This is a genomic window from Actinokineospora bangkokensis (assembly GCF_001940455.1).
GTDB classification, from domain to species: domain Bacteria; phylum Actinomycetota; class Actinomycetes; order Mycobacteriales; family Pseudonocardiaceae; genus Actinokineospora; species Actinokineospora bangkokensis.
The window spans coordinates 763,315-878,657 of the sequence record NZ_MKQR01000026.1 but is presented as its reverse complement, the minus strand read 5'-3'; the positions used below and the strand labels follow the sequence as shown (position 1 = coordinate 878,657).

Annotated in this window: 105 protein-coding genes (1 of these 105 running past the window's edge); 44 read left to right on the top strand and 61 right to left on the bottom strand. The window is 73.3% G+C overall.

Annotation, left to right across the window (positions count from 1 at the left end; translation table 11 throughout):
• Nucleotides 1-1,194, bottom strand: partial view of an aminotransferase-like domain-containing protein gene (locus tag BJP25_RS26845; RefSeq protein ID WP_075977726.1) — the 5' portion only. It extends 126 nt beyond the left edge of the window; 1,194 of the gene's 1,320 nt are visible here — the first part of the coding sequence; its start codon is at nt 1,192-1,194; its stop codon lies off the left edge, out of view.
• 161 nt (nt 1,195-1,355) lie between these two features.
• Between BJP25_RS26845 and BJP25_RS26840 the strand changes: the two genes are divergently transcribed.
• Nucleotides 1,356-1,985 (top strand): GNAT family N-acetyltransferase, encoded by a 630-nt coding sequence (locus tag BJP25_RS26840; protein ID WP_075977725.1) that lies wholly within the window; start codon nt 1,356-1,358, stop codon nt 1,983-1,985.
• Between the two features lie 475 nt (nt 1,986-2,460).
• On the opposite strand, the gene BJP25_RS26835 is transcribed toward BJP25_RS26840, so the two are convergent.
• The 9 genes from BJP25_RS26835 to BJP25_RS26795 form a co-directional block, all read right to left on the bottom strand.
• Complete coding sequence (locus tag BJP25_RS26835; RefSeq protein WP_075977724.1) at nt 2,461-3,597, bottom strand: N-acetylmuramoyl-L-alanine amidase; 1,137 nt, start codon at nt 3,595-3,597, stop codon at nt 2,461-2,463.
• Between the two features lie 174 nt (nt 3,598-3,771).
• Nucleotides 3,772-4,101: a thioredoxin gene (gene trxA, locus BJP25_RS26830; protein WP_075977723.1), complete on the bottom strand. Its 330-nt coding sequence runs from the start codon at nt 4,099-4,101 to the stop codon at nt 3,772-3,774.
• Between the two features lie 26 nt (nt 4,102-4,127).
• Nucleotides 4,128-5,123 (bottom strand): thioredoxin-disulfide reductase, encoded by a 996-nt coding sequence (gene trxB, locus BJP25_RS26825; RefSeq protein WP_075977722.1) that lies wholly within the window; start codon nt 5,121-5,123, stop codon nt 4,128-4,130.
• 140 nt (nt 5,124-5,263) lie between these two features.
• Nucleotides 5,264-6,025, bottom strand: a complete 762-nt coding sequence (locus BJP25_RS26820) for an anti-sigma factor family protein (RefSeq protein ID WP_075977721.1) — start codon at nt 6,023-6,025, stop codon at nt 5,264-5,266.
• A complete protein-coding gene (sigM, locus tag BJP25_RS26815) occupies nt 6,022-6,648 on the bottom strand; it encodes an RNA polymerase sigma factor SigM (protein WP_075977720.1) in 627 nt (208 codons plus the stop codon). Before sigM ends, BJP25_RS26820 begins: the two co-directional genes overlap by 4 nt.
• A gap of 91 nt (nt 6,649-6,739) precedes the next feature.
• On the bottom strand, nt 6,740-8,302 hold the full coding sequence (locus BJP25_RS26810; protein WP_075977719.1) for a protein kinase family protein: 1,563 nt from the start codon (nt 8,300-8,302) through the stop codon (nt 6,740-6,742).
• An 87-nt stretch (nt 8,303-8,389) separates the two neighbouring features.
• Nucleotides 8,390-10,039, bottom strand: coding sequence for a murein biosynthesis integral membrane protein MurJ (gene murJ, locus BJP25_RS26805; protein ID WP_075977718.1), 1,650 nt, complete (start codon nt 10,037-10,039; stop codon nt 8,390-8,392).
• Between the two features lie 10 nt (nt 10,040-10,049).
• Entirely contained in the window at nt 10,050-12,218 is a 2,169-nt protein-coding gene (locus BJP25_RS35870) for a DUF6049 family protein (RefSeq protein ID WP_084794536.1), read from the bottom strand.
• A 24-nt stretch (nt 12,219-12,242) separates the two neighbouring features.
• Nucleotides 12,243-12,791: an NUDIX hydrolase gene (locus BJP25_RS26795; protein WP_075977717.1), complete on the bottom strand. Its 549-nt coding sequence runs from the start codon at nt 12,789-12,791 to the stop codon at nt 12,243-12,245.
• Nucleotides 12,792-12,917: 126 nt separating this feature from the next.
• Between BJP25_RS26795 and BJP25_RS26790 the strand changes: the two genes are divergently transcribed.
• Nucleotides 12,918-14,426 (top strand): CCA tRNA nucleotidyltransferase, encoded by a 1,509-nt coding sequence (locus BJP25_RS26790; RefSeq protein WP_075977716.1) that lies wholly within the window; start codon nt 12,918-12,920, stop codon nt 14,424-14,426.
• Here the strand turns inward: BJP25_RS26790 and BJP25_RS26785 are convergent.
• Nucleotides 14,352-15,593 (bottom strand): MFS transporter, encoded by a 1,242-nt coding sequence (locus BJP25_RS26785; protein WP_075977715.1) that lies wholly within the window; start codon nt 15,591-15,593, stop codon nt 14,352-14,354. The two genes, BJP25_RS26790 and BJP25_RS26785, sit on opposite strands and share 75 nt — an antisense overlap.
• 348 nt (nt 15,594-15,941) lie before the next feature.
• Between BJP25_RS26785 and BJP25_RS26780 the strand changes: the two genes are divergently transcribed.
• Complete coding sequence (locus BJP25_RS26780; RefSeq protein WP_075977714.1) at nt 15,942-16,514, top strand: YqgE/AlgH family protein; 573 nt, start codon at nt 15,942-15,944, stop codon at nt 16,512-16,514.
• Between the two features lie 25 nt (nt 16,515-16,539).
• On the opposite strand, the gene BJP25_RS26775 is transcribed toward BJP25_RS26780, so the two are convergent.
• Nucleotides 16,540-16,944 carry an SdpI family protein gene (locus BJP25_RS26775; protein ID WP_075977713.1) on the bottom strand — a complete coding sequence of 135 codons (405 nt, stop codon included), beginning with the start codon at nt 16,942-16,944 and terminating at the stop codon, nt 16,540-16,542.
• A 192-nt stretch (nt 16,945-17,136) separates the two neighbouring features.
• On the opposite strand from BJP25_RS26775, the gene leuS reads away from it, so the two are divergent.
• Complete coding sequence (gene leuS, locus BJP25_RS26770) at nt 17,137-19,947, top strand: leucine--tRNA ligase (RefSeq protein WP_075977712.1); 2,811 nt, start codon at nt 17,137-17,139, stop codon at nt 19,945-19,947.
• Nucleotides 19,948-20,333: 386 nt separating this feature from the next.
• On the opposite strand, the gene BJP25_RS26760 is transcribed toward leuS, so the two are convergent.
• From BJP25_RS26760 to BJP25_RS26745, 4 genes are all read right to left on the bottom strand, one after another.
• Nucleotides 20,334-20,795 carry a helix-turn-helix domain-containing protein gene (locus BJP25_RS26760; RefSeq protein WP_075977710.1) on the bottom strand — a complete coding sequence of 154 codons (462 nt, stop codon included), beginning with the start codon at nt 20,793-20,795 and terminating at the stop codon, nt 20,334-20,336.
• Nucleotides 20,796-20,865: 70 nt separating this feature from the next.
• Nucleotides 20,866-22,038 carry a glycine C-acetyltransferase gene (locus tag BJP25_RS26755; protein ID WP_198943600.1) on the bottom strand — a complete coding sequence of 391 codons (1,173 nt, stop codon included), beginning with the start codon at nt 22,036-22,038 and terminating at the stop codon, nt 20,866-20,868.
• 1 nt (nt 22,039) lies between these two features.
• Complete coding sequence (tdh, locus tag BJP25_RS26750; RefSeq protein WP_075977709.1) at nt 22,040-23,068, bottom strand: L-threonine 3-dehydrogenase; 1,029 nt, start codon at nt 23,066-23,068, stop codon at nt 22,040-22,042.
• Nucleotides 23,069-23,131: 63 nt separating this feature from the next.
• Nucleotides 23,132-24,031, bottom strand: a complete 900-nt coding sequence (locus BJP25_RS26745) for a LysR family transcriptional regulator (protein WP_075977708.1) — start codon at nt 24,029-24,031, stop codon at nt 23,132-23,134.
• Between the two features lie 105 nt (nt 24,032-24,136).
• Here BJP25_RS26745 and BJP25_RS26740 point away from each other — a divergent pair, with 105 nt between their 5' ends.
• Nucleotides 24,137-24,487: a PadR family transcriptional regulator gene (locus BJP25_RS26740; protein ID WP_075977707.1), complete on the top strand. Its 351-nt coding sequence runs from the start codon at nt 24,137-24,139 to the stop codon at nt 24,485-24,487.
• The gene (locus BJP25_RS26735; protein WP_075977706.1) at nt 24,484-25,203 is read left to right on the top strand and encodes a hypothetical protein; all 720 of its coding nucleotides are present in this window, start codon (nt 24,484-24,486) and stop codon (nt 25,201-25,203) included. Before BJP25_RS26740 ends, BJP25_RS26735 begins: the two co-directional genes overlap by 4 nt.
• On the opposite strand, the gene BJP25_RS26730 is transcribed toward BJP25_RS26735, so the two are convergent.
• Nucleotides 25,204-25,893, bottom strand: a complete 690-nt coding sequence (locus BJP25_RS26730; RefSeq protein ID WP_075977705.1) for a TetR/AcrR family transcriptional regulator — start codon at nt 25,891-25,893, stop codon at nt 25,204-25,206.
• A gap of 101 nt (nt 25,894-25,994) precedes the next feature.
• Between BJP25_RS26730 and BJP25_RS26725 the strand changes: the two genes are divergently transcribed.
• Both BJP25_RS26725 and BJP25_RS26720 read left to right on the top strand, forming a co-directional pair.
• A complete protein-coding gene (locus BJP25_RS26725; RefSeq protein ID WP_075977704.1) occupies nt 25,995-28,094 on the top strand; it encodes an MMPL family transporter in 2,100 nt (699 codons plus the stop codon).
• 303 nt (nt 28,095-28,397) lie between these two features.
• Complete coding sequence (locus BJP25_RS26720; RefSeq protein WP_075977703.1) at nt 28,398-29,252, top strand: ribokinase; 855 nt, start codon at nt 28,398-28,400, stop codon at nt 29,250-29,252.
• On the opposite strand, the gene BJP25_RS26715 is transcribed toward BJP25_RS26720, so the two are convergent.
• Nucleotides 29,243-30,463 (bottom strand): pyridoxal phosphate-dependent decarboxylase family protein, encoded by a 1,221-nt coding sequence (locus BJP25_RS26715; protein ID WP_075977702.1) that lies wholly within the window; start codon nt 30,461-30,463, stop codon nt 29,243-29,245. The genes BJP25_RS26720 and BJP25_RS26715 overlap by 10 nt on opposite strands.
• Before the next feature lie 35 nt (nt 30,464-30,498).
• Between BJP25_RS26715 and BJP25_RS26710 the strand changes: the two genes are divergently transcribed.
• From BJP25_RS26710 to BJP25_RS26690, 5 genes are all read left to right on the top strand, one after another.
• Nucleotides 30,499-31,089 (top strand): TetR/AcrR family transcriptional regulator, encoded by a 591-nt coding sequence (locus BJP25_RS26710; protein WP_075977701.1) that lies wholly within the window; start codon nt 30,499-30,501, stop codon nt 31,087-31,089.
• Between the two features lie 34 nt (nt 31,090-31,123).
• Entirely contained in the window at nt 31,124-31,831 is a 708-nt protein-coding gene (locus tag BJP25_RS26705) for a MerR family transcriptional regulator (RefSeq protein ID WP_075977700.1), read from the top strand.
• Nucleotides 31,832-31,910: 79 nt separating this feature from the next.
• On the top strand, nt 31,911-33,032 hold the full coding sequence (gene macS, locus BJP25_RS26700; RefSeq protein ID WP_075977699.1) for a MacS family sensor histidine kinase: 1,122 nt from the start codon (nt 31,911-31,913) through the stop codon (nt 33,030-33,032).
• 34 nt (nt 33,033-33,066) lie between these two features.
• Nucleotides 33,067-33,690: a response regulator gene (locus BJP25_RS26695; RefSeq protein WP_075977870.1), complete on the top strand. Its 624-nt coding sequence runs from the start codon at nt 33,067-33,069 to the stop codon at nt 33,688-33,690.
• A 10-nt stretch (nt 33,691-33,700) separates the two neighbouring features.
• Nucleotides 33,701-34,321 (top strand): DUF1707 SHOCT-like domain-containing protein, encoded by a 621-nt coding sequence (locus tag BJP25_RS26690; protein WP_233158260.1) that lies wholly within the window; start codon nt 33,701-33,703, stop codon nt 34,319-34,321.
• A 37-nt stretch (nt 34,322-34,358) separates the two neighbouring features.
• Here BJP25_RS26690 and BJP25_RS26685 read toward each other — a convergent pair whose 3' ends face one another.
• Nucleotides 34,359-35,528, bottom strand: coding sequence for an AI-2E family transporter (locus BJP25_RS26685; RefSeq protein WP_075977869.1), 1,170 nt, complete (start codon nt 35,526-35,528; stop codon nt 34,359-34,361).
• Nucleotides 35,529-35,590: 62 nt separating this feature from the next.
• Here BJP25_RS26685 and BJP25_RS26680 point away from each other — a divergent pair, with 62 nt between their 5' ends.
• From BJP25_RS26680 to BJP25_RS36365, 3 genes are all read left to right on the top strand, one after another.
• Nucleotides 35,591-37,798 (top strand): hypothetical protein, encoded by a 2,208-nt coding sequence (locus tag BJP25_RS26680; protein WP_143219305.1) that lies wholly within the window; start codon nt 35,591-35,593, stop codon nt 37,796-37,798.
• A 223-nt stretch (nt 37,799-38,021) separates the two neighbouring features.
• On the top strand, nt 38,022-38,810 hold the full coding sequence (locus tag BJP25_RS26675) for a hypothetical protein (protein ID WP_075977696.1): 789 nt from the start codon (nt 38,022-38,024) through the stop codon (nt 38,808-38,810).
• A gap of 168 nt (nt 38,811-38,978) precedes the next feature.
• Complete coding sequence (locus BJP25_RS36365) at nt 38,979-42,161, top strand: beta strand repeat-containing protein (RefSeq protein WP_075977695.1); 3,183 nt, start codon at nt 38,979-38,981, stop codon at nt 42,159-42,161.
• Nucleotides 42,162-42,251: 90 nt separating this feature from the next.
• On the opposite strand, the gene BJP25_RS26665 is transcribed toward BJP25_RS36365, so the two are convergent.
• The 8 genes from BJP25_RS26665 to BJP25_RS26630 form a co-directional block, all read right to left on the bottom strand.
• Nucleotides 42,252-43,046, bottom strand: coding sequence for a dioxygenase family protein (locus tag BJP25_RS26665; protein ID WP_075977694.1), 795 nt, complete (start codon nt 43,044-43,046; stop codon nt 42,252-42,254).
• Between the two features lie 118 nt (nt 43,047-43,164).
• The gene (gene dnaB, locus BJP25_RS26660) at nt 43,165-44,538 is read right to left on the bottom strand and encodes a replicative DNA helicase (protein ID WP_075977693.1); all 1,374 of its coding nucleotides are present in this window, start codon (nt 44,536-44,538) and stop codon (nt 43,165-43,167) included.
• 531 nt (nt 44,539-45,069) lie between these two features.
• A complete protein-coding gene (gene rplI, locus BJP25_RS26655) occupies nt 45,070-45,525 on the bottom strand; it encodes a 50S ribosomal protein L9 (protein ID WP_075977692.1) in 456 nt (151 codons plus the stop codon).
• Between the two features lie 17 nt (nt 45,526-45,542).
• Entirely contained in the window at nt 45,543-45,791 is a 249-nt protein-coding gene (rpsR, locus tag BJP25_RS26650) for a 30S ribosomal protein S18 (RefSeq protein ID WP_075977691.1), read from the bottom strand.
• A gap of 41 nt (nt 45,792-45,832) precedes the next feature.
• A complete protein-coding gene (locus BJP25_RS26645; protein ID WP_075977690.1) occupies nt 45,833-46,330 on the bottom strand; it encodes a single-stranded DNA-binding protein in 498 nt (165 codons plus the stop codon).
• Nucleotides 46,331-46,349: 19 nt separating this feature from the next.
• Nucleotides 46,350-46,640 (bottom strand): 30S ribosomal protein S6, encoded by a 291-nt coding sequence (gene rpsF / locus BJP25_RS26640; RefSeq protein WP_075977868.1) that lies wholly within the window; start codon nt 46,638-46,640, stop codon nt 46,350-46,352.
• A gap of 90 nt (nt 46,641-46,730) precedes the next feature.
• Complete coding sequence (locus BJP25_RS26635; protein WP_075977689.1) at nt 46,731-47,627, bottom strand: hypothetical protein; 897 nt, start codon at nt 47,625-47,627, stop codon at nt 46,731-46,733.
• A 141-nt stretch (nt 47,628-47,768) separates the two neighbouring features.
• Nucleotides 47,769-48,797, bottom strand: a complete 1,029-nt coding sequence (locus BJP25_RS26630) for a hypothetical protein (RefSeq protein ID WP_075977688.1) — start codon at nt 48,795-48,797, stop codon at nt 47,769-47,771.
• A 182-nt stretch (nt 48,798-48,979) separates the two neighbouring features.
• On the opposite strand from BJP25_RS26630, the gene BJP25_RS26625 reads away from it, so the two are divergent.
• Together BJP25_RS26625 and BJP25_RS26620 are read left to right on the top strand one after the other, a co-directional pair.
• Entirely contained in the window at nt 48,980-49,750 is a 771-nt protein-coding gene (locus tag BJP25_RS26625) for a deoxyribonuclease IV (RefSeq protein WP_075977687.1), read from the top strand.
• Entirely contained in the window at nt 49,747-51,213 is a 1,467-nt protein-coding gene (locus BJP25_RS26620) for a glycosyltransferase family 87 protein (protein ID WP_408607209.1), read from the top strand. Before BJP25_RS26625 ends, BJP25_RS26620 begins: the two co-directional genes overlap by 4 nt.
• Here the strand turns inward: BJP25_RS26620 and rarD are convergent.
• The 5 genes from rarD to BJP25_RS26600 form a co-directional block, all read right to left on the bottom strand.
• A complete protein-coding gene (gene rarD, locus BJP25_RS26615) occupies nt 51,137-52,054 on the bottom strand; it encodes an EamA family transporter RarD (RefSeq protein WP_075977867.1) in 918 nt (305 codons plus the stop codon). The genes BJP25_RS26620 and rarD overlap by 77 nt on opposite strands.
• Nucleotides 52,055-52,125: 71 nt before the next feature.
• A complete protein-coding gene (locus BJP25_RS26610) occupies nt 52,126-53,673 on the bottom strand; it encodes a glycosyltransferase family 87 protein (protein ID WP_075977686.1) in 1,548 nt (515 codons plus the stop codon).
• A 792-nt stretch (nt 53,674-54,465) separates the two neighbouring features.
• The gene (locus BJP25_RS26605; RefSeq protein WP_084794532.1) at nt 54,466-56,766 is read right to left on the bottom strand and encodes a transglycosylase domain-containing protein; all 2,301 of its coding nucleotides are present in this window, start codon (nt 56,764-56,766) and stop codon (nt 54,466-54,468) included.
• A gap of 92 nt (nt 56,767-56,858) precedes the next feature.
• Nucleotides 56,859-57,194: a hypothetical protein gene (locus BJP25_RS34405; RefSeq protein ID WP_158075725.1), complete on the bottom strand. Its 336-nt coding sequence runs from the start codon at nt 57,192-57,194 to the stop codon at nt 56,859-56,861.
• 659 nt (nt 57,195-57,853) lie between these two features.
• A complete protein-coding gene (locus tag BJP25_RS26600) occupies nt 57,854-58,252 on the bottom strand; it encodes a DUF5318 domain-containing protein (protein ID WP_075977685.1) in 399 nt (132 codons plus the stop codon).
• Nucleotides 58,253-58,524: 272 nt separating this feature from the next.
• On the opposite strand from BJP25_RS26600, the gene BJP25_RS26595 reads away from it, so the two are divergent.
• The 3 genes from BJP25_RS26595 (at nt 58,525) to BJP25_RS26585 (ending at nt 62,461) form a co-directional block, all read left to right on the top strand.
• Nucleotides 58,525-59,061: a PadR family transcriptional regulator gene (locus tag BJP25_RS26595; protein ID WP_075977684.1), complete on the top strand. Its 537-nt coding sequence runs from the start codon at nt 58,525-58,527 to the stop codon at nt 59,059-59,061.
• 80 nt (nt 59,062-59,141) lie between these two features.
• Nucleotides 59,142-60,233, top strand: a complete 1,092-nt coding sequence (locus BJP25_RS26590; protein WP_075977683.1) for an inositol-3-phosphate synthase — start codon at nt 59,142-59,144, stop codon at nt 60,231-60,233.
• Nucleotides 60,234-60,388: 155 nt separating this feature from the next.
• Nucleotides 60,389-62,461, top strand: a complete 2,073-nt coding sequence (locus BJP25_RS26585) for a PhoX family protein (protein ID WP_075977682.1) — start codon at nt 60,389-60,391, stop codon at nt 62,459-62,461.
• 56 nt (nt 62,462-62,517) lie between these two features.
• Here BJP25_RS26585 and BJP25_RS26580 read toward each other — a convergent pair whose 3' ends face one another.
• The 8 genes from BJP25_RS26580 to BJP25_RS26545 all read right to left on the bottom strand — a co-directional run bounded on the left by BJP25_RS26580 (nt 62,518) and on the right by BJP25_RS26545 (nt 69,848).
• Nucleotides 62,518-63,198, bottom strand: a complete 681-nt coding sequence (locus tag BJP25_RS26580) for an SDR family oxidoreductase (protein WP_075977681.1) — start codon at nt 63,196-63,198, stop codon at nt 62,518-62,520.
• A gap of 117 nt (nt 63,199-63,315) precedes the next feature.
• On the bottom strand, nt 63,316-64,626 hold the full coding sequence (locus BJP25_RS26575) for an amidohydrolase family protein (RefSeq protein WP_075977680.1): 1,311 nt from the start codon (nt 64,624-64,626) through the stop codon (nt 63,316-63,318).
• Between the two features lie 18 nt (nt 64,627-64,644).
• Entirely contained in the window at nt 64,645-65,667 is a 1,023-nt protein-coding gene (locus BJP25_RS26570; RefSeq protein WP_075977679.1) for a nitric oxide synthase oxygenase, read from the bottom strand.
• A gap of 133 nt (nt 65,668-65,800) precedes the next feature.
• On the bottom strand, nt 65,801-66,490 hold the full coding sequence (gene trmB, locus BJP25_RS26565) for a tRNA (guanosine(46)-N7)-methyltransferase TrmB (RefSeq protein WP_408607208.1): 690 nt from the start codon (nt 66,488-66,490) through the stop codon (nt 65,801-65,803).
• A gap of 27 nt (nt 66,491-66,517) precedes the next feature.
• Nucleotides 66,518-67,096, bottom strand: coding sequence for a hypothetical protein (locus tag BJP25_RS26560; RefSeq protein ID WP_233158259.1), 579 nt, complete (start codon nt 67,094-67,096; stop codon nt 66,518-66,520).
• A 309-nt stretch (nt 67,097-67,405) separates the two neighbouring features.
• On the bottom strand, nt 67,406-68,134 hold the full coding sequence (locus tag BJP25_RS26555) for a hypothetical protein (RefSeq protein ID WP_075977678.1): 729 nt from the start codon (nt 68,132-68,134) through the stop codon (nt 67,406-67,408).
• Entirely contained in the window at nt 68,134-68,898 is a 765-nt protein-coding gene (locus BJP25_RS26550) for a hypothetical protein (RefSeq protein ID WP_075977677.1), read from the bottom strand. Before BJP25_RS26550 ends, BJP25_RS26555 begins: the two co-directional genes overlap by 1 nt.
• On the bottom strand, nt 68,895-69,848 hold the full coding sequence (locus BJP25_RS26545) for an ABC transporter ATP-binding protein (RefSeq protein ID WP_075977676.1): 954 nt from the start codon (nt 69,846-69,848) through the stop codon (nt 68,895-68,897). The genes BJP25_RS26550 and BJP25_RS26545 overlap by 4 nt, the downstream gene beginning before the upstream one ends.
• A gap of 214 nt (nt 69,849-70,062) precedes the next feature.
• Here BJP25_RS26545 and BJP25_RS26540 point away from each other — a divergent pair, with 214 nt between their 5' ends.
• Together BJP25_RS26540 and BJP25_RS26535 are read left to right on the top strand one after the other, a co-directional pair.
• Nucleotides 70,063-70,629: a TetR/AcrR family transcriptional regulator gene (locus tag BJP25_RS26540; RefSeq protein ID WP_075977675.1), complete on the top strand. Its 567-nt coding sequence runs from the start codon at nt 70,063-70,065 to the stop codon at nt 70,627-70,629.
• Between the two features lie 19 nt (nt 70,630-70,648).
• Nucleotides 70,649-71,551: an SDR family oxidoreductase gene (locus BJP25_RS26535; RefSeq protein ID WP_198943615.1), complete on the top strand. Its 903-nt coding sequence runs from the start codon at nt 70,649-70,651 to the stop codon at nt 71,549-71,551.
• Nucleotides 71,552-71,561: 10 nt separating this feature from the next.
• Here BJP25_RS26535 and BJP25_RS26530 read toward each other — a convergent pair whose 3' ends face one another.
• Both BJP25_RS26530 and BJP25_RS26525 read right to left on the bottom strand, forming a co-directional pair.
• Nucleotides 71,562-72,221: a response regulator gene (locus BJP25_RS26530; protein WP_075977863.1), complete on the bottom strand. Its 660-nt coding sequence runs from the start codon at nt 72,219-72,221 to the stop codon at nt 71,562-71,564.
• A 10-nt stretch (nt 72,222-72,231) separates the two neighbouring features.
• A complete protein-coding gene (locus tag BJP25_RS26525) occupies nt 72,232-73,398 on the bottom strand; it encodes a sensor histidine kinase (protein ID WP_075977673.1) in 1,167 nt (388 codons plus the stop codon).
• 163 nt (nt 73,399-73,561) lie between these two features.
• Between BJP25_RS26525 and BJP25_RS26520 the strand changes: the two genes are divergently transcribed.
• From BJP25_RS26520 to mctP, 7 genes are all read left to right on the top strand, one after another.
• Nucleotides 73,562-75,154 (top strand): dynamin family protein, encoded by a 1,593-nt coding sequence (locus tag BJP25_RS26520; protein ID WP_075977672.1) that lies wholly within the window; start codon nt 73,562-73,564, stop codon nt 75,152-75,154.
• Between the two features lies 1 nt (nt 75,155).
• Nucleotides 75,156-75,704 (top strand): nucleotide exchange factor GrpE, encoded by a 549-nt coding sequence (grpE, locus tag BJP25_RS32855; RefSeq protein WP_084794531.1) that lies wholly within the window; start codon nt 75,156-75,158, stop codon nt 75,702-75,704.
• Nucleotides 75,701-77,536 carry a dynamin family protein gene (locus BJP25_RS26510; RefSeq protein ID WP_075977671.1) on the top strand — a complete coding sequence of 612 codons (1,836 nt, stop codon included), beginning with the start codon at nt 75,701-75,703 and terminating at the stop codon, nt 77,534-77,536. The genes grpE and BJP25_RS26510 overlap by 4 nt, the downstream gene beginning before the upstream one ends.
• 118 nt (nt 77,537-77,654) lie before the next feature.
• Nucleotides 77,655-78,455: a hypothetical protein gene (locus BJP25_RS34400; RefSeq protein WP_075977670.1), complete on the top strand. Its 801-nt coding sequence runs from the start codon at nt 77,655-77,657 to the stop codon at nt 78,453-78,455.
• Between the two features lie 793 nt (nt 78,456-79,248).
• Nucleotides 79,249-81,075 carry a phosphoenolpyruvate carboxykinase (GTP) gene (locus tag BJP25_RS26500; RefSeq protein WP_075977669.1) on the top strand — a complete coding sequence of 609 codons (1,827 nt, stop codon included), beginning with the start codon at nt 79,249-79,251 and terminating at the stop codon, nt 81,073-81,075.
• A 333-nt stretch (nt 81,076-81,408) separates the two neighbouring features.
• A complete protein-coding gene (locus BJP25_RS26495) occupies nt 81,409-81,681 on the top strand; it encodes a DUF3311 domain-containing protein (protein ID WP_075977668.1) in 273 nt (90 codons plus the stop codon).
• Complete coding sequence (mctP, locus tag BJP25_RS26490) at nt 81,678-83,315, top strand: monocarboxylate uptake permease MctP (RefSeq protein ID WP_075977667.1); 1,638 nt, start codon at nt 81,678-81,680, stop codon at nt 83,313-83,315. Before BJP25_RS26495 ends, mctP begins: the two co-directional genes overlap by 4 nt.
• 349 nt (nt 83,316-83,664) lie before the next feature.
• Here mctP and BJP25_RS26485 read toward each other — a convergent pair whose 3' ends face one another.
• Nucleotides 83,665-84,042 carry an alpha/beta hydrolase family protein gene (locus BJP25_RS26485; protein ID WP_143219304.1) on the bottom strand — a complete coding sequence of 126 codons (378 nt, stop codon included), beginning with the start codon at nt 84,040-84,042 and terminating at the stop codon, nt 83,665-83,667.
• 431 nt (nt 84,043-84,473) lie between these two features.
• Between BJP25_RS26485 and BJP25_RS26480 the strand changes: the two genes are divergently transcribed.
• The gene (locus BJP25_RS26480; RefSeq protein WP_075977665.1) at nt 84,474-85,046 is read left to right on the top strand and encodes a peroxidase-related enzyme; all 573 of its coding nucleotides are present in this window, start codon (nt 84,474-84,476) and stop codon (nt 85,044-85,046) included.
• Between the two features lie 168 nt (nt 85,047-85,214).
• Here BJP25_RS26480 and BJP25_RS26475 read toward each other — a convergent pair whose 3' ends face one another.
• The 5 genes from BJP25_RS26475 to BJP25_RS26455 all read right to left on the bottom strand — a co-directional run bounded on the left by BJP25_RS26475 (nt 85,215) and on the right by BJP25_RS26455 (nt 90,139).
• Complete coding sequence (locus BJP25_RS26475; protein WP_233158258.1) at nt 85,215-86,114, bottom strand: ROK family protein; 900 nt, start codon at nt 86,112-86,114, stop codon at nt 85,215-85,217.
• Nucleotides 86,115-86,654: 540 nt separating this feature from the next.
• Nucleotides 86,655-87,848, bottom strand: coding sequence for an ATP-binding protein (locus BJP25_RS26470; protein ID WP_075977663.1), 1,194 nt, complete (start codon nt 87,846-87,848; stop codon nt 86,655-86,657).
• Between the two features lie 53 nt (nt 87,849-87,901).
• Nucleotides 87,902-88,135 (bottom strand): hypothetical protein, encoded by a 234-nt coding sequence (locus BJP25_RS26465; protein WP_075977662.1) that lies wholly within the window; start codon nt 88,133-88,135, stop codon nt 87,902-87,904.
• On the bottom strand, nt 88,117-88,686 hold the full coding sequence (locus BJP25_RS26460; RefSeq protein ID WP_143219303.1) for a hypothetical protein: 570 nt from the start codon (nt 88,684-88,686) through the stop codon (nt 88,117-88,119). The genes BJP25_RS26465 and BJP25_RS26460 overlap by 19 nt, the downstream gene beginning before the upstream one ends.
• A 151-nt stretch (nt 88,687-88,837) precedes the next feature.
• Nucleotides 88,838-90,139, bottom strand: a complete 1,302-nt coding sequence (locus BJP25_RS26455) for an acetyl-CoA C-acetyltransferase (protein WP_075977660.1) — start codon at nt 90,137-90,139, stop codon at nt 88,838-88,840.
• 89 nt (nt 90,140-90,228) lie between these two features.
• Here BJP25_RS26455 and BJP25_RS26450 point away from each other — a divergent pair, with 89 nt between their 5' ends.
• From BJP25_RS26450 to BJP25_RS26435, 4 genes are all read left to right on the top strand, one after another.
• Complete coding sequence (locus tag BJP25_RS26450; RefSeq protein WP_075977659.1) at nt 90,229-91,578, top strand: 3-oxoacyl-ACP reductase; 1,350 nt, start codon at nt 90,229-90,231, stop codon at nt 91,576-91,578.
• Nucleotides 91,578-92,441, top strand: a complete 864-nt coding sequence (locus tag BJP25_RS26445) for a MaoC/PaaZ C-terminal domain-containing protein (RefSeq protein WP_075977658.1) — start codon at nt 91,578-91,580, stop codon at nt 92,439-92,441. Before BJP25_RS26450 ends, BJP25_RS26445 begins: the two co-directional genes overlap by 1 nt.
• Nucleotides 92,442-92,506: 65 nt before the next feature.
• Nucleotides 92,507-93,145, top strand: coding sequence for a hypothetical protein (locus tag BJP25_RS26440; RefSeq protein ID WP_075977657.1), 639 nt, complete (start codon nt 92,507-92,509; stop codon nt 93,143-93,145).
• A gap of 38 nt (nt 93,146-93,183) precedes the next feature.
• Entirely contained in the window at nt 93,184-93,732 is a 549-nt protein-coding gene (locus BJP25_RS26435; protein ID WP_075977656.1) for a DinB family protein, read from the top strand.
• Between the two features lie 122 nt (nt 93,733-93,854).
• Here the strand turns inward: BJP25_RS26435 and BJP25_RS26430 are convergent, their stop codons facing one another.
• The gene (locus tag BJP25_RS26430; protein ID WP_075977655.1) at nt 93,855-94,505 is read right to left on the bottom strand and encodes a TetR/AcrR family transcriptional regulator; all 651 of its coding nucleotides are present in this window, start codon (nt 94,503-94,505) and stop codon (nt 93,855-93,857) included.
• Between the two features lie 78 nt (nt 94,506-94,583).
• On the opposite strand from BJP25_RS26430, the gene BJP25_RS26425 reads away from it, so the two are divergent.
• Together BJP25_RS26425 and BJP25_RS26420 are read left to right on the top strand one after the other, a co-directional pair.
• Nucleotides 94,584-95,237: an SCP2 sterol-binding domain-containing protein gene (locus tag BJP25_RS26425; protein WP_075977654.1), complete on the top strand. Its 654-nt coding sequence runs from the start codon at nt 94,584-94,586 to the stop codon at nt 95,235-95,237.
• A gap of 20 nt (nt 95,238-95,257) precedes the next feature.
• On the top strand, nt 95,258-95,860 hold the full coding sequence (locus BJP25_RS26420) for an SCP2 sterol-binding domain-containing protein (RefSeq protein WP_075977653.1): 603 nt from the start codon (nt 95,258-95,260) through the stop codon (nt 95,858-95,860).
• Between the two features lie 90 nt (nt 95,861-95,950).
• Here the strand turns inward: BJP25_RS26420 and BJP25_RS26415 are convergent, their stop codons facing one another.
• The 3 genes from BJP25_RS26415 to pdhA are packed head-to-tail and all read right to left on the bottom strand — an operon-like array spanning nt 95,951 to nt 99,579.
• Entirely contained in the window at nt 95,951-97,360 is a 1,410-nt protein-coding gene (locus BJP25_RS26415) for a dihydrolipoamide acetyltransferase family protein (protein WP_075977652.1), read from the bottom strand.
• A 3-nt stretch (nt 97,361-97,363) separates the two neighbouring features.
• Nucleotides 97,364-98,389, bottom strand: a complete 1,026-nt coding sequence (locus BJP25_RS26410) for an alpha-ketoacid dehydrogenase subunit beta (protein ID WP_075977651.1) — start codon at nt 98,387-98,389, stop codon at nt 97,364-97,366.
• Entirely contained in the window at nt 98,389-99,579 is a 1,191-nt protein-coding gene (pdhA, locus tag BJP25_RS26405; protein ID WP_075977650.1) for a pyruvate dehydrogenase (acetyl-transferring) E1 component subunit alpha, read from the bottom strand. The genes BJP25_RS26410 and pdhA overlap by 1 nt, the downstream gene beginning before the upstream one ends.
• 346 nt (nt 99,580-99,925) lie before the next feature.
• Here pdhA and BJP25_RS26400 point away from each other — a divergent pair, with 346 nt between their 5' ends.
• The gene (locus BJP25_RS26400; protein ID WP_075977861.1) at nt 99,926-101,353 is read left to right on the top strand and encodes a M20/M25/M40 family metallo-hydrolase; all 1,428 of its coding nucleotides are present in this window, start codon (nt 99,926-99,928) and stop codon (nt 101,351-101,353) included.
• A gap of 37 nt (nt 101,354-101,390) precedes the next feature.
• On the opposite strand, the gene BJP25_RS26395 is transcribed toward BJP25_RS26400, so the two are convergent.
• From BJP25_RS26395 to BJP25_RS26355, 9 genes are read right to left on the bottom strand one after another with little or no spacing between them, the layout of a single operon-like run.
• Nucleotides 101,391-101,642 carry a hypothetical protein gene (locus tag BJP25_RS26395; RefSeq protein WP_075977649.1) on the bottom strand — a complete coding sequence of 84 codons (252 nt, stop codon included), beginning with the start codon at nt 101,640-101,642 and terminating at the stop codon, nt 101,391-101,393.
• A complete protein-coding gene (locus BJP25_RS26390) occupies nt 101,639-103,372 on the bottom strand; it encodes a TNT domain-containing protein (protein ID WP_075977648.1) in 1,734 nt (577 codons plus the stop codon). Before BJP25_RS26390 ends, BJP25_RS26395 begins: the two co-directional genes overlap by 4 nt.
• On the bottom strand, nt 103,369-103,677 hold the full coding sequence (locus tag BJP25_RS26385) for a type VII secretion target (protein ID WP_075977647.1): 309 nt from the start codon (nt 103,675-103,677) through the stop codon (nt 103,369-103,371). Before BJP25_RS26385 ends, BJP25_RS26390 begins: the two co-directional genes overlap by 4 nt.
• A 39-nt stretch (nt 103,678-103,716) precedes the next feature.
• Nucleotides 103,717-104,268: a YbaB/EbfC family nucleoid-associated protein gene (locus tag BJP25_RS26380; protein ID WP_233158257.1), complete on the bottom strand. Its 552-nt coding sequence runs from the start codon at nt 104,266-104,268 to the stop codon at nt 103,717-103,719.
• Between the two features lie 34 nt (nt 104,269-104,302).
• Nucleotides 104,303-105,424 carry an ADP-ribosylglycohydrolase family protein gene (locus tag BJP25_RS26375; protein ID WP_084794529.1) on the bottom strand — a complete coding sequence of 374 codons (1,122 nt, stop codon included), beginning with the start codon at nt 105,422-105,424 and terminating at the stop codon, nt 104,303-104,305.
• A gap of 21 nt (nt 105,425-105,445) precedes the next feature.
• Complete coding sequence (locus tag BJP25_RS26370) at nt 105,446-106,207, bottom strand: ESX secretion-associated protein EspG (protein WP_084794528.1); 762 nt, start codon at nt 106,205-106,207, stop codon at nt 105,446-105,448.
• A gap of 2 nt (nt 106,208-106,209) precedes the next feature.
• The gene (locus tag BJP25_RS26365) at nt 106,210-107,478 is read right to left on the bottom strand and encodes a hypothetical protein (RefSeq protein ID WP_143219302.1); all 1,269 of its coding nucleotides are present in this window, start codon (nt 107,476-107,478) and stop codon (nt 106,210-106,212) included.
• A 10-nt stretch (nt 107,479-107,488) separates the two neighbouring features.
• Complete coding sequence (locus tag BJP25_RS26360; protein ID WP_075977643.1) at nt 107,489-108,070, bottom strand: DUF3558 domain-containing protein; 582 nt, start codon at nt 108,068-108,070, stop codon at nt 107,489-107,491.
• A gap of 37 nt (nt 108,071-108,107) precedes the next feature.
• On the bottom strand, nt 108,108-108,548 hold the full coding sequence (locus BJP25_RS26355) for a hypothetical protein (RefSeq protein WP_075977642.1): 441 nt from the start codon (nt 108,546-108,548) through the stop codon (nt 108,108-108,110).
• Nucleotides 108,549-108,826: 278 nt separating this feature from the next.
• On the opposite strand from BJP25_RS26355, the gene BJP25_RS26350 reads away from it, so the two are divergent.
• The 6 genes from BJP25_RS26350 to BJP25_RS26325 all read left to right on the top strand — a co-directional run bounded on the left by BJP25_RS26350 (nt 108,827) and on the right by BJP25_RS26325 (nt 114,750).
• Complete coding sequence (locus tag BJP25_RS26350) at nt 108,827-109,642, top strand: ABC transporter substrate-binding protein (protein ID WP_075977641.1); 816 nt, start codon at nt 108,827-108,829, stop codon at nt 109,640-109,642.
• Nucleotides 109,643-109,692: 50 nt separating this feature from the next.
• Entirely contained in the window at nt 109,693-110,481 is a 789-nt protein-coding gene (locus BJP25_RS26345; protein WP_198943598.1) for an amino acid ABC transporter permease, read from the top strand.
• Nucleotides 110,478-111,227, top strand: a complete 750-nt coding sequence (locus tag BJP25_RS26340; RefSeq protein ID WP_075977639.1) for an amino acid ABC transporter ATP-binding protein — start codon at nt 110,478-110,480, stop codon at nt 111,225-111,227. Before BJP25_RS26345 ends, BJP25_RS26340 begins: the two co-directional genes overlap by 4 nt.
• An 86-nt stretch (nt 111,228-111,313) precedes the next feature.
• The gene (locus BJP25_RS33750) at nt 111,314-113,527 is read left to right on the top strand and encodes a translocation/assembly module TamB domain-containing protein (RefSeq protein ID WP_075977638.1); all 2,214 of its coding nucleotides are present in this window, start codon (nt 111,314-111,316) and stop codon (nt 113,525-113,527) included.
• A gap of 38 nt (nt 113,528-113,565) precedes the next feature.
• Nucleotides 113,566-114,285 (top strand): class I SAM-dependent methyltransferase, encoded by a 720-nt coding sequence (locus tag BJP25_RS32850; RefSeq protein WP_075977637.1) that lies wholly within the window; start codon nt 113,566-113,568, stop codon nt 114,283-114,285.
• 3 nt (nt 114,286-114,288) lie between these two features.
• Nucleotides 114,289-114,750, top strand: a complete 462-nt coding sequence (locus tag BJP25_RS26325) for an SRPBCC family protein (RefSeq protein WP_075977636.1) — start codon at nt 114,289-114,291, stop codon at nt 114,748-114,750.
• Nucleotides 114,751-115,343 lie beyond the last annotated feature (593 nt).

Here is a 115,343-nt window from a genome sequence, read left to right as displayed (position 1 = left end):
CCGCTCCGGCGGCGGGTAGCAGAACGACAGGCGCATCTGCCTGCTGCCGAACCCGTCGGCGTAGAAGCCGGTGCCGGGCACGTACGCGACCCGGGCGGTGACCGCGCGCGGCTGCATCGCCTTGGTGTCCACGCCCTCGGGCACGGTCATCCAGACGAAGAACCCGCCCTCGGGCTTGGTCCACGTGCACCCGGCGGGCATGTGCTGCTCCAGGCCGGTCAGCAGCGCGTCGCGGCGCTCGCGGTACATGGTCTGGAAGGACTTGATCTGCCCCTTCCAGTCGTGGGTCGCCAGGTAGCGGGACACCACGAGCTGGTTGAGGGTGGGCGCGCACAGCGCGGCCGACTCGGCGGCCAGCACCAGCTTCTCGCGCACCGCGTGCGGGGCCAGCGCCCAGCCGACCCGCAGGCCGGAGGCGAAGGTCTTGGAGAACGACCCCAGGTAGATGACGTTGTCCCGGTCCATCGACCGCAGCGCCGGGTAGACCTGCCCGTCGAAGCCGAGCAGCCCGTACGGGTTGTCCTCGATCACCAGCACCCCGTGCGAGGCGCAGATGTCGAGCACCTCCGAGCGCCGCGCGACGGCCATGGTCACGCCCGCGGGGTTGTTGAAGTTCGGGATCGTGTAGAGGAACTTCACCCGCTGGCCCGCCTGCTTGGCCGCGTCGAGCGCCGCCCGCAGCGCCTCGGGCACCAGGCCGTGCTCGTCCATCACCACGTGCCGCACCTGGCACTGGTAGGAGGCGAAGGTGCCCAGCGCGCCCACGTAGGACGGGCCCTCGGCCAGCACCACGTCGCCCGGGTCGCAGAAGATGCGGGTCACCAGGTCGAGGGCCATCTGCGAGCCCACGGTGACCACCAGGTCGTCCGGGTGCCCCGAGACCCCCTCCAGCGCCATGACCTCGCAGATCTGCTCGCGCAGCTGCGGCAGCCCGTGCGCCGAGCCGTACTGGAGCGCGACCAGCCCCTCCTGGGCCACGATCTGCGCGATCTGGTCCGACAGCGACTCCAGCGGCAGCGCCGCCAGGTTCGGCATGCCACCGGCCAGCGAGACCACCTCGGGCCGCGATGCCACCGCGAACAGCGCCCTGACCTCGGATGCGGTCATCCCCGCCGCCCGCGCCGCGTAGCGGTCGAGGTGCGGGTCCAGGCTGCGGGAGCCTGCTCTGTCGGGCTGCTGTCCAGGCGTGGTCATGGCTGCTCCGTCGCTGTCAACTGCGGACGAGTGTAACCGGAGGGGTGACGTAACTCCGAGAATCCCGCCCTCCGGTTCCCGCGCACGCCCGCAGCACCTATGGTTGTGCCGGAGATTCGCCGCGCCCCGACCTGCGGGCGCGCGAAGAGCGGGGAGGTCGGGTGTCTCGACGTGTGGTCGGCGTCACGCTGGACAACCTGGAGCACCTGCCCAAGCACTGCCGGGGTTGCGTCTACTGGGAGCTCGCGCCGCACCTGAAGGACCAGGCGGAGGAGTTCGGCACCACCGAGCTGGAGAAGGAGGCCTGGGTCTCCAGCGTCCTGCTGGAGTGGGGCTCCTGCGGCCGGGTCGTCTACAGCGACAAGCTCCCGGTCGGCTTCGTCCTCTACGCCCCGCCCAACGCCGTCCCCCGCGCGGGCGCCTTCCCCACCTCCCCCATCAGCCCGGACGCGGTCGTCCTCACCGGCTTCCACATCCTCCCCGAGTTCCGCGGCGGCGGCCTCGGCCGGATGCTGGTCCAGTCGGTCGCCAAGGACCTCACCCGCCGCGGCGTCAAGGCCATCGAGGCCTTCGGCGACGCCAAGCCCGACGAGGACCGCTCCTGCGTCGTCCCCGCCGACTTCCTCACCAGCGTCGGCTTCAAGACCGTGCGCCCGCACCCCCGCTGGCCCCGCCTGCGCCTCGAACTGCGCACCGGGATCACCTGGAAGGAAGACGTCGAGGCCGCCCTGGAGCGCCTCCTCAACACCGTCTCCATCTCCACCCACAGCCCCGCCCTCAACCCCGGCTGACCCCCCTTGCCTCGGTCGACCGCCCGCGCAAAGGCTTGCGGTGACCCCTCTGCGTGTCGCCGCCACCTCAGCCGCGTCGCTCCACAGGCCCCTGAGTTATCCACAGGCCGAGCCGATCACTTCCCCCGCTGCCCGACACCCCAGTAGCGTTGAAATCGGGGGTCCCCCCGGGCGGGTTACCCAGGCGAAAGCCTTGCCGCAGACCATTTCCGGCGATCGCGCGCCGCCACGCTCCCGGCGAGCAGCGCGACGGCACTTATCCACAGGGCGCCGAGTTATCCACAGGACTATCCCCAGGTCTTCCAGCGCCGCGCTCACCAGCGGTAACGTGAAATTCAGGGGTCCCCTTGCCCGGGGTACCCACGCGGCAGCATGCGCGGAGGGGCGGGGGCAGTGGTGGGGTGGGTCGTGGGACCCGGGATGGGGGGCGGGTGGGGTCTTGGGACCCGTGGGGGTGTGGGAGCGCGGGGTGGGGTCAGCCCTTGGCGAGGAGTTCGTGGGCCATGACGTCGGCGAAGGTGAAGGTGCCGGTGGGCTGGTCGTTCTCGCCGAGGAGGTAGAGGCGCTTGACGGCGACGACGATGCCCTCGGCGAGGACGTCGCGGAAGGCGGGGTCGGAGAGGCGGGCGCGGTCGTCGGCGTTGGTGAGGTAGCCGATCTCGATGCGGACGGCGGGGCAGCGGGTGAGGCGCAGCAGGTCCCAGGTCTTGGGGTGGGTGCCGCAGTCGCGCATGCCGGTGCGCTTGACCAGCTCGCGCTGGATGAGGCCCGCCATGGCCTCGCCGAGGGTGGAGGTGGCGCCGTTGCCGGTGCCGAAGTGGAACGAGGCGACGCCCTGGGCGTGCGGGGAGGTGTTGCGGTCGGCGTGCAGGGACAGCACCAGGTCGGCGCCCGCGTCGTTGGCGAAGCGGGCGCGCTCGGCCTCGTCGGGGCACTGGTCGGGGCCGCGGGAGAGCAGGGCCTCCATGCCGGTGGCGACCATCCGGCCCTCCAGGCGGGTCGCCAGGTCCCACACCAGGGCCGCCTCGGTGACCCCGCCGACGGCGATGCCGGTGTCCGCGCCGCCGTGGCCGGGGTCGATGACGATGCGCTTGCCGCGCAGGCGGGGGCCCGAGCGGCGGACGCGCTCCTGCTCGCGCAGCAGCACCGGGCGGCCGCCGCGGGCGCGCGGGGACAGCTGGCGCAGGGCGCGGACGGTCTCCGGGCCGCAGATGCCGTCGACGGTGAGGCCGTAGTCGCGCTGGAAGTTGCGCAGCGCCGCCTCGGTCTGCCCGCCGAACACGCCGTTGGGGCGGCCCGCGTCGTAGCCCAGCTCCAGCAGCCGCTCCTGCAGGGTGAGCACGTCGTCGCCGCTGATCGGGGCGGACACCATGTAGGCCAGCGGGCGGCCGCCGAGCTGGTGGGTGGCGTCGCGCAGGGCGCGGTAGGTGGCCGGGCCGACCAGGCCGTCGGTGATCAGGCCGCGCTGCTGCTGGAAGGCGCGGACGGCCTGCTCCACGGCGGCGTCGAAGACGGCCTCGCCGGTGGTGGCGGGCATCAGGCCCAGCGCGGCCAGCGTGGACCGCACCTCGGCCACTGCCGGTCCCCCATCGCCGCGGCGCAGTACCCGCATGCACCCTCGCTCTCCGGTCGGGCACCCGGGCGGAACGCGTGCTCGGGCGCGGATTCGGTGACAGTCGACCATTGTGCCTTGTCCACCTGGTTCGCACCCGGAAGGGGCGGGTCCAGGACGACGACGGGGCCCGCTCCCCCCGTCTCCGGGGGGCGCGGGCCCCGTCGGGGCAGTTCAGCCCAGGTAGTCGGCCAGCTCCTTGAGCAGGGCCGCCTTCGGCTTGGCGCCGACGATGGTCTTCTCCGGGCGGCCGCCGCGGAAGACGATCATCGTGGGCACCGACATGATCTGGTAGTCGCGCGCGGTGCTGGCGTTCTTGTCGATGTCGACCTTGGCCACGGTGATCTTGTCGGCGTGCTCGCCCGCGATCTCGTTGAGCACCGGGGAGACCATCTTGCACGGCCCGCACCAGGTGGCCCAGAAGTCGACCACGACCGGCTTGTCGCTCTGCAGGACCTCCTCGACGAAGGTCTTGTCGGTCACATCGATGGTGTTCTCAGCCATGCCCTCTGCCTCTTCCCTGGTCTCGATCAGTTGGAACCGTAGCCGCCGCCGACGAGCTCCGGGGCGCTCTCGGCCTCGGCGGACCCGTGCTCGGCCAACCAGCGCTCGGCGTCGATCGCCGCGGAGCACCCGGAGCCCGCGGCGGTGATGGCCTGCCGGTAGGTGCGGTCGACGAGGTCGCCCGCGGCGAACACCCCGTCGAGGTTGGTGTAGGTGGTCTGGCCCTTGGTCAGCACGTAGCCCTCGTCGTCCACGTCGACCTGGCCGCGCACCAGCTCGCTGCGCGGGTCGTGGCCGATGGCCAGGAAGAAGCCGCTGACGTCGAGCACCGACTCGGCGCCGGAGCCGGTGTCGCGCAGCTTGAGGCCCGCGACCTTGCCCTCGCCGTCGAGCACCTCGGTGACCTCGGAGTTGAGCTGCCAGCGGATCTTGTCGTTGGCCCGCGCCCGCTCCAGCATGATCTTCGACGCGCGGAAGTCCTCGCGCCGGTGCACCAGGGTCACCGACTTGGCGAAGCGGGTGAGGAAGGTGGCCTCCTCCATCGCGGAGTCACCGCCGCCGAGCACGGCGATGTCCTGGTCGCGGAAGAAGAACCCGTCGCAGGTCGCGCAGGCGGACACGCCGCGGCCGAGCAGCTCCTGCTCGCCGGGGACGTGCAGGTAGCGGGCGGCGGCACCCATGGCGAGGATGACCGCGCGGGCGGCGTAGCGCACGCCGTTGGCGGTCACGTGCTTCACCGGGCCGGTCAGCTCGACCTCGTCGACGTCCTCGGCCTTGAGCTCCGCGCCGAACCGCTCGGCCTGCGCGCGCATCTGCTCCATCAGGTCCGGGCCCATGATGCCGTCGCGGAACCCGGGGAAGTTCTCCACCTCGGTGGTCGTCATCAGGGCGCCGCCGAACTGGCTGCCCTCGAACACCAGCGGGTCGAGCTGCGCGCGCGCGGCGTACACGGCGGCCGTGTACCCGGCGGGGCCCGAACCGATGATGATCAGGTTGCGGATCTGGTCCGTTTCCGCGGCCATGCTGCCCCTCCGTCGACGTCGCCCGGGCCGTCCGCCGGGCGCGATGGTGTCAACGCGATCGTAGGCGCAGGTGTTCCGCGTCGAGGGGGCGAGTGCGCGCCGAGACCCGCCCGGGGTGCGGGCGGGCCTCGGCGCGGCGGTCAGCCGATGACGTTGTCGAAGATCTTCTGGCAGCCGGACTGGAGCACCAGCACCCGGAACTTGCCGAGCTGGCCGGAGCCGGGCAGCAGCATGACCATGGTGCCGGGGGTGCCGTCCAGGGTGATCGGGCGCACGCCGAGCACCGGGGCCTTGGCGTCCACCCCGACCTGGGACAGGCAGCGCTGCAACCCGGCCTCGTCACCGAGGTCGCCGTAGTCGCGGGCGCCGTTGACCTGGCCGATGGCCGCGCTCAGGTCGCCGCTGCTGGCCTGCACCCTGGGCTTGCCGCCGTCGCTCATCTGCGCCGACGGGACGCCCGGGGTGGTGGTGGGCACGACCGCGAACCCGATCGCCACGGCGGCGGCGGCCACCGCGACGAGCCCACCGGCCCAGGCGGTGAGCCTGCCGCGCTTGCGGCGGGCGGCGGCGATGTCGACCACCGGGGCCACGCCCGGCGGGCGCGGCGGGGCGGCGACCCCGCCGCCGAAGTGGCGGGCGGCCTCGGCCTCCAGCGCCGCGTCCAGCTCGGACGCGAAGCGTGACGGCATCGGCGGCACCGGGGCCGCACCCAGCTCACCCAGGCCGGTGCGCACCGACTCCAGCGCGTCCAGCACGGCCCGCGCGGCGGGGTCGCCGTTCACCTGCGCCCACAGCCGCTGGGCCTGCCGCGGCTCCAGCACGCCCGCGTGCAGGTCGGCCAGCAGGTCGACGGACCACGGCGGCCCCGAGGGGCTCGCACCGCCCCGAACCTCGTCCGTCATCGTCCCTCCCGCTGGCGCCTGGTCGGCACACCTCTACCGTCAACAGCGCTACCTGGGACGTTCGCATCTGCATCGGGGTTCCGCAGATGTCCGAGAACTTTCGCCAGCTTCGCCCGGCCCCGCGCGCACCTGCTCTTGACGGTGCCCTCGGCGATGCCCAGCAGCTTCGCGGTCTCGGCCACGGAGTAGCCCTCGACGTCGACGAGCAGGATCGGCACCCGCTGCTCCTCGGACAGCTCCTGCAGCGCGGTCTGCACCACCAGCCGCGTCTCCCGCTCGGCCATGGCGTCACGCGGGGTGACCGGCTCCCCCGGCCCGGTCTCCGGCAGCGGCACCGTGGGCCGCGCCTGGCGCCTGCGCACCCGGTCCAGGCAGGCGTTCACCACGATCCGGTGCAGCCAGGTGGTGACCTGCGACTCCGCCCGGAACGACCCGGCGGCGCGGAACGCGGAGATGAACGCTTCCTGCAGCGCGTCGGAGGCCTCCTCCGGGTCCCGGAGCGTGCGCAGCGCCACCGCCCACATCCGGTCCCGGTGGCGGCGCACGAGCTCGGCGAAAGCACGCGGGTCCCCCGCGGCATGAGCCGCGATGAGGTCGGCGTCCGAACTGGCAGCGGCTGTCACGCCGACAGGGTATAGGTCCCGGTCACCAGGCTGAACAGCACGTCGGGACCAGTCCGGGGACGGGTGGGCGGGCGCCCGGTCGTGGCGCGGGTCACCCGGCGGCGCGGACGAAGGTGACCTCGGTCAGCTCCGTGGTGTTGCCCTCGCCCAGCGCGGTGATCCACACCAGCAGGTGCTGGGTGGGCTCGGCGGAGTCGAGCTGGAGCTTGGTGGTGCCCGCCGACAGCGTCGCCTTGCCGATCACCTTGGTCTCGTCGAGCGACGGCTTCTCCGAGGGCGCGGTGCGGATCTCCACCACCGTGCCCGGCGACGGCGAGTCGATGCTGACCTCGGCGAACGACACCGACTCGGCGAACGACGCCATCAGCCCCACGCCCGGCTTGAGCACCGGGAACTGCTGCTTGTAGCTGTCGGTCTTCCACGAGGTCGAGGTGTCGCCGTCGACCGCCCGCGAGGCGCGCCTGGCGTTGTCGGCGGTGCCCTTGACGTTGAACACCGCCACGCTGGCCGCCGCGATCGGCTGGCCGGGCTGCGGCGGGGCGGGGGCGTTGTTGGCCGTGCTGCCCGGCGCCGGGGCCACCGCCACCGGGCCGCCCGCGGCCGGGCCGTCGTCACCGAGGAAGCCGATGAGCTGGGTGCCCAGCCAGGCCAGCACCGCGACCGTGGCCACCGCCAGCGCGGTCACGCCGATGGCGAGCTTGCGCCGCTTGGCCCGGTCGTTGCTGGGCCTGCGGGTGGTCCAGACCGTGCCGTCCTCGTCCTCGTAGTCCTCGTCGTCGGTGACGGCGGAGATGGTCTGGGTGGCGTCCGGGAGGGCCTTGGCCCGCTCCAGCACGCGCAGCAGGCCCGCGCTGGTGCGGATGCCGCCGGTGGCGTCGTCGGCGAGGCTGCGGACCGCGGCGGCGGACAGGTCGTGCGGGATGTAGCCGAACATCGACCGCGGCGGCACCACCCGCCCGTCCTGGAGGGTGGGCGCGGCGGGGATGCCCGCGGGCCCGCCCGGCAGCGGCCAGCGGCCGGTGAGCAGCAGGTAGAGGATCGCGCCGAGGCCGCGCACGTCGTCCTGCAGGCCCGCGTCGGGCAGCGGGCCGGGGAAGGCCAGCCGCAGCGTGCCGTCCGGGCTGACCCGCACCCGCTGCGGGTGGTCGACGCCGAGCACCAGGCCGCTGTGGTGGGCCAGCTCGACGGCCTGGGCCAGCGGTTCGAGCAGTCGGGCCGCGGTGGCGGGCGGCAGCGGGTGCTCGGCGATGACGTCGACCAGGTCCGTGCCCTGCGACCAGTCCGCGACGACCATGCCGAGCAGGCCCTCGCCGTGGCTGATGCCGCCGCCGGGGCTGAGCACGTCGAGGATGCGGGCCTGGCCGGGGTGGGTGACCCGGGAGGAGTGCGCGGCGCGTTCGAGGGTGCGCCGGGCGGCGGTGGCCGCCGCGCCGTCGTCCGGGTCGCCGAGCAGCAGGGTGAGCGCGACGTCGCGGCGCAGCTGCCCGTCCTGGGCCCGCCACAGCTCCGCGTGCGCCCGCGCGTCGGTGCCGAACTGGGCCAGCAGCCGGTAGCGGCCGTCGCCCACCACACCCCCGGGCACCAGGAAGCCGTCCCTGGCCCGCAGGCCAGGCGACTGGTCACCCCGGGGGGTCTCGACCCGTCTCGTCGTCACCGTTCTCTCCGCCTGACGCCGCTCTCCCGGCGGGCGTCTCCACCCCCGAGACTACGGGACTCCGACCCCCGCCCGCCGACGAGCGGATCAGCCGCGGCGCACCAACCGGGTGATCCGGCTGGTCGCGGGGGTGAGCTCCGGCACGCGCAGCAGGGCCAGCACGCCGAAGGCGACCACGCCCGCGACCAGCCCCTGCACCAGCAGCGCCACCACGGCCGAGAGCCGGTCCGCCACCCCGCCGGGCAGCACCACCTTCGTGACCAGCCACCCCGCGAGCACGCCCGCGACCCCGGCCAGCACGCTCTTGGCGATGACCTTGACGACGCGCTTGCTGTGCAGGTTGCCCAGCCGCACCCACAACCACATCTGGCCGAGCACCGCGCCCACGACGAAGGTCAGCGAGTTGACCAGCATCACCCCGATGACCACCTGATCGGGTTTCACCACCGCGGCGGTCATGTACAGCAGCGGCACCTTCACCACGGTCATCACGACCATGATCAGGGTGGGCGTGCGGGCGTCCTTCATCGCGTAGAACACCCGCAGCTGGAGCATGACCAGCGCGTAGGGCAGCAGGCCGAAGGCGGAGAACGCCAGCGCCAGGCCGAGCCGCTGGGCCGCGGCGAAGGAGGTCTCGCCCGCGTTGAACAGCGCGACGCCGATGGCCGAGCCGGACACGGTGAGCACCGCGCTGATCGGCACCAGCATCACCGCCGACAGCCGCGCCCCGGTCGACAGGTCGTCGACCAGCTTCGGGGTGTCGCCGTTGGCGGCGGCCTTGCTCATCCGGGGCAGGATCGCGGTCAGCAGCGACACCCCGATCACCCCGTAGGGCAGCTGGAACAGCAGCCAGGCGTTCGCGTAGATGGTGGCGCCGCCGTCGGCGGCGGCGGTGAGCACCCGCTGGGTGATCACCATGCCGACCTGGCTGATCGCGACGTAGCCCAGGATCCACAGCGCCAGCCCGCCGAACTCCTTGAGCCGGGCGTCGACCCCCCAGGTCCACCGGAAGCGGAAGCCGATGCGGCGCAGCGCGGGCAGCAGCATCACCGACTGCACGACGATGCCCAGGGTGACGCCGATGCCCAGGGTGAGCAGCTTGGGGTCGCCCATCGCCACCGGGTCGAGGCCGATCTCGCCGGGCAGCAGCGCGTAGGTGCCCAGGGTGGCGATGATGACCAGGTTGTTCACCACCGGCGCCCAGGCCGTCGGCCCGAACACGTGCCGGGCCTGGAGCATCGCCGAGAGCAGCGCGAACAGCCCGTAGAACAGGATCTCCGGCAGCAGCAGGTAGGCGAACGCCGTGACCAGGGCCGGGCTGGCCTGCCCGGTCGACCCGTCGACGTAGAGGCCGGTGAACAGCGGCGCGGCGGCCACGGCCAGCACCGTGCCCGCGGCCAGGCCGACCAGGCCGGTGGTCAGCAGCCGGTTGGTGTACTCGGCGCCGCCGTCGGGGTCGTCCTGCGAGCGCACCAGCAGCGGCACCACGATGCTGGCCAGCACCCCGCCGAGCAGCAGCTCGAAGATGATGTTGGGCAGCGTGTTGGCGATGGTGAACGAGTCGGACACCACGTCGGTGCCGACCACCCAGGCCAGCATGACCTTCCAGAAGAAGCCGGTGATCCGGCTGACGAGCGTGGCCACCGCCATCGACCCGCTCGCCTTGGCCAGCGACGGCTCGGCGGGGCGCGCCTGCTCCGGCGCGCCGTCCACGCCCCGCGCCTCCGGTGTGCTCACCCTGCTACCCCTACAGCTCGCTCGCGGCGGGTGCCCCGGCACCGCGCCTGGCCTTGATCCGCCGGAACACCCGCAGGCCCACCAGCAGCACCAGCACCCCGGCGGCGGTGAAGGTGACGATGAGGGTGATGCTGCCAAACGAGGTGGAGTTGAGCTCCACCCGGGAGGTCGAACCCAGCCGGGTGCCCTGCTCGGTGGTCAGCCAGACGTCCACGCTGAACCGGCCCGACCGGGTGACCTCGGCGGACAGGAAGCGCAGGAACTTGGCCTTGGCCGGGATGCGCACCACGGTCTGCTGCTCGGGGGCCAGCCCCGGCACCTCGCCCATGTTGATCTTCACCTGCACGGTGACCGGCAGGTCGTTGGTGATGTAGACCGGGATGGGGCTGTCCGAGGACGCCAGCGACAGCGGCGTGCTCGAATCGGTCACGCTCACCTGCCCGAGCAGCGCCGCCACCTGGTTCGACACCCCCGTCACCGCCGCCTGGGCGTCGCCGGGGTCGCCGCGCCAGCCCACCGAGGCGGCCCGCAGCAGCCCGTCGCGCAGCGGCTCCACCAGCGCCTGCGGGCTCACCAGCCGGGTGTCGTCCTCGAACAGCACCGAGGCCACCAGCTCGCGCTGCACCCCGTCGAGCTGGGCGATGGTGGTGGTCACCGAGGTCGGCAGCTCCGCGGCGGAGTCGGGCAGGTCGTAGGACAGCGCGCTCGCGGTGCCCCGGCCGGTGCCGTCGACCAGCGATTGCAGGCCCAGCGGCGCGGTGTACCCGCGGCTGACCAGCGACTGGAGCGTCTGCAGGAACACCGCCAGCTCGGCGGCCGAGGCGTTCCACCGCCGCGGCGGGGCCACCAGCACCGGCTGCCCGCTCTGGAACGCGGTGCGGAACACCAGCGCGGCCAGGCCGTTCTGCACCGAGGACGTGCGCACCCCGGTGCTGGTCGGGTTCTGCCGCAGCGAGTCGGCCACCAGCTCGTCGTAGGGCACCGCGTCGAGGTTGTCGGCCAGCCGGTAGGGCGCCGAGCCCGCCTGGTCGCGCAGCTTGCCCGGGTCGGCCAGCACGGTCGTGCGGCCGGTCTTGGCCAGTTCGCCCAGGGTGCGCGCGTCCAGCGTGCCGCCCTCGGGCCAGACCACCCCGGCCAGCGGCTTGGTGCCCAGCGCCGCGGCCACGCCCGTCGCCCCGGCCAGCGCGTCGGCCTGCAGGGCGGTCGCCCCGGCGCGGGCGAGCGCGGCCAGGTCGGCGTCGGCGTAGGGCAGGGCGACCACGCACTGCCCCCGGGTCAGCTCCTGCACCCGGTCCAGCCACAGCCGGGCCGCGCGGCCGCCGCTGCCGTCCACCAGCCGCCCGTCGGCGGTGCGCACCCGGTAGCCGGTGGTCATCGCCGCCACCGAGCCCAGCAGGTCCGGGTCCACCACGAAGCACAGCGACCGCAGCAGCGACACGTCCGTGCGCGCGGCCTGCTGCACCGCGTCGACCAGGGCGAACAGCCGCCCGCCGGACACCGAGGCGGACAGCCCGTCGTCGTCGAAGACCGGCAGCCCGCCGTCGAGCGGGGTCTCCTCCCGGCGCGGGTGGTCGTCGACCAGCGGCCACAGCACGCTGAGCTGGCGCGGCGCGGCGGGCGGGTTCACCCCGGCCTGCCCGGGGACGGCGAGCACCGGCAGCAGGGCGCTGAGCGCGCCGACCCGCTCGGTGCGCCCGTAGTCCGGGTCGCCGTTGAAGTTCAGCGCGATCGGGTAGACGCCCGGCTTCTCCAGCTTCAGCGCGCCCGCGTCACCCACCAGGGGGACGACCAGGGTGAACTGGGTGGACTGGCCGGGTTCGAGCACCGCGGTCACGTCCTGGAACGGCGAGCTGACCTGCGGGCGGTTCACCGCGTCGGTGCGGTCGGGCTCGTCGAGGGCGCCGCGCAGCTCGCGCTCGTCGTCGAGCACGGCGCCGCGCTGCACCCTGGCCTGGATGTTCTCGACCTTGCGGTCACCGGTGTTGGTGATGCTGCCCGTCAGCGTCAGGGTGGGGGTGGTGCTCTCCACCACGCGCGGTTGCAGCTGGCCGAGGTCGATGCGCAACCGGCTCCGCTGCTGCTGCTGCTGCTGCGCGCCCGCACCCCCCGCGGGCAGCACCAGCACGGCGAGGACCGCGGCGAGCACCGCGCAGGCGGTGCGGCGCAGTCGAGTGATCACGGGTTGGCTCCTGGCGTTCGGGGATCAGCCGCGGCCGATCTCCGGTAGGTCTCGGTCCACCGGACCGGGTGACAGCGGATGCTCGGAGAGTAGTTGGCGCGCCCGGCGGACCAGACGCCGCTCGTCGGCGTAGGCCAACCGGCCGTCGAGCTCGTCGAGCGCCACCCACGCCACCTCGGTGACCTCCAGGTCCTCGTCCGACAGCTCGAACGAGTGCGCGACCAGCAGGAAGTGGTGCACGGTCTTGTGGATGCGGCGGGTGCCGTCGGCGGTGAACCAGTAGTCGATGGTGCCCAGCGGGCGCACGACCTCGCCGTCGATGCCGGTCTCCTCGGCCACCTCGCGCACGGCGGTCTGCTCCGGGGTCTCCCCCGCCTCGATGTGCCCCTTGGGCAGCGACCACAGCATCCGGCCGCGGCGGTCCAGCCTGCCGATCAGCGCCACCCTGCCGTTCGCCGCGTCGATCACCAGGCCGCCCGCCGAGGTCTCGTCGACGGTGGTCAGCCTGCGCCCGCGCCGCCGGTACCGGCGCCCGGACCGGGCGCTGCGGGACCTGCCGGACGACGGGGGCATGCCCGCGATGGTAGTGCTCCCGGGCCGCCCGGTCGGGTCAGCACTGGGACGATCGGAGCAACCGGGGGCCCGCGGCGGGGACCGGGGGCGGTGGGGGCGCGCCCCCGGCCGATACCCTCGTCCACCGTGTCCCGAACCTCGGCAGCCCAGAACGCGGTGGTGGAGCTGCTGCGCGTGTCCCCCGTCGCCGACGACCTCGCGGCCCGCTTCGCCGCCGCGGGCCACCGGCTCTACCTCGTCGGCGGCAGCGTCCGCGACGCGCTGCTGGGCCGGTTGCACGCGGGCGACCTCGACTTCACCACCGACGCGCGCCCGCAGGAGATCATGCGGCTGGTCAAGCCGTGGGGCGACGCGGTCTGGGACACCGGCATCGCCTTCGGCACCGTCGGGGCGAGCAAGGGCGGGGCGGTCTGCGAGATCACCACGTTCCGCGCCGACGCCTACGACCGGGTGAGCCGCAACCCCGAGGTGCGCTTCGGCGACACCGTCGAGGCCGACCTGGTGCGCCGCGACTTCACCGTCAACGCGATGGCCGTCGACCTGACCACCCGGCGGTTCATCGACCCGCACGACGGCATGGGGGCGCTGGAGGCAGGCGTGCTCGACACCCCGGCCACCCCGCAGGAGTCCTTCGCCGACGACCCGCTGCGGATGCTGCGCGCCGCCCGCTTCGCCAGCCAGCTCGGGCTGACCCCCGCGCCGAGGGTGGTCGAGGCGATGGCCGCGATGAGCGCCGAGATCGAGCGGATCACCCCCGAGCGCGTGCAGGCGGAGCTGTCCAAGCTGCTGTGCGGCGCGCACCCGCGCGCGGGCGTGGAGCTGCTGGTCGACACCGGGCTGGCCGCGCACGTGCTGCCCGAGGTGCCCGCGATGCGGCTGGAGATCGACGAGCACCACCAGCACAAGGACGTCTACGAGCACTCCCTGGTGGTGCTGGAGCAGGCCATCGACCTGGAGGGCGGCACAGGGCCCGACCTGGTGCTGCGGCTGGCCGCGCTGCTGCACGACATCGGCAAGCCGGACACCCGCAAGCACGTCGACGGCGGCGGGGTGAGCTTCCACCACCACGAGGTCGTGGGCGCCAAGCTGGTCCGCAAGCGCTTGCGGGCGCTGCGGTACGCCAAGGACGTGGTCGAGGACGTGGCCACCCTGGTGTTCCTGCACCTGCGCTTCCACGGCTACGGCAAGGGCGAGTGGACCGACTCCGCGGTGCGCCGCTACGTCACCGACGCGGGCGAGCTGCTGCCCCGCCTGCACAAGCTCGTCCGCGCCGACTGCACCACCCGCAACCGGCGCAAGGCCGCCGCCCTGCAGCGCACCTACGACGGCCTGGAGGAGCGCATCGCCCGGCTCGCCGCCGAGGAGGACCTGGCCAGGGTGCGCCCGGACCTCGACGGCAACGAGATCATGCGCCTGCTCGGGCTGCCCCCGGGCCCGCAGGTCGGCAAGGCGTGGCGATTCCTCAAGGAGCTGCGCCTCGACCGCGGCCCGATGGAGCACGACGAGGCGGTGGCGGCCCTGCGCGAGTGGGCCGCCGAGCAGGGGCTGGGCGACGCGGCGCTAGCGGTCGACCAGGGAGAAGCCCACGACGCCGACCAGGTAGACCCCGCCCGCGGCGAGGACCAGCCCGGGTGAGGCGCCGTCGGGTGCCACCACCAGCGCGGCCAGCGCCACGGCGGCGACCTGCGTGACGTTGAACAGCGTGTCGTAGAGGGCGAACACCCGCCCGCGCACCTCGTCGCCGACGTCGCCCTGCACCGCGGCGTCCACGCACAGCTTCACCAGCTGCCCCGCGTAGGAGATCAGCAGCGCGGCGGCCAGCACGGTCGGCATCACCATCGGCAGCCCCAGCGCGACGATCGCGACCGCGCCCAGCACCAGCGCGGCCTGCACCGCCCGCCTGCGGCCCAGCCGGGCCACCACCCTGGCCGTGGTGAGCCCCGCGGCCAGGATGCCCGCCCCGAACAGGCCCGCGACCAGGCCCAACCCGCCCAGGCCCGCCTCGAACCGGAACCGGGTCAGCAGCACCACCAGCAGCAGCGCCACCCCGAACGCCACCCGGTGCGCCAGCAGCCCGGCGAACCCGCCGAGCACCGAGGGGGTGCGCACCACCGCGCGGGCCCCGTCGAGCAGCCCCCTGGCGACGGCCAGGACGGTCTCCCGGGGCTCGTCCACCTCGTCCGGGCCCAGCGCCCCGCGCCGGAACCGGACCGCGAAGAACGCCGCGCCCAGCGACCCGAGCACGGCGACGGCCGTGGTGGCGCCCGAACCCGCGTCGTCGTCGCCGAAGACCGCCCGCAGGCCGACCGCGCACCCGGCGCCGAGCACGGTCACCACCGACCCCAGGGTCGTGGCCAGCGCGTTCGCCTCGACCAGCACCCGCCCGCCCACCACGTGCGGCAGCGCGGCCGAGAGCCCCGACCCGACGAACCGGCTGATCCCGATCACCACCAGGGCCAGCCCGAACAACCCCGACCAGCCCACCGCGACGGCCACCGCCGACACCAGCACGAGCAGCCCGCGCAGCAGGTTCGCCACCACCAGCACCCGCCGCCGGTCCCACCGGTCGAGCAGCGCCCCGGCGAACGGGCCGACCAGGGAGTAGGGCAGCAGCAGCGCGGTGAAGCCCGCGGCGATGGCCAGCGGGTCGGCCTCGCGCTCGGGGTTGAACAGCACCGCCCCGGCCAGCCCGGCCTGGAACAGCCCGTCGCCCCACTGGGCGCAGAAGCGGGAGTAGAGCAGGCGGCGGAACCCCGCCCCGGCCAGCAGTGCGCGCGCCCCGACCCGCTCGACCGTCTCCACGGCCGCACAGCCTAGGCGCTGCCCCCGCCCCCACCAGCCGCCGACCTCACACCCCAGACCCGGTGCGGCACGCCGAGGTGGGGGTGGCTCGCGAGGGGTGAACGCCGCCAGGGGCGGTCCCGAAGGACCGCCCCTGGCGGGGTCGACACCCGGTCGCCTCACGGCGGTTGGCACGACGTGGCTCCAGCCGAGCGGTATTCCACGAAGGCTTTCTGGTTGAGCCCGGGGGACACGGTGGTGCCGACCACCCTGGACAACGAGCCGCGGCGCCGGGTTGTTCCCCGCCGGGCCGGCGAAATCTCGCGCGGCGCGCGCCCCGATGCGCGGCCGGGGTGGGATCATGTCGGGGTGCCCTCTGACGCAGCGGTCGAGCCGGGGACGCTGCTCGTCGCGGCCCCCGGACTGCTCGACAAGAACTTCCGGCGGACCGTCGTCTACATCATCGATCACCGCAGCGAGGGCACGCTCGGGGTCGTGCTGAACCGGCCGAGCGAGGTCCCGGTCGACGACGTGCTGCCCACCTGGGGCCCGCACGTCACCCGGCCCGGGTCGGTGTTCGTCGGCGGCCCGGTGGACCAGAAGACGGCGCTGTGCCTGGCGGCGATGCGCACCGGCGAGGAGCTGACCGGGGTCACCGGCCTGATCGGCGTGCGCGGCCCGGTCGCGCTGGTCGACCTCGACGCCGACCCGGACGTGCTGGTGCCCAAGTTCCGCGGCATGCGGGTGTTCGCGGGCTACTCCGGCTGGGACGTCGGGCAGCTGGCCGGGGAGATCGACCGCGGCGACTGGATCGTGGTGCCCGCGCTGCCCGGCGACGTGCTGGCCCCGGCCGAGCAGGACCTGTGGGGCCGGGTGCTGCGCAGGCAGGGCATGCCGCTGGCCCTGCTCGCCACCCACCCCGGCGACGTCAAGGACAACTGACGACCCGCCGCCGTCAAGCAGGGTTCTACGCCGAGAAGGCGCCGCAGCCGCCGCACTGGCAGCCAGCGCACCCGGCGGGCACCTCCGGGGCGGGCTCCGGCACGGCCTCGGCGGCCCGGTTGCCGAGCACGCCCGCGCCCAGGGTGATCACCACCAGGCCCGCGAACGCCAGCACCGCCACCGTGAGCAGCGCGCCCACCGACGGCATCGCCCAGGCGAGCACCGCGCCGAGCACGCCGACGGCACCCGCGACCACCGTGGGCAGGCCCGCGACCTTGTTGCCCACCCGGAACGCCTCGTCGCTGCGCATCGTGGCCGCCGTGCGCACCCCGCCGAAGCGGTTGCGCGGCAGCCGCCCGGTCAGCCCGAGCAGGCCGACGACGACCAGCGGGAGTCCGGCGATCAGGGGCGCGAGCGGCACGAGGTTCACAACCCTGATGGTAAGCGGCTGCCCGGAACCCGGTCGCGGGGGTGCGCTACCCTGGCCGCATGAGCTCGGCTCGCCTGCTCCTTACGTAGCCGCGCTGGCCACACGGCACGCGCGGCAACCCCTCACGCCCCCGACGGGCTGGGGGGTTTCTTGTTGTCAGGGGACGCAGGGACAGGCAGGGAGGAACCTCGGATGAGCGACGAGACCACACCGGGGCACCGGTACACCGCGGAACTGGCCGGTGAGATCGAGGCCCGCTGGCAGCGCGCCTGGGAGGACCAGGGCACCTACCACGCCCCGAACCCGGTCGGCCCGCTGCGCGGCGAGGTGCCCGAGGACAAGCTGTTCGTCCAGGACATGTTCCCCTACCCGTCGGGCGCGGGCCTGCACGTGGGGCACCCGCTGGGCTTCATCGGCACCGACGTGTTCGCCCGCTACCACCGGATGACCGGTCGCAACGTGCTGCACACGATGGGCTTCGACGCCTTCGGCCTGCCCGCCGAGCAGTACGCGGTGCAGACCGGCCAGCACCCCAGGGTCACCACCGAGGCCAACATCGACACCTACCTGCGCCAGATCCGCAGGCTGGGCCTGGGCCACGACGAGCGCCGCCGGATCTCCACCATCGACCCCGGCTACTACCGGTGGACGCAGTGGATCTTCCTGCAGATCTTCAACTCCTACTACGACGCCGAGCAGGGCAAGGCCCGCCCGATCGAGCGGCTGGTGGAGCGGTTCGCCTCCGGCGACCGCACCTGGGACGGCAAGACCTGGGCGCAGCTGTCCAAGGCCGAGCGGGAGAAGGTGCTCAACGAGCACCGCCTGGTCTACCTGTCCGACGCCCCGGTGAACTGGGCGCCGGGGCTGGGCACGGTGGTCTCCAACGAGGAGGTCACCGCCGAGGGCCGCACCGAGCGCGGCAACATGCCCGTCTTCCGGCGCAACCTGCGCCAGTGGATGATGCGCATCACCGCCTACGGCGACCGGCTGATCGACGACCTGGACCGGCTGGACTGGCCGGAGAAGGTCAAGTCGATGCAGCGCAACTGGATCGGCCGCTCGCACGGCGCCCACGTCGACTTCGCCGTGGGCGAGCACGAGATCACCGTGTTCACCACCCGCCCGGACACCCTGTTCGGCGCGACCTACGTGGTGCTGGCCCCCGAGCACGAGCTGGTCGAGGCCCTGGTGCCCGCCGAGTGGCCCGCCGGGACCGACGAGCGCTGGACCGGCGGGGCGGCCACCCCGGCCGAGGCCGTGGCCGCCTACCGCCGCGCCGCCTCGACCAAGTCGGAGCTGGAGCGGCAGGAGAACAAGGAGAAGACCGGCGTCTTCACCGGCGCCTTCGCGGTCAACCCGGTCAACGACGAGCGCGTGCCGGTGTTCATCGCCGACTACGTGCTGGCCAGCTACGGCACCGGCGCGATCATGGCCGTGCCCGCCCAGGACCAGCGCGACTGGGACTTCGCCACCGTGTTCGGCCTGCCCATCCGCCGGACCGTGCAGCCGCCCGAGGGCTTCGACGGCGAGGCGTTCACCGGCGACGGCCCGGCGGTCAACTCCGGGTTCCTCGACGGCATGGACGTCGCCGAGGCCAAGAAGGCGGTGATCAGCTGGCTGGAGGAGCACGGCCGCGGCCGCGGCACCATCAACTTCAAGCTGCGCGACTGGCTGTTCTCCCGGCAGCGCTACTGGGGCGAGCCGTTCCCCATCGTCTACGACGAGGACGGCACCCCGGTCGCGGTGCCGGAGAGCATGCTGCCGGTGGAGCTGCCCGAGGTCGACGACTACTCCCCGCGCACCTTCGACCCCGAGGACGCCGACTCCGAGCCGTCGCCGCCGCTGTCGCGCGCGACCGACTGGATCACCGTCGAGCTGGACCTGGGCGACGGCCCCAAGACCTACCGCCGCGACGCCAACACCATGCCCAACTGGGCCGGGTCGTGCTGGTACCAGCTGCGCTACGTCGACCCCACCGACACCGAGTCCTTCTGCGCCCCGGAGAACGAGCGCTACTGGCTGGGCCCGCAGCCCTCCCACGGCCCCGGCGACCCCGGCGGCGTCGACCTGTACATCGGCGGCGTCGAGCACGCGGTGCTGCACCTGCTGTACTCGCGCTTCTGGCAGAAGGTGCTGTACGACCTGGGCCACGTCAGCGGCGAGGAGCCCTACCGCAAGCTGTTCAACCAGGGCTACATCCAGGCCTACGCCTACGTCGACAAGCGCGGCGTGTACGTCCCGGCCGCCGAGGTCGTCGAGCGCGACGGCAAGCACTTCTTCGGCGACGAGGAGGTGCGCCAGGAGTACGGCAAGATGGGCAAGAGCCTGAAGAACGTCGTCACCCCCGACGAGATGTGCGACCAGTACGGCGCCGACACCTTCCGGCTGTACGAGATGTCCATGGGCCCCATGGAGGTTTCCCGCCCCTGGGCCACCAAGGACGTCGTCGGCGCCCAGCGCTTCCTGCAGCGCCTGTGGCGCAACGTCGTCGACGAGGAGACCGGCCAGGTCCGCGTCCAGGACGCCGACCCGGACGAGGCCACCCTGCGCCTGCTGCACAAGACCATCGCGGGCGTCCACGACGACTACGCCAACATGCGCTACAACACCGCGGGCGCCAAGCTGATCGAGCTGAACAACCACCTGACGAAGAACTTCCCCGACGGCGCCCCCCGCGCCGTCGCCGAGGCCGTCGTCCCCATGCTGGCCCCCCTGTGCCCGCACGTCGCCGAGGAGCTGTGGGCCAAGCTGGGCCACGGCGAGTCCCTGGCCCACGGCCCCTTCCCCACCGCCGACGACCGCTACCTGGTCGAGGACACCGTCGAGTACCCCATCCAGGTCAACGGCAAGGTCCGCGCCCGGGTCACCGTCGCCGCCTCCGCCACCCAGGACGAGGTCAAGTCCGCCGCCCTGGCCGAGGAGAAGGTGGCCGCCCTGGTCGGCACCACCACCCCCCGCAAGGTCATCGTCGTCCCCGGCCGCCTGGTCAACATCGTCCTGTAGCCACCGATCACGCGAAGGGGGCTGTGGCCGACCGGCCACAGCCCCCTTCGCGTTCGTCCTGGGGTCAGCCCATGAGGTCGCGAGCTATCAGCCCATTCGCTCCACAAGCGCGCTGCTGAACCTCGGAGCGGTCTTCCCGAGGACCGCGAGGAACTCCACGATCGTCATCTGAGGTCGTTGATACGCCTCGATCTGGGTGCGCAGGCACTCGATCGTGCGTCCCGGGTACAGGTCAAGCTGGTCAAGCAGGAAATCATCGGGATGCACAGCCGAGATGTCTTGCCCCAGTGGGCCTGCCACAGGAGCGTGTCGGCGAGGGACCTGGGCACTAGTACGCACGCGTCCAGCAGAGCGGGGAACGACACGAGGGCAGTCTGCCGGGTGGGTCACCGCGTCCGGATGAACCCCGAGCTCTCCTCGAGACTGCCGTCGGCCGCTGACTCCCGGGCCAGCTCGCTCAGCGCCGCCTGCCGCGTGGCCAGCATCCGCTCCTCGTAGGCGATCACGTCCGCCAGCTTCACCCGCCGGTGCCTGCCGCGCAGCGCGAACGGGATCGCACCGCTCTCCAACAACTTCACCAACGTCGGGCGCGAGACTCCGAGCAGGTCGGCTGCCTCCTGCGTCGTCAGCAGCGTGTTCCGCGGCGCGATGGTGATGGCCATTCCCTGCGAGAGCGCCTCGACGACGTCGCGCAGCACACCGAAGACCTCGGCGGGCAGCTCCACCCGCTCGCCACCGGGACCGATGAGCGCCGCCTGGTCGCCGTGCAGCGCCTCCAACACCGAGGACAACCGCGGCTCCGGCGCGGTGGGCGGGAAGATGGTGTGCTGGTCGACGACCGCGGTCATGGCCGGCTCCCTCCGGTGCGGGCTACGACGACCAGTCTCTTCGAAATATTCGAAAGCTGCCAGGCCGGGGTCAGCCCATGAGGTCGCGGGCCTTGGTGAAGGCGGTGGCGGCTCGTTCGACGTCCTCCGGGGTGTGGGCGGCGGAGAGCTGGGTGCGGATGCGGGCCTTGCCGTGGGGGACGACGGGGTAGGAGAAGCCGATGACGTAGATGCCCTGCTCCAGCAGCAGGTCGGCCATGCGGGCGGCCCGGGCGGCGTCACCGATCATCACCGGGATGATGGGGTGGTCGCCGGGGAGCAGGTCGAAGCCCGCGTCGGTCATCAGGCGGCGGAAGAGGGCCGCGTTGTCGCGCAGACGGGTGAGCAGGTCCGGGGTGATGAGGTCGAGGGCGGCGAGGGCCGCGGCGGTGATGCTCGGGGCCAGGGAGTTGCTGAACAGGTAGGGGCGGGAGCGCTGGCGCAGCAGCTCCACGATCTCCGCCCGGCCCGAGGTGTAGCCGCCGGAGGCGCCGCCGAGGGCCTTGCCCAGGGTGCCGGTGTAGACGTCGACCTGGTCGGAGACGCCGAAGTGGGAGGGGGTGCCCGCGCCGTCGGGGCCCAGGAAGCCGACCGCGTGCGAGTCGTCGACCATCACCAGGGCGTCGTAGCGCTCGGCCAGGGCGCAGATCTCGTCGAGGGGGGCGAGGTAGCCGTCCATGGAGAACACGCCGTCGGTGGCGATCATGCGGTGGCGGGCGTCGGCGGTGGCGCGCAGCTGCGCCTCCAGGTCGGCCATGTCGCGGTTGCGGTAGCGCAGCCGCTTCGCCTTGGACAGGCGCACCCCGTCGATGATGCTGGCGTGGTTGAGCTCGTCGGAGATGATCGCGTCCTCGGCGCCGAGCAGGGTCTCGAACAGGCCGCCGTTGGCGTCGAAGCACGAGCTGTAGAGGATCGTGTCCTCGGTGCCCAGGAACCGCGACAGCCGCCGCTCCAGCTCCTTGTGCGGTTCCTGGGTGCCGCAGATGAACCGCACCGAGGCCATCCCGAAGCCCCAGTCGTCCAGCGCCCGCCGCGCGGCCGACACCAGGGCCGGGTGGTCGGCCAGGCCCAGGTAGTTGTTGGCGCAGAAGTTCAGCACCCGCTCGCCGGAGACGGTGATGGCGGCCCGCTGCGGGGAGGTGATCACCCGCTCGTCCTTGTACAGGCCCGCGCCGCGGATCTCCCCGAGGGTGGCCCGCAGGTCCTCGCGCATGCTGCCGAACACGTCAGCCCTCCCAGTCCAGGACGACCTTGCCGCACCGGCCCGCGCGCGCCGTGGCGAACGCCTCCGCGAACCCGGTGTGGTGGAAGCGGTGCGTGACCACCGGCGCGATGTCCAGCCCGCCCTGCAGCAGCACCGACATCGCGTACCAGGTCTCGAACATCTCCCGGCCGTACACGCCCTTGATCGTGATCATCTTCTGCACCACGGCGGCCACGTCCACCGCGATCTCCCCCGCGGGCAGCCCCAGCACCGCCACCCGCCCGCCGTGGGTCATGCTCGCGATCATCTCGCGCAGCGCCGAGGGCTGCCCGGACATCTCCATGCCCACGTCGAAGCCCTCGGACATGCCCAGCGCGGCGAACGCGTCGGCGACCCGCCCGGAGCTGACGTCCAGCGCCAGGTCGACGCCGAGCTTGCGGGCCAGCTCCAGCCGGTGCTCGCTGACGTCGGTGACCACCACGTGCCGGGCGCCCGCGTGCTTGGCCACCGCGGCGGCCATCAGCCCGATCGGCCCGGCCCCGGTGATCAGCACGTCCTCGCCCAGCACCGGGAACGACAGCGCGGTGTGCACGGCGTTGCCGAACGGGTCGAACACCGCGGCGATGTCCAGGTCGACGGGGTGGCTGTGCACCCACGCGTTCTGCTCGGGCACCACCACGTACTCGGCGAAGGCGCCGTCGGTGTGCACCCCCAGCCCGACCGTGCGCACGCACAGGTGCCGCCGCCCGGCCCGGCAGTTGCGGCAGGTCCCGCACACCAGGTGCCCCTCACCGCTGACCAGGTCGCCGGGGCGCACCTTCGTCACCGCCGCGCCGACCTCGACCACCCGGCCGACGAACTCGTGCCCGACGACCAGCGGCGCCCGGATCGCCCGCGCCGCCCAGTCGTCCCAGGCGTCGATGTGCAGGTCGGTGCCGCAGATGCCGGTGCGCAGCACGCGCACCTTCACCGCGCCGGGGCCCACCTCCGGCTCGGGCACGTCGACCAGCTCCAGCCCGGGTCCCGCAGCGGTCTTGACCAGCGCCTGCACGTTGCCTCCGTCATCGCCTCGCCCTCCCGGCCGAGTCTGGCCGAGCCGCGCGCGGGCGGTCCATCAGGACTTTCTGCACTGCCTGTCCAGCGGGCCTGCACAGCCGGGCTGCCCGGCGGCGGCCACCAGCGCCGCGACCACCGCGGCGATCAGCGGGTGCTCCTCGCGGCCGCGCCGGGTCAGCGCGAACACGTGCCGGGCGGCGGGCACCACCAGCCCCACCCCGCGCCCCGGCGGCAGCGCCGTGCGCGGGATGAGCGCGACGGCCCCCGCGTCCACCAGGGCGAGCTGGGCGGTGAAGTCGTCGGAGGCGTGCCGGGTGCGCGGGCGGAACCCCGCCGCCCGGCAGGCCTCCAGCACCACGTCCCGGCACGGGTTCCCGGCGTGCGGCACCACCCACTCCTCCTCGGCGAGGTCGGCCAGGTCGAGCGCCCGCGCGCCGCGCAGCCGGTGGTCGGCGGGCAGCACGGCGTCGAACAGCTCCGAGTACAGCGGGGTGCTCGCCACCCGCCGGTCGCCCTCGGGCCGCATCGTCACGGCGACGTCGATCTCCCCGTCGAGCAGCATCGGCAGTGCCTGCTGCGCCTCGGCCTCGCGCACCTCCAGCGCCACGTCGCCGGGCAGCTCGCGCACCGCGGGCGCCACCACGCGGGTGATGGCGGTGGAGAACGCCGCCACCCGCACCACCCCGCCCAGCCCCGCGCCGAGCAGCGCCAGCCGCGCCTCGGCCCGCTCCAGCTCCCCCATCACCGCGTCGGCGTGCTCGACCAGCAGTTCCCCGGCGGCGGTCAGCCACACCCGCCGCCCCCGCCGCCGCAGCAGCTCGTGCCCCACCTCGCCCTCCAGCGCCGCCAGCTGTTGCGACACCGCCGACGGGGTCAGGTGCAGCGCCCGCCCGGCCGCGGTGACGGTCCCGTGGTCGGCCAGCGCCCGCAACACCCGCAACCGCCGCGGATCGATCACCGCACACCTGCCCACGTCGACGACACAGGGCCGAACTGTGTCACCTCCCCGCCTCCCCCGCGAGAGGGGCTTGCCGGGCTATCTCTACATAGATAGATTTGACTCATGTCCGCACCGTTCCGCGTCACCCCGGCGACGCTGGACGTGCTGGAGGCCCTGATGGGACCCGATGACGAGCTCTACGGCCTGCGCATCGCCCAGAACGCGGGCCGCAAGACCGGTAGCGTCTACCCCATCCTGGCCAGGCTGGAGGAGGTCGGCTGGGTGGTGAGCGAGTGGGAGCGCGACGAGCCCACCGCCCGCGGCCCGCGCCGCCGGTTCTACCGCCTGAGCCCGGAGGGCTTCGGCGGGGCCAGGGCACTGCTCGTCGAGCGCCGCGGCGCGGTCCGGCAGCGGACCGACCCGGCCAGGGGGTTCGCGCCGCGCCCGGCGCCCGGGTGGGAGGGGTGGGGATGAGTCCGATCGTCCTGTTCGTCCTGGGCAGCATCCTGCTGCCGCTCGCGCTCAACGAGGTGGGTGAGCTGGCACCGCGCCTGGCGCGCGGCCTGCTGCGCTGGGGCGCCCGCAGGCTCGGCGAGCCCGCCAAGACCGCGCGCTACACCGAGGAGTGGCTGGCCGACCTGCAGCACGTGGACGGCAAGCTGTCCAAGCTGACCTGGGCGATCGGCGTCGTCCTCCTCGGGATCGCCCGGCTGCGCACCCCGCGCCCGCCGCTGGACTGGCAGGCCGAGGAGGCACCCGCGCTGCGCGTGCCGTTCGCGGGCGACTCGGTGTTCGGTGCGGGCGACGCGTACTTCGACCGCGCCACGACCTCCCGCGCGCCCGCCCTGCCCGGCCCGCCTGCTCCGCGGCGGTCCCCCGAGGAACCGTCGCACCGGTGCACCGCCTGGTGCGACGCCTTCTGCACCCAGGGGCAACGGTCCGCGCCCCCGGTGGTGGGGGTGGATATCGGGCACCACCAGCAGCGGAGGGTCGACCCGCCGCCCCCGCAGCCGTGGCGCGGCCGGGACGAGGAGCACTCGCAGCTGCCCTACGGACAGCGGTTCTACCGCAACTACGCCGAGAACAACTTCGACCAGCCCTACCGCCGCCGGGTGCGGCTGGAGGGCAAGACCGAGGACATCTTCGGCCGCCCGGACAGGACGTCCCTGCCGGTCATCGGAACCGACTGATCAGCTGAGGCCGAACTCGGCCAGCATGTCGAGCAGGGTGGACTCGAACAGCGCCCCGGTGTTGGTGACCGGCGTGGGCACCTGCCCGAACACCTCCAGCGCCACCTGCCCGTAGAGCCGCACCCAGCACCGCAGCAGGGCGTGCGCCACCTCCACCGTCAGCACCTCCCCGGACAGCGGCGGGGACATCAGCTCCAGCAGTTCGGCGCGGAAGCCCTCCAGGTCCTCGCGCAGGGAGCCCGGCACCGCGTCGGGGCGGGCGGGGACGGCGCCGGTGGCGAGCACCTGGCCCGCCACGCCGAGGAAGACCCGGCCGAAGCTGTCCTTCTCCAGGTCCGGGGGGCCCGCGCTGGGGGAGCCGAAGACCAGGGAGAACTCCTGCGGGTGGGCCAGCGCCCAGGAGCGGAAGCCGCGGCAGAGCACGAGCACCCGCGCCACCGGGTCGTCCGCGGTGGACACCGCGGTGGTGAGGGCGGCGGTGAGGTCGGCGCACACGTCCGCGCGCAGGTGGGCCACCAGGTCCTCGCGGGAGGAGTAGTAGCGGTACAGGGCGGGGGCGGTGATGCCGAGTTCGCGGGCGATGGCGCGCAGGGTCACCGCCTGCGGCCCGTCGCTGACCAGCAGCGAGCGGGCCTGGGCGCGGATCTCCTGGTCGGTGCGGCCGCGGTCGCGCCGTGTGGCCTGCGTCATGAACTGCGCCCCGTCCTTGAGGTGGGTCAGCCGCCGCCCGTACCGTCCGGGTACTTCGGTGAACGGTGTTTACCGTACCGGACGGGCGGGAGGAACCGGTCGTGTTCAGCGCGTGGGGAGCCGTGGTGCACGCCCGGCGGTGGGTGGTGCTGGTCGTCGCGCTGGTGGTCGTGGTCGGCGGTGGGCTCTGGGGGCTCGGCGTCTTCGACGAGCTGGCCCAGGGCGGGTACGACGACCCCGGCAGCCAGTCCTACCAGGTCGACCGGGTGGTCGAGGACGAGCTGGGGAGCAAGCCCGCCGGTGTCGTGGTCCTCTACACCGCGCCGGACGGCGTGACCGTCGACGACCCCGGGGTCGCGCGGGCGGTGACCGCGAGCCTGGACGCCCTGCCCGCCGACGCGGTGGCGCAGCGGGTCGACTACTGGTCCACCCGCCAACCCGCGCTGGCCACGCCGGACAAGACCAAGGCACTGGCCACGCTGTCCCTGGTCGGCGACTCCCCGGCCGCGCTCCAGTCCGCCTACGACCGCATCAAGGACCGGCTCCCGGTCGACGGCATGCGCACCCAGGTGGGCGGGCAGGTCGCGATCGAGCACTCGATGACCGAGCGGTCCACCGACGACCTGGTGGTGGCGGAGGCCATCTCGCTGCCGATCACGCTGCTGCTGCTCGTGGTCATCTTCGGCACCCTGGTCGCCGCGGCGCTGCCGGTGCTCGTCGGCGGGCTGGCGATCTTCGGGTCGCTGGCCGTGCTGCGGCTGCTCAGCCTGGGCCTGGAGGTCAACACCTTCGCCGTCAACGTCGCCACGCTGCTCGGGCTGGGCATGGCGATCGACTACGGGCTGTTCACCGTGGGCCGCTACCGCGAGGAGTTGGCGGCGGGCGCCACCCCCCGCGCGGCCGTCGCGACCGCCGTGGCCACCGCCGGGCGCACCGTCGCGTTCTCGGCGACGCTGCTGGTCATCGCGCTGGCGGGGCTGCTGGTGTTCCCGATGGACTTCCTCAGGTCGATGGCCTACGGCGGCATGTCCGCGGTGGCGATCGCCGCGCTGCTGTCGCTGACCCTGCTGCCCGCGCTGCTGTCCGTGCTCGGCCACCGGGTCGAGCGGGGCGCGGTGCCGTGGCGGGGCAGGCGCGCGCCCACCGAGGCGGGGTTCCTGGGCAGGGTCGCGGACCGGGTGATGCGCAGGCCGCTGCTGTTCGCGGGCCCGATCGTCGCCGGGCTGGTGGTGCTGGCGATCCCGGTCACCGGCGCGTCCTTCGGCGCGGCCGACGAGCGGCAGCTGCCCCCGGGCGCGCCGGACCGGGTCACCGCCGAGACGATCGCCCGGGAGTTCCCCGCAGCGGGCCAGAACACCGCGACGGTGGTGCTGCGCGGCGTCGACCAGGCCGGGGTGGCGCGGGCGACCGAGCGGATCACCGGCATCCCCGGGGTGCTGGGCGTGCAGCCCATGGCGGCGAAGGGCGACGTGGTGGCGCTGACCGTCCCGCTGGCGGGTGACCCCGCGTCGCGGCAGAGCGCCGACGCCGTGCAGGCGATGCGCGCCATCGACGTGGGGGGCGACGTGCTGGTCGGCGGGTTCCCGGCCCGCACGGCCGACAGCGTCGACGCCATCGAGGCGGGCGCGCCGTGGATGGTCGCGATCCTCGTCGCCGCCACCCTGGTGCTGATGTTCCTGGCGTTCGGCTCGGTGCTGCTGCCGGTCAAGGCGGTGCTGGTGAGCGCGCTGGGCCTGACGGCCACCTTCGGCGTGCTGACCTTCGTCTTCGAGGACGGGCACGGCGCCGGGTTGCTCGACGTGACCCCGCAGCCGATGCAGGCGGGCATGCTCGTGCTGGTCGGGGCGGTGGTGTTCGGGCTGTCCACCGACTACGAGACGTTCCTGCTGTCGCGGGTGGTCGAGGCGCGCCAGGGCGGGGCGAGCACCCGCGACGCCGTGCGGGCGGGCCTGGTGCGCACCGGGCCGATGATCACCGCCGCCGCCCTGCTGCTGGTGGTGGTGACCGGCGCGTTCGCCCTGTCCGGGTTGCAGACGATGCGGCTGATCGGCGTGGGCATGATCGTCGCCCTGGTGCTCGACGCCACCGTGGTCCGGGTGCTGCTGGTGCCCGCGCTGATCCGGCTGCTCGGCGCCGCCGCGTGGTGGGCGCCGGGGCCGCTGCGGCGGGTGCAAGAGCGGGCCGGGCTGTCCGAGACCTGAGCAGCGGGGGTCCGGGCACCGGGCGGGTCCAGGGCTGGACCGCGCCACCGGCGGCGATCGCTCGGGGGGCTACGCGACCGACGCCGGTGGACACGGGTTCCGGTCCGGGCGAACCCGGTCCGGAGCCCACCGACGGCGAACCGGCGGTGGGAGTCGCACCAGCCCCCGGCCGTGCTCGCGCCCGGGGCCCTCTCCAGTGACGCACATTCTGGCACCGGGGATCCGCATACCCCCGAGATCGTTCACACTTGCGTACGTTCGCTATCGGCAACGGCCGCTGACGTGGCCCGATAGGGTCGCGGGGTGAGCGCCACCGTCGTCGTCCTCGGCTCCGCCAACGCCGACCTGGTGGTCGGCGTGCCCCACCACCCGGCCCCCGGGGAGACCGTGCTCGGCGCCGACGCCGTGGTCCTGCCCGGCGGCAAGGGCGCCAACACCGCCGTCGCGGCCGCCCGGCTCGGCGCCCGGGTCGCCTTCCTCGGCGCGGTGGGCCGCGACGCCCACGCCGACCTGCTGCTGGGCTCGCTCACCGGCGCCGGGGTGGACGTCTCGGGCGTCCGCCGCGCCGACCGGCCCACCGGGACGGCGTTCATCACCGTCAGCCCGGACGGGGAGAACGCCATCGTCGTCTCGCCCGGGGCGAACGCCTCGCTGGTGGCCGACGACGTCGACCCCGCCGCGCTGGCAGGCGCGGCGGTGCTGGTGGCGTCGCTGGAGGTGCCGCCCGCGGTGGTCGAGCACGCGGTCGCGCTGGCCGCCGCGGCCGGGGTGCGGGTCGTGCTCAACCTGTCGCCGGTGGCGGAGCTGTCCGCGGCGACGCTCGCCGCGCTCGACCCGCTGGTGGTCAACGAGCACGAGGCCGAGCGGTTGGGTGACCTGCCCGCGCTCGGCGTCCGCTCCGCCGTCATCACCCGCGGGGCGCAGGGCGCGCGAGTGGTGACGCCCGAGGGCACAACGGACCTGCCCGCGCCGCAGGTGACCCCGGTCGACACCACCGGCGCGGGCGACGCCTTCATCGGAGCCCTGGCCGCCGCCCTCGCGGCGGGTGAGCCGCTGGAAACCGCTGCGGTGCAAGCGATCCGCGTGGCCAGCGTCTCCACCACCCGCCAAGGCGCCCAACCGTCCTACCCGACCCGGGCTGAGCTGGATCAGCTGTAGCGGGCCTGCACGCCGCGCGATTCCCCCGCGGTGGCAACGGCTTCGCGCAGGTCGTCCAGGAACGCGCCCACGACGCGGTGGTGCTCCGGCGACACCATGAGGTGCAGCGCCTCCGGCTCGGTCTGCCGGTCCAGGTGCCAGCCGAAGTCGTCCATGCGGTCCCCGATGGCCATGGCGTTCGGCGCGGTGAACGACAGGATCGAGGCCCGCGGGTCGCCCAGGACCTCCAGCCCCAGCGCGGTGATCCCCTCCCGCAACCGCCCGGCCGTCTCCACCACGCGCCCCACCAGCCGCCGGTAGCCGGACACCCCGAGGTAGCGCATCACCGACCACGCCGCCGCCACCGGGGCCGCGGGCCGGGCGCCCGCCATCGCCAGCGACCCGTACAGCCCGCCGGGCCAGTCCTGGTAGAGGAAAGCCTGGTACTGCAACACGTGCGCGCCGTCGCGGTGCAGGACCACCGACGCGCCCTTGGTGGCGTAGCCGTACTTGTGGACGTCCGCGGACATCGTCGTCACGCCCGGCACGCGGAAGTCGAACGGCGGCGCGTCGTCGATGAAGGGCAGCAGGAACCCGCCCACGCACGCGTCGGTGTGGAACGGCACCCCGCGCTCCTGGGCCAGCGCCGCCAGCTCCGGGATCGGGTCGACGACGCCGTGCGGGTAGTTGGGCGCGGAACCCGCCACCAGCGCCGTGCGCCCGTCCACCAGCCGCTCGGCGGCGGCGACGTCGGCGCGCAGGTCGGCGTCGAGCGGGATCTGCACCAGCTCCAGGCCGAAGTACTTGGCGCCCTTGGCGAACGCGGGGTGCGCCGAGCGCGGCACCACCAGCGTCGGGTCGGTGACCCCGCGCTCGGCGACCGCCCGGTCACGGGCCACGCGCACTGCCTGCATGATCGACTCGGTGCCGCCGGAGGTCATCGACCCGGACGCGCCCGCGGGGGCGTGCAGCAGGCCCGCGGTCATCGCCACGACCTCGCGCTCCATGTCGGCCAGCGACGGGAAGCGGAACGGGTTGAGCGCGTTCTCGTGCAGGTAGAGCTCGTTCGCCTCGCGCAGCACGGCGTCGACGTCCTCGCCCGCGGGGTAGATCAAGCTCCAGGTGCGACCGCCCCGCCAGTCGGCGTCGGCCCGCTTGCGCTCGCGCAGCTCGGCGAACAGCTCGTCGCGGGGGGTGCCGTCGGCGGGGAGGCGGACCTCGGGGATCTCCATGGCGCCACCTTACTCAACCGTGTAACGTCTTACTCATGCAGGTAAACGCCGAGCGCGCCGCCGACCCCGCCCGCCGCGCCCAGATCGCGGCCTCCGCCATCGAGGTCATCGCCGACCTCGGCTTCGCCAAGGCGTCCTTCGCCCGCATCGTCGAGCACGCCGGCCTGAGCAGCACCCGCATGATCTCCTACCACTTCCGCGACAAGTCCGACCTCGTCCTGGCGGTGCTCACCACCGCCATCGGCGCCGCCGACGAGGCGCTCGACGCCCGCGTCCGCGGGGTCACCGACCGGCTGGAGCTGATCCGCGCGCACGTCGAGGCCCGCGTGGAGTTCCTGCGCACCCACCCCAAGCACCTGCGCGCCGTCGTCGAGGTCGGCACCGGCAGCCGTGACCCCCTGCACCAGGTGGTGCTCCAGGACTTCCGCACCGGCAGGCTGCACCGCCAGCTCACCCAGGGCCAGGCCGAGGGCGTGCTCACCGCCTTCGACCCCGCCGTCGCCGCCGAGACCATCGCCAGCGCCCTCGACGGCGCCGCCCAGCGCGCCGCCACCGACCCCGGCCTCGACCTCACCGCCTACGGCCGCGAACTGGCAGGCTTCACCCTGCGCGCGATCCGGGCTTGACCCTCACGCGACGGGAGGACCTAGCGTCGTCGCCGTGGAAGACACCAGGTGGAGCGTGGGTGCGCTGGCGAAGGCCGCGGGCCTGACCGTCCGCACCCTGCACCACTACGACGAGATCGGACTGGTCACGCCCTCCGAGCGGACCGCGGCGGGCCACCGCCGCTACACCCCCGAGGACGTCCGGCTGCTGTACCGGGTGCGCGCGCTGCGCTCGCTGGGCCTCCCGCTCGGCGACATCGCGGCCACGCTCACCGACCCGGTCACCCTCCAGGAGGTCCTGGAGAGGCAGCTGGCCCACCTGGAGGCAGAGGCCGAGCGATTGGGGGTGCTGCGCGAGCGGGTGAAGTCCCTGCTCGACGGCGCGGGCACCCCCCGACTCCTGGAGACGATGCAGATGATCGAGCAGTACTACACCCCCGAGCAGCTGGACTGGCTCGCCCGCAGGCGCGCCGAGCTGGGCGAGGAGCGGATCGCGGCGGCGGAGGCCGCGTGGCCGCCGCTCATCGAGCGCTTGACCCGGCACCAGCGCGAGGGCACCCCGGTGACCGACCCGGAGGTGCAGCGGTTGGCCGCCCAGTGGTCGGAGCTGCTGCACGCCTTTCACGGCGGCGACGAGGGGATCATGCGGGCGAGCCAGCGCCTGCACGAGGAGAGCACCTGCGAGGACGGCGCCGCGGCGGACAAGCCCGCGCTGTTCGACTACGTGCAGCGCGCGTGGAGCGCGACCGCGTCGACGAGCTGACGCCGTTCCCCTCGCGAAGCGCGAACCGGCCCCGCCGACACCCGCCCACCTGCCATGATGCAGCCGGGGGAGGTGGCAGGTGGACGACGCGGGGGACCCGACCGCGCCGCTGTGGCGCGCTGCCGTGCTGCTGCGGGCGATCACGCTCTGCTTCGCGGCCGCCGTGGTGGGCGCCCACCACGGCGAGTACGCGGGCACGACCGCCGCGTGGGCGATCATCGCCGCGATGGCGGTGTGGACGGTCGCCTCCGGCGCCTACTACCTGCGCCGCGGGCCCGCGCTGTGGTTCACGCTGGTGGACCTGGTGCTGTGCTGCGGATTGATGGCGCTGTCGCGGGTCGCCCTGACCGCCGAGCAGCTGGCGGGCACCGTCCCGCTGGTGCCGACCGTGTGGGTCACCGCCGTGGTCGCCTTCGGCGCCGTGCGGGCGGGGGTGGTCGGCGGGTCGCTGTTCGGGCTGGCCGTCGCCGCCTGCAACTTCGCCGTCCGCGGCTACGTCAACACCGACCTGGTCCGCGACCTGGTGCTCCTGGTGGGGATCGGCTCCGTCCTCGGCCTCGCCGCCACCACCTCCCGGCGGTCCGCCGCGCGCCTGGCCGCCGCCCAGCGCATCGAGGCCGCCACCGCTGAGCGCGAGCGCCTCGCCCGCGACATCCACGACTCCGTGCTCCAGGTCCTGGCCCGCGTGCGCAAGCGCGGCCTGGAGGTCGGCGGGGAGGCCGCCGAGCTGGGCGAACTCGCGGGCAGGCAGGAGGTCGCGCTGCGCGCCCTGGTCTCCGCCGCGCCCCTGGAGTCCGCGGGCGGTGAGGCCGACCTGCGCGGGCTGCTCCAGGTGCTCGGCACCGACCGGGTGCACGTCTCCGCGCCGGGCACCCCCGTGCTGGTGCCCGGCGCGGTCGCCACCGAGCTGGCCGCCCTGGTGCGCGAGGCGCTGGAGAACGTCGCCCGGCACGCGGGGGCGGGCGCCCAGGCCTGGGTGCTGCTGGAGGAGCTGCCCGACGCGGTGGTGCTGAGCGTGCGCGACGACGGCGCGGGCATCCCGCGGGGGCGCCTCGCCGAAGCCGCCGCCCAGGGCAGGATGGGCGTGGCCCGCTCGATCCGCGGCCGCGTCGCCGACCTGGGTGGCACGATCACCCTGGACACGGGGCCCGGCCTGGGCACCGAGTGGGAGCTGCGGGTGCCCCGGGAGTGGTGCTCGTGACCGGGGCGGAGCGGGGGTGCCGGTGGTCTCGGTGATGGTGGTGGACGACCACCCGATGTGGCGCGACGGCGTCGCCCGCGACCTCGACGAGCGCGGCTTCGAGGTGCGCGCCACCGCGGGCGGGGCGGCCGCCGCGGTGCGCATCGCCGCCGCCGTGCGCCCCGACGTCGTGCTCATGGACCTCAACCTGGGCGCGGACTCCGGCGTCGACGCCATCCGCGAGATCACCGCCGCCCACCCCGGCACCCGGGTGCTGGTGCTCTCGGCCAGCGGCGAGCAGGACGACGTCCTGCAGGCGGTGAAGGCGGGCGCCTCCGGCTACCTGGTGAAGTCCGCCTCCGCCGAGGAGCTGGTGGACGCGGTGACCCGCACCGCGGCGGGCGACGCGGTGTTCACCCCCGGCCTGGCGGGCCTCGTCCTGGGCGAGTACCGGCGGATGGCCTCCTCCCCCGAGGTCCCCCGGCTCACCGACCGCGAGACCGAGGTGCTGCGCCTGGTCGCCAAGGGCCTCACCGCCCGCGCCATCGCCCAGCGGCTCGTGCTCTCCCACCGCACCGTGGAGAACCACGTCCAGTCCACGCTGCGCAAGCTCCAGCTGCACAACCGCGTGGAACTGGCCCGCTACGCGATCGAGCACGGCCTCGACGACAATCCGTAGCATGGCGGGTGTGACCGAGCCGATCAGCCCCCGCGACCTCCGCGTCTCCGACGCCGAGCGCTCGCACGTGGTGGGCGTCCTGCAGAAGGCCACCGGCCGCGGCCTGCTCAGCCTCGACGAGTTCACCGAGCGCACCGACCGCGCACTGGCCGCCCGCACCCGCGGCGAGCTCAACGTCCTGCTGGTCGACCTCCCCGGCCTGGTCAACGCCGAGAACGCCCCGGCACCCTCGGCACCCCTGGAGCTGCGCGCCCGCATGTCCTCGGTGCGCCGCGAGGGCGCCTGGGAGGTCCCCGCCGAGCTGCGCCTGACCACCTACGCGGGCTCCATCGACCTCGACTTCACCGAGGCCGTCCTGCTCAGCCCCACCACCCACGTCCACGTCGACGTCAAGGCCGCCAACGTCACCCTCCTGCTCCCGGACAACTCCCCCTGCGACCTGCGCGACGTGGAGAGCAGCGTCGGTGGCCGCATCACCGACCGCGGCATCAAGGTCCCCACCGCCGACGGCCCCCGCTTCCGGCTGACCGGCACCGTCCGCGCGGGCTCCCTCACCATCCACCGCCCCACCTACGCCCGCTTCGGCCCCCTGACCCTCCGCAAGCCCTGGAAGGTCACCTGGAACGGCTGAGCGTCGCCGGGGGTGCTCGGGCGACGCGGCTCGCCCGTCAGGGCTGGGTGGTCTCGGCGTTGGGTTGGGACGCGGCGTCGTCCAGGGAGTCGACTTCCTCGGGGTCGGTGCCCGCGTCGTGGAGCAGGGAGCGGATGCCCGCGTTGAGGACGGCGAGGAGGGGGACGGAGAGCAGGGCGCCCGCGATGCCCGCGGCGAGCAGGCCCGCGGCGATGGCGAGGACGACCGCGAGGGGGTGGAGGCGGACGGCGCGGCCGAGGAGCCAGGGTTGCAGGACGTGGCTCTCCAGCTGCATGACGCCGACGAGGACGGCCAGGACGATGAGTGCGGCGATGGGGCCGTTGGCGACCAGGGCGATGAGGATGGCGACCGCGCCCGCGATGAGGGCGCCGATGATGGGGATGAAGGCGGTCAGGAAGACCAGGGCGGACAGCGGGATCACCAGGGGGACGCCGATGAAGTACAGGCCGATGCCCACGCCCACCGCGTCGACGACGGCCACGGCGGCGGTGGCGCGGACGTAGGAGACCAGGGAGGAGAAGCCGCGACGGCCCGCGACGTCGACGCGGTCGCGGACCGGGCTGGGGACCCCGCGCACGACGAAGGACCAGATGCCCTCGCCGTCGTGCAGGAAGAAGATCAGCACGAAGATGGTGAGCAGCAGGCCGGTGAGGATCTCGCCGATGGTGGCGGCGGTGGTGATCGCGCCGCTGGTGATGACCGCCTGGTTGGCCTTGATGGTGTCGATGGCGCTGTTGAGGAAGTTCTGCACCTGGTCCTGGCGCAGGTGCAGGGGGCCGTTGGCCAGCCAGCCGCGGATCGTCTCCAGCGAGGAGTTGACCTGGTTCTGCAGCTCCGGCAGGCCGTTGACGAACTCGCTGATCACGAACGTCAGCACGCCGCCGAGCACCGCGATGCCGCCGATCATCACGATCAGCGTCGCCAGCCAGCGCGGCACCCGCCACTGCACCAGCTTGGCCACCCCCGGGGCCATCAGCGCCGCGAGCAGGACCGCGATGCCGATCGGCACGGCGATCGAGGCGAAGTAGCCCAGCAGGTACAGGATCACGTAGAGGGCACCGATGATCACCAGGAAGCGCCACGACAGCGCCGCGGCGACCCGCAGGCCGCGCGGCACGGCGGGGGTCACGTCGCTGCTGAGGGCCTGCTCCCGGTGCTTGAGCCCGGCCACGCGGTTTCTGCTCACCGCCACAACGGTATCGGCCGGAACCCCCGCGTGCCGATCACTCCGTCTGATCTGATGGGGGTGTGACGGCCCGCATCCCGCCAGCTCAGCTCACGGACACCGAGCGGGAGGTGCGGGCGGCCTTCGCCACCGGCACCGCCGTCGACCTCGCCGGGCGCGCGGACCGGTCCGTGCGCGGGGAACTGCTCACCGGGCTGCTGCTCGGCGCCTACCCCCTCGACGAGGGCGCCATGCCCGCCCTGCGCGTGGACAACGCGCTGGTGACCGGCGAGTTCGAGCTGGAGGGGCGCACCGTCGGGCACCTGGTGAGCCTGCACGGGTGCGCCTTCGAGCGCCCGCTCGACCTGCGCATGGCGCAGCTGGTGGCGCTGAACCTGCGCGGCTGCGAGGTCCCCGGGCTGCGCGGGCGCAACCTGCGCGTCGGCAGCGACCTGCGCCTGGAGCTGGGCTTCCGGTGCACCGGTGTGGTCGACCTCACCGACGCCACCATCGCCGGGACGCTGCGGCTGTCCGGCGCCGCCCTGCACCACCCCGAGGGCGTGGCGCTGCGCGCGGAGCGGCTGCGGACCTCCGGCTCGGTGCAGGCGGTGGCGCTGGAGGTCGACGGGGAGCTGCTGCTCTCCGGCGCGGACGTCGGCGGCGGCCTGCACCTGTCCGACGCCGAGCTGCGCAACCCCGGCGGCACCGCGCTGGAGGCCACCGGCCTGACCGTCACCGACAGCCTGCACTGCGACAACGGGTTCAGCGCCGCGGGCACGGTCCGGTTCGCGGGCGCGCGCGTGGGCGGCGACGCGGTGTTCAGCACCGCCCGGCTCACCGACCCGCCTGCCCGCGGCAGCCGGGTGCTGGTGCACGTCCCCGACGCCGAGGCCACCCTGCTCGACGCCGACCGGGTGCGCGTCGAGGGCGACCTGCGCCTCGACCGCGGCTTCACCGCCCGCGGCGCGGTCGGCCTGCGCGGCGCGCACATCGGCGGGCACCTGCTGCTCTCCGGCGCCGTCCTCGGCCACCCCGAGGACGCCGCGGACCTGGCGCGGGCGTTCGCCGAGGGCCGGGCGGAGGACACCGTGCCCCTCGCGCTCGTCGCGGACGGCGTCGAGGTGCTGGGCGACGTCGAGGCGCGCGGACCGGTGCGCGGCAGGCCGCAGGGCGCGCTGCGCGCCTACGGGCAGGTGCGGTTGGTCGACGGCGTGGTGCACGGCAGCGCCAGCCTGTCCCGCGCCCGGCTGCGCGCAGCGGGCCGCGACGCGCTGTTCGCGGACCGGCTGCGCGTGGGCGGCACGCTGTTCCTGCGCCGCGCGCGCATCAGCGGGTCGGTGCGGTTGCAGAACGCCACGATCGGCTCCAGCCTCGACTGCTCCGGCGCCTGGTTGATCAAGCCGCGGCTGCGCCCCGAGGGCACCGTGAAGCCGTCGCTGGACGCCAGGGTCGCCACCATCGGCAAGGACCTGCTGTGCAGCCGCGGGTTCCGGGCCACCGGCGGGGTGCGGGTGCGGCTGGCCGAGGTGGGCAAGCGGGTCACCTTCGCGGGCGCCCGCCTCGGCGGCGCCACCAAGCCCGGCCACCCGGTCCCGGAGAAGGCGCTGCAGGCCTACGGGCTCAGCACCCAGGAGCTCGTGCTGCTGTTCCGGCCGGGCCGCCCGCCCGCCGGGCTGGTGAACCTGTCCCGGGCCACCGCCGCCTCGGTCGTCGACGGGCCGGGGCTGTGGGCCGCGCGCGGGGGCGTGCTGCTGGAGGACTTCACCTACTCCGCCATCAGCGCCGTGCCGGAGGTGTCGGTGCGGCAGCGGCTGGCGTGGCTGCGGGCGGTGCAGCCGGACTTCGCGCCGGGCCCGTACGAGCAGCTGGCCGCGGTCTACTCCCAGGGCGGGGAGGAGGAGATGGCGCAGGTCGTGCAGGTGGAGCGGCAGCGCCGCCGGTACTCCGAGCTGCACTGGGCCGGGCAGGTCTGGGGCAGGCTGCAGGAGTTCACGGTCGGCTACGGCTACCGGCCCTGGCTGGCGATCGTGTGGCTGGCCGGGTTCTGGGGCGTCGGGCTGCTGTGGTTCGCCGGGCACCGGATGCAGCGGCTGAACACCGACACCGAGCCGGTGTGGAACGCGCCGCTGCTGGTCACCGACCTGCTCCTGCCCATCATCGACCTGGGCCAGGACAACATGTGGAAGATGACCGGCCCGTCGCAGTGGATCGCGGGCACGCTGATCGCCGTGGGCTGGATCCTCGCCACCACCGTCGCCGCGGGCGCGACCCGGGTGCTCAAGCGCGGGTGATCCCCACCTGTGGACAACTGCGCGGGCGCGCCCGGGGCGACCTGGAGATGAGCACTCTCGGTGAGCTGTGGAAACACACTGTGCTGATCACACGATGAGGTGACTACTCCCCGTCGAACTCGCTTTTGCCGCGGCCCTGGTGGAAGTGTCCTCCCGGCACGGACGGTGACCGACCGGCCGCCGTGCGCACCACCGCACCGGGAGAGTCGAGGGCAACCGCATCGTGGGCCAGCTGCACAGGGGGACGACCGCACGGCTGCGGCGCGTGCTGTCCCGCGCGCTGCTGGTCGTCGGCGGCACCGCCGCGTGCACCGCCGCGGCGTGGGCCCTGTCCACCGGGTCCGCCAGCGCCGACAGCGCCGCCTCAGCTGCCTCCGCCGCTTCTGCCGACGCCGCGGGGCCCGCCGAGCCGGGCGCCCCCGCGCTCCGCCTGCCCGATGGCGCCGCCCTGGTCGAGGGCCTGCGCGACGGACTCAGCCGCCTGCTCGACCCGGCGCAGGCCCAGGCCGCCCTGGCGGACTTCGGCCACGCCGTCGACGACGCCGCCGCGCACCTGACCCCGCCCGCGGTGCTCCGGCCCGCCCTGCCCCCGGTCCCGCTGCCCGTGCCCGCGCCGCTCCCGACCCCCGCGCCGGTCGAGCCCGCGCCCACGGCGCCGCGGCCCGCCGCGCTGACGACCCCGGCCCCCCTCACCGCGCTCGCCGCCGTGCCGACCCCGGCCGCCGAGCGCACCGCGCCCGCGCCGCTCGCCGCCCCCGTCGTCGAGCGCCCGGAGCCCGCCCCGGCCGCGCCGCCGCGGCCCGAGCCGCGCACCCCCCAGCCGTCCCCGCTCACCGCGCCCGCGCCGGTGAACCCGGGGCACACCAGCGGTTCCGGCGCCGACGCGCCCTCGCTCGGCCTGCTCGCCGAGATCCCGGCCGACACCGCCCTGGTGCCTGCCCGCGCCCCGCGCACCGACTCCGACCTGCTGCCCGCCACCGCCGCCGCGCAGCCCGGGGTCACCCCCGACTGATCCGCCGCGCGGTCGCACCGGTGCCTCGCGCCCGACCGCGCCGCGCACAGCCACACCCGCGGGGTCCCACCCCGCGACGCCCCTGCGGGCGCAGCCGCCCCGATCCACACCGGCTGCCGCCCGTGCACCTCCCGCCAGGGAAACCCCTCCCCTCGGAGGGGAAACACGATGAAGGAGAACCACAGGATGCAGACCTGGGCGAAGCGCGGACTCCAGACCGCGCTCTTCACCGGTGGTTTGCTGATGCTGGGCACTGGCATCGCTTCCGCAGACGAGGACGTCAACCCCGACCGGCCGGCCTCCGCGCTGGACGCGACGATCACCGTCCCCATCCACATCGACAACAACGCCATCGGCACCCCGCTGGGGCAGCTGGACGTCCCGTCGGTCAACCGCACCCTCTCGATCAGCCCGAGCGAGGTCATCGAGCAGCTGCCCGGCGGCGACCGCCTGCTGGGCGCGCTGGCCCCGGTCGCCAACGGCGTCACCGAGAAGGCGGCGGCGCTCGACGGCGATGGCGGCCTGCTGCGCGGCAACAAGGTCGTCGGCGACCTGACCGTCCCGGTCGACATCTCCGGCAACGCCATCGCCCTCGGCGGCGACGTCCACGTCGACAACACCTCGACCCAGACCGCGGGCCAGGCCTCCCCGATCCAGACCGACGGCTCCGGCGACAGCCTCGCGGGCAACGTCCTCGCCCTCGACTGGGCCGCCCCGGTCCAGGTCACCGGCAACGCCGTCGGCCTCATCGGCGACGCCTCCACCAACAACACCGCCACCCAGGAGGCCGTCGCGGGCGGCTCGCTGAAGACCAGCGGGCAGCAGGGCGTGCTCGCGGGCAACGCGGGCGCCGTGCACGCGGCCACCCCGGTGCAGCTCAACGGCAACGCCATCGCGGGCCTGGGCAAGGCCGACGCCAACTCCACCACCGCCTCCTCGGCCACCTCCGGCGGCGTCGTCGTCACCAACGGCCAGGAGGGCGTCGCCTCGGGCAACGCCGCCGCGCTGCCGGTCGCGCTGCCGGTGCACGCCACCGGGCAGGCCATCGGCCTGGTCGGCATCGCCAACGCCGAGTCGGCCAACACCGCGGGCGCCCAGGCCGGGGCCACCGAGCCCGACTTCGCGGGCAACCCCACCTACGTGCACACCTACGCGCCGGACGCGGTGCTCTCGGGCAACATCCTGCAGCCCGCGGCCGCCGCCCCGACCACCGTCGACTGCACCTCCGGCGGCGCGGTGACCATCACCAACGCCACCTGCACCTCCGAGACCTCGGCCGTGGCGGGCGGCGGCAACCGCTCCGACGGCCAGGGCGGGGTCATCTCCGGCGGCATCGGCACCCTGCCGGTCGGCACCCCGGTCGACGTCATCGGCTCGGTCGCCACCGTCATCGGCAAGTCCACCGCGGACGACACCAACGACGTCACCGCCTCGGCGGGCGGCGCCTCGCGCACCCGCGGCCACGACAGCGTCCTCGGCGGCGCCCTGGTCTCCACCCCGGTGGCGGGCCCGGTCGACGCCTGCGGCACCGGTGCCGCCGTGGCGGGCACCGGCCTGGTGAACTGCGCCAACACCATCACCACCGGCGCGGGCGGCGACACCGCCACCACCGGCGACGACTCGATCGGCGGCGGCAACGGCGCGATCGTGCCGATCGCGGTCCCGGTCGAGACCATCGGCAACGTCGGCGGCGCGCTGTCGACCACCGAGGTCACCGGCTCCGAGGACAAGGAGACCGCGGCGGGCGGCGACAACAACACCGCCGACGACGGCGCGGTGCTCGGCGCCAACCTGGTGCAGGCCCCCCTGGCCACCCCGGTCCAGGTGTTCGGCAACGCCCTCGGCGCGGTGTCGCGCACCAAGTCGGCCACCGAGCTGGACAACACCACCACCGCGGGCGGCTACTCGCGCGGCTCGGGCATCGGCGGCGTGCTCTCCGGCAACCTCGCCCAGGCCCCCGGCGCCCTGCCGGTCCAGGTCTTCGGCGCCAACGGCGTGGTCGGCGGCATCGGCTCCGCCGAGGCCGCGAACACCACCACGACCACCTCCGGCGCCGAGGCGACCACCGACGGCACCGGCGGCACCGGCTCGGGCAACATCATCTCCGCCCCGATCGCCTCCGCCGCCCAGGTCTTCGGCGACTCGGTCGCGGCGCTGGGCAAGGGCACCAGCACCGCCACCAACCTCACCGACACCACCGCGGCGGGCGCCGCCACCACCTCCGGCGAGTCGGGCACCATCTCGGGCAACGTGATCAGCCCGGCGCTGCTGCCGATCGTGCAGGCCATGGGCATCAGCGCCGCGGCCGTCGGCGGCCAGAGCAGCGCCGAGTCCACCTCGTCGACCACCGGCTCCTCCGGTGGCGACATCACCACCACCGGCGACGGCGGGTTCCTCTCCGGCAACCTGCTGGACGTCCCGGCCGCGGTGCTGGCCCAGGCGCACGGCGACGCCATCGCCGCCATCGCCTCCCAGGCCGCCGCCACCTCGGACAACACCACCGGGGGCACCGTGGGCGGGCACTCCGAGACCAGCGGCGAGTCGAGCGACCTCTCCGGCCTGCGCGGCGTGCTGCCGGTCAAGGTCGACGCGCCGATCTACGACGTCCCCCTGGAGATCCTGGCCGACGCCGTCACCGACGCCACCCACACCTCCGACGTGCAGGTGGGCGACCAGGACCAGCAGCCGCTGTCGCTGCCGGTCGAGGGCGCGCTGCCGCTGACCAAGGCGCCGACGGTGCTGGCCGCCCACCGCGCCGCCCCGGTCGCGGGCCTGCCCGCGGGCGCCCTGCTGGGTGGCCTGCCGCAGGTCACCGGCCTGCTCGGCGGTCTGCCGGTGAACGGCCTGGCGGGCAACGGCGTCGGCGCCCGCGCCGAGCGCCCGGCGGTCAACCCGCTGACCGGCCTGGCCGCCCTGCCCACCGGCAACCTCACGGGCGCCCTGCCGACCGGGAACCTGGCGGGCGGCCTGCCCACCGGCAACCTGACCGGTGCCCTGCCGACCGGGAACCTGGCGGGCGGCCTGCCCACCGGGAACCTGACCGGTGCCCTGCCGACCGGCAACCTGACCGGCGCGCTGCCCACCGGCAACCTGGTCGGCGGTGCCACCGGCGGCCTGGTCTCCGGCACCCTCCCCGGCGTCTCCGGCCTGACCGGCCGCGCCACCGGCTCCCGCGCGCAGACCCCGGCCATGCCCGGCCTGGTCCCCGCCGCGGGCGTGTTCTCCGGGAACCTCTTCGAGGCCCCGGAGGTGCACACCCTCCCCGCGACTGGCGGGTCGGCCCTCACCTCCCTGACCGACACCCAGTCCAAGCTGGCCGACCTGTTCGGCCACTTCCCCGCGATCGACTGACCACCGGTCCACGAGAAGCCGAAGGCCCCCGGGACACCCGTCCCGGGGGCCTTCGGGCGTCCCCCGCCCCCGCGGGCGAACCCCGACCGCTCAGTCGAACTGCCAGGACCGCTTGGCCAACCCGAACCAGAAGCCGTCGATCACCGACCGCCGCTCCCCGGGGGCGTCCAGGGTCGCCCCGAGGGCCACGAACAGCGGCGCGAAGTGCTCGGTCCTCGGGTGCGCCAGCCGGGCCGCGGGCGCCTTGTGCAGGAAGTCGACCAGCCCGTCGACGTCCCCGTCCGCCAGCGCCCGGTTGCCCCAGTCGTCGAACTCCGCCGACCACGACGGCGGCGCGTGCCCGGCGCCCAGCCCGAAGTCGACCGCGCGCAGGTTGTGGGTGAAGAACCCGCTGCCGATGATCAGCACGCCCTCGTCCCGCAGCGGCGCCAACCGCCTGCCCAGCTCCAGCAGCTCCCCCGGGTCCAGGGTGGGCATGGAGATCTGCAGGACCGGGACGTCGGCCGCGGGGAACATCTCCACCAGCGGCACGTAGGCCCCGTGGTCCAGCCCCCGCTCCCGGTCGTGCGCCACGGGGGTGCCGTGCGACCGCAGCAGCCCGCCGACCTTCTCCGCCAGCTCCGGCGCCCCCGGCGCGGGGTAGGTGACCTGGTAGTACCGCTCGGGGAAGCCCCAGAAGTCGTAGGTCAGCGGCACGGTGTCCACCGCCCCGATGGTCAGCGGGTCCGCCTCCCAGTGCGCCGACACCACCAGGATCCCGGTGGGCCTGCCCAACCCCGCCGCCCACTCCCCCAGCTGCCGCGTCCACACCGGGTCGTCCGCCAGCGGCGGCGCCCCGTGGCTCAGGTACAGCACCGGCTGCCTGCTCGACGTCGCGGCGGTCATCTCGGCTCCCCGTGGTTGGTTGAATCTTAAACCAAAGTACCACGGGTGGGCCCGGGACCGGTGTTCCGCGGGTCACCGGGCCCCGGCCGCACCGCCCACCCGGGGCGGCGCGGGCCGGTCAGCCCTGGGCGAGGTCGGCGAAGCGGCTGTAGTGCAGCTGGTGGGCGACCACGACGGTGGCCGTGGGGCCCGCGCGGTGCTTGGCCAGGATCAGGTCGGCCTCGCCCGCGCGCGGGTCGTCGCGCTCCCAGGCGTCCGGGCGGTTGATGAGGATGACCATGTCGGCGTCCTGCTCCAGGGAGCCGGACTCGCGCAGGTCGGAGAGCATCGGGCGCTTGTCGGTGCGCTGCTCGGGGCCGCGGTTGAGCTGGCTGATGGCGATGACCGGCACCTCGATCTCCTTGGCCAGCAGCTTGAGCTGGCGGGAGAACTCCGAGACCTCCTGCTGGCGGGACTCCACCCGCTTGCCCGAGGTCATCAGCTGCATGTAGTCCACCACCACCAGCTTGAGGTCGTGGCGCTGCTTGAGCCTGCGGGCCTTGGCCCGGATCTCCATCATCGTCAGGTTGGGCGAGTCGTCGACGAACAGCGGGGCCTCGCTGATCTCGCTCATCTTGCGGGCCAGCCGGGTCCAGTCGTCGTCGGTCATCCGGCCGCCGCGCATGTCGCCGAGGCGGATCTTGGCCTCGGCGGAGAGCAACCGCATGACGATCTCGGTGCGGCTCATCTCCAGCGAGAAGATGCAGCTGGTCATGCCGTGCGCGATCGAGCAGGAGCGGGCGAAGTCCAGGCCCAGGGTCGACTTGCCGACACCGGGGCGGGCCGCCACGATCACCATCTGCCCCGGGTGCAGGCCGTTGGTGATCTCGTCGAGGTCGGCGAAGCCGGTGGGGATGCCGAGCGAGTTGCCGCCGCGCGAGGCGATGGCGTCGATCTCGTCCATCGTGGGCTGGAGCAGCTCCTCGAGCGCGACGTAGTCCTCGCTCATGCTGCGCTCGGTGACGTCGTAGATCGAGGCCTGGGCGCGGTCGACCACCTCGGTGATGTCCGCGCCCTCCGCGCCCTGGTAGCCCAGCTGCACGATCCGGGTGCCCGCCTCCACCAGACGGCGCAGGATGGCCTTCTCCGCGACGATCTCGGCGTAGTACCCGGCGTTGGCCGCGGTGGGCACCGTCGACATCAGGTCGTGCAGGTAGTTCGGGCCGCCGACGCGGATCAGCTCGCCGCGCCGCTCCAGCTCGGCCGAGACGGTGATCGGGTCGGCGGGCTCGCCGCGGCCGTAGAGGTCGAGGATGCAGTCGTAGATCGTCTGGTGCTTCGGGCGGTAGAAGTCGCCGGGCCGCAGCTGCTCGATGACGTCGGCGATGGCGTCCTTGGACAGCATCATGCCGCCGAGCACGCTCTTCTCCGCCGCCTCGTCCTGCGGCGGCATCCGCCCGCCGGGCTGCTCCGTCGGCACGGGCGGCATGGACCGGTCATCGGTCAGCGCCACCTGCGACCCCCCTCCTGGTCGACCTCCCGGTCGATGCCGTTCGCGCTGCTGCCCCGTCCGCCCCCGGGCCCGGCCGTCGAACACGCGTTCGACGACCCCATGGTAGGCCCAGGACGCACGGTAGGACCGCGGTACGACATTCCGGGGATGTGGACCCGACGCTAGGACCCCCGAACGGACGCGCGCAAACCGTCCTGGGGACGCACCTGTGGACAACTTGGGGATGGTTTCCCCCAGCTGAGCACAGGTGCCCACCTACCTGTGGACAACCTGGGGACAAAATCCGGGACAACCGGGATACGCGCTGGTCAGACCCTGTGGACAGGGTGTGGAAAAACTCGTCCGGCGTGTCGTGGCGTCTCCGCCCCTCGGCGTGTCGCACACCCGGCCGGACCCCGTCCCCAGCCCCGTCCACAGGGCGTTCTGTGGACAACCCTGTGGACAACCGAGAGCCCCCGTTCGGAGCAGTGCCGAACGGGGGCTCTCGGGGTCTGTCGTCTCACCGCTGATGCGCGACCAGCGGTGGTCGCATCACGCCGAGGCGCTCACCACGAGGGTGAAGGCGGCGGTGACGTCCGGGTGCAGGCGCACCGAGACCGAGTGCTTGCCGGTGGTCTTGATGTGACCCGGCAGCTCCAGGGCCCGCTTGTCCAGCACCGGGCCGCCCGCGGCCTTGACCGCGGCGACGACGTCACCGGGGGTGACGGAGCCGAACAGCTTGCTCGACCCGGCGGCGGCCTTGGCCGACAGCGGGACGGTGCCCAGACCGGTCAGCTGCGCCTTGACCTCGCGCGCGTGGTCGAGGTCGCGGATGCGGCTGGCCTCCTGGGCCCGCCGGATCACCTGCACCTGCTTCTCGGCGCCCTTGGTCGCCAGGATGGCGAAGCCGCGGGGCAGCAGGTAGTTGCGGCCGTAGCCGTCCTTGACCTCGACGGAGTCGCCGGGGCCACCCAGGCCGTCCACGTCGGTGGTGAGGATGAGCTTCACGTCAGGTCCCCTCCAGGTCAGCGGGCGGTCGAGGTGTAGGGCAGCAGCGCGACCTCGCGGGCGTTCTTGACCGCGATGGCCACGTCGCGCTGGTGCTGGCTGCAGTTGCCGGTCACCCGGCGGGCACGGATCTTGCCGCGGTCGGAGATGTACTTCCGCAGCAGCGTGGTGTCCTTGTAGTCGATGTTCACCGGGCGGTCCTTCTTCGCGTCCTTGCAGAACACGCAGACCTTCTTCTTCGGCTTCCTGATCGGTGGCTTGGCCACTGTCGTACTCCTGGGTCTTCAGTAAGAGGGGGTGGGTGCGCTCAGAAGGGAGGCTCGTCGTTGAAGCCGCCGCCGCCACCGCCGCCACCGGCGGGGGGAGCGGAGCCCCACGGGTCGTCGGCGGGCGCGGACGAACCGCCGCCGCCGCCGTAGCCGCCGCCACCACCGGTGCCTCGGCTCACCTTGTTCACCTTGGCCGTGGCGTAGCGCAGCGAGGGGCCGACCTCGTCGACCTCGAGCTCGATGACGGTGCGCTTCTCGCCTTCGCGGGTCTCGAAGGACCGCTGCTTGAGGCGACCCTGCACGATCACGCGCGCGCCCCTGGTCAGCGACTCCGCGACGTTCTCCGCCGCCTGCCGCCAGATGTTGCACCGCAGGAACAGCGCTTCGCCGTCCTTCCACTCGCCGGACTGGCGGTCGAAGGTGCGGGGGGTCGAGGCCACGGTGAAGCTCGCCACCGCGGCGCCCGACGGGGTGAAGCGCAGTTCCGGGTCGGCCGTCAGGTTGCCGACCACGGTGATCGTCGTGTCACCAGCCATCGTTGCCTCCGGTCCGTCGTCAGGCGGTCTCGCGCCGCATGACCTTGGTCCGCAGCACGGACTCCTGCAGCGACAGCTGGCGGTCGAGCTCCTTGACCGCGGCGGGCTCGGCGCTGATGTCGAGCACGGCGTAGATGCCCTCGGCGTGCTTGTTGATCTCGAACGACAAGCGGCGCTTGCCCCAGACGTCGACCTTCTCGACGTTGCCGCCGGACGTGCGGATCACGTTCAGGAACGTGTCCAGCGACGGAGCGACGGTGCGCTCGTCCAGCGTGGGGTCGAGGATGACCATTACCTCGTAATGACGCATGAAGACCACTCACCTCCTGTGGGCTCGGGCGGCCGCGGGACTTCCGCGGCAGGAGGGTCTTGCGTCCGTACAGGTTAACAGCCGCCCAGCTCAGCTCCTGCGCAGGACCCACGTGCGCACGAGTGCACCAGCCACCACCGACAGGAACAGGGCCGCCAGCAGGATCGGGGCGCCCACACCACCCGATCGTGCGTACCCGGCGCCAGGCAGCGCCTCGGCGCGGCCCGCGGTGTTCTCCACGGCCTGCTGGTCGTCCTGGCCGAGGATGCCGAACTGCGGCGCGTACCCGGGGATGCCCGCGACCGCGGCCGTGGGCTGGTACACCCCGGCGCTGGCGTAGGGGATGCCGCCGTAGTCGCGCGGCGGGGCGGTGCCGGTGGACCCGGCGGGCGCCTGCTGCGGCGGGTAGAGCCGCACCGGCGGCAGCGGGCTGGCCGACCCGACCGGCGTGCCCGGGGCGGGCTGGTTCGGTTGCCCCACCTGCGGCGGGGTCGTGGTGCCCGGCGCCGGGGTGGTGCTGGGCGGGGTGGTCGGCTTGGACGCGTCGAGCGCCTTCACGGACAGGCCGCAGCCCCGCAGCACCTGGTCGCGCACGCTGGCCACGACCGGGTCGGGGGCGCGGCGGATGTCGGCCATCGGCGCGACGACGGCGACGATCGCGTCCGCGATCACCTGCGCGCTGACCTCACCGGTGCCGTCGGGGATCGTGCCGACGGTGATGCCCGGGCCGAGCGGGAACGTCAGGCTCGTGGTGGTGGCCTGGAGCAGCCCGAGCTGCGGGGTGTCCGCGATGGCCTTGGCGAGCATGCCGTTGACCGCCAGCCGCGGCACCACGATCGGCTGGCCCTTGAAGCCCACGACGTTCTGCTTGCAGCTCAGCGCGATGAACGGCAGCGGGTCGGCCGACGCGGGGGCGGCGCCGAGGACCGCGGCCGAGGCCGCGATGCCGCCGAGGATGGTCGAGCAGAGGACTCGCCGCTTGCGCACGCGCTGCCACTCCTTCGCGTCGTCAGCACCTGATGGTGTGAACGATAGACGAAGAACACAGCGTTGTGGTTGTCGAGCGTCACCACTCCCGCATGCTGCGACGACCGGGGTTCCCCCGGGATCGGCCCCTGCTCAGCGCACTCAGGCGACCGTGCGGCGCAGGACCCAGGTGCGCACCAGGGAGGCGGTGACGCCGGAGAGCGCCAGCACCGCCAGCAGCACCGGGACGGCGATCCGGTTGCCCGTCGACCCGCCCAGCGCCTCGGCGTGCCCGGCCTGGGCGACCGTGCCGTCGGCGTCGTCGTCGGCGGAGCCGAGGATGCCGAACTCCGGGGAGTAGCCCGGCACCGAGCCGCCGTAGCGCACGCCCGGCGAGGGCGAGTACAGCGCGGCCAGGGCGTAGGGCATCGACGAGTAGTCCGCCATCGGGGAGCGGCCGAAGCTGTAGTTGCCGGTGTAGAGCGGCACGCCGCCGGGGGTGAGGCTGGTGGCGGTGCCGCCGCCGAGCCCGCCCGGGGTGCTCGTGCCGCCGCCGGGGTTGGTGCCGCCCGGGGTCGAGCCGCCGCCGCTGCCCGGGGTGGCCCCGCCGCCGGTGCCACCGCCGCCGGTGCCCGGGGTCGAGCCACCGCCGCCGATCGGGGGCAGCAGGTTCGGCAGCTGCGGGATGGGCGCGGTCACCGACCCCACGGTCTTGCCCACCCCGCTCACGCCCGACTGCACCGGGGCCGCCACGTCGTTGACGACCTTGACGGTGATCGTGCAGGTCTGCGCGAGCAGGGCGCCGACCTGGCCCGCGATCGCGCCGAGCTGGGTGTTCGCGAGCGCGTTGGTGGCCGCGGCGCCGATGGTGGCGCCCCCGACCGTGCCGTCCGCGGCGGGCACGGTGCCCAGCGGCACCGGCGGCAGCGCGGCGATCACACCGCCGACCAGCCCGCCCAGGGTGCTGCCGAGCAGCGGCAGGCCCTTGAGCACGTCGTTGACCGGCGTGAGCAGCGCGCCCGCGTTGAGCGCCAGCGGGGCGCCGGGCTTGCCCTGGACGGTGGTGCCGCAGCTGCCCGCGATCACCGGCTCGGCCGCCGCCGCGGTGCCGCTCCCCAGGAGCAGACCGGCCGTCGAGGTGCCGAACGCGAGCACCAGACCAGCCGCGAGGGTCTTCGCGCGACGCTGCATGGGGGGCCTCCGTGGACGCCAGGAACCGCTGTCTGCCTTGTGGAACGAAGGTAACCGCAGTTGGTGACGCTCAACCCGCCGATTGCCCCGAAATTCCTTCACGATCGCCCGACAGGCCCAACGCGCGCGCACCTGCGGGCGATCGCGCAGGTCGTCACCCCCGGCGACTACCCTCGGGCACCATGAGCATCGGCGCCCACGTCCGCGACGACGACCCGCTCTCGGCCGCCCAGGAGCGCGGTGCCGAGGTGGTGCAGTTCTTCCTGGCCGACCCGCAGGGGTGGAAGGCGCCCGCGCCGCACCCGATGGCCGACGAGCTGCTGGCCAGTGAGCTGACCGTGTTCGTGCACTCGCCGTACGTGGTCAACCTCGCCTCCACGAACAACCGCGTCCGCATCCCCTCCCGCAAGCTGGTCACCCAGCACGCCGAGGGCGCGGCCAAGGTCGGCGCGCAGGGCCTGGTGGTGCACGGCGGCCACGTCACCAAGGGCGAGGACCCCCAGGTGGGCATCGACAACTGGCGCAAGTTCTTCGAGCGCCAGGACGCCGAGGGCGGCTTCGCCGTGCCGATCCTCATCGAGAACACCGCGGGCGGCGACGGCGCCATGGCCCGCCGGTTCGACGTGCTCGCCCGGCTCTGGGACGCCGTGGGCGGCTTCGGCGCGGGCTTCTGCCTCGACACCTGCCACGCCTTCGCCGCCGGGGAGGACCTCGTCGGCATCGTCGACCGGGTCAAGGCGATCACCGGGCGGATCGACCTGGTGCACCTCAACAGCTCCCGCGACGAGTTCGGCTCCGCCCGCGACCGGCACGACAACATCGCCACCGGCACCATCGACGCCGACGAGCTGGTGGCCGTGCTCGCCGCGGCGGGCGCCCCGGCCGTGGTGGAGACCCCCGCCGAGGGGCAGGCCGCGGACATCGCCTTCCTGCGTGAGGCCCTCGGCCGGTGAGCGGGGGGCCGGTCGGCACCGCCACCGCCGAGGTGGTCGCCGGGCCCGCGGTCGCCCCCGGGCGCGCCGCGCGGCTGGGCCGGGGGGCGCTGGCGGTGCTGGTGCTGCTCTGCGGGGTGGCGCTGGCGCTGGGCTTCGCCAACAAGGACCGGTGCACCGGCACCACCTTCGACCAGTGGGGCCGCAGCACCCCGGACTTCGCCGAGCGCAAGTACCGGGAGGCCTGCTACTCCGACATCCAGTACCTGTGGGTCGGCCGCGACGTCGACCGGCACGTCTTCCCGTACGTCGACGGCGGCATCACCGCCGACGGCGAGCTGCGCGGCGGCACCGTCGAGTACCCGGTGCTCACCGGGCTGGTGATCTGGCTCGGCGCGCTGGCCGTGCACACCGACGCGGGCTTCCTGCTCGCCTCCGCGCTGATCATGGCGCCGTTCGGGCTGGTCACCGCCTGGTTGCTGGGCAGGCTCTCGCGCTGGCGGGCGCTGGTCTGGGCGCTGTCGCCACCGCTGGTGCTCTACGCGTTCCACAACTGGGAGCTGCCGGTCGTGCTGTGCGCGACCGCCGCCGTCTACGTGGTGCACCGCGGCTGGGGGCGCCGCGGGGTGGACCGCCCGCTGCGGCACCGCGCGCACGCCGCCGCGGTGCTGCTCGGCCTGGGGTTCGCGTTCAAGCTGTACCCGGCGATCTTCGTGCTGCCGCTGATGCTCTACGTGCTCACCGGCGGCCGGGGCGGCGCCGAGCTGCCCGCGGGCCGTCGGCGCGACGTCGCGGGCATGGTCACGACCGCGCTGGTGGCCATGGGCACCGCGGTGGCGGTCAACGCCCCGTTCGCGCTGGCGGGCTTCGACGGCTGGCTGGCCTCGTTCACCTTCCAGGGCCAGCGCAAGGCCGACATCACCTCGAACTCGATCTGGTACTGGGCGCTGCGCCCGGACTCCGAGCCGCAGAACGACGCGGTGAACCACCTGGTCAACATCGCCTCGCCGGTGGCGGTGTTCGCCTCGTTCGCCGTCGCCGCCACCATCGGCTGGGTCCGCTACCGCCGCGAGGGCACCTACCCGTGGGTGCCGGTGTCCGCGGCGATGCTGTGCGGGTTCCTGCTGCTGCACAAGGTGCACTCCCCGCAGTACGCGCTGTGGCTGGTGCCGATGTTCGTGCTGGTCCGGGTGCGCTGGGGGTGGATCGCGGCCTACTTCGCCGCCGACCTGGCCATGGGCATCGGGATCTTCGTGTGGTTCGCCGACATCGCCGACGACGTGCCCGCCGGGGTCTACGACGGGTTCGCCGCGCAGGCGGTGATGATCGGGGTGTGGGGCCGCGCCGCGCTGCTGGTGGGGCTGTTCACCGCCTTCCTCACCCACCGGTCCACGGTGGACGAGGAGGTCACACCACCAGTTCCGGCTGCCGCCGCGCCGCCAGCGCCAGCACCCGGCGCCGGTGCGCCAGCGACTCCGCGGTGATCACCACCAGCGCCAGCCACACCAGCCCGAACCCGATCCACCGCGGCCCCGGCATCGCCTCGTGGAACACCAGCACGCCGATGGCGAACTGGATGATCGGCACGAAGTACTGGAGCATGCCCATGGTCGACATCGGCACCCGCACCGCGGCCGCGCCGAACAGCAGCAGCGGCACCGCCGTCACCACCCCGGTGCCCGCGAGCAGCAGCGCGTTCACCCAGCCCGCGTGCCCGAACGTCCCGCCGCCGGAGGCGTGCACCACCACCAGGAAGACCAGCGCGACCGGCGCCAGCACCGCGGTCTCCAGCGCCAGCCCCTCCGCGGAGCCCACGCCCGCCTTCTTCTTCATCAGCCCGTAGGTGCCGAAGGAGAACGCCAGGGTCAGCGCGATCCACGGCAGCCGCCCGTAGTCCCAGGTCAGCTCCACCACGGCGGCCAGCGCCACGCCCAGGCCCACCCACTGCCCCGGCCGCAGCCGCTCCCCCATCACCAGCACGCCGAGCAGGATCGTCACCAGCGGGTTGATGAAGTAGCCCAGCGAGGTCTCCACGACCTGCCCGGAGTTGACCCCGTAGATGTACATGCCCCAGTTCAGGGCGATGGTGAAGGCGCCGACGGCGATGAACCCGAGCCGCGTGCGGTCGCGCAGCACCGCGCGCACCTGCGCCCAGCGGCGGGTGACCGCGACGAGCACCGCCACCGCCACCAGCGACCAGACGATGCGGTGCGCCAGGATCTCCACCGGGCCCGCCGGGGCGAGCAGCGGCCAGTAGAGCGGGAAGAAGCCCCAGGCCACGTAGGCCGCGACCCCGAGCAGGAAGCCCTTGCGCCCTGTGTCCACCACGCCTCCCGATCATCCCACCACCGACCGCTGGCAGTGTCGCACCAGGACACGTCCGGGTCACACCGGCTTTACGCGGGCACGGGCTCCCGCCGGGGCTTCAGCACGAACCTGTCCGGGGCGCCGTCCAGCACCCCACCTGCGGGGTCGTCGTCCCCGAGGGCCCGGACCAGGTCGCGAGCGGGGTGGTAGACCTCATAGATCACCAGCGCGCACAGCGCCAGGACGGCCAGGTCGCGCACCACCACGACGCCGAGGAACCACTCCTCCGGCAGGCCCTTCTTCGAGTCGCCCATGAAGTAGAACATCCGCGGCGCCCACACCAGCGCGTCCACGACCATCCAGGCCAGCAGCACCCGCCAGCGCGGCACCGCGAGCACCGCCAGCGGCACCAGCCACAGCGAGTACTGCGGGCTCCACACCTTGTTCGTGAGCAGGAAGAACGCCACCACCAGGAACGACAGCTGCGCCACCCGGGGCTTCACCGGCGCGCGCAGCCCGATGACCGCGACCCCCGCGCAGCACACCACGAACAGCACCGCGCTCACCGTGTTGAGCCAGAACGGCGACTCCCCGAACGGCAGGCCGGGGTCGAAGCCCTCCCACCCGGTGAACTTCTCCAGCACGTTGTAGAGCGAGTCCGGGTCCGCACCGCGCAGCGAGTTCAGCGTGAAGAACTGCGACCACCCCGCCCGCGTGTCCTCCGGCAGGTAGATGGCGGCGTTCACCGCCAACCAGGACACCGCCGCGGCCCCGGTCGTCCACGCCCACTCGCGCAGCTTCCCGCCGCGCAGGCACAGCACGAGCAGCGGCCCCAGCAGGAACAGCGGGTAGAGCTTCGCCGCGCCGCCCAGGCCGAGCATGATCCCCGCCAGCACCGGCTTCTTGCGCGCCCAGGCCAGCAGCCCCAGCGCGGCGAAGGCCGTGGCGAGGGTGTCGAAGTTCGTGAACGCGTGCACCATGACCAGCGGCGACAGCGCGATGAACGCCGCGTCCCACGGTCTGCGGCGCGCGGTCAGCAACGTGGCCCAGAGCGTGATCAACCAGGCCAGCGCCAACCAGAACGCGGTGATGTCGAAGTAGACGACCACCGGCAGCCCCGTGGGCAACCACCCCTGGTCCGCCAGCTGCACCCAGCCCTGGGCCATCTTGGCGTTCGCCCACTGGAACAACCCGGTGAGCACCGGGTACTCCATGTACCGGACCGTCTCGTTCGGCTTGCCCTTGTTCTCCACCCACGAGGTCTTGTAGGGGAACCCACCCCGGTCCAACCGCTCCGCCGAGTACAGCGGCACCACGTCCGAGTAGCACATCGCCACGTACGGCCTGCCGGAGCGCCAGTCCAGCTCCAGCTTGCCGTTCCCCGCGTCGAACTGCTGCACGCACGCCGCCTTGCCGAACCACGCCAGCGCCAGCGCGAACACCCCGAACAGCAGCGCCACCCGCAACGGCGTCCAGAACCAGTGCCTGCCCACCGCCGCGTGCTCGCCCACCGGCCCGCCCACCGGCGCCGACGCCGCCGCGGCCAACGGCTCGCTGATCGTCGGCAGGACCCGCTCCCGCGGCCCCAGGGACGCCGTGTCCCCGGCCCGCTCCCCGCTCACCGGTGACTCGGACACGGCGCGATGCTACGGGTGCCGGTGTGCGACGCGGGTTTGGCACGGCCGCTGCGCCGCTCCGTATTTCACTCGATCCGGTGGTTCGGAGTCGGGCTTTTCGGGCGGGGTTATCCACAGGCAAGATCGTTTGGGGCTTGTTTGCGCTGGTCAGCGGGTAGAATGGCCGCAAGGGACCACAGCCCCTTGGGTGGGTGGGGGCTGCGGATGGTGACGCGTGGGGGCGCGTGGAGTTGATCTTGGCTCGGTGTATGTGGGGTTCTTGGGGCGCGGTGTGGACGGGTTCTTGGCGCAGTGGGGGCCTGTCCTCGGGGGCCGCGAGTGTGTAACTCGGGAGGTGGCGAGTCAAGGGCGCCCTGCGGGCGTCGCTTCGCGATGGGCTTTGCCCACCCTTGACACGCCACCTCCCGAGCTACGAGCGGCCGGGACTGGGTCAGGCCGGGGTGTAGGCAGCGCCGTGACTGTTTGCTCAGTTGAGCGTTGTCGGGGGTGCCGGGGGGTTGTGGGGGCTGGGCGTCATGGTTTGCGGGGTGGGCGTGGGGTTGGCCAGACGACGGCTTTAGGGATGGGCTTCGCCACGGGGCATGGGGCATGGGGGTGCCGGGGGGTGGTGGGGCTGGGCCGCATGGGTTGGAGGGTGGGGGTGCATTGGCCTAACGACGGCTTTGAGGGATGGGTGGGCTCGCCTTCGGCGTCGGAGGGTGGGAGTGGGGAGGGGGCGGGGGTGGCGTGGAGGGGGGTGATGGGAGAAGCCCCCGGGCCTGGGGCTCGGGGGCTTCCTGGGGGTGCTGGGGGTTAACCGTTGGCGCCGTTGTTGCCGGGGCCACCGCCGCCTCCGCCGGGGAGGGGGAGGTCGGTGTCGTCGCCGGGGCGGGGGCGGGTGGGGCGGGTGGTGGTGGTTTCGCCCGCGTCTGCCTCGGTGGTGGTGGTCGGGGGGGCCTCGGCGGTGGTGGTGGTCGTGGGGGCGTCGTTGGGTTGGGAGTTGGTGGGCTTCTGGGTGGTCTCGTCGTTGTCGTCTTGCTTGGGGGTGTTCTTGCCGATCGGCTTGAAGGGGCCGAAGTCGAGCTTGGGCTGGTTCTTGAGGTAGGAGTCCATGAAGGTCTTCCAGATCTTGCCCGGGAGGCCGGAGCCGTAGATCTTGGCGCCGGAGGCGTCGCGGAGGATGGGGTTCTGGGAATCGCCGCCCATCGAGACCGCGGTGGAGATCTGGGGGGTGTAGCCGACCATCCAGGCCTTGGTGTTGTCGGCGGTGTCCTCGCCCTGCGGGTTGACGTACTGGTGGGTGCCGGTCTTGCCCGCGCACACCCGCTTGTCGTCGCAGGCGACCTTGGAGTAGGCCGGGATCGGGATCAGGGCCTCGGTGACGTTGCGGGCGATCTGCTGGTTGCGGTCGGCGTCGTTGGCGTCGAAGGCGGCCTTCTCGGCCAGCTCGGTGCGGCTGGTCGCGTCGAACGCCACCCCGCCGTCGGGGTAGGTGACCTTCTGCACCAGGTGCGGCTTGCGGTAGGTGCCGTTCGCCGCGAACGTCGCGTACGCCGAGGCCATGTCCACCGTCGTCACCTGGGTGGCGCCACCGCCGATGGCGATGTTGATGTCGCCGCTGGCCTTCGACAGGTCGGACTGGATGCCCGCCTGCTGGGCCGCGGTCACCACGCCGCCGGGCTTGACGTCGTTGTAGACCATGTCCGAGAACACGACGTTCAGGGACTCCTTCATCGCCTCGGCCACCGTGCACGACGAGCCGCACTTGGGGGTGGAGGCGTTGCGGACGATCTTGTTGTTCGCGCCGAAGGCCTTGGGCTTGGTGTCGTAGACCTCGCCGAGGCCCTTGCCCTTCTCCAGCAGGCCCACCAGGTCGAACGGCTTGAACGACGACCCCGGCTCCTGGCGGGCGGCCGCCCAGTCGAAGCCCGCTCCGTCCGGGCCGCCGTAGTAGGCGCGCACCGCGCCCGTGGCCGGGTCCACCGCCACCAGGCCCGGGTGCAGGTTCGCGGGCTGGCCGTCCATCACCGACGCCACCGCCTGCTCGGCCAGGTTCTGCGCGTTCGGGTCGATCGTCAGCGTGATCACGTAGCCGTTGCGCTTGACCGAGTCCTCGGAGATCCCGTAGGACTCCAGCTCCTTCATCACCAGATCGGCGAACCCGCGGCGGGGCGCGGGCAGCGCCGCCAGCTGCGAGTCGGCGGGGGGCACCGGCTCCGGGAAGGGCTGCTGGGCCTTGTCCGAGGCGGTCATCCAGTTGTTGGAGATCATCCGGTTGGTCACGTAGTCCCAGCGGCCGCGCTGGTACTCCACGTCCTTGCCGCGCGCCGGGGTCTGGATCATGCCCGCCAGCACCGCGGCCTGGGACTTGGTGATCTGCTTGATGTCCACGCCGTAGTACGCCTTCGCCGCCGCCGCGACGCCGTAGGCGCCGCGCCCGAAGTAGATCGTGTTCAGGTAGGCGGTGATAATGTCTTCCTTGCTGTACGTCTTGTTCATCTTGTAGGACTTCACGACCTCGACCCACTTGCGGGACAGGGTCGGGTCCTCGTTGCCCGATGCCTTCTTGATGTACTGCTGGCTGATCGTCGACCCACCGCCGGAACCGCCGGTGACCTGGAGGAACACCGCGCGCAGGATGCCGGTCAGGTCGAAGCCGGAGTTGGTCTCGAAGGTCTGGTCCTCGGCCGCGTACACCGCGTGCAGCACGTCCTTGGGGATGTCGGCGTACTCCAGCATGATCCGGTTGCCGCCGGACTCGGCCAGCCGCGCCATCGGCGAGCCGTCGGCGTACTGGAGCGTCACCACCTTGTCCTGGGCCAGGGCGACGTCGCGCGGGTTGTCGACCTCGACCATCTGGTAGGTGATGAAGAAGGCCAGCACCGGCACCACGATGGCCAGCGCCGTGCACACGTACAGGGTGCGCCGCACGCGGCGCCAGATCTTCTTGCGCCGCATCCGCTTCTCCTCCTCGGGGGTCAGCGAGTCGTCGGCGTCGTCGTAGTCGTCGTCGGCGGCGTAGTCGTCGTAGTCGTCGGCCGGGGTGGGGTCGTCGAACTCGCGGTGGGTGAGCAGCTGCGGCTCGGCGCGCTCGGTGGGGCTGGACTTCGACATGAAGACCGTGGGGTCCTCCGCCTTGTCCTGGCGCCCGCCCAGCGCGGTGCCGGTGACGCCCGCGGCGCTCAGCGCGCGGGTCGCCTCCTCGCTCAGCCCGCCACCGGGACCGGGGCGACCGGGACCCGCGGGGCCACCCGGGCGACCGGGACCACCCGGCCCGCCGGGACCACCCGGACCGCGCCCGCCGGGACCGGGACGGCCGGGGCCACCCTGCGGACCAGGCCCACCAGGGCCGGGCCGACCGGGGCCACCCGCACCACCAGGTCCACCAGGCCCGCCGGGGCCGTTGAAGCCGGGACCGCCCACGCCCGCGGCGCCTGCCGCGCCACCCGCAGCGGGGCGACCGGGCCCACCAGGTCCGCCGGGCCCACCAGGTCCGCCGGGCCCACCAGGTCCGCCAGGACCCGCGGGGCCGCGGCCGCCACTGGGCGGGCCGTAGTTGCGCTCGCCGGAGTCACCGCGCCCGCCGGGCGCACCGGCGGGCGGGAAGCCGTTCGGGCCGCCGCCGGGTCGACCGGGCGCGCCGCGCCCGGGACCGCCCGCGGGGGCACCGCCGTAGTTGCGCTCGCCGGACCCGCCGCGCGGGCCCTGGCCGTAGTCGCGCTCGCCCGAGCCTCCTCGGGGGCCTTGGCCGTAGTCGCGCTCGCCGGATCCGCCGCGGGGGCCCTGGTCGGGCCTGCCGCCCGCCGGGCCGGGGCCGCCCGCCGGGCCGCGCCCGGGCTGCTGGCCGCCACCGGGGGCCCGGCCGTCACCACGAGCGCCCTGACCACCCGGGCTGCCCGGTCCACCAGGGCCCCGCCCCTGGTCGGCCGGTCCACGTCCTGCACCACTGCTCATCGCCACGTCGCCATTCGAGCCGGGCCCCGACGGGCCTCCTGCACTGCGTCCACCGTCCCTGCCGCGCGCCCCGGGCGCGCCGGGCCGCTCCCCAGGGGACGCGCCGGAGGGGTCGCCGGTTGGCCACTGCGGCTCACCGGATCGGCCGGGGGTGTTGCGGTCGTTCACTGCGGGGCCTCCCAGACCGGCGTCGAGCTGCGAGGACGCCGTTCGGTGGTCGTGCTGGTCGATCTCGTGCCTGCCGGTCTCACTCGGCCGCCGATCGCCTGCGGGTGGGGCGCGCGCCGCCCGTGCCGAGCACGTACGACTGCACCAGGTGGTTCCACGAGCACGTCCGGCAGACCTCGACCACGTGGACGCTGAACTCCGCGAACGCCCCCGCCATCCGCTCCAGCTCCTCCGCCGCGCGGGCGGAGCCGGAGGCGTGCTTGAGCTCGTCGCCGAAGACCCAGCTCACGTGGGTGAGCTGCTCGCGGCGGCAGACCGGGCAGGTCACCCCGGTGGGCTGCCCGTGGAACTTCGCGGCGCGCAGCAGGTACGGGTTCGCGTCGCAGACCTCGTTGGTCCCGACGCGCCCGGAGTGGACCTCCGCGAGCAGCGACCGGCGCTGCAACGCGTAGTCGACCACCTGCCGCTGCGTTCGCACGCAAGACAGGGTACTGGGGGCCGATACCACGGCGATGGGCCGATCGGGCCAGGCGACATGCACGGTGGGTCACATTCGTGATGCGCACCCCCGCGGAGGGGCCGCTGACCGGGGGAAGCGCCCGGAACCCAGAACCCGGCGGTATACCCGCTCCCACCTGCGGTGTTCACGTGTCGATGGACACACGGCCACGAGTTGTCCACAGCGGTGATGTATCGGCACGATATAGTCGTCCAGTACATCGACCGGTGCCGTGATCGGGGGGTGGGCCCGTGCTCGAGTTCGCGATCCTCGGGCTGCTCCACGAGGCGCCGATGCACGGCTACGAACTGCGCAAGCGGTTGCACGACCTGCTCGGCACGCTGCGCGCGTTCTCCTACGGCTCGCTGTACCCGACGCTGCGCAGGCTGCTCAAGGCCGGGTGCATAGTCGAGGAGAGCCCGGGTAACGAGAAGGCGTGGGGCAGGCGGGCCAAGCGCGTCTACAAGCTCACCGCGGAGGGCAAGGAGCGCTTCGCGGAGCTGCTCGGCGACGCCGGGCCGCAGAGCTGGGACGACGAGGGCTTCAACGTCCACATGGCCTTCTTCTCGAAGACCCCGGCGGAGGTGCGCATGCGCATCCTCGAGGGCAGGCGGCGGCGGGTCGAGGAGCGCAGGGAGGGCCTGCGCAGCTCGATGGCCAGGGCGGGCGAGCAGATCGACCGCTACACCCGCGAACTGCACCGGTTGGGACTGGAGACCAGCGAGCGCGAGGTCCGCTGGTTGAACGAGCTGATCGCGCACGAGCAGCGCGAGCAGCGCTCGCAGTGAGCAACCCCCCGGCAGGCGATGGGGCCTGTGACGCGTCCCGCGTGCGAAGCCGCGGCTTGGAAACGAGAAGGAGAACCGGCATGGGCGAGAACCGCCGGAAGGTGCGGGTGGCCATCGTCGGCGTCGGCAACTGCGCCGCGTCGCTGGTGCAGGGTGTGCACTACTACCGCGACGCGGACCCGTCCTCCCGGGTCCCGGGCCTGATGCACGTCCAGTTCGGCGAGTACCACGTCGGTGACGTGGAGTTCGTCGCCGCGTTCGACGTCGACGCCAAGAAGGTCGGCAGGGACCTGTCCGAGGCCATCGTGGCCAGCGAGAACAACACGATCAAGATCTGCGACGTGCCGCCGACCGGCGTCACCGTGCAGCGCGGGCACACCTTCGACGGCCTCGGCGAGTACTACCGGGAGATGATCGAGGAGTCCGACGACGAGCCGGTCGACGTGGTGGCGGCGCTGCGCGAGGCCGAGGTCGACGTCCTGGTGTCGTACCTGCCGGTGGGCTCGGAGGACGCCGACCGGTTCTACGCCCAGGCCGCCATCGACGCCAGGGTCGCCTTCGTCAACGCGCTGCCGGTGTTCATCGCCTCCGACCCCGAGTGGGCGGCGAAGTTCACCGAGGCGGGCGTGCCGATCGTCGGCGACGACATCAAGTCCCAGGTCGGCGCGACCATCACCCACCGGGTCATGGCCAAGCTGTTCGAGGACCGCGGGGTGGAGCTCCAGCGCACCTACCAGCTCAACTTCGGCGGCAACATGGACTTCATGAACATGCTGGAGCGCAAGCGCCTGCAGTCGAAGAAGATCTCCAAGACGCAGTCGGTGACCTCCCAGATCCCGCACGAGATGGCCAAGGCCGACGTGCACATCGGCCCGTCGGACCACGTGCCGTGGCTCGACGACCGCAAGTGGGCCTACGTGCGCCTGGAGGGCAAGTCCTTCGGCGACACCCCGCTGAACCTGGAGTACAAGCTGGAGGTCTGGGACTCGCCCAACTCCGCGGGCGTCATCATCGACGCGGTGCGCGCTGCCAAGATCGCCAAGGACCGCGGGATCGGCGGCCCGATCCTGTCCGCGTCCAGCTACTTCATGAAGTCGCCGCCGGAGCAGTACTCCGACGACGCGGCGTTCGAGGCCGTCGAGGCGTTCATCCGCGGCGACGTGGAGCGCTGACGCGCGGTTCCCGGGGAGGGCGGCACGCCGGTGGCGGGCCGCCCTCCCGGCGTCCGGGGGCGGGGAAGTTCGCCCGCAGTTCACCCCGATGTCCGGTGCGCCCCGCCTTGCCCTCCTAGGTTCTGCGCGTTCCCACCACGAGCGAGGAGAACCCCGTGAGCACCACCGACGGCCGGATCGACCTGCCGCTGCTGCCGCCCGACCACCCGTTGGGCCGCTCGGCGGTCACCTGCGCCTACCGCTGCGCCAACGCGTGCGCGCACGAGGCGCCCAACACCTCCGACAACGGGTACTTCGGCGACGTGGTGCGGTCGGTGGTCAACCGCCGGGGCATGCTGCGCGCGGGCGCGGTGCTGGCCGTGGCGGGCGCGGGCGTGGCGGGCTTGGCGGGCACCGCGGCCGCCGACCGGGGCAAGCCCGGTCACGGCGGTCCCGGTCACGGCGGCCCGGCGCCCAAGGGCCTGGACTTCACCGCCGTCGCCCCCAACCGCGAGGACCGGATCGTCACCCCGGAGGGCTACCAGCAGAGCGTCGTGATCCGCTGGGGCGACCCGGTGCTGCCCGGCGCCCCCGCGTTCGACTTCGACAACCAGACCGCGGCGGGCCAGGCCAAGCAGTTCGGCTACAACAACGACTTCTGCGGCCTGGTGCCCTTCGGCCACGACCGCTGGCTCATGGGCTCCAACCACGAGTACACGACCGAGTCGTTCATGTTCAAGGGCTACAGCGCCGCCAACCCGACCGACGAGCAGATCCGCGTCGGCTGGGCCGCGCACGGCTTCTCCGTCGTCGTGGTCGAGCGCGACCGGCGCACCGGCAAGCTGCTGCCCAGGGTCGACCGCCGCTACAACCGCCGCATCACCGTGCGGACCGAGTTCGAGGTCACCGGCCCGGCGGCGGGCTCGGCGCTGCTGAAGTCGGCCGCCGACAGCACCGGCCGCACGGTCTTCGGCACCTTCGGCAACTGCGCGGGCGGGGTCACCCCGTGGGGCACCATCCTCTCCGGCGAGGAGAACTTCAACGGCTACTTCGCCAACGGCGACAAGATCACCGACCCGGTGGTCAAGGCGCGCACCAGCCGCTACGGCCTGCCCTCGGGCGCCTCCACCCGCAAGTGGGAGCGCCTGGACCCGCGCTTCGACCTGGCCAAGGACCCCAACGAGTTCAACCGGTTCGGCTGGGTCGTCGAGATCGACCCGCAGGACCCCGACGCCAAGCCGGTCAAGCACACCGCCCTGGGCCGGTTCAAGCACGAGGGCGCCACCATCCAGGTCGCCCGCGACGGCCGCGTGGTCTGCTACATGGGCGACGACGAGCGCTTCGACTACATCTACAAGTTCGTCTCCCGCGGCCGCTTCCAGCCGGGCTCGTCGCGCCGGGCGCGCGAGGAGAACAAGAAGCTGCTGCACGAGGGCACCCTCTACGTGGCCAGGTTCACCGGCGACAGCCCGGCCGCGGAGGTCGACGGCACCGGCAAGCTCCCCGCCGACGGCCAGTTCGACGGCACCGGCGAGTGGATCCCGCTCGCCTCCGGCTCCACCTCCTTCGTCGAGGGCTTCACCGCCGAGGAGGTCTACGTCTTCACCCGCCTCGCCGCCGACAAGGCGGGCGCCACCAAGATGGACCGCCCCGAGGACATCGAGCCCAACCCGGTCACCGGTCGCGTCTACGCCGCCCTGACCAACAACTCCGACCGCGGCAAGGCGGGCAAGGAGGGCGCGACCGAGGTCAACCCGCGCGTCGGCAACCGCAACGGGCACGTCCTGGAGTGGGAGGAGGCCCGCGGCGACCACACCGCCACCACCTTCACCTGGCGCCTGCTCCTGGTCTGCGGCGACCCGGCCACCGCCGACACCTACTTCGGCGGCTACGACAAGTCCCAGGTCAGCCCCATCAGCTGCCCCGACAACGTCGCCTTCGACAAGCACGGCAACCTGTGGATCGCCACCGACGGCAACGCCCTCGGCTCCAACGACGGCCTCTTCGCCGTCCCCACCGAGGGCCCCCGCCGCGGCCAGGTCAAGCAGTTCCTCACCGTCCCCGTCGGCGCCGAGACCTGCGGCCCGGTCATCCAGGACGACTTCGTCCTCGTCTCCGTCCAGCACCCCGGCGAGCTCGACGGCGCCTCCGCCGACAACCCCCTCGCCCACTGGCCCGACGGCGGCACCGCCCAGCCCCGCCCCGCCGTCGCGCAGGTCTGGAAGCCCGGCCGCGACATCGGCTGCTGACCCACCCCGCACCCCGGCGCCCGCCCGCTCCCCCGAGCAGGCGGGCGCCGGTGCGCTCAGGGCTGGTGGGGGCGGACGACGACCTCGGTGAGGTGGGCGTCGGGGCCCGCGAGGACGGCGGCGCGGATGGCGTGCGCGACGGAGTCGGGAGTGAGGTACTTGTCGGGTTCGTAGTCGCCGCCCTCGTCGTGGCGGACGGCTTGCTGCATGGCGGTGGCGGTGCGGCCGGGGTAGACGGTGGTGACGCGCAGGGTGGGTTCCTCGGCGCGCAGGACGTCGGCGTAGGCGCGGAGGGCGAACTTGCTGGCGGCGTAGGGGCCCCAGCCGGGGCTGGCCGTGCGGCCCTGGCCGGAGTTGACGAGCACGACGTGGCCTCGGGCGCGGCGCAGGGCGGGCAGCAGCAGGCGGGTCAGCTCCGCGACCGCCACGACGTTGACCTCCAGGATGGTGCGCCAGGCGTCGCCGGTGGCCTCGGTGAGGGGGCCGATGCGGACGGCGCCCGCGGAGTGGACCAGCAGGTCGAGCTCGTGGATGCCCGCGGTGGCCTCGGCCAGGGCGGCGGTGCTGGTGAGGTCGACCGGCCAGGGGCGGGCGTCGGGCAGGTCGGCGACCACGGCCCCGAGCGCGTCGGGGTCCCGGCCGCCGACCAGCAGCGAGTAGTCCTGCCCCAGGGCCCTGGCGACCGCCGCGCCGATGCCGCGGCTGCCGCCGGTGACCAGTCCAGTTCGCCGTGCCATGCCCGCCAACCTACCCAGGACCCACTCGGCCGCGCGGTCCCGTGCCCGTCCACCGGGCGAGGGCGGCGGCTCGCGCTCGACGGCGGGGGTCCCCGGCCGTCGAGCGCGAGCCGGTGCTCAGCGGGCGAGGAGGCGGGCGGTGACCGCGCCCGCGGCGGCCTGGGCGCGGTGGCGGTCGACGCGGGTGGGTTCGCCGGCCTCGACGACCTGGGCGCCGGCGACCCAGACGTCGGTGACGCGGCGGGAGCCCGCTGCCCAGACCAGGGTGGACAGGACCTGGGCGTCGGGGACGTCGAGGCCCGCGGCGAAGGCGGGGTCGTCGGCGGCGATGTGGACCACGTCGCCCCAGCGGCCGGGTTCGAGGGCGCCGATGTCGGTGCGGTGCAGGGCGTCGGCGCCGCCGCGGGTGGCCATCAGCAGCAGGTCGTCGGCCTTGACCACGGTGGAGTCGAGGGTGGAGACCCTGGCGAGCATGCCCGCCAGGCGCAGGTCCTCCCACAGGTCCAGGTCGTCGTTGGAGGCCGGGCCGTCGGTGCCCAGGCCCAGCCGCAGGCCCGCCTCGCGCACCTCGCGCATCCGGAACACCCCGGACGCCAGCTTCATGTTGGAGCCGGGGCAGTGGGCGATGCTGGCGTCGGCCTCCTGGTACACGGCGATGTCCTCGTCCGACAGGTGCACCGAGTGCGCGGTGAGCACCCGGCCGCCGAACACGCCCGCCTTGCGCAGCAGCAGCGGCACCGACCCGTGCGACTCGCGCTGGGCCACGTCCTCGGGCAGCGACTCGGCCACGTGCACCTGCAGCAGCGCCCCGCGCGCCCGGGACTCGGCGGCGACCTCGCCCAGCGCCTCCGGGGTGAGGGTGTAGCCGGAGTGCGGGCCGTAGCCGAGCTCGACGCGGTCGCCGGGGCCGGAGAGCACGCCGTCGGCGTCGATCCAGGCGTTGATCCCGGCCAGCTGCGCGCGCCAGTCGAAGCCGGGGACGTCCATCACCGCGGGGGCGATGACCACGCGGGCGCCGGTGTCGAGCACCGCGCGGGCGACCTCCTCGGCGTGGAAGTACATCTCCGCGCTGGTGGTGACGCCCGCGCGGAGCATCTCCACCGAGCCGAGCACCATGCCGTCGTAGACGTCGCGGGGCACCATGGTGGCCTCGGCGGGCCAGATGATCTCCTGGAGCCAGCGCACCAGCGGCAGGTCGCCGCCCATCCCGCGCAGCACCGTCATCGGGCTGTGCGCGTGCGCGTTGACCAGGCCGGGCAGCAGGATGCCGGTGAGCTCGCGGACCGGGCCGGTGTGCTCGGGGGCACCCGCGCGCGGTCCGACGTGGGTGATCCGGCCGGAGTCGTCCACGTCGACGACGGCGTCCCGCAGGACGGAGCAGGTGGGGTCGCAGGGCAGGACGACGGGGGCGGTCAGACGCAGACTCATGCGCGCAGATGATGCCACTCAGCGCACCCGCGCCTGCGCCTGGCGCAGGAACGCGGGCCCGCCGGTGGGCTCCACGGCGGGCAGGTAGGCCTCGGGGCTGTGCTGGACGGTGACCCCGGCCCGGTCGAACGAGTGCACCACGGCCCGGGTGAACTCGTGCGCGACCCGCTCCCGCCACAGCGTGCGGTCGCTGGAGGTGTCCAGGCCCAGCCGCTGGGCCACCACCGGGGCCAGGCCGTAGGCGCGGTCGGCGGCGAAGGCCTCCTCGCCGATGGAGCGGGCCAGGTAGACGCCGTTGAAGGGGGCGGCGGGGTAGTCGATGCCGCCGATGTGCAGGCGCAGGTTGCTGATCACCGGGACGGCGTGCCAGCGCAGCGCCATCCCGGCGAACCAGGCGTGCTCGGGGTGGGCGATGGGCACCTCCAGCACCGCCGCGCGCGGCACCGGGTGCGCGGTGACGCCCTCGTGCCCGGTCTCGACCACCAGCGGCAGCAGGTCGAACCGGCCGCGCTCGGCGGGCCCGTACCAGCCCAGGCGGGCGACGCGGGTGGTGAACTCGACCAGCCGCCGGTCGCCGGTGACGGTGCCGCCGTCGGCGTACCCGGCGTAGCGGACCAGCTGGTCGTTGCGGATGCGCGGCCCGGGCCGCCACGGGGTGTCCGGGGCGAACACGCTGACCAGCGGGCGCACGGTGCCGCCGCCGGTGGCCATCCGCAGGTGCCTGGCGCACTCGGCGGCCACGTCCGCGGCGTCGCGCACCCCGCGCAGGTCGCGCACGAGCAGCCCGCGCCAGGGCACGCCGTCCGGGCACCAGCCGCTGGCGCGCAGCGCGACCCGGGCGCCGTAGGCCAGCTCGGCGGGGGTGTGCCGGTAGGTGCCGGTGGCCGCGATCTCCGCGCGGACCTTGGCCAGCCGGGTGCCCAGGTCCCCGGCCTTGGGCCTGGCCTCGTGGAACCGGCGCAGGAACCGCTCCGCCACCGGGAACAGCGAGGCACGGCCTTCCCCCGGGAGCGATGCGGTGTCGTCGCGCAGAGCGGTCACGTAGCCACTATCGGCCCGAACGTGTGGGGACTGGAGTGCTCTAACGGGTGGACTTAACCGCAGATCAACTACGCCGAGTGATTAATCCGCGTTCGGTGATCAGGTGTTCACCGAACGTCACCCCGAGGTCACCTCAGACCCGCTCGAACAGCAGGTCGCGGCTGATCCGGCCCTCGGCGTCGGCGCGGGCCTCGAACTTCGTCCGGGGCCGCCACGGCGGCCGCGGCGCCCACCCGTCGTGCAGGTTGCGCAGCAGCGGCTCACCGGACAGCGCCGCCAGCATCTGCTCGGCGTAGTCCTCGATGTCGGTCGCGCAGTGCAGCACGCCCCCGGGCGCGAGCCGGGACGCCACCAGCGCCACGAACGCGGGCTGGATGAGCCGCCGCTTGTGGTGCTTCTTCTTCGGCCACGGGTCCGGGAAGTACACCCGCGCGCCGTGCAGCGAGCCCGGGGCGATGTGCTCGCGCAGCAGCACCACGGCGTCGCCGCGCAGCAGCCGCAGGTTCGCCAGCTCCATCGCCTCGGCGCGCAGCATCAGCTGCGCCAGGCCCGGCTGGTAGACCTCGACGGCCAGGTAGTTCAGCTCGGGGGCGGCCGCGGCCAGCTGCGCGGTCGTCTCGCCCATCCCCGACCCGATCTCCAGCAGCACCGGCGCCTCGCGGCCGAACCAGGCGGTCGCGTCCAGCGGCCCCTCGGGCAGGTCGGCGACCTCCCGGCCCAGCTCGGCCCAGCGGCGCGCCCACACCCGCTCCTGGCCCACGGTCAACCGGCCGCCCCGGTTGACGAAGCTGACCACACCGCGCCTGTGCTGCTGCTCGATCACGCCGGACAGGGTGTCACGCTGCCCGGCTCAGGGTGCCAGCGACTCCAGCCGGGCGAGGTTCTTGCGCAGGTCCACCAGCCCGCCGACGGCGATCGGCGCGGGGGCGGTGCCCGCGTGCACGGCCACCACGTCCAGCCAGCCCGGGTGGCGGTGGGTGTGGTTGAGGGTGGTGGGCATGCCCGGTTCGGCGAGCCTGCGCTCGGAGGGCATGTACTCCCAGTACCCGGTGTCGCCGTCGACCCCCCAGGGCACGAACACCCAGCCGGGGCGCGCGTCGAGCAGCTTGGCCACCCGGTCCTCCACGGCGAAGCCCTCCCGCCGCGAGGACAGCCCGCCCTCGGCCACCGCGCGCACCCACCACGGCGCGGGCGGGGCGATGTTCGGGGAGGCCGCGACCGCGGCCCGGTAGAGGGCGATGACCTGCGCCTCCGGCGCCCGGTGCACCCAGGCCCGGCGGGCGTCGGCGGGCACGGCGGCCGAGGCGCTGCCCGGCTGCTCGAGCGCGGCGGTCCACTCCAGGTCGACCAGCGGTTCGACGTGCAGGCGGCGCTGCGCTCCGCGCTGCTCGGGCAGGTTCTCAGCGGTGGCGGGATCGACGACCGTCAAGGTTCACCTCCACGGGCTCCGAGACGGGGTTCCAGGAACCATCTGACCGTGGAAAGTAGGCGAAATCCGCAAGCTGTGGGCCGCCTCACAGCGTCTTAACGTGGTCTTAATCCGATCAGCCGACCCCCGCGCCCCGGCGGCGGGCGCCAGGGGAAAAGGGCCTCGCCCGAACGAGATCGGTCAAGTCGTCCGTCCACTCCGGAAATGGGCGGCGGGCGTCGGGCACCCCCCGAAGGTGCCCGACGCCCGCCCTTTTCCCCGAACAGGACCGGTGCCGTCCCCGAAATCGCGGCGACCGGTCCCGCGATTTCACGCGTCGCGCTTGTCCGCCACCACCAGCGCGACCGCCAGCAGCACCGCGGCGACGGCCGCGAAGTAGCCCAGCGAGGCCCACGGGCCCAGCGGCGCGCCCGGCGCGCCCTCGCCCAGGAACCGCGAACCGACCTGGAACGGCATCCACTGCTGGATGTCGCGGCCCACCCGCGGGATGAGCGCGACCAGGGTCTCCACCAGCAGCGACCAGATCAGCACGACCGAGATGGCGCCCGCGGACTGGCGCACCAGGATGCCCACCGCGACCGCGACCACCGCGGCGACGGCGAACAGCGGCCCGACCCCGGCGACCTGGCGCCAGGCCGCCTCGCCCGCCAGCGCGATCGGCGCGGCGGACCCGGCGAACAGCTTGCCGACGGCCCAGGCGCCGAACCCGGCGACCTCACCGATGACCAGGGCCAGCAGCGCGACGACCCCGGTCTTGGCCAGCAGCGCCGAGGTGCGCCGCGGCACCGCCTGGAACGTGGTGCGGATGGTGCCGAACCGGTACTCGGTGGTGACCGCGAGCGCGGCCATCACCAGGATCACCATCTGCCCGAACTGGCCGCCCGCGAGCAGCAGCCCCAGGTCGAGGGTGGACTTGTCGGTGGTGGTCAGCGCGAGCAGCCCGGCGAAGCCCGCGACCAGGCCGACCGCCAGCACCGTGCTGAACCAGGGCGAGCGGGTGCTCATCAGCTTCATCCGCTCGGTGGCGAGCAGCGTCATCAGGCGTCCCTCCGGTTGACCGCGACCACCGCGGCGGCCAGCACGACCGCGGCGATGCCCGCGAAGTAGGCGAGTGCGGGCCACGGGCCCAGGACGGCGTCGGCGGGCGGCGGCCCGTACACCACGTCGCGCGCCGACGGGTCCGGGTCGCCGGTGATGAACTTGTCCGCGACGTTGAACGGCAGCCAGCGGAAGACGTCGTCGCCGACGCGCGGCACCAGCTGGACCAGCCCCTCGACGAGGAAGCTCCAGATGAGCAGCACCGACACCGCGCCCGCGGTGTGCCGCACGATGGCCCCCACGCCCACCGCCAGCACCGCCGCCGCGGCGTAGACCAGGCCGACGCCCGCGACCGCGCGCCACTCGTAGGCCGTCTGGAGCGCCAGGTCGGCGCCAGGGTCGACCAGCTTCGCGATCCCCCACGAGCCGAACCCGGCCAGCTCGCCCAGCACGAGGGCGACCACCGCGACGACCGCGGCCTTGGCGACCAGGGTGCCGGTGCGCCCCGGCGAGCCCAGGAAGCTGGCCCGGATGGTGCCGAAGCGGTACTCGGTGGTGACCGCGAGCGCGGCCATGACCATGACCACCGTCATGCCGAACCGGTAGCCGAACTGGGTCGAGGCCACCGTCAGCGGCACCTCGGGGACCGCGGTCGCCGCCATCAGCGCGGCGAACCCGGTGGTCAGCAGCAGCGCCAGCGCGGCGCACCACCACGGCGAGCGGGTGCTGACCAGCTTCATCCGCTCGACGGCCAGCAGCGTCACCTGGTCACGCCCTGCGGTCCGGTGGCCAGCAGCTGGGCGGCCTCGGCGGCGACGTCGGTGTGGTACTCCACCGAGTCGCCGGTCAGCTGCATGAACGCCTCCTCCAGCGACCCGCGCTGGGGGCTGAGCTCGTGCAGCACGGCGCCGGTGCGCGCCGCCAGCTCACCGATCTCGGCGGCGTCCATCCCGGACACCACCAGCGCGCCGCCGTCATCCTTGAGGTGGACCCCGGTCCGCCCCAGGGCCGAGCGCAGCTCGTCGAGCTGGGGGCTGCGCACCCGCACGGTGTTCTCGGTGGCCTGCGCGACGAAGTCCTCGGTGCTGGTCTGCGCGATCAGCTTGCCCCGGCCGATCACCACCAGCTCCTGCGCGGTGAGCGCCATCTCCGAGAGCAGGTGGCTGGAGACGAAGACCGTCCGCCCCTCCTCGGCCAGCCGGTGCATGAACCGGCGGATCCACAGGATGCCCTCCGGGTCCAGGCCGTTGACCGGCTCGTCGAACAGCAGCACCTGCGGGTCGCCCAGCAGCGCGGCGGCGATCCCCAGCCGCTGCGACATGCCCAGCGAGAACCCGCCCGCGTTCTTGCCCGCGACCGCGGTGAGGCCGACGACGTCGAGCACCTCGTCCACCCGCGCGGCCGGGATGCGGTTCGACCTGGCCATCCACGCCAGGTGCGCGCGGGCGGAGCGGTTGGGGTGCACCCACTTGGCGTCGAGCAGGGCGCCGACGGTGCGCAGCGGGTCCTTGAGGTCCCGGTAGCGCTTGCCGTCGATGCGGACCGTCCCCGAGGTGGGGGTGTCCAGGCCCAGCACCATCCGCATGGTGGTGGACTTGCCCGCGCCGTTGGGCCCGAGGAACCCGGTCACCCGGCCCGCCTTGACCGAGAACGACAGGTCGTCCACCGCCAACGTCTTCCCGTACCGCTTGGTGAGGCCCTGTGCCTCGATCATGCCGTCTCCCCTGTGTCGGTCCTGCGTCCCCCGGTTGACTGGGTCGAGCCTGTCCGACCCCGCACCGCGATCGCGTCGTCCTGTGGTCGCGCCCCCGGATCAGCTCCCGGGCGTAGCCTCTCGCCCCCGGCGTACCCCGGTCGATCGGTGATGACCCCGAGACGACCCTGATCCGGGCGCGACAGGGTTACTGAACCGTGGTTCAATAACTCTCGTGGCCCGCCCCCGCACGATCACCGACGAGCGCCTGCTCACCGCGGCGACCGCGGTGATCGCGCGCGGCGGGCCGGGCTTCACCCTCGCCCAGGTCGCGGACGAGGCCGGGGTCGCGGTGGGGACGGTGGCGGGCCGCTTCGGCTCCAAGCTGGGCCTGCTGCGCGCGCTCACCGAGCACACCACCGCCGAGGTCGTCGCGGCGATGCGCGCCGCGCGGTCCGGTGTGGACCCGGTCGCGGGCGTGCGCGCCGCCCTGGTGGGCAGCCACGCCGACCTCGGCGACGCCGCGTCGGCCGCCAACCACCTGCGCCAGCTCGGCGTCGACCTGAGCACGCCCGAGCTGTCGGAGCTGCTGGCCGCGCACTTCGCCGCGGTCGAGGAGGAGCTGCGCGCGGCGGTCGAGGCCGCCGCGCTGCCCGGCGCCCCACCCCCGCGGGTGGCGGCCAGGGTGCTGCTGTCGCTGGTCAACGGGGTGTCGCTGGACTGGTCGCTGCGGCCGGTCGGCACCCTGGTCGACCGGCTGTCCGAGGACGTCGACGCGGTGCTGGCGGGCTGGCACCGCTGAAGGGGGAGTGCACGTGGACCTGCGGGGCAAGGTCGCCGTCGTGACCGGCGCGACCAGGGGGTGCGGCCGCGCGATCGCCGTGGAGCTTGGCGCGGCGGGGGCGGCGGTGTACGTCACCGGGCGCAGCACGCGCGCGGGCCGGTCGCCGATGGACCGCGCGGAGACCATCGAGGAGACCGCGGAGCTGGTCGACGCCGCGGGCGGCACCGGCATCGCCGTGCGCTGCGACTTCACCGAGGTGTCCGACGTGGACGCCCTGCGCGACCGCGTCGCCGCCGACCACGGCCGGGTCGACGTGCTCGTCGACGACGTGTGGGGCGGCGACCAGCTGGCCGAGTTCGACAAGCCGTTCTGGGAGTCCGACCTGGACCGGGCGCTGCTGCTGGTGCACAACGCGCTCGACACCCACCTGATCGCCCTGCACCGGCTGCTCCCGCTGGTGGTCGCGGCGCGGGGCCTGGTCGTGGAGGTCACCGACGGCGACACCGACACCTACGAGTACGGCGTCGGCCTGCCCTACCACCTGGCCAAGTCCGGGGTCCGGGCCATCGGCCGGGTGCTGGGCCGCGACCTGGCCGAGCACGGCGCCACCGGGCTCGCGGTCACCCCGGGCTTCCTGCGCTCGGAGATGATGCTGGAGCACTTCGGCGTCACCGAGGAGAACTGGCGCGACGGCGCGCTCAAGGACCCCCACTACGTGATGGCCGAGTCCCCGGGCTACCTCGGCCGCGGGGTCGTGGCGCTCGCCGCGGACCCGGCGGTGTCGAGGTTCGCGGGCAAGACCATGGCCAGCTGGACCCTGATGCGCGAGTACGGCTTCACCGACCTCGACGGCTCCCGGCCGGACTGGGGCCGCTGGTACGACGACGTCGTCGTCCCCGGGGTGGACCCGACGACGGTCGACGCGTCGGCCTACCGCTGACCGCGCGGGCTCAGAGGTCGCCGGGGCGCACCAGCCCCGTCTCGTAGGCCAGCACCACCGCCTGCACCCGGTCGCGCAGGTCCAGCTTGGACAGCACCCGGCCGACGTGGGTCTTCACCGTGGCCTCGGACAGGAACAGCTTCCCGGCGATCTCGGAGTTCGACAGGCCCTGGGCGATGAGCACCAGCACCTCCCGCTCCCGCTCGGTCAGCGCGTCGAGCACCGCGGCGTCGCGCAGCTCCCCCGCCCCCGGCCCGCCGAGGAAGCGGTCCAGCAGCCTGCGGGTGACGCTGGGCGAGACCACGGCGTCGCCGCTGGCCACCGAGCGCAGCGCGTCCACCAGGTGCGCGGGCGGGGTGTCCTTGAGCAGGAAGCCGCTGGCCCCGCAGCGCAGCGCCGACAGCGCGTACTCGTCGAGGTCGAAGGTGGTCATCACCAGCACCTTCGCCGTGCCCGCCGCGGTGATCGCCCGGGTGGCCTCCACCCCGTCGAGCACCGGCATCCGCACGTCCATGAGCACCACGTCCGGGCGCAGCCGCGCGGCCAGGTCGACCGCGGCCCGGCCGTCACCCGCCTCGCCGACGACCTCCATGTCCTCCTGCGCGCCGAGCACCATGCGGAAGCCGACGCGCATCAGCTCCTGGTCGTCCACCAGCACAACCCTGATCACCCCGGTCAACCTATCCCTCCGCCACCGGCAGCACCGCGTGCACCCGCCAGCCGCCCTCGGGGCGCGGGCCCGCGCTGAGCGTGCCGCCGAAGACGTTGGCGCGCTCGCGCATGCCGATCAGCCCGTTGCCGCTGCCGGGGGCCACGACCCGGGAGCGGCCCGCGCCCTCGTCGAGCACCTCCAGCTCGACCTGGTCGCCGCCGCGGCGCACCCGCACCCGCGCCCGCGCGCCGGGGCCCGCGTGCTTGATCGTGTTCGTCAGCGCCTCCTGCACGATCCGGTACACCCCCAGGCCCACCCCGGCGGGCAGCGCGTCCAGCCCGCCGGAGAGCTCCAGCTCCACCGGCACCCCGGTGCCGCGCACCCGCTCGGCCAGGTCGGCCAGCGACTGCGCCCCCGGCTGCGGCGCCCGGTCGGACTCGCCGTGCTCGCTGCGCAGCACCCCGAGCAGCCTGCGCAGCTCGGTCAGCGCCTCCCGGCCGGTGGCCGAGATGGTGGCCAGCGCCTGCTCGGCGGTCTCCGGCGCGCCGCGCACGGCGTAGGCGGCGCCGTCGGCCTGCACCACGATCACGCTCACCGCGTGCGCCACCACGTCGTGCAGCTCGCGGGCGATGCGGGTGCGCTCGTCGGCGACGGCGATCCTGGCCTGCTGCCCGCGCTCGGTCTCCAGCAGCTCCAGCCGCCGCTCCACCTCCAGCTGGTAGGCGCGGCGGGCCCCGGAGAACTCCCCCAGCGTCCAGCACAGGGCGAAGATCACCGCGTACACGGCGACGACGAACACCCCGTTGAACCCCTGCAACCGCAGCAGCGCCCACACCACCGTGCCGATGGCCAGCCACACCGCGTACAGCCCGCCGTGCCTGCGGGTGGCGTAGGCGACCAGCGTGTAGAGCGAGATGCCCAGCGCCAGGTCGGCGAACCGCGCCCCCGGGTAGGCGTGCGTGACCAGCTGCACGAACCCGGCGCCGAGCACGCAGTACGCCGACAGCACCGGCTTGCGCCTGCGCACCACCAGCGGCAGCAGCAACCCGGCGCCCACCACCCAGTACCAGGGCTCCGCGACCCCCGTCGGGATGCGGGCCGCCCCCGCGATGAACTCGAACGCGGCCAGGACGAGCACCAGCACGACGTCACCCGCCGTCGGGTGCGCCTTGAACCACAAGCTGAGCCGCCGCACGGTCCCAGACTAGGAACACAGGGCCCCCGCCCGCGTCCTCCCGCCGTCGCACGAACGGGTCACCCCGCGGGCTGACGGCGGGCACCCCCGCGCCTGTCCGGAGTCGCGGACGCAACACTCGCGGGCATGGCACGATTCCCCCCATGTCGAGGGGAGGTTCGGCGTGACGAGCGCGACGGAGCAGCAGCACCTGGCGGGCCCGCTGTCGGCGGCGGTGGCCAACGTGTGCCAGCGGTTGCAGCCGCAGGTGTCGGCGCGCACCGCCGCCGGGTTCCGCGAGGTGCTGCGCAGGCTGTCCGCCCCCTTGCAGGTCGCCGTCGCGGGCCGGATCAAGTCGGGCAAGTCCACGCTGGTCAACGCCCTGATCGGGCGGCGGGTCGCGCCGACCGACGTCGGTGAGTGCACCCGGCTGGTGACCCGGTTCCAGTACGGCACCGTCGACCGGGTGGAGCTGGTGTTCTTCGACGGGCGCAAGCAGGTGCTCCCCTTCGAGGCGACCGGGATGATCCCCAACGACCTGGAGGTGGACTTCGACGAGGTCTCGCACCTGGAGGCCTACCTGACCAACGCCGTGCTGCGCGACCTCACGGTCATCGACACCCCCGGGCTCGGCTCGCTCGACGCCGCCAGCGTCAAGCGCACCGAGCAGCTGCTCGGCGCCGCCAAGCACGCCAAGCCCGACGCCGACGACGCCGACGACACCGACGCCGAGGAGGACGGGGACGAGCTCGACGACACCTCCCGCAACGCCGTCGCGGGCGCCGAGGCCGTGCTCTACGTCGTCACCCAGGGCGTGCGCGCCGACGACCAGCAGGCGCTCGCCGCGTTCACCGCCGCCACCGCCAGCCGCGAGGCCGGGCCGGTCAACGCCATCGCCGTGCTCAACAAGGCCGACACCATCACCCCCGAGTCGGTGACCGGCAGCGACGGCGACGTGTGGAAGGCGGCCACGCTGCTCGCCCAGAAGCAGGCCGCCACCCTCAAGCCCCGGGTCGCCGACGTCATCCCGGTGATCGGCCTGCTCGCGGAGTCGGCCGAGTCCGGCGGGTTCACCTCCGCCGACGCCGACGCGCTGCGCCAGCTCGCGGCGCTGGACGAGGCCACCTGGGAGACGATGATGATCTCCGCGGACATCTTCACCTCCTGGGACTGCCCGGTGCCCACCGGCACCCGGGTCAAGCTGCTGGAGCGGCTGGACCTCTACGGCATCCGCACCGCCGTCGACGCGCTGCGCGCCGACCCCGACCTCACCGCGGGCGCGCTGCGCCGCAAGCTGCTCGACGCCTCCGGCCTGGCGGGGGTGCGCTCCCGGCTCGACGCGGTGTTCCGCGCCCGCGCCGACGGCATCAAGGCCGCCGCCGCCCTGGCCAGCGTGACCGCCCTGGCGCACGCCTCCGGCGACCCCGGCGAGCGGCAGCGGGTGCACGACGCCATCGAGGTGCTGCTGGCCAAGCCCGAGGCCCACCAGCTGCGCCTGCTGGAAGCGCTGACCCTGGTCACCTCCGGCGCCGTGGCCATGCCCGACGACCTGGCCGAGGAGGTGCTGCGGGTGGGCAGCAGCGCCACCGTGGCCGAGCAGCTGGGCATGGCCGGGCGCCCGGCGAAGGAGCTGTCGGCCTACGCGCTGGAGCGGGCGGGCTGGTGGCGCTCGTTCGCCTCCTTCGGCGCCACCCCGGCGCAGAGCCGCGTCGCGCACGTGGTGCACCGCGCCTACTTCCTCATCTGGCAGCAACTCCGCGAACAGCAGGCAGGGTGAGATGGCTTCCTGGTTCCACCGGCGCAAGGACGCCGACGGCGACACCGTCGAGGTGCGCGCCCAGGTCATCGCGGACGCCGACCGCGCGGGCGAGCGACCGCAGCCGCCGCCGCCGGGCCCGCTGCCGACGCTGCCCAAGCTCTCGCTGCCCGGCGCCGAGCCGCCGCCCGCCCAGCCCGAACCGGAGCTGGAGGACGACTTCCGACTGGAGCCCGCCCTGGTGAGCATCGCCCCCGAGGTCTACGACCAGGCGCTGGAGGAGCGGCGGGCGCTGGTCCAGCTCGCCCTCTACGCCCACGACCGGGCCCGCAGCTCCGGGGTCGCCGAGCGGATCGAGTCCGGCCTGGCCGAGGTGGGGGTCACCGCGCTGCGCCCGGACGGGCAGGACTTCGACCCCGCGGTGCACGAGGCGGGCGGCACCGTGGAGACCGGCGACGAGGCCCTGGACGGCACCGTCGCCGAGACCGAGGTCGTCGGGTTCGCCGACCGCGGCCAGGTGCTGCGCGCCCCGATCGTCACCGTCTACCGGAGCACGGCGGCCACCGCGTGACCGCCCAGGCCACGCCGCTGCCGCTGCCCAAGCAGGTCGCCCAGGCCCGCGAGCAGCTGCTCGCCCTGCTGCGCGAGTCCGCCCCCGAGGCCGCCCGGTGGGTCGAGGAGCAGCGCGCCAAGCGCCGCAAGCTGCCCTCGGTGGTGGTCGTCGGGGAGACCAACCGGGGCAAGAGCTCGCTGGTCAACGCCATGGTCGACACCCCGGGGCTGTCCCCTGTGGACGCCGACGTCGCCACGGCCACCTACCTGGTGTTCGGGCCTGCCGAGCAGTGGCAGGCCCGCGCCTGCTACCCCGGCCAGCTCGCCCCGGTTCCCGTGCCGCTCGACCAGCTCGTCAACTGGGTGTCGGCCGCCCACGAGCTGCCCGACGGCGAGCTGCCGCCGCGCTACGTCGAGGTCGACGGGCCCGCCCCGCTGCTGCAGAAGCTCGTCGTCGTCGACACCCCGGGCGTCGGCGGCCTGGACTCGGTGCACGGCGAGCTGGCGGTCGAGGCCGCCGCCACCGCCACCGCGCTGCTGTTCGTCGTGGACGCCTCCGCCCCGTTCACCCAGGGCGAGCTGAACTTCCTGGCGGGGGTGGGCGACCGGGTGGAGACGGTGGTGTTCGCGCTGTCCAAGGTGGACGCCTACCGCGGCTGGCGGCAGGTGCTGGAGGCCAACCAGGCGCTGCTGGCCGAGCACGCGCCCCGGTTCAAGGACGCGGTGTTCCACCCGGTGTCCTCCCGCATGCACGACCTGGCGGCCAAGGCGCCCAGCGCTGAGGCCGCCGAGATGCTGCGCGAGCGCTCCGGGGTGCCGGAGCTGCTGGCCTCGCTGGAGTCGCTGCTGGTGGGCCGGTCGGTGATGCTCTCGGAGGCCAACACCCTGCGCGCGCTGTCGACGGCGCTGGGCGAGCTCCAGGTCAACCTGGAGAACGAGAAGCGCGCGCTGACCACCGGCGAGGACGAGGCCGAGGCGCTGCGCAGGCGCAAGGACGAGCTCACCGCCGAGCGCCGCTCCTCCACCCGCGGCTGGCAGGTGCGGCTGCGCAGCGAGGTGCAGCGGGCCCGGCTGGACAACGCCCACGAGGTCGCCAGGGAGATGCGCGACCTCCAGTCCTGGTTCCGCCAGGCCATCGACAACGCCGACCGCGACCAGCTCAAGCTGCTGCCCGCGCACGTCGACACCGCCATGCAGGTCGTCACCGGCAGGCTCAGCGAGCGGGTGGGCACCCGGCTCAACCAGGTGGCCGACACCGTGCTCGCGGAGCTGTTCTCCGCCGAGGAGCTGGCCGTCATCCGGTCGCAGTTCGCCCGCACCGGCGGCCCGCAGGTCATCGTGCGCGGCGCGGAGAAGCGGGCGCCGACGGCCGAGGACAAGCTGCTGGTGTTCATGGGCGGGGTCAGCGGCATCGGTGCGGGCAAGATGGCCGTGCTGCCGCTGGCGGGCGCGGTCGCCGCGCCGATCCTGCTGGTGCCCACGGTGATCATCGGCCTGGGCGCGGGGTGGTGGATCGCCCGCACCCGCAAGCACACCGCGGACAAGCAGCACATGAAGACCTGGCTCAACGAGTCGATCGCCGACACCCGGTCCACGTTGGACCAGCTGGTCACCGAGCAGCTCATCGACGCGGAGTCGCAGCTGTCGCTGGCCCTGGACGAGGCGCTGGGCAAGCGCATCCAGGGCATCGAGGAGCAGCTGCGCGAGGTGGACAAGGCGCTGCGGCTGGACGTGACCGAGCGGCAGAAGCGGACGGTCGCGGTGAACAAGAGGCTGGGCGAGGTCGTGACCGGGCGTGAGCGCGCGGAGAAGCTGCTCGCCGGGATCCGCACTGTTCGGGACAAGAAATAACCTGGTAGGCGGTACCGGATCCGCCGTAACGCCGGGAACCGGGTGGGCGAATCGAGAGTCATACCCACAACCGGACAGTGAACAGCACCCCCGCAGGGGACGGAGCAGGGAGAGCCCCATGTACGTGGACGAGACCGGCGCGGACGCCACCGACACCACCGCAGACGACCACGGCCACGACACCCTCACCGTCGAGGTCGACGGCCAGGAGTACGAGGTCACCGAGAACTACGACTACGACCAGGACGGCGACAACGACGCCGCGGTGGTGCAGACCGAGGACGGCTACATGGCGTTCTCCGACTCCGACGGCGACGGCCAGGCCGACACCGTCGTGCAGCTCGACGAGCAGGGCAACGTCACCGCCGCCGCCGAGTACGACGAGGCCACCGGTGAGTGGACCGAGGCCGACCCCGGCTCGGTGACCGCCCCCGGCGGCGACGGCGCCGACGGCTCGGGCACCGGCGCCGACACCGGGTCCGACACCACGGACGCCTCCGACACCGGCTCCACCGGCTCCGGCGACCAGATCGTCGTCGACACCCCCGACGGCGACGTGACCGCGGGCGAGGCCCAGTACGACGCCGACGGCGACGGCCGCAACGACACCGCCGTCGTCACCGACGAGCAGGGCAGCACCTACGCCTTCACCGACACCGACGGCGACGGCCAGGCCGACCAGGCCGTCGTCATCGAGGCCGACGGCGACGTCACCGTCGCCGCCCACACCGGCGACGACGAGTGGACCACCGTCGAGACCGGCCACATCAACGCCGACGGCAGCTACGAGGCCGACGGCGGCTCGGCGGGCTCGGACTCCTCCAGCACCCCCGCCACCGACTCGTCGAGCGCCGCGGGCGCCGCCGGTTCCTCCGCGGGCGCCACCACCGGCTCCGACGCCGCCTGGTCCGAGGCCTGACGGCCCCGCTCCACCAGCACGACCGGCACCACAGCAGGACCAGCAGAAGAGCACGACCGGCACCACGCGGTCACGCAGCCACCGGGCCCCCGGCACCAGCCGGGGGCCCGGTCTGCGTCCACCCCCACCCGCCCCGCTGCGCAGCCGAACCCCCCAGGCTCACCCCGCGGCTCCGCCCCCGCAAGCGGCCATCCACAGCCCCCCGGGGACCCCCGATTTCCACCCTTCCAGAGCGGACTGACAGCGACGCGGCGAGTGCGACGAGTTGTCCACAACCTCGACGGGGACATTACGGGCGGGATTCCTGGGCGTCGGTAATTGGTCATACCAATGCGGAATTCGCGGTCGGGGGTGACGGAAGACGCACCGCCGTCGTCGGTGATCGGCGGACGGGCGCGGACCAGTTCGGCGCGCGACCGCGCGCGGGCCCGGCAACTGCGGCAAGCGCCCTGCAAGAGGGGCCGGTGAGGGTGCGGTACAAGATCGACAAAGACTCAGTGGTGGACCTCACGTGATCCATGTGACTGTCCGGTAAACGGACGTCGGAAGCCTGGAATAGGCGCAGCATTCGAGTTCTGAATCGATTCCCTGATCGGTCTTGTGAGAGAGCCGACAGGTCAGACATCGGTTACCTGCGCGTCACTTCGCTAACCTCGGTGCATTCCCTTCACGGCCAGCACCCGCTCCCCGATGGGGCGGGCGCCGAGCCCAATCGATGAGGACGCCGGCGTCCCGGTCAGGAGCAGCGGCGTCCTGATCGGCATTTCGGCGTTCAGTCAGGAGACGAGGCGAGATGACGGCAGTGACCATCCCCGGTGTCGACCAGGCACCCACCACGCACAAGCGGCTCCTGTCCTGGGTGCGCGAGGTCGCCGAGCTGACGGCTCCGGACGCGGTGGTGTGGGTGGACGGGTCCGAGCAGGAGTGGACCCGCGTCACCGACAAGCTGGTCGAGGCGGGGACGTTCACCCGCCTGGCCAAGAAGCCGAACTCGTTCTACGCCGCCTCCGACCCCAACGACGTCGCGCGCGTCGAGGAGCGCACCTTCATCTGCTCGGTCGACGAGGCCGACGCCGGTCCCACCAACAACTGGATGGACCCGGCCGAGATGAAGGCCATCATGACCGAGCTGTACCGCGGCTGCATGCGCGGTCGGACCATGTACGTCATCCCGTTCTGCATGGGCCCGCTCAACGCCGACAAGCCCATGCTCGGCGTGGAGATCACCGACTCCGAGTACGTCGTGGCCTCGATGCGGATCATGACCAGGATGGGCACCCAGGCCCTGGAGCGCTTCGTGGCCGAGGACGGCACCGAGGCCGACTTCGTGCCCGCCCTGCACTCGATCGGCGCGCCGCTGGAGAAGGGCCAGCAGGACGTGGCCTGGCCGTGCAGCGACACCAAGTACATCGTGCACTTCCCGGAGGAGCGGCTGATCTGGAGCTACGGCTCCGGCTACGGCGGCAACGCGCTGCTGGGCAAGAAGTGCTACTCGCTGCGCATCGCCTCGGTGATCGGCCGCGACGAGGGCTGGCTGGCCGAGCACATGCTGATCCTCAAGCTCACCTCGCCCGAGGACAAGGTCTACTACGTCGCCGCCGCGTTCCCCAGCGCCTGCGGCAAGACCAACCTGGCCATGCTGGAGCCGACCATCCCGGGCTGGAAGGTCGAGACCATCGGCGACGACATCGCCTGGATGCGCTTCGGCGAGGACGGCCGCCTCTACGCGGTGAACCCGGAGAACGGCTTCTTCGGCGTCGCCCCCGGCACCGACTACCACACCAACCCCAACGCGATGCGCACCATCGAGAAGGGCAACTCGCTCTTCACCAACGTGGCGCTCACCGACGACGGCGACGTGTGGTGGGAGGGCATGACCGAGCAGCCGCCCGCGCACCTGACCTCGTGGAAGAAGGCCGACTGGACCCCCGAGTCCACCGAGAAGGCCGCGCACCCGAACTCGCGCTACTGCACCCCGATCGACCAGTGCGACACCAAGGCCGCCGAGTGGGACGACCCCAACGGCGTGCCGATCTCGGCGATCTTCTTCGGCGGCCGCCGGGCCACCACGATCCCGCTGGTCACCGAGTCCCGCGACTGGCAGCACGGCACCTTCATGGGCGCCACGCTGTCGTCGGAGACCACCGCGGCCGCGGTCGGCGCGGTCGGCGTGGTGCGCCGCGACCCGATGGCGATGCTGCCGTTCATCGGCTACAACGCCGGTGACTACTTCAACCACTGGATCGAGACCGGCAAGCGGGCCGACGCGGCCAAGCTGCCCAAGATCTTCTACGTGAACTGGTTCCGCCGCGGCGACGACAAGCGCTTCCTGTGGCCCGGGTTCGGCGAGAACAGCCGCGTGCTGAAGTGGGCCATCGAGCGCATCGAGGGCAAGGCCGCCGCGCAGGAGACCCCGATCGGCTGGGTGCCCACCGCCGACGAGCTCGACCTGTCCGGCCTCGACGACGACCGCGCCGACATCGAGGCGGCGCTGTCGTTCGACGCCGACGAGTGGCGCGCGGAGATCCCGCTCATCGAGGAGTGGTTCGACAAGATCGGCGACAAGCTCCCGACGCCGCTGCGCGACGAGCTGGAGGCCCTCAAGCAGCGCCTGGGCTGATCGAGCACGACCGCGAAGAGGCCACCCCCGCCCGGGGGTGGCCTCTTCGCGCGTCCGGGCTGTGGACAACTCCATCCACAGCTGTGCACAACCCCCCGACCAGCGATCCCCTGCTCAGGGCGTGTCACTCCACCCTCAAGAACCCCAAAAATCACACGCGTACCACGGTTGTCCACAGCCTGTGGACAGAGTTGTGCACAGCCTGTGGACCCGGCCGCGCGGCGGGCGGCAGGACCACCCCGAACGTTGCGATCCGGTGTTGACCGGTGACGGCGGCGCGCGGAGGTCATAGGGTCTCCCGGCACCACTACGCCGCATGATCGAGGTCACGCCATGGCACCGCCGAAGAAGTCGGTCTCCGGCCTGCGCTGGAGCCCGTGGAACCTGCTGCTGCTGGTCCCGCTCGCCCTGCTCATCACGCCCGTGTTCAACCGCCGCGGTCCCGAGCTCATCGGGATGCCGTTCTTCTACTGGTTCCAGTTCCTCGGCGTGTTCGTCGGGGTCATCTGCACGTCGCTGGTGTTCGCGATGACCAAGGACAAGCCGACCACCGCGCCCGGCGCGCCCGGCGACGTCGACGACCTCGACGAGGGGGTGCGGCCGTGAAGTGGACCGAGCTGGTCATCTTCGCCGTCCTGTTCCTGGGCGTGACCGTCCTCGGCTTCGTCGCGGCGAAGTGGAAGGCGGGCAGCACCCTCGACCACCTGGACGAGTGGGGCCTCGGCGGCCGCAAGTTCGGCAGCTGGGTCACCTGGTTCCTCATCGGCGGTGACATCTACACCGCCTACACCTTCGTCGCCGTGCCCGCGCTGATGTTCAGCTCCGGCGCGCTCGGCTTCTACGCGCTGCCCTACACGGTGGTGCTCTACCCGATCATCTTCCTGCCCGTGCTGCGCATGTGGTCGGTGTCGCGGGTGCACGGCTACGTCACCCCGGCCGACTTCGTCCGCGGTCGCTACGGGTCGAGCGTGCTGGCGCTGCTGGTCGCCATCACCGGCATCGTCGCCACCATGCCCTACATCGCGCTGCAGCTGGTGGGCCTGGAGGCCGTGCTGCGCACCATGGGCATCAACGGCTCGGGCATCGTCGGGCACCTGCCGCTGTTCATCGCGTTCCTGGTGCTCGCGCTCTACACCTACCAGTCCGGCCTGCGCGCGCCCGCGCTGATCGCGTTCGTCAAGGACATCCTGGTGTACCTGGTGATCATCGTCGCGGTGGTCTACCTGCCCATCAAGCTCGGCGGCTGGGGGCACATCTTCTCCTCCGCCCAGGCCAAGTTCGACGCCACGCCCAACCCGGCCGACGGGCTGCTGCTGACGCCGAACAACCAGCTCCAGTACGCGACCCTGGCGCTGGGCTCGGCGCTGGCGCTGTTCCTCTACCCGCACTCGATCACCGGCACGCTCGCCTCCAAGAGCCGCACGGTGATCAAGCGGAACATGTCGGCGCTGCCCGCGTACTCGTTCCTGCTCGGCCTGCTCGCGCTGCTCGGCCTGGTCGCGATCGCCTCCCCCGGCCTCAAGCCGATCCTCAACCAGGCCACCGGCAAGCCGGACTCCAACACCGTCATCCCGGTGCTGTTCCAGAACGAGTTCTCCCCGTGGTTCGCGGGCGTGGCCTTCGCCGCCATCGGCATCGGCGCCCTGGTGCCCGCCGCGATCATGTCGATCGCCGCGGCGAACCTGTGGACCCGCAACATCTACAAGGAGTACATCAAGAAGGACGCCTCCCCCGCCCAGGAGGCCAAGCAGGCCAAGCTGGCGTCGCTGCTGGTCAAGCTGGGCGCGGTGCTGGTCATCGTGTTCATCGACCCGCAGTTCTCCATCGACCTGCAGCTCATCGGCGGCGTGATCATCCTGCAGACGCTGCCCGCGGTGGCCATCGCGCTCTACACCCGCTGGCTGCACGTGCGGGGCCTGATCGCGGGCTGGGTCGTGGGCATGGCGTGGGGCCTGTGGCTGCTCTACAACATCGGCAACCCCAACACCGGCAAGGCGCACTTCGGCGGCTCGGCGCTCGCGCTGGACAAGCTGTCGCTGTTCGGCTGGAAGCCGTTCATCGGCTCGCAGGTGCAGATCTACGTCGGCATCGTCGCGCTGGTGGCCAACCTGCTGGTCGCGGTCGTCGTCACCGCCGTGGCCCGCAAGCTCAAGGCCGACAACGGCATCGACAAGACCAACCCGGACGACTACCACGCCGACGACGGCGACAAGAACCTCCGGGAGGTCGGGGCGCACTAGCTCTGATTTTTCCCGCCGCCCGCCCCCTCGTCCCCGCCCGGCATCGTCCCCGGCTTGGTCTCACGGCCGCCGGGGGACGGTGCGGGGTGGGGACGTTGGCGTAGTGCCTGGGGGTGCTGTGCGGCATCGTTCCCGGCTTGGCGCGACGGCTGTTCGGCATCGTCCAGGCTTGGTCCTGTGACCACCGGCGGCGGCGCCGGGTGAGGATTCGGCTGGCTGGAGATGGCACGCCCCGGCTCAGATAGGGGCGCCGGGCTTGGCCGGGGAGGCCGCTGCTCAGCGGCCTCCCCGGTGTGCACGAGGCCCCGCGCTCCTGGGGAGTGCGGGGCCTCGTCGCGGGAGGGACCGCCTACCGCCTGCGGGTGGTGCTGATGACGGCCGCGAGGCCGCCGACGCCGATGAGCGCGGCCAGCGGGCCGACGACCAGCGCGACGAACACCAGGAAGCCCACCATGGCGGCGAGCATCAGCAGCGCGGCGCGCAGGGTCGGCGCCCACCCGCCGACCAGGTGCTCGGCGATCACCAGCACCCGCTCGCGGGCGGTCGGCGCGGGTGGGTGCTGCCCGGGGCGGGCCAGGTCGACGGTGGGGGCGGTGGCGACGACGTCCACCTCCGGGTTCTCCGGGGTGAAGGTCAGGTGCAGGGTGCGTCGGACGTCCACCCGGGTGGACTCCGTTCCTGTCACGGCCAAGGCGACGAACTCCTTCGTGGTACTGCGGTTACGCATAGTCTGCACCCGCGCACGGCCCGGAGGGCCGTCTACTCCGGAGTAGACGATAAACGGAGCGTGTTCAGCGCCGAACGGTAGGCAGTGATGCGGGTCACCGATCGGGTGAGCTGTACACCCGTTGCTACGGCACTTGGCGCAGGTGCGCCAGGTTCGATCGTCCGCTGTCGGGACGGAGTACGTCACGATTAGTCAGTTGTCAACGCAATGACCACCCTGGGCGCCGGTGTCCACCGCTGTCCGATTACGCGGTTTCACGTCACCCTCCGCGCATAGCACCCGGAACGGGTGACACCCTCGTCGCCCCTGCGGCGAGGCCGGGGATGCGCTCCCCGGAGGGACGCACCGTCCACGCGCCCGAGCCGTGCACGATGCCGGTCAGGCCGGGCACGCCGGGTGGCGGTTCGCGGGACATGGCCTAGCGTCCGGTCATGCCGCTGAGCCGCTTCGAGGTCGTCGACCTGTCCGCCCTCCCGCAGGACCTGCGCGACCGGATCACCGCCATCGCCGACAAGTCCGGCTTCGTCCCCAACGTCTTCCTCGGCCTCGCCCACCGCCCGGCCGAGCTGCGCGCGTTCCTCGACTACCACGACGCGCTGATGGAGCGCCCCGACGGGCTGACCAAGGCCGAGCGCGAACTCGTCGTGGTCGCCACCTCCGGCGCCAACGGCTGCACCTACTGCGTCGTCGCCCACGGCGCCATCCTGCGGATCCGCGCCAAGGACCCCCACCTCGCGGACAAGGTCGCCACCAACCCCTGGGCCGTCGACCTGTCCCCCCGCCACCGCGCCATCGTCGACCTGGCCCTCACCCTCGCCCTCGAACCCGCCACCCTCACCGACGACGACCTCGCCGCCGCCCGCGCCGCGGGCCTCACCGACGACGAGGTCTGGGACACCGGCGCCATCACCGCCCTGTTCGCCATGTCCAACCGCTTGGCGCACCTCATGGCCCTGGACCCGAACCCCGAGTTCTACCTCATGGGCCGCACCCCCAGGTCCTGACTCCCCCACCGCGCCCCGCCCTCTATCCACAGGCCGCCCGAACCATCCACAGCCCGCCGCCCGTTCTTCCTTGCCGCCCTGACCAGCGGTAACGTTGAAAACAGGGGTCCCCTTGCCCGGGGGACCCCAGCGGGAGCGCGCGGGTGATCGGGGCGTCTGCGGGGTGGGTCAGCGGGGGACGACCAGGCCCGCGGCGCCGACGATGCCCGCGTCCTGGCCGAGGGTGGCGGGGACGATGGCGATGTCGCGGATGAAGTCCATGGTGGCGTGGGTGGCGACGGTGGCGCGGGCGGGGCCCAGGAGGAGGTCGCCGGTCTTGGCGACGCCGCCGCCGATGACGGCGAGGGTGAGGTCGCAGAGGGCGGCGGCGGCGACGACGGCGAGGCCGACGGCGCGGCCCGCGCGGGTGAAGGCGGCCCGGGCGAGGGGGTCGCCGTGGTGGGCGGCGGCGGCGAGGTGGGCGGCGTCGGCGTGCTCGGGGGCCTGCCAGCCCTGGGTGCGGGCCCAGCGGACGAGGCTGGGGCCGCTGGCCACGGCCTCGACGCAGCCGCGGCCGCCGCAGGGGCACGGGTCGCCGTCGGGGTCGACCACCAAGTGGCCGACGTGGCCCGCGTTGCCGGTGCGGCCCGCGAACGGTGCGCCGTCGAGGACCAGGCCGCCGCCGACGCCGGTGGACACCACCATGCCGAGCAGGGCCGACGAGCCGCGGCCCGCGCCGACCCACTGCTCGCCGAGGGCCATGCAGGTGCCGTCGTTGGCCAGGCGCGCGGGCAGGCGGGCCACCTCGGCCACGCGGTCGCGCAGCGGGAAGCCGCGCCAGGCGTGGATGTTGAGCGGGGAGACGGTGCCCGCGGGGGTGTTCATCGGGCCCGCGGAGCCGATGCCGACCGCCTCGGCGCCCGGGTGGGCGGCCAGGGCGGCGCGGACGAGCTCGGCGACGGGGGCGAAGACCTCCTCCGCCGAGGTCGAGCGCGGGGTCGGGCGCTGCTCGCGCCACACGACCACGCCGCTCGGGTCCACCACTCCGGCGGCGACCTTGGTCCCGCCCACGTCAACGCCGATGAACACGGCGGCAGTATGCCCTGCGCGGCCAGTCGCACCTACCCCGGACATGCGGAAACCCCGTAGTGCTGCCAGGTCGGGGGTCCGCCAGCACTACGGGGTCAACCGGTTCATCGTGCGGTGCGCCAGGGGTGTTACACGGAACGCGAGATGTGTTCCGGATCACTCCCGGGCGGGGCTCAGCGCCAGGTGTACTGCTGGTTCTGGGCCAGGGTGATCAGCTCGTGGCGCATCGACGGCGTGGCGGCCTGCTCGATCGCGCGGGACACCGCCCTCCGGTTGCGCGCCTGGACTCGGCGGGCACGGAGCTTGGCAGTGATGTTCATCGGTGTCGCATCCCCTTCGGCGGTTCATCGGTCTCGTGCTGCGATGCCTCAAGTATGCACGTAACACGATCGGAACACAAACGATTGGCCGGTGAGCTGCGGCACAGGCCGGCGATTCGCCGGTGAGATTCAAGATCAACCGGAGTCTGTCCGGTGAAGACGAACACGATGCGTGTGTGTACGGCTCTCTCGGGTGAGAGCTAGAGAGCCGCAGACACCGCTACTCCTCCATCTGCAGCAGGTACCGGCCGAAGTGCGGCACGGTGAAGGCGATCCGGCCGCGCTCGGCCGAGTACACGAGCCCCTTCTTGATCAGGCTGTCCCGGGCGGGCGAGAGCGAGGAGGGCTTGCGGCCCAGGAAGACGGCCACGTCCGAGGTGCCGACGCCCTCGTCGCGGCCGTGCGCCAGGTCGGCCATCGCCCGCAGGTACTCCCGCTCGGCCGGGGTGGCGCGCTCGTAGCGGGAGCCGAAGAAGCCCACCGCCAGCTCGCCCTCCGCCTCGGGCGCGGCGACCAGCACGTCCTCGGCGGTGATGGGGTCGGCGGGAGCGGCGTCCCAGGCGGCCTTGCCGAACGCCTGGATGAAGTAGGGGTAGCCGCCGGAGCGCTCGTAGAGGGCGTCGAGGGCCTGCGGGGTGATGCCCGCGCCCTCCCGGTCCACCGGCGCCAGCACCGCCCGGTCGGCGTCCTCGCGGTCGAGCCGGTCGATGCGGGCGTACCGGAACAACCGCTCGGAGTAGGACTTGCTGGCCGACAGCAGCGCGGGCAGGTGCGGCAGCCCGGCGCCGACCACCACCAGGGGCGCGCCCGACTGCGACAGCTCGTGGCAGGCCGCGCAGAGCGCGGAGACGTCGTCGGCGCCGATGTCCTGCATCTCGTCGATGAGCACGGCCACCCCGGTGCCGACGTCCTGGGCCAGCTCCGCCACCTCGGTGAACAGCTCCACCAGGTCGATCTCGATGTCGCCGGAGTCGGCCCGCCCGGTGGCGGCGGGCACGTCGATGCCCGGCTGCCAGCGCTCGCGCAGCTTGGCCCCGTCCGGGTTGGACTTCAGCGCGAACGCCTTGAGCACCCCGAGCACCTGCTCCACCCGCTCCGGGGCGCGGTGGCGCACGGCCAGGTCGCGCACGGCGCGGTGCAGCGCCGCCGACAGCGGCCTGCGCAGCTCGGCCTCCGGTCGGGCCTCGACCTTGCCCGCGCCCCAGCCGCGCCGGACGGCCATCGACCGCAGCTCGCCGAGCAGCACCGTCTTGCCGACCCCGCGCAGCCCGGTGAGCACCAGCGAGCGCTCCGGGCGCCCCCGGGCCACCCGCTCCAGCACCACCTCGAAGGCGGTCAGCTCCTTCTCGCGGCCTGCCAGCTCCGGGGGCCGCTGGCCTGCGCCGGGGGCGAACGGGTTGCGCACCGGGTCCATCGTCGAACGGTATCCGGCTTTCTAGCGATCCACCGATAGTCGCCCAGACGCCGCTACGCGCGCCGCTCCCGGACGGCCGCCACCAGCAGGACGACCCCCGTCGCCACCAGCAGCAACCCGGCGAGCAGCGCCAACCAGGCAGGCGCGCAGCCCCGCGCGCTCACCTCCGCCGCGCACACCCGCGCACCCCACCCGCCGTCCGCGGCGCCCAGCGAGCGCTGCCCCGCCCACGCCCCGGCGAGCAGGGCGACCACCCCGAACAGCCCGATCACGAGTGCGCGCGCCACCGCCCGCCTCCCCACTCCCGCTCGACGATCCCCTGGACCTCCGCCAGCCGCTCCCCGATCCCGGACCGGTCGCCCGCCCGGAAGTGCCGCAGGACCGCCGCGTCGCCGTCGGCGTCCCCGCACTGCACGTGCGCGGGGAGCGGGACCTGCTCACCCTCCGCGGACCAGGCGCGCTGCTCCCCGGAGACCCGCAGCACCAGCTTGCCGTCGACAGCGGCGGCGTCGGCCAGGTCTACCCAGCGCACCGCCAACCACGCCGTCGACCTCGGGGCGAGCACCCGCACCTCGTCCTCGGCCAGTTCCAGCACCGGCCACCTCTCCCGCGCCTTGAGCGCGGTGCTCACCGCCCCCCACGCGAGGCAGCCGAGGTACGCCAGCAGGAGCGCGGGCCCTGCCCACGACTCACCCAGCGGCAGGGTGATCAACGGGATCGGCGCCACGGCCAGCGCGAGGACTATCAGCACCACGTCCCTGCGCCACGACCACCAGCCCCGGGGCGCGCGACCCTGCAAGCCGCCCGTCAGGCCGATCCACCGCGTGCTCTGCTGCACGAACCGCACCATACAGACGAAACGACCCGCGCTAGAACGCTCTACCGATATCTAGTTCAGCGCCTATACAAACCAAGAAAGCGCTACCCGTGCGAACGCCGCGGCCCCCCGGTCGCAGGACCGGGGGGCCGCGGCGCGTGCGGTGCGCTGCCTACTTGGCGGCGGCCGCCTCCGGCTTCTCCATGATCGCGGTGACGCCCTGGCCGCCCGCGGCGCAGATGGAGATCAGGCCGCGGCCGGAGCCGCGCTGGTCCAGCAGCTTCGCCAGGGTGGCGACGATGCGCCCGCCGGTCGCGGCGAACGGGTGGCCCGCGGCCAGCGACGAGCCGTTGACGTTGAGCTTCGACCGGTCGATCGAGCCCAGCGGGGCGTCGAGGCCCAGCTTCTCCTTGGCGAAGTCCACGCTCTCCCAGGCGGCCAGGGTGGCCAGCACCTGCGAGGCGAACGCCTCGTGGATCTCGTAGAAGTCGAAGTCCTGCAGGGTCAGGCCCGCGCGCTGCAGCATCCGCGGCACCGCGTACGCCGGGGCCATGAGCAGGCCCTCGCCGCCGTGGACGTAGTCGACGGCCGCGGTCTCGGTGAAGGTCAGGTAGGCCAGCACCGGCAGGTTGTGCTCCTTGGCCCACTCCTCCGAGGAGAGCAGGACCGCCGACGCGCCGTCGGTCAGCGGGGTGGAGTTGCCCGCGGTCATGGTGCCGTCCGCGCCGCCGAAGACCGGCTTGAGCTTGGCCAGCTTCTCCGCGGTGGAGTCCGCCCGCAGGTTCTGGTCCTTGGTCAGCCCCTGGAACGGGGTGATCAGGTCGTCGAAGAAGCCGCGGTCGTAGGCGGCGGCCAGCTTCTGGTGCGAGGACGCGGCGAGCTCGTCCTGCGCCTCCCGGGTGATGCCCCACTCCTTGGCGGTGATCGCCGCGTGGTCGCCCATCGCCAGGCCGGTGCGCGGCTCGGCGTTCTTGGGGATGTCGGGCATGAAGTGGCTGGGCCGGATCTTGGCCGCCAGCGCCAGGCGCTGCTGGAGCGTCTTGGCGTTGTTGAGCGCGATCAGGATGTGGCGCAGGTCCTCGTTGACCGCCAGCGGCGCGTCCGAGGTGGTGTCCACGCCACCGGCGATGGCCGAGTCGATCTGCCCGAGGGCGATCTTGTTGGCCACCTCCATGATGGCCTGCAGGCCGGTGCCGCAGGCCTGCTGGATGTCGTAGGCGGGGGTCTCCGGGGACAGTGTGCTGCCGAGCACGCTCTCCCTGGCCAGGTTGAAGTCCCGGCTGTGCTTGAGCACTGCGCCGGCCGCCACTTCACCGATACGCTCGCCCTGCAGGCCGAAGCGGGCGACCAGGCCGTCGAGCGCGGCGGTGAACATGTCCTGGTTCGACGCCTTCGCGTACTTGCTGTTCGACCGGGCGAAGGGGATGCGGTTCCCGCCAAGGACCGCAACCCGGCGCACGCGACTGGGGGCCATTCCGTCCTCCAAGGCACAGGTTTGCAACTGGGGTAGCATCCTAACCTACTCTTGAGTAAGTTTACTAGCGAGTAGGGAGGCGCACACAGATGACTGACCGCTATCAGCAGTTCACGACCTCGGGCGTCGGGAAGCTTCTCGTGAAGCGTCTCGGGCTCCCCGAACCCACCCCGCTGCGCAGGTACAAGGCAGGGGCCCCCGCGCTGGAGGGTGCCGCGCTCGTCGGCGGCGCCCCGGGCGGGCGGCTCGGCGACGCGATCGCCACCGCCGCCAAGTCCGCGGGCGTCGAGGTGCTGACCACCGCGCCCGCCGCGGGGGGCGCCAAGCTCGGCGCCCTGGTCTTCGACGCGACGGGGATCACGGCGCCCGAGCAGCTGCGCGAGCTGTACGACTTCCACCACCCGGTGATGCGGCAGCTGGGCAGCTGCGGCCGCGTGGTGGTGCTGGGCACCCCGCCGGAGTCGGTGGCCGACCCGCTGGAGCTCATCGCCCAGCGGGCGCTGGAGGGCTTCACCCGGTCGGTGGGCAAGGAGCTCGTCCGGGGCAGCACCGCGCAGCTGGTCTACGTCCAGCCCGGTGCGGAGGACAAGGTGGAGTCCACCCTGCGCTTCCTGCTCTCGGCCAAGTCCGCCTACGTCGACGCCCAGGTCATCCGGGTCGGCGTGCACGGCGGCGACGCGGTCGAGCCGGAGGACTGGACCGCCCCGCTGGCGGGCAAGGTCGCCCTGGTCACCGGTGCCTCCCGCGGCATCGGCGCGGCCATCGCCGAGGTGCTGGCCCGCGACGGGGCGCACGTGGTCGCCCTCGACATCCCGGCCCAGGGCGCGGACCTGGCGAGCGTCGCCAACCAGGTCGGCGGCTCCTCCCTGCAGCTCGACATCACCGCGGCCGACGCGCCGCAGAAGCTCGTCGAGCACCTGACCCAGCGCCACGGCGGGGTCGACATCGTCGTGCACAACGCGGGCATCACCCGCGACAAGAAGCTGGCGAACATGAAGGAAGCGCTCTGGGACTCGGTGATCGCCGTGAACCTGAGCAGCCAGCTGCGCGTGAACGACGCCCTGCTCAAGGGCAAGGTGCTGCGGCCGAACGGCCGGATCATCGGCGTGTCGTCGATCGCGGGCATCGCGGGCAACCAGGGCCAGACGAACTACGGCACCAGCAAGGCGGGCGTGATCGGCATGGTCAACGCCTTCGCCCCCACGCTGGCCGAGTACGGCGGCACCATCAACGCGGTCGCCCCCGGGTTCATCGAGACCCAGATGACCGCCGCGATCCCGCTGGTCACCCGCGAGGGCGGCCGCCGACTCAACAGCATGCTGCAGGGCGGGCTGCCGGTCGACGTCGCCGAGACCATCGCCTGGTACGCCAACCCGGCCTCCGGCGCGGTCAACGGCAACGTGGTCCGGGTCTGCGGCCAGTCGCTGCTGGGGGCCTGATGTCCGGCGCACCGACGGTGCTGCGCGAGGCGCCCAACCTCGGCACGCTCTTCCCGAAGGCGGTCGTCACCGGCTTCACCAAGAAGGGCGGCAAGACCCTGCCCGAGCGCACCTACGTGCGCCAGGGCGTGCGGGTCGACCCGGGGCACCTCGCCGACTACAACCGGGTCTGCGAGTTCCGGCTGACCGACGCGCTGCCGATCACCTACCCGCACATGCTCACCTTCCCCATGCAGGTGAAGCTGATGACCGACGACGACTTCCCGTTCCCGCTCGTGGGTTCGGTGCACCTCGCCAACGTCATCACCCAGCACCGGCCGCTGCGGGTCGGCGAGACCTTCGACCTGCGGGTGCACGTGGAGAACCTGCGCCCGCACGCCAAGGGCAAGCAGTTCGACATGATCAGCGAGGCGATCGTCGGCGACGAGGTGGTCTGGCACGACACCAGCACCTACCTGCGCCGCGGCGGCGGGTCCCCGGACGCGCCCAGCGAGTCCGGGCCCGGTGAGCGCGGCGCGCTGCCCGCGCCCTCGGCGGTCTGGCGGGTGCCCGGGGACACCGGTCGCCGCTACGCCGAGGTCTCCGGCGACCGCAACCCCATCCACCTCTACGGGCTCACCGCGAAGCTGTTCGGCTTCCCGCGGGCCATCGCGCACGGCATGTGGACCAAGGCCCGCTGCCTGGCCGCGTTCGAGGGCAGGCTGCCCGAGGCGTACACGGTGGACGTCCGGTTCAAGCTGCCGGTGCTGCTGCCCGCCAAGGTGGGCTTCCACGCCGAGCAGGTGGGCAAGGACTGGAAGTTCGACCTGTTCGACGCGCGCAAGCCCAAGCCGCACATCGAGGGCCTGATCACCACCCTCTGACCGGCTCGCGCCAGGGCCCCCTCGCCGCGCGGCGAGGGGGCCCTGGCGCGTCCTAGGGTGGTGGCGTGGATCCCGGTGACTGGCCCATCGTCGTGACCAAGCGGGCCGCCGAGGCCGCGGCGGACCTGTTCGGCTTCGGCGACCGGTGGCGGGCCCAGGACTGGCTGGAGGACCGGATCGCCGCCGACGGCGTGGTGCTGGCGGAGGCGGAGCTGCCCGGCCCGGTGCGCGGCAGGCGCAGCCCCTCCGGGCACTTCGTCGTCGTCGACGGCGCGTTCGCCCTGCCGCTCGCCCCGCGCCGGGGCGCGGACGAGACCTGGGCGGCCACCGACTGCGTCGCCTTCCCCCGCGCCCGCTCCCGGGTCGACCCGCTGCTGCTGCGCGGCTGGGACCTGCTGGAGCTGGTCAACTTCCTGCCGCACGCGGTGGAGCGGTTCGTCGAGCGCACCGGCGTGCCCGAGCAGGACGCCCGGGGCGCGCTGGTGGAGCTGGTCGGGCCGACCGCGCGGGCGCAGACCAGGCCGCCGGTGTGGGCGGGCACCCGGGACGCGGACTTCCACCTGGTCGCGGGCGAGGACGACCGCTACTGCCTGCCGTGCCGCTCCGGCCCGGACGAGGTGCGCCCGTACGACGCGGTGACCTTCATCCAGCGCGACGAGGCACCCGCCCAGGGGCCTCCCGCGCCGACGGGGGAAGCGCTCTAGGACTGCTGCTGTCCGCGAGGGGCTCTACGGTGCCCGGCATGCGCACGATCTCGTGGAACAGCGAACTGCTCGACCAGCTCACCTGGCACTGGGACAACCAGCTGCGCCCCCGGCTCGACGGGCTCACCGACGCCGAGTACCACTGGGAGCCGGTGCCCGGGTGCTGGGGCGTGCGGCCCCGCACGGCCGATGACCAGCCGGGCACGGGCGAGTTCACCGTGGACTTCGCCTTCCCCGCCCCCGAGCCCGCCCCGGTCACCACGATCGCCTGGCGGATCGCGCACGTCGTCGTCGGCGTCTACGGCGCGCGCACCGCCGCCCACTTCGGCGGCCCCGCCACCGATTACGGCACCCACCCCTACGCGGGCGACGCGGCGACGGCGCTGCGCCAGCTCGACGACGCGCACGCGGCGTGGGTCGAGGGCGTGCGGTCGCTGGGCGAGGACGGCCTGCTGCGCCCGTGCGGCCCCGCGGAGGGCCCGTTCGCCGAGGCGCCGCTGGGCACCCTCGTGCTCCACATCCACCGCGAGGTCATCCACCACGGGGCCGAGGTCGCGCTGCTGCGCGACCTGCACGCACACCGGTAGTCAGCACCAACCGGTAGTCAGCACCAGAGGTGGGTGGGCCCTTTCCGGCGGCCGTCCGGCGAAGTCGGGGACGATGCCGGGCGGGGACGAGGGGGCGGGTGGCGGGAGGAACAGGCAGAGCCTCAGTGGTCGGCGGGCAGCCAGGAGGCGCCGTCGACGAGGTCCCCGAGGCCCATCCACACCAGGTTCATCAGCCAGGACGCGACGGTCTTCTCCGGCACGTCGGGGTGGTCGAGCCACCAGTCGGCCAGCGACTCGCCCGCGCCGACCAGGGCGACCGCCATCGCCTCGGTGGACTTCGTCGGCACGCCCCGGCTGGTGGCCGAGCGCACCAGCAGCGCGTCGACCAGGCTGATCGCCCGGCTGCGCATGCCCATCAGCTCCTCGCTGAACGGCCCGCCCTGCGAGGTGGCCTGCCGGTGCAGCACCCGCCAGCTCTCCCGCTGCTCGCCGACGAAGCGGAAGAACGCGCGCAGGCCCGTCCACAGCTGCATGTCCGGGTTGGCGTCGGCGGCCACGCCGTCGGCGATGGCCTCGACGAGCAGGCTGGCCTCGCGCCGGATGCACGCGGCGAACAGGTCCTCCTTGTGCCCGAGGTAGGCGTAGATCATCGGCTTGGAGACCCCGGCCACGTCGGAGATCTCGTCCATGGACGCGCTGTGGTAGCCGTGCGCGGAGAAGACCCGCACCGCCGCGTCCAGGATCTGGCGCTCGCGGACCTCACGCGGCAGCCGCTTGACCCGAGTGGGCCTGCGGTGCTCGTCGACGCTCACGCGACCTCCCCAATGCCCCACTTGCCGGTTCAACCTACCCACCCGTAGCCTACTCGTGAGTAGGTCTTGGAGGTGCCGATGCCCGAGTCACGTCACACCGGTGGGGTCAGCGGTGCGCCCGAGCCGCGGGAGCTCGTCGCGATGCTCGAACGCACCGACGCCGCGGGCGTCGCCGCGTCGAACATCGACGTGGATGCTATCGGGCGCGCAATGGATCCGGGAAAACTTGGCAAGGAAGACCTGATTTCGCTGCTGCGCTCGCTGGTGCGCCTCGCCGGGGCGGGCGCGGAGGTGGGGCTGCACCGGATCGCCCCGAAGACCTTCGCCCGGCTCATCGCCGACGCCCGCACCGACCAGGTGCAGGCGATCATGGCCGAGCCGGGGGTGCGCGCCGCGGTGCTCGACGAGGTCTTCCGCCGGATGGGCGACCACCTGCGCGAGGACCGCACCCGCGACCTGCACGCGGTGGTGCACTGGCGGCTCACCGGCGGCGCCGACGACGACGGCTACGACCGGTACGAGACCGTCATCAAGGGCGGCACCTGCACCGTGGGCCGCCACCGCACCGAGGACCCCAGGGTCACCATCACCCTCGCCCCCGCCGACTTCCTCAAGCTGGTCAGCAGCAACGCCTCCGCCCCGGTGCTGTTCATGACCGGCAAGCTCAAGGTGCGCGGCGACCTCGCCTTCGCCGCGGGCCTGATCAGCCTGTTCGACCTGCCGCGGCCCTGAGCCCGGGGCACACTCCAGCCATGACCCGCAGGCGCCGAGGCGGCACGTGGCACCGGCTCGCCCCCCAGGCCGTCGTCGACCTGGACGGCTTCGCCGCCGCCATCGACCCCGCCAAGCTCGACCCCGACCAGTTCGTCCAGCTCGTCGCCACCCTGGACATGCTCGGCACCGCGGGCACCGGCGTGGAGCTGGCGGGGATGCGCACCGACACCTTCACCCGCTTCTTCGCCCGCACCACCCGCGCCCAGCTCGACGCCCTGATGGCCCACCCCCGCCTGCGCCACGTCGTGTTCACCGAGGTCTTCCGCCGCATGGGGCTGCACCTGGACCAGGCCAAGGCGGCCGACCTGCGCGCGGCGGTCCACTGGCGCTTCACCGGCGGTTCGGGCGAAGGCGGCTACGACCGCTTCGAGACGCTCATCGCGCGGGGCCGCTGCACCACGGCCGACCACCCCTCCGCCGACCCCCGCGTCACCATCACCGTCGACCCCGTCGACTTCCTGCGGGCGGTCACCGGTGCCGCGACCCTCACCAAGCTCTTCCTGGCGGGCAAGGTGAAGGTGCGCGGCGACATCGCCTTCGCCGCCTCCTTGATCAACTACTTCGACCTGCCGACCGCCTGAACCGTCGGGCTCCCCGGAAAGCACCGGGGTGGGCCGAGCCGAAGCCCAGCCCACCCCGGTCCAGCACGCGGTGGTTCAGCAGGTGATGGCTCAGTAGGTGATGGCCATCGCGGGGTCGGCCAGCAGCGCGCCGACGTCGGCCAGGAACTCCGAGCCCTGCTGACCGTCGACGAGCCGGTGGTCGAAGCTCAGCGCCAGCTGGCACACCTTGCGCACCACGACCTCCCCGCCCACGACCCACGGGGTGTCGCGGATGGCCCCGAAGGCCAGGATCGCCGACTCGCCGGGGTTGATGATCGGGGTGCCGGTGTCCACGCCGAACACGCCGACGTTGGTGATCGTGATCGTCCCGCCCACCATGTCGGCGGGCGGCGTCTTGCCCTCGCGCGCGGTGGCGGTCAGCGCCTCCAGCGCCTCGGCCAGCTCGCGCAGGGACAGGGACTCGGCGTTGCGGACCTTGGGCACGATCAGGCCGCGCGGCGTGGCCGCCGCGATGCCCAGGTGCACGTGGTCCTTGTAGACGATCTCCTGCGCCGCCTCGTCCCAGGAGGCGTTGACCTCCGGGGTGCGGGCGACGGCCATCGCGACGGCCTTGGCGCAGAACGCCAGCGGGGTCAGCTTGACGCCGCGGAACTCCCGGGAGGCCTTGAGGCGCTCGCGGAAGTCCATCATCGGGGTGACGTCGACGGTCAGGAACTCGGTGACGTGCGGCGCGGTGAACGCGCTGCTCACCATCGCCGCTGCCGTGGCCTTGCGGACGCCCTTGATCGGCACCCGGCGCTCGCCGCCCGAGGCCGCGGCCGGGGCCGGTGCGGCGGGCGCCGAGGGGGCTGTGGGCGCCGCGGCGGCCTGCTGCACGTCGGACCGGGTGATCACGCCCTGGTCGCCGGTGCCGGTGAGGGTGCGCAGGTCGATGCCCAGGTCCTTGGCCAGCTTGCGGACCGGCGGCTTGGCCAGCGGCACGTACCCGCCCGGCAGCGCGGGCGGGGCGGCGACCGCCGCCACCGCGGGCACCGCGGGTGCCTCCTCCGCCGCGGGCACCGGGCCCGGGGCGTGCTCGAAGGCGGCGGCCACCGAGCTCTGCGCGGCCGCGGCGGCCGTCTCGGCGGGCACCGCCGGGCCCCGGCGCGCCCGGCGCTTGGCGGTGACGGTCTTGGAGCCGTAGCCGACCAGCGGCTTCATCTCCTCCTCCGCCGGGGCCGCCGCCGCGGGGGCGGGCCGGGCGGAGCCGTTGACCGGGGCGGCCGCGCCGCCGGGGTCGGTGTCGATGGTGAGGATCGGGGTGCCGACGTCCACCGTCTGACCGGGCTGCACGTGCAGCTCGGTCACCACCCCGGCCCACGGGCAGGGCAGCTCGACGGCGGCCTTGGCGGTCTCGATCTCGCAGATCACCTGGTTGACGGTGACGGTGTCACCCGGCTGGACCGACCAGGACAGGATCTCCGCCTCGGTCAGGCCCTCGGCGGTGTCGGGCAGCGGGAAGCTCTTGTAGGTGGGCACGGCTCACCACGCCAGCGAGCGGTCGACGGCGTCGAGCACCCGGTCGAGGTCCGGCAGGAAGTGCTCCTCCAGCTTCGCGGGCGGGTAGGGCACGTCGAAGCCCGCCACCCGCAGCACCGGCGCCTCCAGCGAGTAGAAGCACTCCTGCTGCACCCGCGCGGCGACCTCCGAGCTCAGCGACGACTCCGACGGCGCCTCGGTGACCACCACCAGCCGACCGGTGCGGCGCACCGACTCGAACACCGGGGCCAGGTCCAGCGGCGACAGCGTCCGCAGGTCGATGACCTCCAGGTCGTGCCCGTCCTCCTCGGCCGCGGTGGCCGCGTCCAGGGCGACCTTCACCGACGGGCCGTAGGCGACCAGCGTGGCGGTGGTGCCCCGGCGCAGCACCCGGGAGGTGAACAGCGGCGCAGGGGTGGCGCTGGTGTCCACGTCGGCCTTCATGAACCCCGAGTGGTAGAAGCGCTTGGGCTCGAAGAACAGCACCGGGTCGTCGGACCGGATGGCCTGCTGGATCATCCAGTAGGCGTCCACGGCGTTGGAGCAGGAGACGACCTTGAGGCCCGCGGTGTGGGCGAAGTAGGACTCCGGGGACTCCGAGTGGTGCTCGACCGCGCCGATGCCGCCGCCGAAGGGCACCCGGATCACCATGGGCACCTTCACCCGGCCCAGGGTGCGGTTGTGCAGCTTGGCGACCTGGCTGACGATCTGGTCGAAGCCGGGGAAGATGAACCCGTCGAACTGGATCTCGCACACCGGGCGGAACCCGCGCACGGCCAGGCCGACCGCGGTGCCGATGATGCCGGACTCGGCCAGCGGGGTGTCGAGCACGCGGTGCTCGCCGAAGTCCTTCTGCAGCCCGTCGGTGATGCGGAAGACGCCGCCGAGCTTGCCGACGTCCTCGCCCATGACGATGACCTTCGGGTCGGCCTCCATGGCCGCCCGCAGGCCCAGGTTGAGCGCCTTGCCCAGGGTCAGCGACCGCACCGCGGGGTCCGCGGCGGCCTGGTCGACAACGGGAGCGGCCATCAGTGCTCACCTCCGGCGAACCCGGCGTGGTAGGCCAGGAACTCGTCGCGCTGCTCGCGCACCTGCGGGCTGGTCTCGGCGTAGACGTGGTCGAACATCTGCGCGACCGGGGGTTCCGGCATGGCGAAGCAGAACTCGCGCAGGTCGGCGGCCAGCGCGTCGGCCTCGGCCTGCACCGAGTCGAAGAACTCGTGCTCGGCGTGCTCGTGCCGGATCAGGTAGGCGCGCACCCGCTCGATCGGGTCCTTGAGCTTCCAGGCCTCCAGCTCGTCGGAGAGCCGGTAGCGGGTCGGGTCGTCGGTGGTGGTGTGCGCGTCCATCCGGTAGGTGAACGCCTCGATCAGCACCGGCCCGTTGCCGTGGCGGCAGGTGTCCAGCGCCCAGCGCGACACCGCCAGCGTCGCCAGCACGTCGTTGCCGTCCACCCGGATGCCGGGGAAGCCGTAGCCGCGGGCGCGCTGGTACAGCGGCAGCCGGGTCTGGCGCTCGGTCGGCTCGGAGATGGCCCACTGGTTGTTCTGGCAGAAGAACACCAGCGGCGCGTCGTACACCGACGCCCACACGAAGCCCTCGTGCACGTCGCCCTGGGAGGTGGCGCCGTCGCCGAAGAAGACCATGGTGGCCTCGCCGTCGTCGTCGCCGACGCGGCCGTCGAAGCGCTGGCCCATGGCGTACCCGGCGGCGTTGAGCACCTGGTTGCCGATGACGATCGTGTACGGGTGGAACCGGGTGGCCACCGAGTCCCAGGTGCCGTGGTCGGTGCCGCGGAAGATGCCCAGCAGGTCCTTGGGGTCCACGCCGCGGCACCAGGCCACGCCGTGCTCGCGGTAGGACGGGAAGGCCATGTCGGCGGGGCGCAGTGCGCGCCCGGCGCCGACCTGCGCGGCCTCCTGGCCCAGCAGCGGCACCCAGATGCCCAGCTGGCCCTGCCGCTGCAGCGCGTTGGCCTCCCGGTCGACGCGGCGCACCAGCACCATGTCCCGGTACAGCCCGCGCAGGTCCTCGGCGGTGACGTCGGCGACGTAGGGGTCGAACTCGGCGTTGCCGACCCGCTCGCCCTCGGGCGTGAGGAGCTGCACCAGCTCCGGCCCGCCCTCGCTGGTCCCCCGCAGGCCCGCGATCACCTCGGTCGCCCGGCCACCGGCCGGACCACCCCTCTCGGTGTGCGTCCACTGCTCAGCAGACGACATGTGCGCTCCTCGTGTTGGTCGGGGCCGTCCGGCCGCTCGTGGCGGGCCGGGCGGCCGCGCCGGGGCGGCGCGCCACGGGTAGTGGCGTTGGCCACCGCCGGTGCGGTGGTGTCTCCCACATCCTGACACGGCGACCGGCGCGCGAACGAGGCGACGGACGTCGGGACTTGTCCACAGCGAGCGGCTGAGCTGGGAAAACGCTTGGACGGCCGACGTTCGGGCGTCGGAGCAGCCGCCGATCGGTCCAGCTCAGCCCGAACGGCGCCGGGCGGCCGGGAGCGCCCCCGCGACCTCGGGTGACCTACCTCACGTTGTCCTGCGCGGCGGGCGTGTCGCGCGTGGGAGGATCGGGGGCGTGGACAGCACAACCGCACGCCAGACCGTCGAGACCCTGTGGGCGCAGGAGATCCTGCCCAGCCTGCAGGAGTTCATCGCCATCCCCGCCCTGTCGCCCAACTTCGACGCGGACTGGGAGACCACCGGGGCGCTCGACGCCGCCGTCGAGCACCTGCGCGCCTGGATCTGCGGCCGCGGCATCGACGGCGCCGTGGTCGAGCCGGTCCGGCTGCCGGGGCTGTCCCCGCTGCTGGTCGTCGACATCCCCGCCACCGAGGGCGCCCCCGACAACGGCACCGTGCTGCTCTACGGGCACCTGGACAAGCAGCCGCCGGTCGGCGGCTGGTCCGAGGGCCTGGGCCCGTGGACCCCCGTGCTGCGCGACGGCAAGCTCTACGGCCGCGGCTCCGCCGACGACGGGTACGCGGGCTACGCCGCCACCGCCGCCGTCGAGGCCGTCCGCGCCGCGGGTGGTCAGCACGGGCGCTGCGTGGTCCTGCTGGAGACCGGCGAGGAGTCCGGCTCCCCGGACCTGCCCGCCTACCTCGACCACCTGGCCGATCGGCTGGGCGAGGTGTCGCTGGTCGTCTGCCTGGACTCCGGCGGCCACGACTACGAGCGGCTGTGGCTGACCACCTCGCTGCGCGGGCTGGTGTCGGTCGACCTCACCGTCCGCGTGCTGGAGTCCGGCAGCCACTCCGGCCTGGCCAGCGGCGTCGTCCCCAGCTCCTTCCGGGTGGTGCGCCAGCTGCTCGACCGCGTCGAGGACAGCGAGACCGGCGAGGTCCGGGTCAAGGAGATGCACGTCGAGGTCCCCGACGAGCGCGCCGCCGAGGCCGCCGCGTCGGTGGCGGCGGCCCCGGGCGCGGTCAAGGGCGCCTTCCCGCTCGCGGGCACCACCCGCACGGTCAGCGGCGACGAGGTCGAGCTGGTGCTCAACAACACCTGGCGCCCCACCCTGTCGGTGATCGGCGCGTCCGGCTTCCCCGAGCCGCTGGACGCGGGCAACGTGCTGCGCCCGTTCACCACCCTGACCCTGAGCTTCCGGCTGCCGCCCACCGCCTCGTCGGAGGTGGCGCTGGCGGCGCTGCGCGACGCGCTCACCGCCGACGTCCCCTACGGCGCGGGCGTGGAGCTGTCCCGCGTCGAGGCCGCCGACGGCTGGAACGCCCCGCCGCTGGCGCCGTGGCTGCGCGCTGCCCTGGACGAGGTGTCGACCGAGGTGTTCGGCGCCCCGTGGCGGGCGTCCGGCCTGGGCGGGTCGATCCCGTTCATGGGGCTGCTCGCGGAGAAGTACCCGACGGCGCAGTTCGTGATCACCGGCGCGCTGGGCTCGGACTCCAACGCCCACGTCCCGGACGAGTGGCTTCACGTGAAACAAGCCGAGCGGGTCACCACGGCCGTGGCGCACGTCCTCGACGCCCACGCCCGGTCCTGAGACCCCACCGCGGGCCGGGCCCGGCCCGGCCCGCGGGTCAGCGCTTGCCGACGACCCCGGCGATGAGCTGGCTGTAGGTCAGCTTGCCCAGCAGCAGCTCGCACGCCGAGCTCTCGTCGGGCAGCTCGACCAGGTGGTTCTTCTGCCCGCGCTCCATCCAGTACACCTGCCACACGCCCGCGGGCGTGCCGTGGATGCACCAGCACTGCTCGTCGCGGCCGCCGAGCGCCACCACACCCGGTTCCAGGCCGATGTCGTCGAGGGCGGTGCCGAGGGCGCGGAGGTTCACAGCGGGATCTCCCTGAGGTAGCCGGCGTTGACGAGGTCGACCACGGAGTGCGGGAGGACGTACTGGGTGCCGCCGCCCGGCTGCCCCATGGCCGGGGCGATCGGACCCTCCCACACCGGGATCGGCCGCACCACCTCGTACTGGTGGTACCCGGCCTGCAGGTTGTCCGGCGGCAGGCCGCGCTGCGGGTAGGGCGTGTCGGCGGGCGAGACGAAGTCGCCGCGCGGGCTGCCGAACCGGTCGATGGTGGTGCCGGTCGGCAACGTCGTCGGGGTGCGCGACTCGGGGCTGTGGAAGCCCTCCGGGTGCGCCTGCCCGTCCGGCCAGGTCAGCAGCCGGTTGCCGTACTGCCCGTACTCGCCGTCGTGCCAGTACTGCTCGCGCCAGCCCGCCTCGCCCAGGCCCGCGTTCGGGTCGTAGGTGTCGGGGACCAGCTCGCGGACGGACGGGTGGTCGGCGGGGGCGCCTGGCTGGTTGATGATGGCGTCTCGATTCGGGTTCGCCTTCGCCTCGGTGATCAGGTCCTGGTCGATCAGGTGGGCGTCGGGGTGCTGCAACTGCCGCGTCGGGACCGTCTTGCCGGTCGTCGGGTCGTAGTCGCGGGTGTTGACCGGGTGCGCGGGGGTGGGGTCGACCGGGTCGGTGCCGTGCGGCGGGGTGCCGCCGGTGGACCCGGTGGGCGGGTCGACGTGCGCGGGCGCGGTGGGGGGCGCCGACGCCGCTGTGGTGGTTGGCGCTGTGGACCCGGTGGGCGCGTCCACGCTGCTCGGCGTGGTGGTGGCCGACGACGGCGCGGTCGTCTGCGGGCTGCCCGACCCGGGCGGCGCGTCCACGTGGCTCGGCGTCGTCGTGGTCGCGGGCGGGGCCTGGAGCTGCGGGGACGTGCCCGAGGTGGGGGCGTCCACGTCCGACGGCGCCGACCGCACCGCGCTCGGCGCGTCCGGGGTCTCGGCGCCGTGCGAGGCGGTGCGCAGCTTGCGCATCCCGGACTTGATGGCCTCCCACACCTCGCCCAGCTTGGCCATGATCGGCCGAAGCTTCTCCACCGAGCGGGTCAGCTTGGTGATCACGTCGGTGATCCGGTTGACCCAGCGGGAGATCAGCGCCGCCGCCGAGGCCACGATGTGCGGGGTGGCCAGGCCCAGCGTCACGCCCGCCTCGGCCAGCCACTGCGGGATGCGCGCCAGCAGCGTCGAGACGCACTCGGCCACCAGGTCGCGCACGATGCCGCGGACCGTGCCGACCAGGGCGCCGACCACCTCCACGACGGTGCCGATGGTGCCCGCGCCGGTCGCCGCCGCCGCCATGTGCTGGTTCTGCTGCGCGGTGTTGCGCCGGTAGGCCTCCGCCGCCGGGCCCGTCCAGCCCGCGGTGCCGTTGGTGACCTCGGTCTTGAAGTCCGCGGCGACCCCGGACACCGCCTGCTCGACGTTCTTCCACGTCGCCGCGTACGCCGCGATCTGGTCGGCGTCGCCAGCCAGCCAGTTCAGCGCGTCCCGCAGCGGCTTGACGTGCTCGATCAGCCACGACACCGCGTACTGCCCGAGGGTGCCGATCGGGTCCAGCGCCAGCGACAGCACCTCCAGGCCGCCGCCCGCCACCCCCAGCCCGCCCTCGACCCACGACCCGTCCTGCACGCCGTGGTAGACGTCCGCCGCCGACTCGACGATGCCGATGCCGGTGTAGGCCCGCGTCGAGTCCTGCCGCTCCGCGACCAGCGGGTTCGTCACCGGGCACCGCCGGAGAAGGGCTGGGTGTTGGCGGCCTCGGTGTTGTCGTAGGACCCGGCCGTGTCGCGCACCCCGCGGGCGGTCTCGGCGACGGTCTGCGACGACTCCCCGATCGACTCCGCGCCGGGCGTGCTCACCGACGCGACGATCGGGACGAAGAACTGGCAGATCACGCCGTACGCCTGCGTCCCCAGGTTCACCTGGTTCGCGGCCTGCAACGCCTGGTCGAGGCGGTCGTGCAGGGCGTCGAGCCGGGACGCGTGCGCGCCCAGCTCGTCGACGAGGACTCCGTAGCCGTCGGGCACCGGGGGACTCCTTTGCGCTGGGGGTCGGCTGAGCGGGGTTCAGCTGAGGATGGAGCCGTTGCCCCAGGGGTTGTCGTCGTCATCGTCGTCGGGGCGGGGCCGTCGGGGCGGGCGGCGCCGCGGGGGCTGGGTGCCGGGGCCGGGGTCGTCCGGCCGGTCGAAGGAGATCTCCTCCACCGGGCTCCCGGTGTGACGCCCGTCCTCGGGCTCCGGTTCCGGGAACCGCTCGCGGTAGGAACCCACCACCGCCGCGACCGTCTGCGGGTCGTCGCCCACGGTCCGCTCCATCACCTCGGCCACCGACCCGGTGATCCGCGACTGGGCCCGGCGCATGGTGGTCAGCACCTCGCGGGACAGCTCCGCCCCGGACAGCTCGGCGTGCCGGTCACCGATGTCGAGGTCGGTCACCGCGCCGGTGGCGTCCACCGTCACCCGCACCACGCCGTCGCGGGAGGACTCGGTGACCGACACCGCCGCCACCTCGGCCTGCATCTGCTGGTAGCGCTGGGCCTTGGCCTCGACGTCGGCCGCCCACCGGCGCACCTCCTGCTCGGTCTGGTACCCGTCCCCGCCGAACTGCGGCTGGCTCACCACTGCCTCCTCCGGGAGTCGTCGCGGAAGGATCTCACCAAGCCGGGTAGCGGCGCTGCCAGTCCGGCACCGACAGGGAGTCGGCGGTGCTGAACTCCACCAGCGAGTCGCGCACCAGCTGCTCCATCACCTCGCGCAGCTCCAACCGGTCCAGCCACGTCCGCGGGATGGCGTCCGCGCCCAGCAGCGCGCCCATCAGGTTGCCGCAGATGGACCCGGTGGAGTCGCTGTCACCGGAGTGGTTGACCGCCAGGACGAGCCCGCCGCGCAGGTCGTCCCCGGCCACCAGCGCCGCGCACACCCCGATGGCCAGCGCCTCCTCGCCCACCCAGCCGCCACCCAGCTCGTCGGCCAGCTGCTCCGGGGTCGGCCTGCCCGACTCGGCCAGCTTCACCGCCTTGTCCAGCGCCTCCACCGTCTCCGCCGAGTCGTCCCAGGTCACCAGCTCGGCGCGCGCCTCGGTCAGCGCCGAGGGCAGGTCCGCGCCGTCGAGCAGCCGGTGCACCAGGAACGCCAGCGCGCCCGCCGACAGGTACCCGCTCGGGTGCCCGTGGGTCAGCGCCCCGGCCTGCGCCGCGACCACGAACGCGTCCAGCGGGTCCTCCGACCACAGCGCGCACGGCGCCGCCCGCATCACCGCCCCGCAGCCCTTGGAGTCGTTGAGCCGGTGCTTGATCGACCCGCGCTCGGCGCCCGCGGCGAACGACTTCAGCGCGGTCATCACCGTCCCGCCCGGGGCCCGCCGGGAGAACAGCGCCCGCTCCTTGACCAGCCACCCGTCCGGCTCGGCCTCCATCGCGTAGGACCCGCCCGCCCGGTGCCACTCCGGGCCCTGGGTGTGGAACCAGCGCTGGTAGGCGTGCTGCACCACCGACACCGGCTGCTGGTCGAAGTACCCCAACCGCCTGCCCACGTGCCCGCGGATCATCGCCTCAAGGGTGAACAGGGTCATCTGGGTGTCGTCGGTGATCTGCCCGACCCCGCCGTAGGCCCGGTCGTAGTCGGTGATCCCGTCCGGGCCGTACCGCTCCCGGATCTGCTCGATCCGCAGGAACTCCACGGGCGCCCCGAGCGCGTCGCCGACCGCGCCCGCCAGCAGCGAGCCCAGCCACTTGTCCCCGGGGATGATGCGTTCGTAAGGGAGGTCGCCGTCCACGACCCCGCAGGGTAGCCGGGCTCAGCCGATCGTGGCGTGCAGCTCAGCCAGCCGCTTGCGCAGGAACTGCGGCGCCCCCGGCACGGCGCTGATCGCCGCCTCCCCCCGCCCGCGCGCCCGGTAGAGCGCCCACCGCCCGTCCGGCAGGTCGATCACGGTCAACCAGTCCGCCGCCCGCACCCGGGTCCCCAGGTGGTTGCGCTTGGCCGTGTACAGCTTCGCGCCCCCGCGCCGCGGCGCCTTCAGCAGCGCGTCCAACCGCCGCGCCTCTGGCACCCGCGCCGACCGGGGCCCGCTCATCGCGAACCCGCCCCCACCCGGGGCGGCTTGAGCGAAGTCGGCCTCCAGCACCGAGATCGCCTCCCCCCGCGAGGCCTGCACGTTCGGCAGCCGGTAGACGAAGGAGTCCAGCACCCGGGCCGGGTCCACCCGCTCGAAGGTGACCCGGTCCCCCACCTTCTGCGCCAGCACCCCGGTCCGCCCCGCCTGCGCGGTCAGCACCGAGTACGGCCCCTCGTCGTCCTGCATCCACCCGTAGAACTCCGCCGCCGCCCGCTGCACCGCCTCCAGCAGCTCCAGGAACCCGGGGTCCACCCCCCGCACCCCGTTCACCCCGGCGGCCTCCAACTCCCGCCGCAGCTGCGCGTCCGCCTCCTGCCGCCGCCCGAGCGGGTAGTACCGCGCACCCCCCGCGAAGAAGGTGTGCGGCTCCCCCAACCCGTGCGCCTCGCACAACCGGTGGACCGACTCCGTCGACAGCTCCACCCGATCCGAGGTCCGCACCCCTAACCCCCGATCACCGGCGGCGCGGTCATCTCATCGGTGCCGAACACGGCCTCCGGGTCGTCCTCGATGAGGAACGAAGCCCGCTCGTGCTCCTCGTCCTCCCCGCCCTGACCACGGCCGCCCCCGGCCCCCATCCCGGCCCCCGCCTGACCACCACGCCCCCCGGTGGTCCGACCTTCCTCGGCGGCAGCGCCACCGAGCAGCCCGCCACGCCCGGAAGCCCCGTGCTCACCAGCGCCCGCACCTGCACCCGCGCCGGGCCGGGGGCCACCGTGCGCCCCTTCACCAGCGCCTGCACCAGCTCCGCCGCCGGTCCCGGCACCGCCGCCGACCCCTGAGCCGCCCGGCCCGAAGCCGCCGCGGGCTCCCGCCCCGCCAGCGCCGCCGCCGGTCCCGCTCCCTGTCCCGCCGCCCCCGAACGGCCGCCCGGGTCCGAACGGGCCGGCGGCGCCGTTCTGGCCCCATTGGCTGCCGGGGTTGTACGGCCCGTTCGGGTTGTAGTACGGCGGCCGAGTGCCACCACCGCCCACCGGCGTCGTCCCAGCCCAGGAAGGCGTCGTCTGGTTCGGGTTCGACCCCCCGGGCCCGGTCGTCACCGGCCCGCCGGTGCCACCCTGGGGCTGCACGTAGTGCGAGGGCGCAGTCTGCTGCTGCACATAGCTCTGCGAGTACGTCGACTGCGTCCCCCCGGGAACGCTCACCTCACTGCGCCCCCCGGGCGGGTTCACCCCCGGGTTCTCCGTCCCCCCGGGCGGCGGCGTCACCGAGATCTCCCCACCCGGGTCCACCAGGTTCGAGTAGTCCGTCGGCAGCTCATAGCTGTTCGCCTGGCTGGAGTTGTCGTAGGCGGCGTAGACCATGATGTTCTGCTGCGAACTCTGGTTGTACTGGTTGACCTGGTCCTCGGTGTCGGTGTCCCACGGCGTCAGGTCATCCAGGAACCCCGTCTCCGGCGGCGCCGCCGGGATCGGCTCCAACCGCGCCTTGCTGGCGCTGAACTCCTGCACCTGGTCCTGCAGCAGCGTGTGCGTCTGCTCCAGGTTCGCCGCCCCCAGCCGCGTCGCGTCCGCGATGGGCCCGGCCCCGCCGTACGCGGCGTCCCCGGCCTCCCCCTGCCACCCGGCCGCGGTCCGGTTGGCGAGCAGCCGGATCCGCTCCGCCCGCTCCGCCTCCTTCCGCGCCTCCACGTCCGCCGCCGAATACCCGTCGGCCAGCGAAGAGACCCCCGGCCCCGAGGTCATCGCGACGTAGATGTCGTGCCCGGTCATACCCGCCATGTCAGCCCCCAGCCTTCACGGTCTTCACCACCAGGTCCGCGACCCGCGTGCTCACCGAGCAGGGGTCGGTCGTGCCCACGTTCTCCCTCGACTGCGCGGTGGCCAGCGAGATCGTGCTGTCCTCGGCCACGCCCACCCACAGCGAGCACTCGCCCTTGCCCCGCCGGTCGTTGGTGAGCGCCACCACCGCCGGGTAGCCGTCCACGTCGTCCACCCGCTCGAAGTGGGTGAAGGCGCCCGACCGCTCCGCCGCGAAGATCGCGTCGAGACCGCGGTTGTCGAAGAACGCCAGGTTGACCTGGGCGCCATACTGGTTGTTCCAGGTGCAGCTCTTGCTCGCCGCCCCGGTGTCCGGCGTGCCGTTCTCGACACCCAGTTCGCCCGCTTGGGCCGCGGTCAGGCCCGTGCAGGGTTCACCAGCGAACTTCGACACGTCCAAGGGGTTGTCCACCCCGGGCGCCTGCTCGCCACCACCCCCCGACGACGGAGCCGTCGTCGGGTCCGCGGTGGAGGAGGTGCCGGGGTTGGGGGGAGACGTCGGCCTGCCCGCCTCCTGGCTGGTGCAGGCCGACAGGAGCAACACCCCCAGCGCACAGGCCACAGCTGCCGAACGCCCCACGTCAGATCCCCCCCGGGACGCGGCGACCACCGGTCGAGCCCCCGTTGCCCGAGTTGATCAGGTCGCGCACGTTGACCGAGTCCGTGCCCCGGTACGCGGCGAGCGAGTCGTGGAACTTCTGCGCCTGACCAGCGCTGTACTCGTACTTCTGCAGCAGCGACTCCCGGTACAGCTGCCACGACTGCATGGCCGCTTGGGCCTGCCCGTCACTGGCGTCCTCGTTCCCCGGCCCCACGATGACCACGCGCTCGGTGTCGTTGTAGGACGCGAAGTACTGGCTCGCCAGGTCGGTCCAGTCCTTGGCGATGCCTTCGATCTCCTCCGGGCTGAAGGAGAACTTGCCGCCACCCGCGGCTTGGGCGCCCGCTGCCGCGGCGACGGCGCCCGCGGCGCTGCCGATGGCGCCGAGTGAGTTGTTGATGCTCTGGAAGGCTGACGTCATGCTGGTGCTTCCCCCTGTGCGCGTGTCGTCACCTCTGTGTGACCGGAGGATACGGCACTGGGCTGATCGGGTTGTGCGGAATTGACCGGTTGCCCACCGGCTTGGTGGGTGGGCGCGGTGCCCGGGGGTGGCCGTTCGGCGTTGGCCGGGTGTCCGCATCACCGGGGGGCAACGAACGCGCTGCGTACGTGTGACAAATTCACGGTGACGGCCCGATCGGGGTGGGCGGTGGCAGGATGCACGCACTCGACCGAGGATGAGACACGAGGAGTGACGCCGTGGCGCTTCGATCCAAGCTGAAGGTGTTCGCCCTGCTGCCCGCGCTGGCGCTGGCGGTCACCGCCTGCGGGGGCGGGGGTGGGGACACCACCGCGAGCGGGGTCAAGCTGGTCAAGGCCGGTGAGCTGAACACCTGCACGAACCTGCCGTACCCGCCCTTCCAGTTCCGGGAGGGGGACAAGGTGGTCGGGTTCGACGTGGACCTCGTGGACCTGGCGGCGAAGAAGCTGGGGGTGACCCAGACGTTCGTGGAGATCCAGTTCGACAGCATCAAGTCCGGGGCGGCGCTGAACTCCGGGCGCTGCGACGTGGCGGCGGCGGGCATGACGATCACCGATGAGCGCAAGCAGAGCCTGGACTTCACCCGGCCCTACTTCGACGAGGTGATCGCCCTGATGGTGCCCAAGGGGTCCGGGGTGAGCAGCCTGGACCAGCTCAAGGGCAAGCGGCTGGGCGTGCAGCGGGGCACCACGAGCCTCGACTACGCCACCGAGAAGGGCTTCACGCCGACCGAGTACGAGGACTCGGCCAAGCAGCTGCTGGCGTTCCAGTCGGGGCAGGTCGACGCGCTGCTGCAGGACCTGCCGGTGGTCAACGACTGGCTCAAGCGGCCGGAGCTCAAGGACAAGTTCGAGATCTCCGCGCAGATCAAGACCGGTGCCCAGTACGGGTTCGCGGTGAAGAAGGGCGGCAACCCCGAGCTGCTCAAGACCCTGAACGACGCCCTCGACACCGCCATCAAGGACGGCACGTGGGCGAGCACCTACGAGAGGTGGATGGGCTCCAAGCCCGAGTCCACGCCCGCGGCGGGCTGACCCGACCGATGCCGGAACCGACCCCCGGGGCCCCCGCCAAGCGCAGCGGGATGAGCCCCAGGCAGCGCGCCAGGATCGGCCGCTACGCCCAGTACGCGGTGTTCGTCGCCGTCGTCGTGGTGGTGGCGCTGACGGCGGACTGGGCCGCGGTGCGCGAGTACTTCCTGGACTGGGACGTCGCCAAGCGGGCGTTCCCGAACATCATCACGACCGCGCTGAAGAACACCGTCATCTACACCCTGTCGGCCTACGTCGTCGGCTTCGTGGTCGGCCTGGTCGTGGCGATGATGCGGCTGTCGTCGGTGGCGGTCTACCGGGCCGTGGCGCTGACCTACGTCGAGGTCTTCCGCGGCCTGCCCGCCCTGGTGGTCTTCCTGATCTTCGGGTTCGGGCTGCCGGTGGCCTTCCCCGGGCTGACCTTCCCGTTCGAGCAGTACGGCACCGTCGCGGTGGCGCTGGGCCTGGTCGCGGCCGCCTACATGGCCGAGACGTTCCGGGCGGGCATCCAGGCGGTGCCCAAGGGGCAGATGGAGGCGGCGCGGTCGCTGGGCATGCCGCACTCGCGGGCGATGGTGTCGATCGTCATCCCGCAGGCGCTGCGGGTGGTCGTGCCGCCGCTGACCAACGAGCTGATCCTGCTGTTCAAGGACTCCTCGCTGGTGTTCGTGCTCGGCGTCAGCTCGCTGACCACCGAGCTGTCCAAGTTCGGCGGCGACCTGGCCAACGACACCGGCGACTCCACGCCGCTGGTGCTCGCGGGCGCCATGTACCTGGTCATCACGCTGCCGCTGGGCTACCTGGTGCGGCGGCTGGAGGCCAAGCAGGGGAGGGCGCGATGAGCCCCGCGGTGACGATCACCGGGCTGCACAAGTCCTACGGCGACCTGGAGGTGCTCAAGGGCATCGACTGCGAGGTCGAGGCGGGCGAGGTGGTGTGCATCATCGGCCCGTCCGGGTCGGGCAAGTCGACGCTGCTGCGCTGCGTGAACCTGCTGGAGCAGCCCGACCAGGGCAGCGTCGTCGTCGAGGGCGTCGAGCTGACCGACCCCGACGTCGACCTCAACGCCGCCCGGCGCGGGGTGGGCATGGTGTTCCAGCAGTTCAACCTGTTCCCGCACCTGACCGTCCTGGAGAACCTGACCATCGCCCAGCGCAAGGTGCTCGGGCGGGGCAAGGCCGAGGCCGAGGGGGTCGCCAAGGCGAACCTGAAGCGGGTCGGGCTGGCCGGGCGGGAGGGCTCCTACCCGGCGAAGCTGTCCGGCGGGCAGCAGCAGCGCGTGGCGATCGCCCGCGCGCTGTCGATGGAACCCGGGGTGATGCTGTTCGACGAGCCGACCTCCGCGCTCGACCCGGAGCTGGTCGGCGACGTCCTGTCGGTCATGCGCCAGCTGGCCCAGGAGGGCATGACGATGCTCGTGGTCACCCACGAGATGCAGTTCGCCCGCGAGGTGGCCGACAAGGTCCTGTTCATGGACGGCGGCAGCGTCGTCGAGGAGGGCCCGCCCGGGCAGGTGATCGGGAACCCGCAGCACGAGCGCACCAAGTCGTTCCTGGCGCGCGTGCTGAACCCGAACCACCAGGACTGACCGCGACCCCACCGGTCGCCTGACACACTGGGCGGCCGGTGGGCGGCGCGGCGTCGCCCCCGCTCGGGGCGACAGGGGGTGGCCGCGTGGCCGACGACGTGCGCATCGGCTTCGACCCGCACGACCCCGACCCGCCCGCCTCCGCCCGGCTGGCCGCCGCCGAGGTCGTCCGCCGGGTCACCGAGCAGCCCGACGAGCGCGGCGTGCTGCGCAGGCGGCGCAGCACCATCCCGGTCGTGCGGATCGCCGACCGGCACGTCACCGGCCTGCTGGACCTGCGCGGCGTGGAGTCGCCGTACCTGCTGGAGTTCACCCGCTGCCGCTTCGACGAGGCACCGGACCTGCGCCAGGCCAGGATCGCGGGCGTGGAGTTCAGCGGCTGCGCGCTGCCCGGCCTGCGGGCGCGCAACCTCACCAGCGACAACGACGTCCGCTTCGCCCAGCGCACCGCCGTGCGCGGCACCATCGACCTCACCGACGCCCAGGTGCGCGGCTCGCTGGTGCTCAGCGGGTGCCGCATCACCGCCGACCCCGGCGAGCCAGCCCTGCACGCCGACCGGTTGCAGCTCGTCGGCGCCCTGCTCGCGGCCCGGCTGGAGACCACCGGCGAGGTGCGCGTGCCCGGTCTGCGCTGCGGCGGCAACGTCAACCTCGCGGGCGCCCTGCTGCGCAACCCCACCGGGTTCGCCCTCAACGGCAACGGCCTGCAGACCAGCGGCAACCTCTACCTCAACGCCGACCCGGCGGGCACCCCGTTCCGCGCCGTCGGCCAGGTGTTCCTGCCCAGCGCCAAGGTGGACAGCGACTTCTCGATGCGCGGCGCCGCGCTGTCCCCGCGCACCGAGCCGGTGCCGCAGGTGGTGGCCGACGACCCGTTCTTCGACGCCAACGCCACCCTGGTCGCCGACCGCTGCCGGGTCGAGGGCAACGTCAACCTGGACCGGGGGTTCGCCAGCACCGGCACGGTCCGCATCGTCAACGCCACCGTCGGCGGGTCGCTGCGGTTCAACCACGCCCTCGTCGACCTCTCCGGCGGGCACCCGCAGGAGGAGCTGTTCACCGAGCGGGTCGGCGGCACCCGCCCCGGCGCCCCGTTCCCCGACCGGGCCGTGCACCTCGACGGCACCCAGATCCGCGGCGGCCTCGACGCCCGCGAGGCGCGCTTCGCCGGGCAGGTGCGGCTGGTCGACGTCACCGTCCAGGCCACCGCGCTGTTCGACGGGTCGGTGCTGAACAACCGCGACGGCGACGCCGTGGAGGGCAGGCGGTTCACCTGCGGCGGCAACCTCAACCTGCGCGGGGTGCTGGTGTTCGGCTCGGTGCTGCTGCCCGGTGCCACCGTCGCGGCCAACCTGGACCTGCGCGGCAGCAGGCTGCTGCGCCCCGGCCACTTCCCCGACGGCACCACCAAGCCGCTGCTGGACCTGCGCGTGGCCCGCATCGGCCGCGACCTCATCTGCGCCGCCGACGGCCCCACCCCGTTCGCCGCCTCCGGGGAGATCCGCGCCCGCCGCGCCGAGGTCGGCCGGATGGCCAACTTCGCGGGCGCCGAGCTGGGCGCGGGCCGCACCACGGTGGCGCTCAACGCCTTCGGCGTGCGCACCCTGGAGCTGGACGTGCGGGTGCGGTCGGTGCCGCGCGGGCGCATCGACCTGCGCTACGCCGAGTGCGCCACGCTCGGCGACAACGGCACGTTCTGGCGCGCCGAGGGCGGCATCGACCTGGAGGACTTCCGCTACGACGCGCTGTCGACGCCCATCGGCCTCGACGACGACGCGGCCGTCGCCGAGCGGCTGTCGTGGATGCGCGCGGCGATGTTCGGCGTCTACCGGCCCGGCCCCTACGACCAGTTCGCCGCCGTGCTGCGCGCGTCCGGCACCGAGGAGCTGGCCGCCCGCGTCCTGGTGGAGAAGCAGCGCCTGCGCTACCGGGCGCTGGCCGACGGCGCCCGGCTCGGCCCCGGCGTGCGGTTGTGGAGCCTGCTGCAGCGGCTGATGGTCGGCTACGGGTACCGCCCCGCGCGCGCCCTGGCCTGGCTGCTGGTGTTCCTGGTGCTCGGCTCGGTCTGGTTCGGCGCGCACGACGCCCCGGAGATCGCCAACACCGACGACCAGATCCACTGGAACCCGGTGCTCTACACCCTCGACCTGCTGGTGCCCATCGTCGACTTCGGGCACAAGAACAAGTGGGCGGTGGCGGGGGCGTCGCAGTGGATCTCCGCGTCGCTGATCGCCCTGGGCTGGGTGCTGGCCACCACGGTCGCCGCGGGCGTCACCCGCACGCTGCGCCGCAGCACCTGACCGGTGAGCGGCCGGACGCGGAGGGTAGCGTCGCGCCCGTGACCACCACCGGCGCGCAGATCCCGCTCACCCACCGCCTGTACGCCGAGGCGTGGGGCGACGACTGCCCGGTGGAGCTGGGCACGTTCAGCTCCTGCTCGTGGTGGCTGCTGGGCACCGCCGTCGCCCGGCTGCGGCTGTTCCCCGGCGAGGTGCTGCTCGACCTGGGCTGCGGCCGCGGCGGGCCCGGCCTGTGGCTGGCCCGCGCCACCAACTCGTCGGTGGTGGGGGTGGACCACTCGGCCGGGGCGGTGCGCGCCGCGACCGCCCGCGCCCAGTCCTTCGGCCTGGCGGGCCGCGCCACCTTCGTCCGCGGCGGGTTCGACGACACCGGCCTGGGCGGCGCGAGCGCCGACGGCGCCATCAGCGTCGACGCCCTGCCCTTCGCCCCCGACCGCGCCGCCGCCCTCGCGGAGGTGTTCCGGGTGCTGAAACCGGGCTCCCGCTTCGTGTTCACCGCCCGCGAGGGCGCCAAGAGCTGGACCCCGCTCATCCTCGGCGCGGGCTTCGAGCTGGAGGACCGCCTGGTGCACGAGGGCGCCAACGCCCGCTGGCTGCGCCTGTTCGACCTCTGGCTGCGCCACGAGGACGACCTGCGCGCCGAGGTCGGCGACGAGGCCGCCGCGGACATGATCGCCGAGGCCCGCGAGGGCCATCGACTCGTGGAGACCTCACCGCTAGTGTTCGTCGCCAGGCGACCACCCGTCGAGGAGGACTGACCCGTGCCGGACCCCACCGCCCACGCCCAGGTCCACGTCAACGCCACCCCCGCCCGCGTCTACGCCCTGGTCAGCGACCTCGCGGGCATGGCGTCCTCCGCCGAGGAGTACAGCGGCGGCACCTGGCTCGACGGCGCCACCGGCCCCGCGGTCGGCGCCCGGTTCAAGGGCAGGAACCGCCGCGGCTGGCGCCGCTGGTCCACCACCTCCCGCGTCACCGACGCCCAGGTCGAGCGCTTCGCCTTCGAGGTGAAGTCCTTCGGCCTGCCGGTGGCGCGCTGGCAGTACGACATCGAGCCCGCCGACGGCGGCTGCGTGCTGACCGAGTCGACGTGGGACCTGCGGCCCGCGTGGTACCGGCCGATCACGGCGCTGGGGACCGGGGTGGGGGATCGCGCGGCGGAGAACCAGCGGAACATCGAGGCGACGCTGGGGCGGTTGAAGGCAGCTGCTGAGGCTGGGTGAGATTCACCCGTTGGTGGTTGTTGGAATCGGGCTTTTCGGGCGGGGTTATCCACAGGCAAGATCGTTTGGGGCTTGTTTTAGCTGGTCAGCGGGTAGAATGGCCGCAAGGGACCAGAGCCCCTTGGGTGGGTGGGGGCTGCGGATGGTGACGCGTGGGGGCGCGTGGAGTTGATCTTGGCTCGGTGTGGGTGGGGTTCTTGAGGCGCGGTGTGGACGGGTGGAGTGGGCGCGGTGGGGACGGGGTGCTGGGCTTAGTGGGGGCCTGTCCTCGGGGGCCGCGAGTGTGTAACTCGGTGGAGGCGGAGTCAAGGGCGCCCTGCGGGCGTCGCTTCGCGATGGGCTTCGCCCACCCTTGACACCGCCTCCACCGAGCTACGAGCGGCCGGGACTGGGTCAGGCCGGGGTGTAGGCAACGCCCATGACCTTTTGCTCAGCTGAGCGTCGTTGGGTTTGCCGAGCCTGGTGGTGGGGCTGGGCACCGTGGTTTGCGGGCTGGCAGAGGCGCTGGCCAGACGACGGCTTTTAGGGATGGGCTTCGCCACGGGGCATGAGGGTGCTGGGGGGTTGGTGGGGCTGGGTGCGTGGGGGTGCGG

Coding starts and splice junctions, on each gene's coding strand:
- BJP25_RS26835 (WP_075977724.1), bottom strand. CDS start 3,597: ATGCGGGTACTGCGCCGCGGCGATGGGGGACCGGCAGTGGCCGAGGTG.
- trxA (WP_075977723.1), bottom strand. CDS start 4,101: ATGGCTGAGAACACCATCGATGTGACCGACAAGACCTTCGTCGAGGAG.
- trxB (WP_075977722.1), bottom strand. CDS start 5,123: ATGGCCGCGGAAACGGACCAGATCCGCAACCTGATCATCATCGGTTCG.
- BJP25_RS26820 (WP_075977721.1), bottom strand. CDS start 6,025: ATGACGGACGAGGTTCGGGGCGGTGCGAGCCCCTCGGGGCCGCCGTGG.
- BJP25_RS26795 (WP_075977717.1), bottom strand. CDS start 12,791: ATGCCCCCGTCGTCCGGCAGGTCCCGCAGCGCCCGGTCCGGGCGCCGG.
- leuS (WP_075977712.1), top strand. CDS start 17,137: ATGAGCGACGAGACCACACCGGGGCACCGGTACACCGCGGAACTGGCC.
- BJP25_RS26760 (WP_075977710.1), bottom strand. CDS start 20,795: ATGACCGCGGTCGTCGACCAGCACACCATCTTCCCGCCCACCGCGCCG.
- BJP25_RS26740 (WP_075977707.1), top strand. CDS start 24,137: ATGTCCGCACCGTTCCGCGTCACCCCGGCGACGCTGGACGTGCTGGAG.
- BJP25_RS26735 (WP_075977706.1), top strand. CDS start 24,484: ATGAGTCCGATCGTCCTGTTCGTCCTGGGCAGCATCCTGCTGCCGCTC.
- BJP25_RS26730 (WP_075977705.1), bottom strand. CDS start 25,893: ATGACGCAGGCCACACGGCGCGACCGCGGCCGCACCGACCAGGAGATC.
- BJP25_RS26715 (WP_075977702.1), bottom strand. CDS start 30,463: ATGGAGATCCCCGAGGTCCGCCTCCCCGCCGACGGCACCCCCCGCGAC.
- BJP25_RS26710 (WP_075977701.1), top strand. CDS start 30,499: ATGCAGGTAAACGCCGAGCGCGCCGCCGACCCCGCCCGCCGCGCCCAG.
- BJP25_RS26695 (WP_075977870.1), top strand. CDS start 33,067: ATGGTGGTGGACGACCACCCGATGTGGCGCGACGGCGTCGCCCGCGAC.
- BJP25_RS36365 (WP_075977695.1), top strand. CDS start 38,979: ATGAAGGAGAACCACAGGATGCAGACCTGGGCGAAGCGCGGACTCCAG.
- BJP25_RS26665 (WP_075977694.1), bottom strand. CDS start 43,046: ATGACCGCCGCGACGTCGAGCAGGCAGCCGGTGCTGTACCTGAGCCAC.
- BJP25_RS26645 (WP_075977690.1), bottom strand. CDS start 46,330: ATGGCTGGTGACACGACGATCACCGTGGTCGGCAACCTGACGGCCGAC.
- rpsF (WP_075977868.1), bottom strand. CDS start 46,640: ATGCGTCATTACGAGGTAATGGTCATCCTCGACCCCACGCTGGACGAG.
- BJP25_RS26630 (WP_075977688.1), bottom strand. CDS start 48,797: ATGCAGCGTCGCGCGAAGACCCTCGCGGCTGGTCTGGTGCTCGCGTTC.
- BJP25_RS26625 (WP_075977687.1), top strand. CDS start 48,980: ATGAGCATCGGCGCCCACGTCCGCGACGACGACCCGCTCTCGGCCGCC.
- BJP25_RS26605 (WP_084794532.1), bottom strand. CDS start 56,766: ATGTCGAAGTCCAGCCCCACCGAGCGCGCCGAGCCGCAGCTGCTCACC.
- BJP25_RS26590 (WP_075977683.1), top strand. CDS start 59,142: ATGGGCGAGAACCGCCGGAAGGTGCGGGTGGCCATCGTCGGCGTCGGC.
- BJP25_RS26580 (WP_075977681.1), bottom strand. CDS start 63,198: ATGGCACGGCGAACTGGACTGGTCACCGGCGGCAGCCGCGGCATCGGC.
- BJP25_RS26575 (WP_075977680.1), bottom strand. CDS start 64,626: ATGAGTCTGCGTCTGACCGCCCCCGTCGTCCTGCCCTGCGACCCCACC.
- BJP25_RS26555 (WP_075977678.1), bottom strand. CDS start 68,134: ATGACGCTGCTCGCCACCGAGCGGATGAAGCTGATGAGCACCCGCTCG.
- BJP25_RS26545 (WP_075977676.1), bottom strand. CDS start 69,848: ATGATCGAGGCACAGGGCCTCACCAAGCGGTACGGGAAGACGTTGGCG.
- grpE (WP_084794531.1), top strand. CDS start 75,156: ATGGCTTCCTGGTTCCACCGGCGCAAGGACGCCGACGGCGACACCGTC.
- BJP25_RS34400 (WP_075977670.1), top strand. CDS start 77,655: ATGTACGTGGACGAGACCGGCGCGGACGCCACCGACACCACCGCAGAC.
- BJP25_RS26500 (WP_075977669.1), top strand. CDS start 79,249: ATGACGGCAGTGACCATCCCCGGTGTCGACCAGGCACCCACCACGCAC.
- BJP25_RS26495 (WP_075977668.1), top strand. CDS start 81,409: ATGGCACCGCCGAAGAAGTCGGTCTCCGGCCTGCGCTGGAGCCCGTGG.
- BJP25_RS26485 (WP_143219304.1), bottom strand. CDS start 84,042: ATGCGTAACCGCAGTACCACGAAGGAGTTCGTCGCCTTGGCCGTGACA.
- BJP25_RS26480 (WP_075977665.1), top strand. CDS start 84,474: ATGCCGCTGAGCCGCTTCGAGGTCGTCGACCTGTCCGCCCTCCCGCAG.
- BJP25_RS26470 (WP_075977663.1), bottom strand. CDS start 87,848: ATGGACCCGGTGCGCAACCCGTTCGCCCCCGGCGCAGGCCAGCGGCCC.
- BJP25_RS26455 (WP_075977660.1), bottom strand. CDS start 90,139: ATGGCCCCCAGTCGCGTGCGCCGGGTTGCGGTCCTTGGCGGGAACCGC.
- BJP25_RS26450 (WP_075977659.1), top strand. CDS start 90,229: ATGACTGACCGCTATCAGCAGTTCACGACCTCGGGCGTCGGGAAGCTT.
- BJP25_RS26445 (WP_075977658.1), top strand. CDS start 91,578: ATGTCCGGCGCACCGACGGTGCTGCGCGAGGCGCCCAACCTCGGCACG.
- BJP25_RS26435 (WP_075977656.1), top strand. CDS start 93,184: ATGCGCACGATCTCGTGGAACAGCGAACTGCTCGACCAGCTCACCTGG.
- BJP25_RS26425 (WP_075977654.1), top strand. CDS start 94,584: ATGCCCGAGTCACGTCACACCGGTGGGGTCAGCGGTGCGCCCGAGCCG.
- BJP25_RS26420 (WP_075977653.1), top strand. CDS start 95,258: ATGACCCGCAGGCGCCGAGGCGGCACGTGGCACCGGCTCGCCCCCCAG.
- BJP25_RS26410 (WP_075977651.1), bottom strand. CDS start 98,389: ATGGCCGCTCCCGTTGTCGACCAGGCCGCCGCGGACCCCGCGGTGCGG.
- pdhA (WP_075977650.1), bottom strand. CDS start 99,579: ATGTCGTCTGCTGAGCAGTGGACGCACACCGAGAGGGGTGGTCCGGCC.
- BJP25_RS26365 (WP_143219302.1), bottom strand. CDS start 107,478: ATGACCGGGCACGACATCTACGTCGCGATGACCTCGGGGCCGGGGGTC.
- BJP25_RS26355 (WP_075977642.1), bottom strand. CDS start 108,548: ATGACGTCAGCCTTCCAGAGCATCAACAACTCACTCGGCGCCATCGGC.
- BJP25_RS26345 (WP_198943598.1), top strand. CDS start 109,693: ATGAGCCCCAGGCAGCGCGCCAGGATCGGCCGCTACGCCCAGTACGCG.
- BJP25_RS26340 (WP_075977639.1), top strand. CDS start 110,478: ATGAGCCCCGCGGTGACGATCACCGGGCTGCACAAGTCCTACGGCGAC.